Raw genomic sequence first — 115,343 nt, forward strand, 5'->3', positions numbered from 1 at the left:
TCAAACATGCCTTCTCGCGTCGCCCTCGTAGCTTAGCCGGAGCAGTAATGATTACCCTGTAATCACTCTGCCAACATCGCCCGGCATTATTCGCTTACCTTCAATGCCGGGAGTCTTCGTCATGCTGTTGTATATCGCCATTGTTATCTCTGTTCTTGCGTTAGTTATCTATCGCTATCGTAAGCTGATGTACCACTTTCGTGTGGTGGAACGGAGAAAACTTTACCGTAGCGGAACCTTGGGGCCTATCGGTATACGAATCATGCATCGTATTTTGGGCGTTAACACAATTGTTAATCTACGCCTTGAGTCGGAGTACAGTAAAAACGGTTGGTACTTTAAACAGTTGGATTATTGTCGCCGGCATGGAGTGAAGCTTGTGAATATCCCCATGGCGCAGGATACACCGCCAACTGAGGCTCAAATTGTGGCATTTATTGAAGAGTTGGGTCGGGCAGACAGCCGCTGCTTGGTGCATTGTGAGATGGGGGTGATTCGTACAGGGATGATGGTGGTAGCAGTGGCGACTCGCTGTTATGGGGTAACCGAGATGGCGGTATGGCAGCACTTTCCACTATATGGCCACAAACTAGATAGACGGCGACAAAAGGTCCGAGAGTTTATTCAGCTCTGTGGCCGTGCGCACAAGGCTTCAGCCTAACAGTGGACAGCCCTCGGGCAGGTAAAGGCGCAGCGCATTGCGAATGGCTTGAATCTGAAAAGTCGTATTCTGAATTGGTTCACCATCCAGGTTCAGGTTCATGGGCGTTGGAGTTTCAATTTTCATTTCGCTAAGTCGGGTACGAACAAAAAGCCCTTCTTGGTCCGGATCTTGTCGCGCTTCACTGTCGAACAGCTCTTTCACTCCAGCGAGCAGATCCATGTCTGCGGGCAGGATGGCGACATCGAAGAGCCCATCGTTGACCAGGGCGTCTGGACACAGGCGCTGCCCACCTCCGGCTTGCCGGCCATTGCCTAGGCCGAGAGCCAGAAAATCACCTTCCCATTCAAAATCCTCTCCTTTGAAGTGACCTTTGGCGGATTCAATTTCCGAAAACCGAGTTAGACCGGTAAGCAAGTAGGCTGCACCGCCAAGCATTTTTTTCAACTCTTCGGACGTTTGTGTGGTGACCTCTGTGCCGAAACCGCCGGTGGCCATGTTGAGAAAATAATGGTTATTTACTCGGATTACATCACACGGCTGAGCAGGCCTATTAAGCAATGACAAGGCGTCGGCGGGTTCCTCCGAAACTTCTGCAGCCGTGGCAAAGTCGTTGGCCGTGCCGAGCGGGATAATCGCTAGTTCCAGTTCGCTATTACCGTTTTCCATCAGTGCTTGGGTGATGTCACGTACCGAGCCGTCTCCGCCGCCGGCAATAATCGTTTTGAAGCCGTTATCGAGCGCTTCGCGGACATAGCGTTCCGCGTCGCCCCCCTCCCACGTTACGCGGACGGCTAACTCATGGCCCTGGTTACGCCAGTCAATGACCGCATTGCGAACGGACTGGTTGTCGGCCTGCTTGCCGTGAAGGATAAGTAAGGCTTTCTTGCTCATGGGGAGAACTCTGTCGTTGACTGGTGCCATAGAATAAAGCATGCGGCTGCTTTGATGCAGGACCAGGATAAGTAAGTTAACAATCCTTGATGGTTAGCGATTGTTTGCTATTTGATGTGTCTATCGATGCTATTTATCAAGAGCTTTATGCTATGCGAATGGAGTGAGGCATGATGGGCTTCAATTGGAGGGTATGTCATGACTAAGACAATTAGTTTCGGAGTAATGCATATTTCAGTGGCGTTCTTGGTCGTTTGGGCCATGACAGGTGACTGGCGTATTGGTGGTTTGACGGCTTTGGTTGAGCCTTGTGTGAATACCGTGGCCTACCACTTTCATGAAAAAATCTGGAAGACTAACAAGAAGGCTGACCCTGCCCCGGTGAGCGGAGCGATTATGGTTTAGGATAAACTCAATGTTTACTCTGCTAGGGCCGTTAGTTAAGCTAACGAAGGCTATAGATTTTAAGGGGGCGTCACGTGCAGAGACCAAGCAGCGACATAGATGCGATTCGCCAGGTGGTGAATCAAGTGTTGGAAGTTCATGCCCTCGAAGAAGGAGGGCAGCGCTCTCAGGCTCGGGCTGAAATTCTGATTCACTCAATGCAGGTGTTTGCTATTCGTGGGCTCCAGCGAACCACGGTACAGCATTTGTTAGATGCCTCTAATGTATCTCGACGCACGTTCTACAAATACTTTCGCAACAAGATGGATGTCCTGGAAAGCATCTATCGTATCTTTGTGGATAATATGATGCTGCATTTTCACAGAGAGGTGAAGCAGGCCTCATCTGTGAACGATATCATTCGTAATACCACTAAGGTTTATTTTGATCACCATGTGAGTATGGGCCCGGTAATCAAGTTGATGATGGAGGAGGCTCGCTCTTCTGATTCAGCTCTGGCGCCTCACCGCATCCGTGCCCAAACCTTGGCATCTGAAGTCCTAGCTGTTCAGATTAACCGTTATACGGGGAAGGATTACGAGCCGTTAGTTTTCCTGACAGTGTTGTGGATGTTAGAGAACTACTCACTCTATATTTTCGACGATGGCGGCTTTTCCCAGCAGCGACTGGACCTGTGCTTGCGGGTCGCGGTAGGTGTGACTGAATCCTTGGTGCTGGGAAAGGCTGCGCCAAGCATGTTGGAGCGCCCCGCGTAGTAAGACTCCGGTTGGATCGGTTCAATGCTCCGGCTTGAGAAACTTCAGTGTCATCCGGTCACTTTCCCCGATTGCTTCATAGGTTTCCCTGTCCTTGTCGCCGAGTCGTAGAGTGGGGGGAAGTGTCCAGACTCCGGCAGGGTGGTTGGTCTGATCCTTCGGGTTGGCATTGATCTCTGATCGATCCACCAGTGTAAAACCGGCCTTCTCGGCAAGGGCGATGACATACCCCTCGCTCATATATCCCGTTTCGATTTGCCTTTCCAGTGGGCGTACTTCTGGTGCCCGATGTTCCACTACGCCCAGCACTCCGCCCGGCTTGAGAGCCTTGTAAAAGCTTTTGAAGGCGGCTTCCCCCTTGCCGGATTTTGCCCAGTTATGCACGTTGCGGAAAGTGAGAACCCGGTCGATTGTGCCTGCTGGGGCAATGTCATTGTAGACAGGGGGATAAAGGTGGGTAATGCGAACCTTGTTGTAAATCTCGTCCTGCTTGGACAGGCGGGTTTTAAACTGGATCAGTGAACGTTGGTAAAACGGGATGTTGCTATCCGGCGGAAATTGGGCAGCATAATAAGTGCCATTGTCGCGCAGATAAGGCGCCAGAATGGCGGTATACCACCCTTTTGAGCCAGGCCAGATTTCCACCACGGTCATGTCGGCTTCTACGTTGAAAAAGCGAAGGGTCTTGGCCGGGTGGCGGTAAGAGTCACGGGCCTTTTCCGTTGACGTGCGGTGGGGAGCGTCAAGAGTATCGTCCAAGCTGTCGGCCTGGGTGTATGCAACGCATAGCGGGGAAAAAGCCAGAACCGCAGCTAGAACAAACGTGATGCGCATGATTTCTCCTATGATGTCACGGGTCAACACGCGTTCCTGTGACCTGCGGTTTGTTATTCGAAGCTCCTCTCTGCTGTGAGTGTTCGCTCACGGTAGGTGGCTCCGGCCATCCAGTTCACTATTATCAGCATCGTATCGCGAGTGGGCAGAGCAACGAAATAGCCTTCTTTATAACGTTCGCTTAAAAAACATCGGCAAAGGGTGCGTTTGGTTCCATAAACTAGGTGCTGGCGCAGGTTCGTCGGCCGCGCCAAGGGCAGGCAATACTATACTGATTAGCTCAGAGGGAGGGCGCGCAGCTGGTCTTCGGTTCCCTTCTACGAGCGGTAGCGGTAGTGCTTCCTAGGAGGCAAGCAGCGTATAGATGGTGGTTTTGTCTAGATCGGCTCGATTGCGATGGTATCCACTTCCGCCCTGCGGAAGCCTTCGCTGGCGAAGGCTTCCTGTGCGCAGGTGAGAAGAAGATGCAGCGTAATCGCCATAATGGCGGGCTTTACAGGTACTTGATTTTTTCCAGCTGCTCTTCAAGCTTGGCCAGTTGTGAACGATAGTCGTCCAGTTTGGCTTTTTCCTTGTCCACCACGGCCTGTGGTGCTTTATCGACAAACTTAGGATTCTTTAATTTACCTTCGGCGCGGCCTACTTCCTTGCGTAGTTTCTCGATTTCCTTAGAAAGACGCTCGATCTCTGCTTCCTTGTCGATCAGCCCGGCCATGGGGACCAAAATTTCCATGTCGCCGACTAGGGCGGTGGCAGAGGCGGGGGCGGAATCCTCTGCGGTCAGCCAGGTAATGGATTCCAGTTTGGCCAGTTTGCAGAGGAAGACTCGGTTGGCGTCCAGCAGGGCCTTGTCGGAGTCTTTACCATTATGCAGATAAATCGGCAGTGCCTTGCCTAGTGGAATGCCCATCTCACCACGGATGTTACGTACCGCGCTAATAACCGCTTTTACCCATTCTGCACCGGTTTCCGCATTGGTATCGATTTTGGCGGGTTCGCTGGCCGGGAAGGGCTGTAACATGATGGTGTCGCTTTTTTCGCCTTTACCTGCCGCCGACGCCTTGCCCGCCAGTGGTCCGACTTTTTGCCAGATTTCTTCAGTGATGAATGGCATAAAGGGGTGGGCCATGCGAAGGATGGCTTCCAGTACGGTCACTAGGGTGCGGCGTGTGCCGCGTTTTTGGGCATCGGAATACTCGTCACCCCACAGTACCGGCTTGGATAGCTCGAGATACCAATCGCAGTATTCGTTCCAGATGAATTCATAGGCGGCGTGGCTGGCCACGTCGAAACGGAAGCTGTCTAGTGCTTCGCTGACTTCCAGTTCGGCCCGCTGTAAGGCGGAGATAATCCAACGGTCTGCCAGAGATAGTTCCACTTCGCTATCGGTGTCGATGCCGCAGTCTTCCCCTTCGGTATTCATCATTACATAGCGGGCTGCATTCCAGATTTTGTTACAGAAATTCCGGTAGCCTTCTATGCGGCCCATGTCCCACTTGATGTCCCGGCCAGTGGAAGCGAGAGACAGGAAGGTAAAACGCAGAGCGTCGGTGCCGTAGGGGTTGATGCCGTCAGGGAAGTCTTTGTTAGTGCGCTTGGTGATTTGTTTTTCTTTCTGCGGCTGCATCAGGCCCTTGGTGCGCTTGTCGATCAGCGCATCTAGGGTGATCCCGTCAATCATGTCCAGCGGATCAAGCACGTTGCCTTTCGACTTGGACATTTTCTGGCCGTCATTGTCGCGCACCAGACCATGAACATAGACCTTCTTGAAGGGCACTTGGTCGGTGAACTTCAGAGTCATCATTATCATCCGGGCAACCCAGAAGAAAATAATGTCGAAGCCGGTTACCAGTACATCGGTGGGATGAAAGGTGCGCAGGGCGTCAGTGTCTTCCGGCCAGCCCAGAGTGGAGAAGGTCCACAGGGCGGAACTGAACCAGGTATCTAGGACATCGTCATCCTGGCTCAGGGGGGTATCGCCTAGGTTATTTTCTGCTCGGACCTCTTCTTCGTCGCGGCCCACATAGACGTTGCCGTCGGCATCGTACCAGGCGGGGATGCGATGGCCCCACCACAGTTGGCGGGAGATACACCAGTCCTGCAGATCGCGCATCCAGGAGAAGTACATGTTCTCATAGTTTTTGGGGACGAACTGGATGTCGCCATTTTCCACGGCGGCAATGGCCGGTTTGGCCAGCTCTTCTACGGCGACAAACCACTGGTCGGTCAGGTAGGGTTCGATAACCACACCGGAACGATCACCACGGGGCACCTGTAGGGTGTGGTCGTCCACTTTTTCCAGCAGCCCTAAGGCATCTAGATCGTCTACTACTTTTTTGCGGGCCTCTACACGGTCCAAGCCGCGATAGCCTTCCGGCACTTCGTCATTCAGCGCGGCATCGATGGTCAGGATATTGATCATCGGCAGGTCGTGGCGCTTACCCACTTCGTAATCGTTGAAGTCGTGGGCCGGGGTGATTTTCACGCAGCCGGAGCCGAAGTCCGGGTCTACGTAGTCATCGGCAATAATAGGGATATTGCGGTCAGCTAGCGGCAGGCGAATGCTCTTACCGATCATGTCCTTGTAGCGTGGGTCTTGCGGATGAACGGCTACGGCGGTATCACCGAGCATGGTTTCCGGGCGTGTAGTGGCGACCACCAGGTGCCCGGAGCCATCAGACAGCGGATAGCGGAAGTGCCACATGTGGCCTTGCTCTTCCACGTTCTCCACTTCTAGGTCGGAGATGGCGGTGTGCAGGGCTGGATCCCAATTGACCAGCCGCTTGCCGCGGTAAATCAAGCCTTCCTTGTGCAGACGGACAAACACTTCGCGCACGGCGTTAGACAGACCGTCGTCCATGGTGAAGCGTTCACGAGTCCAGTCTACGCTGGCGCCCATGCGACGCAGCTGGCGGGTAATAGTGCCGCCGGATTCCCTTTTCCATTCCCAGACCTTGTCCAGAAATTTCTCACGGCCTAGCTCGTGACGGTTGGTGCCTTCGCCGGCCAATTTGCGTTCTACCACCATTTGGGTGGCGATGCCGGCGTGGTCGGTGCCCACCTGCCAGAGGGTGTTGCGGCCCTGCATGCGGCGGTAGCGGACCAAGGTATCCATAATGGTGTCTTGGAAGGCGTGGCCCATGTGCAAGCTGCCGGTCACATTGGGGGGCGGGATCATGATGCAGAACGGGTCACCCTGGCCGCTCGGCTTGAAATGACCGGCTTGTTCCCAGTTTTCGTACCAAGACTGCTCAATGCGATCGGGTTGGTAGGTTTTGTCCATGATCACCGCTTCTAACCAGAAAAAATGAGGGCGAATTATAGCGAAGCGGGGCGGGTTCGTCGCGGGTTGTAGGAAAACCCCTTACCTAGGCTGCCAGACGCCTGAAAAGAAAAACGCTTGCCCCCAGAAAGTTTGTAGAGCGATTAGCCTCTGGCATTCCTTCGCAGGGCGGCGCGCAGCTTCAAACGTAGGGCTTTTTCCAGCTTGGGCAGGGCCTCGGCCACTAGTTCATCAATGGCGTTATCAATGTCACGGTTGGTCAACGTTGGGCGTGCTGTTGCTGTTGCTGTTGTTTGCTGAGCGGGAGTGGAAATCGATGGCCCACTGAGGGTGGGGGCGTGTTGGTTAGCGGTGCGGTCTAAGAACGGGTTGGTCCGTTCGCTGGCAAGCTGCCGTATTCGTTGAGCCTCCGGCGGGGTTGCCTCTGCAGATGCTTGTAGCAGCGGCGGCTCAGCATCGTCCAGCAAGGACTGGACATCATCCAGTTCTTTGAGCAAGGCGTGCTTTGCCGTTTCCTTGTTGTCGCTCATAGCCGTGTTGCTCGCAGTAGTGGTCAGCCAAGTTCATGGGTGGTGACGGGGAAGCCTCGGTCCCGGTAGAAACGAAAACGTTCCCGGCCCTGTTGTCGTTCGGCTTCATCGCCGCTGATCATTTCGGCCACCCGCTGAAAGCGGGAGGAAAAGTCGGGCACTCCATCGCTCAGGTTGATCAGTACATCGTGCTGATGGCCGGGGTCGTCACCGAACCCGAGTAATACCGGAGCCTGACCTTCACTGCTTAGTGCGTGGGGCAAGAAGCCTGTTGGGGGAGATTGCCAGAATTGCGCGTCCAGCTGCCGTGCATGGGCCTCATTTTGGCAATGCACATAGACTTGCCGGCCCTGTTTCAGCGCTTTATCGGCAATCCGCCAAGCCAGAGCCTGGCGAACGCCCTCCCCGACTTTACTGCTGAGATAGAAAGTGACTTCAGTCATAGGTAAAAGCCTAGCGGCTGACGCCAAACGCCTGACGCATAGTGTTGTGCCAGGCGTTCGGTGCCTAGCATTAGGCGTTGTCCATCAAATACCGTGTAAGCATAGGCACAGGGCGACCGGTGGCGCCTTTGCTCATGCCGCCGCTGATCCAGGCGGTGCCGGCGATATCCAGATGCGCCCATTTTACTTCTTTGGTGAAGCGGGAGAGGAAGCAGGCGGCGGTGATGGAGCCTGCTTTGGGGCCGCCAATGTTTTGCATGTCGGCAAAGGGGCTGTCCAGCTGGCCCTGGTACTCATCCCACAGGGGCATCGGCCAGCCGCGGTCGCCGGTTTCTTTACCCGCGGCGAGCAGAGCTTCGCTGAGGTCATCGTCGTTGGAGTAGACTGCCTGGGCGTGGGCGCCGAGGGCGACAACGCAAGCGCCGGTCAGGGTGGCGATGTCGATGACTGTGTGTGGTTTGTGTTTTTGCTGCACGTAGGTCAACGCGTCGCACAGTACCAGTCGACCTTCAGCATCGGTATTGAGAATTTCCACGGTCTGGCCGGATAGGGTTTTGACGATATCTCCCGGGCGAGCGGCGCGGCCATCGGGCATGTTTTCCGCCGCTGCCACGACGGCAACCAGGTGGATAGGCAGGTCCAGTTCGCACACAGTTTTTACTGAGCCGAAAACACTGGCAGCGCCGCCCATGTCATATTTCATCTCATCCATGGTGGCGCCGGGCTTTAGAGAAATGCCGCCGGTATCGAAGGTGATCCCTTTGCCGACCAGGGCAACCGGGCCTTGCTTGGTGGGTTTGGCGCCCTTGTATTCCATCACAATGATTTGGCCCTGGCGTTCGGAGCCTTTGGCTACCGCGTGGAAGGCTCCCATGCCCATTTTTTCTGCCTGAGCCTGGCTCAATACTTTCACCGTAAGCTTTTCATATTCTTTGCCCAGATCCCGAGCTACCCCGCTCAGATATTCCGGGTAGCAATCGTTGGGAGGCAAATTGCCCAAATCTCGAGCTACGTTGACCCCAAGGCCCACGGCTTTGCCTGTTTTGTGTGCTTTCGTAAGGGTAGTGTCCTTCTCGGCATGCCAGAAGGTCAGTTTGGCTAGGTTGCTGGCCGGTGCCGGCTTGCTACGGTAGTTGTCGAAACGGTAGGTGCTTTCTTCTACTACACGGCTGCCTTCGCGGACTTGCCACTCCAGTGTTTGTGTGTGTGTGTCATCAAGCAGCCACATAGCCTGCTTAACCGGAGAGCTGGCCAAGGTTTTGGTGGCCTTGTGTACCAATGAGAGCCAGCCTTGGTCGCTGAGAGGGCTGTCACCGGTGCCGACCAGCAGCAGGCGGTCAGCGTTAAGGTCTTGGGGCGCGTGCAACCAAACAAGCTGCCCCTTGCTAGCATTGAAATCGCCGGCCTTAGTGAACTGACTAATTTGCTCGCGAGTGGCGGAGGGCAAGGCCTGAGGAAGGTCATTTTTTTTGCCTAGCAATACCACTAGCGCATCTGCTTTGCTTTTCTCCAAGGGCCTGTTGCTTACTGCGAAGTCCATGCTTTCTCCAAATTGATAAAAGGGTGGGGCGCGATTCACCCGATAAATAAAGGAAATAGTGGGCCGTCACGCAAGGAAACGCAATCTGCGAAGGAGCCCAGGCGACCACCTAATTGAAAGGGAATTATCACCTTTGTCTAGCTCTCAGTTACACTAGGCGGCATTCACTGCTGCCGCAGGCGTTTTTGCCCGGCGGTGTGTGCCGCGCTGCGGGCCACCTGCCTGCCTTTATTCTGCTCGGCACGTTTTGCAGACAGCAATGAGTGGGCCTTCCTTTGATTCTTCATCGATATATTAACCGGCAAGTGTTTATGACCACAGTGCTGGTCACCTTTATTCTAGTAATGGTGCTGGTCAGTGGCCGCTTTATCAAATATTTAGCAGAGGCCGCCGCCGGTCAAATCGCTGCCGATGCTTTGTTCCTAGTGATGGCATTCCGAATGCCGGAATTTCTGCAAATGATCGTTCCCTTAAGTTTGTATGTCGCCCTGTTGTTGGTGTTGGGGCGTATGCACATGGATAACGAAATGGTGGTGTTACAGGCCGGAGGGCAGGGCAATGGCCGTGTGGTGCGCTCGTTGGTGGTGCCCATATTGATGGCCACCATGCTGGTAGGCATGTTTTCACTCTATGTGACCCCGCGGGGGGACGCAGAAGTAAACCGGATTTTTGAAGAACAAAAGGACCGGTCGGTGCTGGAATTGCTCACCCCGGGCCGTTTTCACGTAAAAGGCTCCAGTGATTCCCAGCGTGCTACTTACGCGGAGCATTTGAACCGGGAAAAAGGCGTGCTGGAAAATGTGTTTGTGGCCGATGCGCGTTTTGAAAGCCAAGGTGGGGCAGGAAGGTTGTTAACTGTCTGGGCGAAAAGCGGCAAGCTGGTGGTGGAAGATGGCATCAGTTATCTGCTGCTGACCGATGGTCTTCAGTATCAGGGTAAGCCCGGGCAGCTGGATTATAAGGAAGTGGGATTCAAGGAAGCCCGGGTTCGTATTGGTGGCGAAAAAACCGATAGTCGTCCGCCCAAGGTGCGTGGCCGCTCCACCCAAGAATTGATGGAGCAGCAGGCCGACAACAAAGAGGCACTGGCTGAACTGCAGTGGCGCATCTCGCTAATCCTCACCGTTCCGATCATGGCATTGGCGGCGATCCCCTTGGCGAGGGTTAATCCCCGACAAGGGCGTTTCTATCGATTAATTCCGGCCGTATTAGGTTACATGCTTTATGTGGGCATGTTGCTGGTATGCCGCAGTGCCATTGAAGATCACAAGGGGGTGCTGCCCTGGTACTTGAGCATGGTCTGGATCCATGTGAGTGCGGGGCTAGTTGTCTTCCTCCTTTATTTCGGCGCTCGCCTATTCCGGCGGAGGGCGCGCCCATGAAATTGCTCAAGCGTTACTTTTGGCGGGCGGTGATGATTCCGACCTTGGCCATTCTGTTTATTATCGTCGGGCTGGATTGTTTGTTCGGCTTTATCTATGAACTAGAGTTCCTGCGGGGCAACTATCAGGTGATGGAGGCCTTGCAGTTTATTCTGACCACCACACCGCGACGATTTTACGAATACATGCCTATGGCGATTCTGTTAGGCACCCTGATTGGTTTGAGCTTACTAGCGAACAGTGGTGAACTGTCGGTGATTCGAGCGGCGGGCGTGTCTACCCTGAAGGTGAGCTGGCTGGTGCTGCGTCCGGTGTTGGTGCTGATCATCTTGTCTATTCCGCTGGGTGAATATCTCACCCCCTATAGTGAGCAGGTGGCGCAGAGTAATCGTTCCATGGCCGAGGGGGGCGGTGAAGCCTTGCGCTCCAAATACGGCTATTGGCACAGGGAAGGGCCGGAGTTTATTCATATCAATGCGGTGCAGCCCAATGGGGTGTTGCACGGTTTGACCCGTTACCGTTTCAGCGATGGGCAGAAGCTGACGGAAACCCAGTACGTGAATCGGGCTATCTATCAGGGAGAATCCTGGTCATTGGAAGGTATTCAAGGCACCCGGTTGTTTGCTGATCATGTCGAGACTTACCAGAAAGATCAGGTGGAATGGCAAACGGAGCTGACCCCGCAGTTGCTGAGTATTGTGGTGCTTAAGCCCGACAACTTGGCGTTAGTGAAGTTGCTGGAATATACCCGTTATCTGAAACGGCAAGGTTTGGAAACGGCAGACTACATGCTCAGTTTCTGGCAGAAACTGTTCATGCCATTGGCGACTATCGGCATGGTGCTAATCGCTATTTCTTTTGTGTTCGGCCCCCTTCGAGAAGTGACCATGGGGTTGCGATTGACGGCAGGCATCGTGGCTGGGCTGATTTTCCACTACGGCCAGCAATTCTTTGGCCAACTGTCGCTGGTATTTCATACTGACCCGTTGCTAGCCGCTATTCTTCCCCCGTCATTGTGTTTGGTGCTGGGGATCTGGTTGTTGCAGCGAGTGCGTTGATGTGACCGGCTAGCGGGCACCTGGCCACATGGATGTGCCCACGCAGGGGCCAATGAACGATGCGCCACCCCTGTGATCATGTGATCTATCACTTCATCGATAATGACGACTAGCTGAAACTGGAGCATGCTCGCTTTGCGGTTGACCAGCGGTTGCGTGCATTCGATGCTGGCGGAGCCCGCGTTGCATCCCCTGTGAATTGAGGATGCCAATGTCGCTGTCCTTCACAAAGTTGGCCTCAATTCAGGCCGTCGGGATGACGTGATGGCAATCAAAATTGCGTTCGATGAATGTAAAGGCTGGAAAAGCTGTGAAGGGCTGGTATACTCGCGCCCCACTGCCAGAGTGGTGGAATTGGTAGACACGACGGATTCAAAATCCGTTGCCTTCACGGGCGTGCCGGTTCAAGTCCGGCCTCTGGTACCAAATGACGGTCCGGCAGCATCCGAAGAGCTCCTCGAAAGCTTTAAAAACAGCAAGTTATCGATGAGTTTCTTCCGCTGCCGTCCGACAAGGTTTGTTGACATCTGGCCCCACCTGGGGCCAACTTTGGGGCCAACTCCACAGCCCAAAGCCGGCGAAAGCCATGGAAACCAACAAACTCAGCGACGTCAAAATCCGCGCAGCAAAGCCCCAAGACAAGCTCTACAGCATCTCCGATGGCGAGGGCATGTTCCTGGAGATCTCTCCCAAAGGCGGCAAATGGTGGCGCTTCAAATACCGCTTCAACGGTAAGCAAAAGCGCCTCTCTCTTGGCACCTACCCCAGCACAAGTCTGAAAGCAGCCCGAGACAAGCGGCAGCAAGCCCGAGAGCTGCTGGCATCTGGCGTTGACCCCGGTGATCAGCGTAAAGCCGATAAGATGGCCACAGAGACTGCCTTGCGCAATACCTTTGCCGGGGTGGCGGAAGAGTGGGCACAGAACAAGGTGAGTGGCGAGAAGTGGACGCCGACAACGGAGAGGAAGCGGCGCATCTGGCTGGATAATGGCCTCCTTCCATTCCTGGGCAGCCGGCCCATTTCTGAAATCACCACGGCTGAGCTGTGGAATGTGCTTCAGCGTACCCAAAAGACCAGTGGCTATACCGCCAATCGCTTGAGGGGGATGGCCTCCGAGATCTTCAACTTTGCCATGGCGACCGGTCGTGCCGATAACAATCCCGCCTTGCCTCTTCAGGGGCAGATTTCCGTTAAGAAAGAAAAGCACCGCCTGGCGATTCTGGAGCCAGAGGAAGTCGGCAAGATGCTTCGGGCCATTGATGCCTGTCAGGCAGCAGCCACCACCAAAGCCGCTGCCCGGTTGGCTCCGCTGGTATTCGTCCGGCCTGGCGAATTGCGTCATGCCGAATGGTCAGAAATTGACCTGAAGAAGGCCCTTTGGAGCATTCCTGCAGAGAAAATGAAGATGCGGGAGCCGCATGTGGTCCCGCTGTCGCGCCAAGCCGTGGCTATCCTTCAGGAAATTCAGCCGTTCACCGGGCATTGCCGTTATGTGTTCGAAGGTACCAAGCCCGGAGAGCCGATCAGTGACAACACCCTCAACAAGCTACTGAAAACCCTTGGTTACAAGGGAAGGATGACCCAGCACGGATGGCGCGCCATTGCCCGTACCCTGCTTGATGAGGTTCTGGATGTCCGGGTGGACTGGATCGAGCACCAGCTCGCTCACTCCGTCAGGGATGCCAATGGCCGGGCCTATAACCGGACTTCGCACCTGGAGGGGCGTGTGGGGATGATGCAGCAGTGGGCGGATTACCTGGATGATTTGAAGGCTAAGAAGGCTTGATGTGTCAGATTTGGTCTGAACTAATACAGGTGGGCCGGCCCTTGTGAAGTTGGGGGCTGGTTCTGCTGTGTCTGGTCGGGATTGAATGGCTCAGTATCTCTCGCCGTTCTTCTTCCTCAAGATTACTTCGGGGCCAGAGTGTTTTGACCGTGCTGCCTCTAGGGATTCCGGACTTTCTTTGCTGCTCGGGAGGGTATTGGGGGTTTTTGACTCCATGCCATTTTCCTTGTTCTTGCCTTCCTTCTCTTGTGTCGAGGTGAGCTCGGCAATAGTCATTCTAAGCGATTGAATTTCCTTGTTTTTATTTGACATTTCCTCCTTCAGTGACGTGATTTCTCTCGTGATTGCAGAGTTAAGAGGGAACCATTCTAAGGGGGATTGTTTATCAGCAAGAAAGCGTTCAGCTTGTCGAGTTGCCTCTTTGATGGCTGCTTTCTTGTCAGCTTCCGTTTGAAACCCTTCTTCGATGAGCTTCTCCAGCGTGGCTTTTTGCGTTTCCCCCCTGCCGTTGGCCAGCTTCTTTAGTGACTCGTGAGTACGTTTTTTCACACTGATTGAGAGTGTGGAGGTTTTGTTCTTTTGGCTGCATTTAAAAACTCTCCAACGCAGTTTCAATCTGCGGATAGCTTCTGCTCGGTCGGCTCCTTCCGGAAGGGCCTGATTAAGATCTGAAATGAGTGCATCAACTCGGCTCTGCCCAACTTCGGTAAATCGTCGTAGCCCCTCATTGTGCAATTCCTGATCAATCCAGTCCTGCCTCTCTTTATCTTCCTTAAGCCAATCCTCAAGAGGCTGTGGTTTCCTGGCCATACGACCTCACGTTTTTCATGTTAATTTCCTCGTTAGTTTAAACGCTAAATATAACGTTATCAATAACGATATAAGTAACGTTAAAAGCAACGCATAAAATTATTACCACGTGGTAAGATGGCCGAAAAGGAGGGGGTATGTGGCGATTGCGGCTGTTAATGTTCAAGAAGGGGGAGGGTGTGGAAAGCGCGCTCAAGAGGGTATCGGGGATGTCCCGCCTTTTTTTGCTCTGTTTTCTGTATCAGTTTGATAAGGAGCGGGCCTCATGCACTTTTGAGGAATATGCAGAGATATTCCGACTAAGTTGCAAGCGCATTGGTCAAATTGTGCAAGAGCTAGAAGACGCAGGGATTGTTTTAATCTCCAAGCAGCAGGGGGTAGATCATCGCCCAAAGAGCTTCATTCATGTGGACGGCAAATTTATAGATGAGCTGAAAGCTTCCTTCGAGGATTGCTCGGTGGATGTGGATGAAGGCCTGATCCGTGATGTGGCATTTGGTGAGTTGGTACCAGCCGAGATGACGAACTTAAAGCCATTGAATCGGCTTCTCTTGTGCGTACTTTTGGTGCATTCGTCGGAAGTCGGTAGGGTTGACGGTTTGGGGCAGTCTGCGCTGCGTGAGCTTACGGGCTTTTCTGTTGATCAGAGAAGGTCGCAGATCAGTAGACTGGCGGATCTAGGCTTTATTAGGGCTTTGGTTCCTGGCGTAACAGGCTGCTATCTGTTCGGTTCCGTCAAGACTCGATATTTCTTGAATATGGGGCATTTAGGGTTTGGTGAGTACGCGAGGCACGAAACATTGCTGGTAGGAAGGGGATTTTCTGGAGATGATGACTATCGGAGTGGTCAGGCTGAAGCGATTCTTAAGGGGGCCAAGGAAGCAAACCGGTTGATATCCAGGATCATCCACAGGGAAGGTAAAAAGCTAACCGACCGGGAATACAAAGATCTGTTGCGTGTTATTCGGTTCGAGCAGAAGTGGGGTGTTAAAGCCAAGGTGCCGGATAGGGAGTCTACCTCTTGGGAGGCTGAGCTTTCCGGGCGGCTCTCCGGGTTCTTCCAGGATGCATCCATCAAGCATGATGCACCGTACTTGCAAGTCAAAATCAATGAGTATGCGTCGCAGCTTGTCTTTGTGCCTGAAGAACAGCTCCTAGTCAGGGAGAATGGGTTGCGAAAAAAGATTGCCTTGGATTTGTTGCGAGGCAAGCGGAGCGGTGAGCAGGCAGCCTTCGTGTCCGCGGTTCTTACCGCTTCAAGAGTACAGGCTTCCAGGGCGAGGCTGCTATTAAATGGATTAATGCAAGAAATTGACCATAAGGGGAAGGGGGAAGCGGCAGACAATGCTGATTTCGTGATTCTCCCTACCTTGGAAACTGACCCAAGATCAGGGCTAATTGTGACGCTCTGCGTTTCTTCGAAGGAAGAGAGCTCAATGGTTAGACGTCCGTACTGGGATCAGAAGGTCGTAGCTGTATGGGGTGGAGAGTTCAGCGTTGTGTCCTCACCCTATGCGGATGCTTCCTTCCTTGAAGAAAAAATGCAACTGACGTGTGGTCTGAAAGCGAAGGCGAAACAATACCCTAAAAGACCGCCAGAAGAGGTGAAAAAATAACCTAACCTGGGAGTGGATTTGAGACAGGGTTCTAGGGCTGTTGTGGATTGGGCTGCTTTTCGGTCCCGGTAATAGTATTACACGAAAGCCTTTAAGAGGGTTCTCTACCCTCTGATTCATATCACATACAAGTATGATCAAAATACCAGTCAGTAATTGATAGATAAGACCTACATAGTCATATCTGGTTAATTAATACACACCAGCTAATTCCTATGAATTCATTACATTCAAGGAGTTAGCAATGAGACGTCGTCACCCAGACAATACCCACCTGACTTACCACCACTCAGGCCCCTGGAACGGATATGAGGTTCAACTACAGAGGGGGCCATTATTCATTCCATACCTGGAGCGTATCAACCAGACCATGCATCGAGCTATCCATAGGCAGGCAAGCACTATGGCTGTGAGGATAGATCTCTATCTACCTGAAAATGGGTATGTACGTTCTGGCGATTGGTTTGGCTATTTCGTTCAGTCTCTAAAAGAACAGGTGGAGGCAGATCTGGCCAGGCGTAAACGCGAAGGCCGGTGGGTGCCTGATTGGAAACTTGATTACATTGGCGTCGAGGAGAAGGTGGGAGATAAGCAGGTGCATTACCACGCCTGCTTGTTCCTGAATGGTGAGATCTATCGTGGGCTAGGCGAGTTTCCTGTGGGGAGGAGCTTCGATCCGGATGTGCTGGGAGATCCACAGGCTGAGCGGGCAGATAGTCTGGCTAAAAAGATTGTTATGGCTTGGGCTAGGGCATTGGGAATGACCATGAGAGAGGCGGCTGGCTTGGTGCATTTCCCTACAGGAGGAGTGTACCGGCTGAGGCGTAGTAGCGCGGGATTCGAAGCGACTGAAGCTGGGCTGTTTAATCGGCTGAGCTACCTAGCGAAGGCGCAGAGCAAGAGGTTCGGCAGAGGAGGCCGAAATATTCGCTATAGTCGGGCTGGTTAGCGCCAGAGGGCATCTGGCCGTTTTTTACAGCCATGGCTCATCTCATGAGCAGAAGGAGATATCTCATGAGAATCATTCGATTGAAAGAAGTCATGGAAACTACAGGTCTGGGCCGATCATCCATCTATAAGTACGCCCAAGAGGGCTCATTCCCGAAACCTGTGAGCCTGGGAGGGCGCTCATCGGGCTGGGTGCTGGATGAAGTGGAGGAGTGGGTGATCGAGCAGATTGCCAAGCGGGATCAGCGGTTAGAAGAGGAGGGCATGCGGGCTGGCGGTTAGCCAGCCCCCCAAAGCCACCCTTTGACCTCATCCCTGTTGGCCAGCACCACCTGCTGGGCCTCGGGGTCTCGGTGCTCCGGCCCATCCAGTCTAAGCAGCTGCACAATGTAATTGGCCATGGCGGCTCGGCACTCAATGGTCAGCGCGCCATCGGTCATGCCGTAATCCAGCGTAATCACTGCCTGCTGAGTCGGAGATAGGCGAGGGTCCGGGGTGACCTGCAGCGTGAGCCGCTCTTGCCAGGCATCATCCTGTTCAGCGTGGTGCTCACCTGGAAGGGTCAGTTCGGGTTCATCCTGAATCCGGCTTAATACGAAATCCCGGTAGTCGCTACTCTTCTCGCACCAGCCGCGGACATGCCAGCGCATGCCACTGTGTACCACGGTGTGGGGTTGGATAACGCGGTACTCAGGCTCAGGGTTACTCAAGGATGCGTACTGGATCTCCACGCGGAGTTTATCCCGGCAGGCCTGAAGAATCGGGCGCAACACACTCGGGCGTAGGTCACGAGAAGGAGGAAGCAGCACTTCGGTATTGAGCTCGCGCACATCCAGGGCCTCAAAGGCACAACTGAGATCCTCCCGGGAATGCATCATCTGCAGGTATTCATCCGCCAAGCCCCGTGTGAATACGGGCTTGAAGGTGCTGGCGGGTTTGTAGCCTTTCAGGGAGCGGTCGTAAACCAGGTTGCCCGGAGCATATTCAGCAAGATAGTGGTTAATGTCCTTGCTAGCCTGCTGCCTGCCAATACCGAATGCCCGCTGAAGGTGGTTGGTCGTCAGTCTCCCTTCCCAGAGGGCGATCACCTCGATCAGTCTGTAGCGTAATAACAGATCCCAGCGCAGCGGCCAGTCGGCGGCGTTTTTTCCTGCAGTGCGAGCCATAAGTGATCCAAAAAGCGATATGCGTTAAAAGGCGACGTGTTCATGTAATCAGTATCGACACGATTATATTAAATACATATCCTTGGTGTGTCACAAGGAGAAAGTGATCAGTAGCAAGGAGGCTACCGCTAGCACTGCCTGTTCTGGCAATGCCTGCAGATTTCAGGAGGAAATCATGCGACAGACTTACACCGTGGACAATCTGGTTTACGAATTTCAGATCAGCGCCACTAACGAGGTGACGCCGGCCATCACGGGCGGAGCCTCCCCCACTTTCCAGCCAGAACCAGATCCCTTCGATTGGGGGCACGTACCAGCAGTGACTGCGGATATTGGAGGTTCACGATTTCCGGTGACGGTGTTGCGGCAGCCCTGGCGATACCTGTTGAAATGGATCGGTAATGAACGCCCGCCCTATTTCACCATTGCAGCACTCGCTGATCGTCGCAGAAAGCTGTATTGCCGAGTGGCAAGACGACTGACAGCTCGGTTCCCTTATCAGCTGACGAGCTGGACGGCACCTTTAATTTCCAGAGGGCTAACTGAAGGGGAATGTCATGAGAAAACAGAATGGCTGGAAGGCCTATTCCCGAGTGCTTTATGACACCGATCCCATGGGGACTTGTTGTAGAGAGAATGTCTGCACGGATGAATACGATGGCGTGGCCAGATCGCTTGATTCTCTATTGTGCGAAGGGATGCCGCTGCAGGCTGCGCTGATGAATGTTCTGGTTGATTATTTCGGTGAGGCGCTGATTGAGGGGAGTGACATAGCCCCTGCCAGGATGGCGCTACAGGAAAGAATGACGAAAGCATGAAGAGTCAATGGAGAGAAAGAGACATGGTAGCAAAACTGAAAGGTCGATTGTTGCACAGTGCACCGAAACGCAAGCGTGCGGAAATCCTGAAAAAGATGGGCTATTCCCACCCCGATCCGAGCCATCTCTCTCGCCTGGATCGAGTCTTGAATGACCCGGACTGGGGGCTGCTTGACGGGGTTCATGACTCGCGCCATAGCGATGAGGAGTTCTTTCGTTCATTCTGCTCTGTGATGGAGGTGGACGCGCAGACGGTCGACACAGTGATCAACATCACTATCAAAGCGCATAAGGATCGGATCGCCGCTTTCAAACCCTATCTCTGGGTTGATACCGGCTTCACTAGAAAAAACCAGCCAATATTCGCGATGGCGGCCATGGAGCAATTTAGGCATCTTTATTTTCAATCAGCATTCCTGAGTTTGCCAATGCACCTGCAAATAGACGAAGTTCGTCAGCGCATCCGCGAGCATATGGCCGACACGGGGGGCGAGTTGCCGATGTGGGGGAAGATTCAGCAATACTGGTTCTTCAATAGCATCGACAAGGCCATTCTGTTGGACGTCAATGGAGACGTCATCGGCGAGCGAGAGGGGCCCGTTTCCAATAGCAGCAGTTGCTCGCTCCGCTGATGCAAGAAGACCGTGAAAGAAGGGGATGAGATGTATGACATCATTGGTGACATTCATGGTTTTGCTGAGCCACTGAAGCAGTTACTGCGCAGGCTGGGCTACAGCGAAATAGAAGGTGCCTGGCAGCATCCAGATCGCAAGGCTCTGTTTCTCGGCGATTACATCGATCGCGGCCCTCAGCAGGTAGAAGTGGTAAGCATTGTGCGAGCCATGCAGCAGGCAGGGCATGCTCTCGCCATCATGGGAAACCACGAATTCAACGCGGTGGCCTGGGCAAGCCCCAATCCTGACAAGGATGGTGAGGCACTTCGTGCGCACAATGCCAAGAACCGCCACCAACACCGTGAATTTCTGGAGCAGGTAGGTGAAGGATCGGAGCTACATGACGACATTATTGCCTGGTTCATGACACTGCCCGTCTACCTGGACCTGCCAGACCTGCGCGCGGTACATGCCTGCTGGCACCCTAAATACATTGAAGAACTGAAACCGTGGCTGGACGGGAATAACTGTCTCAAGGAAGAGGCATGGTATCCGGCCAGCAGGAAAGGTCATCGGGTTTACCGCGCCGTTGAAACCTTGTTGAAAGGACTCGAGATTCCGTTACCGGAAGGCAATGGTTTTCACGACAAGGATGGACACCCCCGCAAGGATATCCGCACCCGCTGGTGGTTGCAGCACTCACACACCTACCGAGACCTAGCCATGGTGCCGCCGGAGGTGATCGAACGAATCCCTCACCAGCCGGTGCCCGGCGATATCCTGCCAGGCTATGACAATCACAAACCGGTATTTGTGGGGCACTACTGGCTGACCGGCACACCGGAACCATTGGCGGAAAATATCGCCTGCCTAGATTACAGCGTTGTCAGTGCGAACAAGGGCAAGCTAGTTGCCTACAGATGGGATGGTGGGCCGCTTACCACAGATAACTACACATGGGTGGTGCGCTAAGCGAAGAAATCGCGGTAAGAACTTCGCAGGTGGCGCGATTGGATCATGGAGTTGAACATGCAGTATGACCCATCAACAAAACGACTTGAAACCAATGATGGTGGCCTGATCAAGGTCATAAGCTGTCCGCTCGAAAAAAAGTGGGACGAGCTCATGCCAATGCCTGACAAGTGGGATGAGTCCCTGAAGATAGACGATCAGCTGGCACTTAAAGGTGAGGAAGATATTCGGTTTTTCATGCTCGCGCAGTCTGATCAGGAGCCGGAAGAAAACGACCAGCCTGCATGGATTGAGTGGAAAGAGCGAATGCGTGGCAAGCCTGCGGACTACCTGAAGAAATACTGTGGCTCGTGCCAGAAGTGTGTTGTCAACGCCAACAAATTTAGCGAGTCCCAGATATCCGCAATGGTACAGCTGAACCCGGAAATCTGTCTGCATCTCAGTGATACTCACCCTGAGCTGACCATCAATAAAGCTACTAGTGAAGAGAGTGATTGGGAGTGCGGTTATCATGGTGTAACTCAGAAGGGTTTGCGAATTATTCAAACTGCACGCTCACTGGCAGCGATTGAAGATGGAGTTCAGCGTGGTTGTCGGCCGCTATTTGTTGCCGCAGATTACAAGGGAGAAGTCGGAAAGAAGCTGTTTGTAAGCTATTGCTCAACAGATAACGAAGTTCATTATCAGAGTGACTTTAGAAGAATGAGAGGGTCTTTGAGCGGATCCGGGAATGGTGTTTCTGCAATCATGATCAGACATGATGATGAGCGCCATCCATCACCTCTGGCAGCCTATATGATCCCACCAGAACTAAATCCGGGTGATAAAGTGTTCGTGGCCGACGTTATAGAAGAGATTGTCCGGAAGCACTGGAGCCAGGGGGATAGCTGGCGGTTGGCTTCATCGGAAGCTGTTTGGACAGGCGAAACTTTGGAGATGGAGGCGCGCGATCCAATCCAGATGGTGGGGTAATTTCGGTTCCTGTAATTCAGCGTTAAACAACTGTCACCTGTAGTGGTCAACTAATTACTGACTTGAGTAAAGAGATAAAGACTGATTAAGGTGCTTAATCACCCTGTTTTCAAGATCGGGCGGGGATAGCACTTGTACCCTGGGGCCTCTGCCTAACACCCACTCAATAAGCTGATGGGTGATGACCCGGTCTGGCAAGGTGACGAGCCAAGTGCCGTCGTCCTGGAGGGTGGGTCCAATCTGATTCTCAGCCAATCGGGATTCTTCCATGTCTCGAATCATGTTGTCGGCAGTTCCTGACCCAGGCGCAAAGATGCGTAATCGAACATCAAATCGGGGCGGTTCCTTCTCGTTGTTGCCAAATACCGCCACATCCATGCCTCCATCATTCAGCCAGGATGCTAGATTGAAGTCTTTAGGGGCTTCGGACTTGTGCCCGGACACTTCTAGAGTAACAAAACGCTGGATAAGAAACTGTCGCTTGAGCTGCTTGTTATCTCCTCGCTTGATACCAATCAGGTATTCCTTGGGCAGGCGGAAGACCACACCAAGCGGAGAAAGTTGCACGGTATGCTCCCCCTTCAGCCCCTGGTACTTCCCTTCAATACACCGGTTTTCGGCGATCGCTTTGTAAATGACATCAAGCCATTCCTCATTTTGGCCAGAAGAGGGGAAAAGCGGGTGGCCACGTTGAAGAATGGCAAGCCTTTTGGGGACTGCTGCCCAGTTTTCCAGCGGATTGGCCTTTTTCTCAAGGGTCTGCCGGGCCAGTAATAATTGCGGGTGGATTTCCTCGAAATGATCAGAATGGATGAAATCACCTAAGAACTTGTGCGTGATGGTCAAGGCGAGAGCTTGGGCGGTAGTGGGTGGGCCTGGCAGTGAGCCCATAGAGTCCGGACCGATCTTGTAGGTGTATCCACTATGCTGGGTTCCCTCCCTTATGATGAAGGTGTCCTGTGCTGGTTCAAGGATCTTGTCGATGTCCTGATTGTAGCGACTACATTCCCACAGGGCTGTGAGGTCTCGTTGTACGGCTTTTTTTTTGGCCGGTACCTCGCGACTATCGTCCGGGTTCTTGATCCTAAAACACCCCTGACGGTCAAGATGGTGTCGTATTGCCTGTTCAGGCTGCGGGGCTCGCTTGCTCTGCAAAAAGCGTAGAATCTCGAGTCTGCGAAAGAAGGTTTCAATTTCTTTGGTCGGCGGTGGCTTCTTGGTGTCCATCAAACGCTTCCTCCGTGGGACGAAAAGTGTCGCTCAGTAACTCTATGATGTTCTGCATGGCCGCTCAATATGTATCAGGAAGAAAAGGGTTCTCCAAAGGGTGAGCGTTTGAGCGGGTGGTGGTGAAGGCGTTTAGGAGGTGTCTGTGAGTTACTATGATTCTATGATCGAAAATGTGGAGCGAGCGAGAGATGCGCAACCTGTTCGGGAATTTGTGCTTGAAGATCTGGAGCAGCTGAAAAGTATAGAAAGAGCGATTTACATTATCGAGGAGGATGGCGGGGATTGTGAGGCCACATTTCAGGCCATGTCGGCGTACAAGAAAATGTCGGATCGGGCTTGTCCAAAACTGAATCAGCCTTCCCCGGTTCTTTATGTAGGTTCTTCAGTAACAGGGATCAAGAAGCGGATTAAGCAGCATCTTGGCGATGGCCCCAAAGGAACCTACGCCCTACATCTTTCTCATTGGTTCACCGGAAAGGTAAGAATCACGATCAAGACCTATGAAGAGAGACCAGAGGTAATTCAAATTATCGAGGATGCTATTTCGCATGAGTTAAAGCCCGCGTTTGGTAAAAGCGGGGCTAATAATAAATGAGAGGTAAAGCAATGGAAGGTGGGCTCGTTTGCGCTGTGGCGGCAGAAAACCTAAATCATTTTCGGTATTAGTTGGCCACACACAGAGGCAGTTGCATCGGACGAGATTGAAGCGCTTTCATGCTCTGGGACGAGAAACACCTGTAAATCAGCAAGTCCTGGCATACCCGCTGGCCAAACGAGATCACTCTGTTTGACTACCCTAAGGCCATCCGCAAAGTGATCTATACCACCAATGCGATAGAGTCGCCGAATAGCGTGCCACGCAAGGCAACCAAGCAAAGGAAAAACTTTCCGACAGGTGACTCGGCCATGAAGGTCGTCTATCTGGCCATGCAAGCGGCATCAAAAAAGTGGACGATGCCAATCAGAAATTGGAAGCCCGCCCTGAACCGATTTATGATTGAGTTCGGTGTCCGGCTTGCCGATTACCAGTAGCAAATGGGCTTGGGCGGTTACACAGAATTTTTTACCCCTCCCTTAAGGCGAAACCTAACTTTGTGCTAGAACAAAAAGAGCTCGCTCGGCATCGACGGCTCTCCAGTTTCTTTCTGAATTATCCCAGTCTCTCCACTTCAGCCCCTCTTGATTCATTTTTTTGGCTATAAGCGAGAGCATTTCACAGTAATTACCAAATCTTGGCGCGTCCTGTTTTGAAAATCGGGTAGGATACTTAAGTGTGAAGTCCTCCAGTGAGTCATGAATTTTAAAAGTTGACCTTATGAATTCGCTTTTTTCACTAACATATCTTGATATGTGAGAGTCATATATCCCAATATTTTCAGGGTTGCAAAAGGCAAGGAGTTTGCTGCCGAAAGATACTCCAAAATGTGGCACTTCTCTTATAGACCAATATGCATCATCATAATTTCCGGAATTCGCATGATTGATGGCTGATTTCACCGCATTAACCGAGACTTCATTAAAGAAGGTTTTACTGGATCTTCTATTTCCGTGGAATAGCCAGCCTACTCTTGTTGCGGCTTGATTATGGTTTGAGCGGCCTTTTACAAACGCTCTCCCCCAATACTGAACAGAAGCTATTCCAAGTCGAATATCTTCATGACTTTTGCTGTCAAGAAGTTTTCGATGATACTCATCCAGCTTCATTGAGCTTGTCATTGTTTCGGTATGGCCGGGGCGGACAAATTTCAGGGTGTCGAATTGGAGTGATTCGCCGTTGTTTAAGACATGGGCCGGTGGGTATGAGTACTTGCTTCTGGCATCTTGGATGCTTTCTATTTTCATTGAATTATATTTCCTTGTTTCTAAAGAAAAGTGCGTGATGAATAATGTTATTTAAGAATTGTTTCTGTTGTTCTTTGGTTGACTTATAATAGCCACTCTCACCCCGCTAGTCTCCGCGAGTTAAACTTACGTCGGTTAAAATCTAGGGAGCCACTGAAAACTTTCTGAATTTTCCATAATCAGGACTTTATATCAGCCAAATGGCGGAAAGGCCATGATCTAGATGGCCTTTGCCGAAGCCGAATATGAAAACAAGAAGCGCAAGACTCGGTGGGAAGTGTTTCTTATGAATTTGGATCAGTTTCTCCCGTAGAAGGCTCAGGGGGCATGCTCCTCATCATTTTGCCAATGAGCATGACCTGGCTGTATCAGATGCAGCTTCTGCACGGCTAAGAGAAACGAGTCTGGGAACACGCGGGCTATTGGGGTATCGAGAAACGCGAAGAGTAAAAGAACCGTAAGGTGAAGTCTTTTATCGCTGAGCGCCCAGGAAAATGTTCCTCGATGTCGAAGGAGGTAAAGACTGTGCAACCATCAAAGCCAGCGTGCGCGCGAGAGTGGAATACCCCTTCCGAGTGATAAAAGGCATGTTCAGCTACAGTAAGGTTCGCTACCGGGGTCTGGCGAAGAATACCAACCGGCTCTATCTCCTGGCGGGATTGCACAATCTGTTGAGGGTGAAACGAGTGCTGCTGCCCTAGGGGCAGTGCGCCTGATTGCCGCCAAAACGCGGAAATCAGGCGAAAAAATGAACACTCAAGAGTGAGTTGTGGCCTGAATTTGATGGCAGGGGTCTGTTGATAATCGTAAAGGCGAAAAAAGCGAGTATTCAATATGCAAAAGTCTATGCGGCTGACAGAGGCTCATCAAGCTCATCCTCGGAGAGCAGGAACATGACCATCTCAATGGCTCTTACCGGTGAAACCGGATACCCACATAAAGTGGAAATATGGCGTACCAGCCCCGGCACGCGGCAATCCATGCTGGTTTCCAGAACATGTACCTGGTACTCAAGGTAGAGTCGGCAATTATTGACTCGATATGCATGAGGGGACTCTTTTGGAGTTCCCTTGTGGATAAAACGGTACACTTTTGAATCCCAGATGGGAAACAATTCCGGGTTAAAGAAATGAAGCAATTTTGACGCCCCAACCATGGAATTATTGGTGCAGCTGGCCAGTTTCTCGAGCTCTTTTATATCCAGTATTCGGTACCTAGCCTGATAGAGAATATGGCAGGCTTCACTCAATTGTTCATCATCAGCATGAATGTTTAATATTGTTGGCATCCAAGCATAAACGGTGTGCATCAATACTGTTAGCGTGGCCGGTTTAAGTTTTTGGTGTGATTCTTGGAAATGTTCAAGCAAAGCCGGATAACTACGGATATAGGTTTTTTTGGGATCAACCTTTACTGTTTCATAAATATCAAGAATCTTCTGCATAGGCTCTCCGTTTGTTGTGGAAGGCCTATTAAACATCCTTGCTGGGACAGATAATGTCCCTCGTAGAGATTAGGTTTCTCCTGCTCCTGACTGTGCTGGCTGCTCAGCGAGAAAAGTGTCCCTCTGCTTTGGGGGGATGGGGCTTGATATGAGTTCTGGGCAGATGGCGAAATCCATTTTGGCTGTGCGCTGCATTATAAAAAAAGGGACAAAATTGAGCATTCAGGCCCTTAAACGATGAAAAGTATCGCGTTCCCGAAGCAGAGTGAGATTCCCGTAACGCGACCTGTACCTGCATGACGCCGTCTATGCTAGCCCTCCCATCTCGGGAGCCCCCTGACATTCGTGATCGCATCACCATAGCCTTTGAGCCAGCGCCTGAATTCGATTGTATCCTTTCGGCGAAGCTGGACGGTCAGGCTTTTATCCTTATGCTGCCTGGGCTGCTGCTGTTGCCCCTCGAGGGTTAGATCCAGAAACTCGTCTGTTATTAAACCCTCACCGTGCCCTGGAATAGGGCTGGGAAGTACTCGAAAGGAAATGCTTACAGGGTCGGGCCTGGTGGGATCCCACAAGGATTCGAGATTCGATTCCTGTTCCACATAGTCCACCAGAACAAAGTCATCTGGCCGGGAGAAGCGGCCGCTTGTGATGGTCAGGTTTGATATTCTATCCAGTGACCATGCCCGAACAGATTGGGGGCTATCCTCAGGGTGTATCACAGCGCCAACAAGATAAACCTTTGGCGAACGGAAAACGATGCCCAAAGGGCCAGCTTCATAATGTTTACGCTGTTTCCTGCGTTTTCCGAGATAACTGAAGTGAATGCTTTTGTGTTGGGCGATAGCAGCTTGAAGCTGATCCATGATGCTTTCAGCACCATTCAGGGCATCAAGTGTTTTTGGGCCTGGCCGTAATTGAATGCCTTTCTGGGTAACATGCAGGGCGCCGACCAAGGCTGCTGCATCCCAGCTTTGGAACCCTGATGATTGGCTCTTGGTCTGGAGTTTCTTAAGAACCTCCTCAGCATAATTCAGTATAGGCTGTAATTTCTCATAATACTGGCTGGGTAGTTGCTGTTTCAATGTGTTGGAGGCGAGCAGAAGCGTGGCAGCCATGGCTGCCTGACTCTCTCCCTGAATATCTAGAAGAGAGGCCATCTGCATAAAGGATGTCCGATCATGAATTCGACGAATGTAGTAGGTCCGCTCGCCGGCACCTTCGATTATTTCTTGCTGGAGTCGACCTAAACGGACAATCAGGCCCGCATCTTCAAGCCGTGCAATCAGTCGTTGAACACGCTTCTTCTGCGCTTCCGGCTTGATTTCTGCTATGGACTGCAGTGACAGCAATCGAACACGAATGTCCGACATGCCAAGAGTCATATCCGGCGCGTTATCCAGTTCGCGGAGCAGAAACTGCTCTTCATCATGATGGCGGTGAAGAGTCTCTTTGGCGCTAAGCTTGGGCATAAGCTATTTAACAAGGTTTGGGTGTGGATGGAGAAAAGGGACAGCATATGCCCCTCAAAGTAAAAAATTTTGTGTCCTATTTATGGATTACTGTCATGTAGTTCGTCAATGAATAAAACCAATGGGTTGCCTAGTTTCAGATTTTGCATCATTGATTTCTTTGAGGCGCACAATCACATCCTCAGATTTTGGCGGCTTCTGACGGACCCTGATGCTTCGATCGATAACTGAGAAATCACCAGGGGTGAGCTGATTGAGACATTGCAGGGACGCTTTCAGTTGCTCATGGTCTGGAAGGGCGATGCCATGAATTTTGGCCAGTTCTTCGAGCAGTAGGATGATGCCGTTATGATTGAGGTAGTCAAAATGGATGTGAAAATCAAAACGCCGTGCCGAGGCTGGATCCATTCTTGATTTTAAGTTGGTCGTCGCAAGAAAAATACCCCGATGGCGCTCCAGTGATGTCAGGAATTGGTTGACATGGCTGATTTCCCAGTTCTGTCTGGCATGCTCCCGGTTGCTCAGGAAGCTGTCTATTTCATCCACCAGCAGCACCGCATTGTCCCTTTCTGCTTGCTGGAATATCTTGGCAATGTTTCTTTCCGTTTCCCCGACATAAGGCGATAGCAGACTACTGGCCTGGACCGACATCAAGGGCCTTTCCAGTTTTATGGCAATCTGTCGAGCCCAACTCTTTTTACCTGTTCCAGGCGGACCAGAAAGACAAAATCGGGCATCCGCATATGGGCTTAACTCACCCATGATGGCGTTGACATCCATGCTTGCCTGCAGGCATTCCGGCTGCCAGGAAAGTGTGGATTTGTCGGTCATATCAAGCCGGTTCCGGCTGCCAAGATTCTCGAGCCGGGTATTCAGCGCATGTGCCAGCGTCTCTTCTGCATCAAAGCCGGACTTCAAGGATACCTTAGCCAGATAAGGCAGGGTTGCGATGATGGAAGGAGGGAGATCGTCGATCTCAGCCAGCAATTCACGGAATCGGTTTGAAACCGGGGTTCCCTGCAGACTGTCATCAATAATCTTGCTGCGCTGTGACTTGCCCGGTGTGTCTAGATGGATAATGTGCGCAAACCGACGTTGAATCGCCGGATCAATCCCCTGGTTCTTGTTGGTGATCCATATCGAAGGTGTACCGTTATCTTCCAGCGTATGAACAAGGGCGCCTTTCGGGATGTTGTCAGAATGAAAAGGTGAAGGAATGATGACGTCTTCTACTTCATCAAATAGAACGATGCTTTCTTCCTTGTTCGACAAGGCCATCTGGCAAGCATGAAAGCGGCCTAATCTACGATGTGGAGAGATGGCACTCCCATCATTGTCCAGCTGGGGAATGACAGCCAATTTCGCGCCCAGTGATTTACTCACAAGGTGTGCGAGTTGGGTTTTTCCCGTTCCAGGGGGGCCATAAACAAGAATGTTTACCCCCTTTTTCTGTTGTGCAATAGCATCATTGATGATGGCTTGGGCGATACGATAGTCTTTCTCGGCATGCGAATAATCGGATTCCTCCAGTGTTGATTGGCAGGAAATCTGATAGAAAAGGTCGCTTAGCGAAATGTCTTCCTCACAAGGTGACGCCATGACTTCCATGAGTTGCTCGTCCAGACTGGCCGATTTGACGATGTTTCTTTTGGTCATGTGTGAGAAAACTTTTATGAGCTTCGCCTTGCGAAGCAAGCCGTTGCGCCGGAGGCAGTGCCTAAATTCTTCCTTGCTAATATCGAGAAAAAAAGGAATATATTGCTTTTCCGGAATAAACCTTTGTGAAATTTCGACAATATCTTCCACAACCATATTGGTATCGTTGTGATAGATAAGAGTGAGCGTGCGTACCTCGTTTTCATTTAGGCCGATACTTTCAGAAAGCGTACTAAAGGCGATATAGGCACGGTCTTTTTTCAATAGCGACGAGACATCACCACTTTGAGAAATCTTCTTGATGGTAGGATGGAGCGTTTTTCGCTTTTGTATGTCGGGGCTATTGATGTCCAGTTGATCTAGGGTCAAAGGTTTTTCAAATCGCTCAGAAAATGGGCAAATACATTGCTCCCAAACACCCGGCGAAGAAAGTGTTCTGGCAACCCAAAGGTCGATGATGTTTCTAGCCGTTTGCTGGTGTGTGATTCGTTTTTTCTTCGCCGTTGTCTCCATAGTACCTCCTTGGTTGGGTTGCATTATTACTGGGCTGAGGGACAAACAATGTCCCGCCATGTTATTGACGAAAGAAAGCGGTAAGGGTGTCGGCAATCGCGTCGTAGGCATCAAGCTGCAAGATAAAATTAACCAGACTGCTGTCGTAGGGGTGACTGGTTGCCGCCAACTGGGCCGTCAATGATGCTGTGGTGTCTGAATCACCACCGTGGGACGCTGACATAGCCATTACGTCAGATAGGGGGATACTGCTGGGCATCGAGGCATAATAGAGAGCAAACTCAAGAGCTTCTTCAGCAACCCAACCTTCCCCCTTGGGCGGTTCTGTGCTCATTGGATCAATAAAAATGGGGATTTGCGGAAGCAGTGCCGTTAACTCGGGGTAATCGTGTAATGCCGCCATTGCTCCCTGCTCTCTCTTGCGGTGGATTTTGCGCGATAGCAAGGCGGTAAACAGAGCGGTGACCCCGATGCCATAGTCATGGCCATGTGTCAGGGCTGCAGATTCCATGGCTAGCACCACTTTTTCTTGCTCATCAAGGTCGTTCAGGAAAGCGATTGGGGCAATGCGCATTACTGCGCCTGTGCCTTTTGATTGATTCTTTCTGTTCTTCACACTGCCTTGTGCCCCGCTACGAAGCGAACTAATACAGGTGTTGCCTGGTGCGCGAGATTGATTCACCACACGGTCAATTTGTAGTCGCCGAAGTGCAGGAGATGTCGCTGTAGGAATTAACGAAGTCTGGCCTTCGTACCAGTGCAGCCAGGCTTTGCGCAATGCGGAGATGTTGCCTCTGGTGCCGTGGTCCGCCAGTCCTGCCAGCGCATAAAGGCTCATCTGTGTGTCATCGGAAATTCGGGGTCTGCCTGTGAAATTTGCGGGGTGGATCCCCTGGCTGCCGTAATGGCGATAAATCCACTCGGAATCCTCAAATTCAACGGGGTAGCCCAAAGCATCCCCGGCTGCGCCGGCCCAGAGGGTCAGTGCAGAGCGGACGTTTTCAGGTGTGAGCAAAAACTCCGGAGTATAAGATTCCAGAAAGGCTTCTTGCTCGCGGGTCTCAATCGCACTCTGACTGCGCGCGGCGCGGACAGCTCGGATGGCATCCCAGGCCGGCATCCCGGCGTCAATACACAGCATGGCGGCAACGGTTCCTGCTCGACCCAACCCGCCCATGCAATGCAGAAGCACCTGCTTTCCCTGCATGAGCTGGTGGGCCAGTACCAAGCGCACGTAACGCCACCGTTTCATGAAGGCAGCTTCCGGGGCCATCTGGTCAACGATGGGCATATGCAGCCAGTTAAGACAGACTTCCGGCATTTTTTCCGGAAGCTCTGGAACATGGAGATAATCCATTTCATGGCCTTCAAGCAGTGAAAGAACACTGTCTGCTGACCAATCCTCGATAGTTGACAAATCCGAGTTCAGATCTCTGTCCCAGGAACCAGTCGTGGAGACTGCCTGTCGCTTGCCGGGGCAGAGGGTCAGACCAACCTTACCGTTCCAGAGAGAAAAGCTGTCGATTCGCAGTGGATGGGTTTCACTATTTCGGATCATATGTGCTCCTGTGCATGCATTCGTTAGTCGCCATGGCTTGAAATGACCAAAAGCGGTTTGCTGGCATCACTCTGGGTGGCCAGTTGAATTCGATATATGTGTTAGTGATGCATTGGCTGATAGCCAAATTGATGCGGGAATACCTGATTGAAGGCAGTGATGGGCCCGGCTGAACTGCTCAGGGTTCTGTTAGCCTCCAAATGGCAATGGGCGGCGTGAGCCTCCCCGGGTGGCGGCTATGAGGGCGTAACGCCCTTCATGGAGAGAAAGCGCCCCTGCAAATGATCGGTGGCTGATTCCTTGTGGCGTTTTGCCAATTCGCGGACTAAATCGCCGCGTTTACCCGAAAAGCAATGCTTACCCAGTTTAATAAATGCTTCAAAACCCATCGGGGAGGGACCGTATAAGTCCAGCAATTTGGCAAACTCGGGAATAAAATGTTCAAACTTGAGTGTCCCTTTTTTCCTGGTTGTTTCTCCGATCATCAAGGCGACATGTGCAACAAACAGAACCGGGTCATTAACCTCATCCGTAACCCCTAGCGATTCGCTAGCCTTACGGACTTCCTCTTCCCTCAACGAAACGAAATAGGCAATTTCAGGAAATTTAACTTCATCATTTTCAGTGCTTACATCAATAATGGACTTTTCCATAAACTCTCCAGCAGTAGTTGATGGGAGAGAGTATAAGGAGGGCGTGGGACAAATACTGTCCCGGTGCGGCTACTGGTCTTGGTATCCGTCGAGGGAGTGATTTAGGTGGTCAATAGCGCAGTTGGCCAGATCGGGGAGGCGGAGACAGCATCTGTGCTTTTTATTGATCAGAACCGCCAAGTTATTGATGCGTTCCTGAATGGCGCTTTCTCTTCTGCCTGCTCATTCCTGTTCATCTCATCGAGCACCACTGGTTCGTCACTTTCAGCCTCGTGATTAACGTATTCCCGATAGCCCTCCATGTCGATTTCAGGCTGTTGTATACCTTCCTCGACACCTGTTAGCCACGCACTAGCGCTGGCAATGGTGGCGAAAATAGCCACGGCCAGTGCTAGTGCTGCGAAGATGTAGCTGGCACCCCCCAACCTGAAAAAATTGCTCCCTATAATGTTTGCTCCATTTTATTAATGTGCCACCGAATTACCTGCCGGTAAGAGGCATTATCTTGATGTGTGTGTCTGCTTCTGTCGTAATTATAGATAGGATTAAAAAGACAATAACCAGGAGTCACGAATGGCCGGTAGCGCCAGCATTAGTAATAAGACCTACCGTGTGATTGCCTTGCTGCAGGCCTTGCCAAGGTCGCCGCATAAGATCACCAGCAATGAGATCCACCAGCGGTTAACCAGTGAAGGGCATGACATTACACGTCGCTCCATTGAGCGCTATCTCAAGGAGTTGTCTGAATCCCAGGCTTTTGGGGCGCTGGTTCAGTGTGATGACAAAGCAATGCCTTATGGTTGGTCAGTTGCTCAGAAACAAAACCTGTCCATTCCGGGCATGGACGCACAGATGGCAGCGACTTGGGATTTGGTGGCGCGCTACCTGACGCCACTTATGGCCAAGGACGTGCTGGACAAGCTGGAGCCAGTATTCAACGAGGCAAGGAAATGGTTTGAGCGCCATCGCCCCATGGGTAAGCGCTACTGGTCGGACAAGGTGGCGTATGTCCCCCGAGGTTTTCATTTGGAGCCGGCCCGAGTGTCAGCAGGCATTGCGGATCAGGTCTATGACGCCCTGTACCGTAATCGGCAGATGAATATCTGGTACAAGGATAAGGATGAGCCTCATTTGGTGCATCCCTATGCCCTGGTGGACCGAGGCGCCGTGCGCTACCTGGTGGTACGCTTCTGGAACTACAAGGATTACCGTCACCTTGCGCTGCACCGGTTACGCAAAGTACATGTTCTCGATGATGAGGTTGAAGGTGCCTCGACATTCGATCTGGATGCCTACCTACAGGAAGGGAACATGAATCTTCCCTATGGAGATAGCATCAACCTGGTGATGCGACTCTACGGACGGGCTGCCGATCACCTATACGAAACCCCGGTCAATGAAACTCAGAGCCTGAAGGAAATCGAGCCTGGCGTAACAGAGCTACGTGTGCAGGTACAGAATACTGAAGAGCTGAAGTGGTGGATCCTAGGGTTGGGTGCCAATGTAGAAGTGCTGAAACCCGCCAAAATCAGAAAGGATATCTCTCAGGAGCTAAAAAGAGCGGCGAATCATTACCCGTAGCGAATTTCTTTATAGGCTAAAAGGGTACTGTTTGATGGCTGGCAGCTGTTTTTCCAGGGTGTTGGCTCCGGAAGTTTTTCTATCTCATCGATTTCTTCGGGTCACCCACAGGCGTGATGGTCAAGGTTGTTTTGCAGAGTCCTGATAGATAAAAGAGTGCGATCCAATAGCTGATCCTGAAACGGGAAGATGGAAGGCCATTGATAGAGTACATACCCGAGGAAAGATCGCATGTCTTCTCCTCGGTTTTCTTCAATATCCAGCTGAGCCTCGGCAACAACCACCCAGGGATTTCGCATTTCAATGGCAAGGAGATAAAGCGGACTGCTTTGCTTGTGCTCTGGCATATCTTTCTCCTCATGCCTGATAGCAGCAATCTCATCCAGAGGCTTGAAGTCATGAATTAGTTAACCAGCCTGCAACGTCAATAAACCGTCCGCTATGGGTGAGTACGGTCTCTCTCAGGGCATCCATATCCATGCAGAACTCAAAGGGCGGATAGTCTGTTTGCCACGGCGGCGTATGACCGGAATAACGCTACTCCAGTGCGCAAGCAGCCATGATGGCGTTGTTACAGATACTGTCTGTCAGGCTCGTTCTCCGTTGAAGGGCCTGTATCGCTTTTTCCTTTTTCATGACTGTCTCGGTTCCTATGCTTTCTTCCATTATTGTTTAGGGTGCGACAAAAACTGACGTGACTGGCGGTTATTATAGAGATAGTAAAATTGTCAGAGTCAGGAGGAAGGGGATGGATGTCAAAATGGATAATGGTTCCGCAACGCAGGCTGGGGCCATGGAAAGCGCCTCGCTGATTCGTCACTGGGTTGCCCGGATCCTCTTGTATTCCTCGGCATGGCGTGCTGGCTGGTGTCGGCATGAGAAGCGATTTGAGAACGATGAGATTCTTGAGTTGCTCGGCTTTCTTCCCTCCCGTGAGGCCCGTTTGCGTCGTCCGCCTCAGGCTCTGGAAAGGGTAATTGGTGAGCAGCCGCTGGAAGCACTACTGGCGGATGAGGACCTCTATCAGAACGTGGTCAAGCTGGGGCAGAGACTGTCGTTGACGGAAGCGGAGCGTCGGCTACTGGTGTTTGCTTGTTACAAGGATTCGAGTGAACTGCTGAACAATGCTTGCTGCCTAGTGAAAGGCAGCTCCTTGCGGCAGTTAACCAGTCTCCTAGCGCGTATCGTTGACATCCCGGAGAAGGATGTCCAGGCCGCATTGAAACCGAGTGGTGTGCTAAGGACCACCCAGTTAATTAGAGTCAATATGGCGTCAGGATTTCGCGGCAAGGACCTTTCCTGCATGATCGAAATCGAGGACGAACTTCACGAAAGTCTGCACGTTCCGGATGCGTCCGACGCGCACCTGATTAGTTTGTTTTATCGGGAAGCGGACAAGGCCAATCTTGGTCTGCAGGACTATGCGGAGCTGAAGGACGAAGTCGCGATGCTCTCCCGGCTTCTGACCCGCTCCGTACAGGAGGGAGTAAAGGGCATCAATGTGCTTTTCTATGGCCCACCGGGAACCGGGAAAAGCGAGCTGGCGAAAGTGATCGGTGAATCGTTGCAGATGAGTATGGCGTTTGTGCCGGAAGAAGATCGTGACGGTGACGCACTCTCCGTGAAAGGACGCATGGGACGCTATAACGGCTGCCAGAGAGCCATCGCACACGATCCCCGCACCTTGGCAGTGTTTGATGAAGCGGAGGATTGTCTCTGCGACAGTCAGTTCAGTATCTTTATGCCATCCCGGCGGCAAACAGAAAAATCCAGCATGACCCGTGTGCTGGAAAACAACCCTCGTCCGACCATCTGGATTTCCAACCGGGTGGATATGGACCCGGCTTTCCTGCGCCGCTTCACCCATGTGGTGCACATGGATAACCCGGGGCCGTCCCAACGCGAACGGCTAGTCCGCGCGGCAATGGCCGGTGAGCAGGTCTCTGAAGGTTTCCTGGAACAAGCGATCAAACTGGAATCGCTGTCTCCCGCAGTACTGCATAGCAGCCTGCACTTCTCCCGTCTGGCCGCCGACGACAAGCGGGATACAGAAAGCCTCGTCACACATAACCTCAATGCCCGCTTCCAGGCCATGGGTGTGTCTGAGCGTTTAAAAGTGGAAAAGCATAAGGGGCTGCCCTGGCGAGGGGAGTGCCTGCGCGCCTCTGAAGATGTGGCGAGTCTCATCGACCAGATCAACCCGGAGGTGTCGGTGCGGTTTTGTCTGCATGGTGCGCCAGGTACCGGCAAGACAGCCTGGGGTCGCGAGCTGGCCGAGCGTATCCAGCGCCCGCTGATCGTTCGCCAGGCATCAGACCTGCTGGATATGTTTGTGGGGGGTACGGAAAAGCACATCGCCCATGCCTTCGAGCAGGCCGAGCGGGAAGGCGCTGTACTGTTAATTGATGAGGCTGACAGCTTCATCAGTAGCCGCCATAACGCGCAGCGCAGCTGGGAAGTTTCTCACGTCAACCAGTTCCTAGCGTCCCTTGAGCAATTCAATGGCATCTTCGTCGCCACTACCAACCTGCTAGAGCGGGTGGATGAAGCCGCCATGCGTCGTTTTGATTTTGTTGTGCGCTTTGACTGCCTGGATGAGGGCGGGGCGCTATTATTGCTCAAGGATCTGGCAGACGCCTACAGCATCAAACTGCCAAGTCAAAACGCTCAGCGAGAAATGCTGCAAGGTATGGATATGCTCACCCCTGGGGACTTTGCTGCTATTTATCGTCGCATCCGGGTACTCAGGGAGCCGCCGGATGTGGGTGGCTTGGTCGATATGCTGCGCGACTGCCTGCGCTACAAAAAACAGCCTTCACAGCCCATTGGATTCATGACGTCACTGCATTAAGTGCAGTGACGTTGTCACTTTACATTTTCCTGATTCCACTGTGATGGAGAGTCAATGTTAGATATCGGCTACACCCAGCATAGCGGCGGCGCCTCCCGTCAGCAGCAAGACGCCATCTGGACCGGGCAGTGCATCCTGCAAACCCGTAATGTCCAGGTTCGCAGTCACACTGGCGAAGCGCCCGTGTTACTGGCCGTGGCCGACGGCGTGGCGGCCAGTACCCGGCCCGCCCGGGCCAGCCGGTTTGTCGTTGAGGCCTTGTCACGCTTTGGAAGCCACGAACGCCTTACCGGTAAGCAGGTTCGCAAAATACAGGATCAGTTGGCAGACAAATATGCTGGCGGTGACACCCATGGCTCGTCAACAACCCTGGTGGCTGCCAGAGTCACCGAGAACCGCTGCGAGATCGTCAACGTGGGCGATAGCCGCGCTTATCTCTTCTGCCCTGAGAGTGAATGCCGCCAGCTAAGCGAGGATCACACTACCCTCAATGCGCTGATTGCCAGCGGAGAAGTTATTCCCGAAGAAGGCGTCGAATACGCCCAGATGTATCAAGGGCTGGCACATTGCCTGACGGCCGATGCCGAAGAGTACGGCTTTGCGCTGCATTTTCAGGCGTCAGAATTGGAGGAAGGCGCCGGCCTGCTGCTCTGCAGCGATGGGCTGCATGATGCCATCGGCGATGGGACGATCCGCGAACTGTATCAAGCCGACCTGCCAGCAGCGGATCAGGTAGACCGATGGCGGCAAGCAGTGATTGAGGCGGGGGTGCCGGACAACCTGTCGATCCTGTTTGTTCGGCAATGCCCCTGAATCAACTTACATAAACCCGTTTGGACCGAAGTGGTCAGGGTCGTCCCCCGGGAAGGGGCTAATGAATGGAGAAGCAGGTATGCAAGATAGCGAGTGTTCGCCTTGCAGGATCATCAGGTTTGCTGACATTGAGCGGTATCAGAAAATGTCCAATGTGTCGTTGTGCTGGTGGATGTACGGCAACAATATTCACCCTGTTCCTGCGCATTACAAGTATGACTGGTGGGTATTCTGGGAAGAATCCCCCGTTGATGGTGATGAGCTGATTTTCAATGAGAAATACCGGATGAGCACAGCAGAAGCGTCCGCACTTTACGGTCGTCTAATGAATGCGAAAATCGTCTTCTTTATGTACAACAGGAAGAGACCGCGGCAGGACCCTGCAAACCCTTTCGACCCCAACGCAGAGAGATGGAGAGACGTGACGTGGGCACCTTCTCTGGCCGATGATCCAGACCCGGTTGTTATTGAGGGAGCATGGATAGGACATAAATAGCAGCCAATGCAGCCCGATATGATCGAAAACGCGACACATGCTGAAAAGCGACATGTTCATGTAGCCAGTATCGACATGCCGGCACTCGGTAAATATTCTGTCTGTATCGTAGAAGAAGTCGTAAGGCCGTTCAGGACACCCTGTCGGCCTTCAACAAACAAGGACGAATCAACATGGTGAATTGTTCCCGCTGCGGCAACGGGGAAGGGCTGAGTCTGGTGACCGTTCTCTATGAGGAGGGGGCGAATGCGGGGCGCGCACTGGTGTACTGCGAAGCCTGCAAGGCCGACATGATGGCTTGGATTGGTGAGGCAATCCCGCTGGAAAAAGTCAGTCCGGCGGTTTTTCTCGATCTGTACCGCACAGGCAAAACGGCCTCCGACCCTTTTACTGCCGTGGAGTTGGTGTTCGGCCGCAAAGATGCGGATCTGGTCAGGCAGGCCCAGGCGCTCCTGAACACTAATTCGGGAGCCTAGCATGAACAATCTCAGGGAATTTCTGCCTCGTGTCACGGCCTGGGCTAAAAAACACCATGACCTCATTCAGGTCGAAGGCGTAGAGCTGAATGATGCCGGCGCGGATATGGCAAGGAGTGTGGGAGTGGAGGACCCAAACAGGATTCGAGTGATGTTGGTTGACGAAATCCCTTTCAGGGAAGACCCGGTAATCTACCGTATTGCCAAAAGTGTCGGGATGTTCAGCGGACAGGTCATGGGCATCACCTTCGGTCACTCTATCTACATCGTCAAAGGCTGCGAATCCGCTCAGCTCTTCTCCCATGAATTCCGGCACGTGTATCAATACGAAACCCTGGGTTCCATACAAGATTTCATGGAGGTCTACTTGGAGCAGGTGCTCGAATTCAGTTACGACAAGGCGCCTCTGGAGCTGGACGCTCGGCAGTTCGAGATAACGGAGCCGCTGTAGGTGATTCGGTCGAGGCGCCAGTCGCCCACTGTTGAGCCGAAACTCCCGTAGGTATCAGAGTCTTGCCTGATGAAGGTATTAGCAAGAAAGTACCAGCAAGGTACTAGAACTTTCGGGAGAGTGTGATACTGTTCACAATAAAAATGAACAAGCTTCACAGTGAGCCAGGATGGCTAGCTGACATCAAAATGATGTCATTTAGGGGAAGGGAGAAAGATGGGAATAAACTACAACACACTCAAAGCCCGGCAACGCCAGGAGCGTGACAGCTACCCGGACAACCTGGGCCTGCGCGTCCATCGTGCCCTCAGCTGGCTCCACCGTGCCGAACAGGAAGACGACCCGGATAGTCGCTTCATCTTCCTGTGGATCGCCTTCAACGCCGCCTATGCCACAGAAATCGATGATCGCGAAGGCCTCAGCGAACAGCGCACCTTCAATGCCTTCCTGGAAAAGCTCCAGTCACTGGACAGCAACCACCGCCTGAACAAGCTGGTGTGGGATGCTTACCCCAGTGCCATCCGCGTGCTGCTGGATAACCCCTACGTGTTTTCCTGCTTCTGGGATCACCAGAAAGGCCAGAAAACCGAAGCCCAGTGGAAGCAAAGCTTCGAATCCGCCAAAAAAGCTGCCAACTATGCCCTGGCCCAGCAGGACACCCCGCGCCTGCTGGCCATCGTACTCAGCCGCATCTATACCCTGCGCAACCAGATGGTCCACGGCGGCGCCACCTGGAACAGCAGCGTAAACCGCGACCAGATCCGCGACTGCGTGAATATCATGGGCGAACTGGTGCCGGCGGTAATCGAAATCATGATGGATAGCCCGAATACCCTGTGGGGCGAGGCGAGCTATCCGGTGGTTGTGAATCAATAAATCAGTCCAGCCTGTGTCTTCTAGTTGTTGATTTCCGAATAGAAAACAGGAACAAGGCCGAAGTGTTTAATCCAAAAAAGGATAAGAAATGTTGATGATTGTTGCCTGGATAGTCGGGGCGATTATTGCCTTTGCGGTGATTGCGGCGGTGTTTCGATATTTGATGGTGATCATCGGGGTCATTGTCGGTTTGGTTATTCTGGTCGTCTTCGGTTCTCAGGTGGGGGTGGCCTATGCTTTAACTTTGATATCCGAAAAATTAAAAATAACTGGCTTTTTGATCTCAGGGATGATGGTCGTGATGCTGGTTATGACGGTGGGTGTTTTTCTTGGATTGAATATATACATAGAGCCGGTTTCTTGGGAGATGCTTCAATATCCAATTTCGACACTATTTATGCTTGTTGCGTTTATTGCCTATAGGAAAAAGAGAAGAATCACTGAAGGATGGGCTTTAAAAGGCAAGGAGCTTAATGAGGTCGTTCAATTGGGGACGATTGCTCTATTTTCCTCGTTTTTCTTTTTCATAACGATGATTTTAACAGAGGCGGTGTTCTGGGAAGGTTATGGACCCTTGAGTATTGCGTATGGGGCTGCAGCATTGTTGGCATTGTTGATGGCAATGGTTCGCGATTTTTCTATCGTCGAGACGATAAAAAATATTGATTCATGCGTTAAAGAGTTGTTAAAGGTGAGTCCTTCACCTGAGCTTGAAAAAATAAAAAAAGAATCTGCTCTTTCAGAAAAGGAATTTGATGTTTTGTTCCATTGTTATTTTTCTGAATTATACGATCGTGGTGAGGTGGTTGATTATGATTTAAATGGTGGTTTTGCAATATATAACAAGAAAAAAATTATGGATGTCATGGATGAACTTGATGAAAAGGGGAAGGTCGAGGGGGGGTTTACTGTTGATCGTATTTCTTCTTTGCTTGGAAGTGCGATAAAAGTAGGTAAGTCAGAGGCTGAATTTTTTTCGAGAAATTATCTTGATTCTTTTGTTTTTTACGATATTGAAGATGAGGATGTGTGTGTTCATTATTCTCAGCAAGACACGATATTGACATGTGATTCTTGTGGGGTTTCAGTTGTCGAAGAGGGTGCTGGAAAATATTCCAGAGAGTGGTATTGCTCTGAAGGTTGCAAGAGAACCGAAAGAGAATGTGAGGCTATATATAAAAAATCTTCTGAGGAATTTATCAGCGATGCGCTAACCTCAGGGTTGATTGTGATGTCTGGGGCTTCGGCATGGGTGGATAATCACAAGCTGTTTGCTAGTGGGGGGCAGGGTCATGGGTTTGCTGCTGAGAAAGGTAATCACATTATTGATAAGCTGACTGGAAAAGAGGCGCGCATACTTGGTGATGACAATGCTAAAAATGGAGCAGACAGGCTTGTCAATGGCGATTTTATCCAGACCAAGTATTGCAAAACAGCAGTAAGAAGTATTGGTGCAGGTTTCGACGGTCAAGGCGGAAACTATAAGTATATATCTGGTGATGGTAGCCCTATGCAGATAGAGGTTCCGAAAGATCAGTATGGTGCTGCCGTTGCTGAAATGGAGAAAAGAATAAAAGAGGGGAAGGTAAAAAGGTATGTCGGGGGGAATGAAGAAGTAATAACCGATGAAGGGATGGCGAAAAGTCTGGTTAGGAAAGGAGCTTTGACATATGACCAAGCAGTTAATGTTACAAAGTTCGGGACATTGGAATCTGTCGCTTATGATGTTTCAGAGGGTGTGATCGTTGGAGTAAGTGCGGGGGGGATTAGTTTTGCAATTACAGCATTTGTTAGCTATCTGAATACGAAAGATCAGAGGGAGGCTTTGAGGGTTGCTGTTGTCCAGTCAAAGAATACCTTTGTAAGGGCTGTAACTGTCCATGTTGCGACCCAGCAATTACACCGTTTGCCTGCGGTACAGGCGATGCTGGGTTCGATCGATTCTTCCATGCTATCTCATACATCGAGAAACTATTTGGCAAAAGGGTTTGGTGTCAGCAAAAGCGGACTAAATAAGGCTATGCGGGGAACAGTTGTTACCTCTGTGGTTGTCATTGCAGTTACCACTGGGCCGGATTTGGTAAAACTCATTCGTGGGAGAATATCCAAGGCGCAATTTGTTACATCATTTGCTGTCGCAAGCTCGGGTGTTGTCGGTGGGGTTGTGGGCTCTGTAGTTGGTGGCGTGGCAGGCGCTGGTTTGGGGCCTGCTGGTGTGATGGGGGGGAAGGTTGTCGGAGGAATGATCGGAGGCGCTTTGTCGGCAGCAACCGCTAAGGGGATAGCTGAATCGATAAGTGAGCCAGATCAGAAAGTTATATTAAGGGGGTTGCAGAAACAAACAGAATACCTGGCGAAGACCTTCATGTTGACAGAAGAAGAAATGGATAACCTTTCTGTGAATTTGGATAAGGTTATTGATCAGGAGGTGATCGAGGAAATCTTTTCCAAAGATAACAGGCGAGCTGCGATTAATGCACTGCTAAAACCCCTTGTCGTAAGTGTGGTTAAACAGCGACCAATAATGAGTTTCGATGATTTAGATATCTCTCATGCCTGTGAAGAGGTGGTCGCATGAGAAGTATTGTTGTGATGACATTTTTATCCGTTATATGTGGTTGCGGATTTTTCCCAGGGGCAGAAGTTACATGTGAAACAGAATTTGAGAAGAGTGCATTCGAAAGGGATTTCTTTTGGCTATATTCAGAAATATTTGAAATAAATAAAGGAGTTCGACGATTACAAAAAGATGAATTCTATGGCCTGTTTGATTTTGAGGGGGCAGTTTTTGAGGTCGTTGAAACCAAAAGAGTGGTCCCTTGGAGAGGTAAAAAGCGGTGCCGTGCCCTTGTTCCTATGAGCGTGAGCAAGGATATAGAGGTCAAGGCTTCCTATTATGGATTGAATGTGGATTTTAATGATTATCTGTTGAATGAAGAAGAAAATTATTTGTATGTCAATGTTCCCTTTGTGGCATTCCATGATCGATCTACAGGGGGTAGAAGTATAGCCGCGTATTTGGAAAAAAGGGTGGCTTGGGAGCTGTATTCAATTGCTGAAGCTGATCTGGTTGAGTTTAAAGAGGCTCGAGATGGGGCAGTATTTGTTGACGAGGTGCGGCAGATCGAGAATGAAATTGGATACAAGGATAGCTATGAAGGTAAGGATGGCATGGAGCCAAATGGAAGTGGTTTTGGAGGGATTGATTTCATTGATTGCGATTCCGGGCAAGAAGGACCTTTGGCAATCATGGCATGTCAAAAGAGGCACTTACTGGACTACCATAATCAATTAATAAGCTATGAGCGTTCCCGGTACCTAGCATCGAGTAACCCTTATCAAGTAGCTAAAGAGTACGAGGAATGGCTTTATTCGGCTTTTTACCGGTGTGAGTCACTTGGAGAAAATGCAGCTTCTTGCATGGAAAGCATGTATCTAAGTCGGATTTCGAGAATCGCTTCTGATGGCTAGTGGCGAAGCTTGTTTCTGGAGGCAGGTTGCATATTTAGGGTGCTTTAGTGCAATGAGTATCTCGTGCGATAGGACGAGGTGCAATGTCTATCGATTACTCTGAAGCCTCCTTGAGAGGTGAGGCAAGCCATGGCAGACAAGATCAATCAGTATTGTCGAAAGCGATGAATTACCGAGTCGTAATGCTTTCCAAGACTGGCCCGCGAAATCAAACACTGATACAGAGAAAAGACACAATGGTTCATAGTGTACACAACAAACTGGTTGGAATATCGACGAAGACTGCCTGCGTGATGTCCATGTGCGAGGAACATACCCCGATGCCCTTCTGGCCATGGTGGTAATGCGTCGCCAGGATACACCGATTTTCTCCAGCAATGAGGAGGTGCTAAAAGATGTGAGCTTCCAGAAAGAGGGAATTGAAGCCTACGGGCTGAACTAGGCACCGCTCAAGGCGCCTCCGGCGATGTGTTTGACTGCGGGAGACTCGGCAGACTGTTTAACGCCGCCAGTAGTTATCTTTCTTATGCACTCTGGAAAGCTGGCTTCCAGTGATGGGCCATGGTCACGTTAGTTTGAGCTGGCCAAATGTTGCGCGGAATATCTGCCTACACACTTTTGACAAAGATGACTTTTGAACGTATCAGGTGTCCCAATGCCCCGATTTCTTCACACAGCAGACTGGCAAGTAGGCCGCCAGTACGCCAGCTTTGCACCAGATGATGCGGTGGCGATGGCCGAGGCTCGTATTTCCGTTATTGAGCGCATCGCTAATTTGGCGGCCGAAGAAACTGTCGATGCCGTTCTGGTGGCCGGGGATGTGTTTGATGCCCAGATGGTGTCAGATCGCACCATTCGCCGACTGTTCAATGCCATGGCCGCGTATACTGGCCCCTGGATTCTTATTTCCGGCAACCACGATGCGGCCCTGGCCGAAAGCGTCTGGACGCGCGCGCAGCGGTTGGAGGCGGTTCCCGCCAATGCCCACTTGGCCCTCACGGCTGAGGTGATGGAATTCGGTGACGCTGGCTTTGCCATTTTGCCGGCGCCTCTGACTCAGCGGCATACCATGTCTGATCTGACGGAGTGGTTTGATCATGCCGAGACGACAGACGGCTTGCTGCGTATCGGCTTGGCGCACGGGAGTGTGCAGGGCATTTTGGCGGAAGACGAGAATGCCACCAATCCGATTTCCCCAGAGCGTTATCAATCAGCAAGGTTGGATTTTCTTGCTTTAGGTGATTGGCACGGTACCAAACAGATCAATCCTCGCACCTGGTATAGCGGTACGCCGGAGCAAGATCGCTTTAAAGGGAATGATCCCGGCAATGTATTGCTGGTCCAGATCCCGGAGGTTGGCGCAGAGCCTCAGGTAGACATTCGGTCGATCGGTCAGCATCCCTGGATCCAGATGAAAGAGCGACAGGCAGTCTCATCCGATCTGGAGCAGTTGATAGCCAGGATTGAGAGGCAGCCTGAACAGGCTGTGGTCGAACTCCGTTTGGAGGGCGAAATCAGCCTGCTGGGCAAACAGCAGCTGGAGCGCGCGTTGTCAGTAGCGGAAGCCCGCTTCCGAAGCCTGAGCTATGACTTGTCAGGCCTGAGCTTGCAGCCCACCGAGGATGATATCGCGGCCCTTCATGCAGATGGCTATGTGGGCGACGTGATCACCGAGCTCCGTGACCAGCAGGAGGGTGAGGGCGGCGAAGTCGCCAGAGATGCCATGGCTATCCTCGCTTCCATGTTGCTGGAGAAACAGGCCCAGGGAGGTGACGCATGAAATTGCTACGCCTCAAGGCAGAACAACTCCGCCAGTTCCGCGCCCCCGTGGAAATCAAGGAACTGGAAGCAGGTATCAACCTGTTTACCGGCCCCAATGAATCCGGCAAAAGCACCTTGGTACGTGCCATTCGGGCGGCCTTCTTTGAGCGCCATAAGTCTTCCAGCGTGGAGGATCTGCAGCCCTGGGGTGATTCGGCAGCCGTGCCCACTGTGGAGCTGGACTTCGAATGGGAGGAGCAGTCTTGGAAACTGGTGAAGAGCTTTCTCAAAAAGAAGCGCTGTGACCTGACCGTAGAGGGTGCGCCCTATAGTGGTGATGACGCCGAAGAAAAGCTTTCCAGCCTGCTGGGCTATGAATTCGCAGCGAAAGGGGCAAGCAAGCAACAGCACTGGGGAATTCCTGGTTTGCTGTGGGTTGAGCAAGGCGCAGGCCAGGAAATCCAGGCCCCGGTAGAGCATGCCGGGCAGCACCTGAAAGCCGCCCTTGGCGGTAACCTGGGCGAAGTCACCAGCAGCACGGGCGATGAGCTGATCAACCAGGTGACAGCAGAGAGAGCCAAGCTGCTGACCACAACCGGCAAAGCCACGGGCAACTATGCCAAAGCCATTGCCGACGCGAACACTCTGCAGGGGCAGTGTGACGCGCTGCAGGATCGCATCCAGCAATACCGCCAGCAGGTAGATCGGCTGGGCCAACTGAGAGAAGAGCAGTCCCAGGCCGAAATAGAGCGCCTTTGGGAAACCTATCGTCAGCAAGCCGAAGAAGCACAAGCCCGGTTGAATGAAGTCGAGTCCTGGCAGAGAGAGCAAGACCGGGACCAGCAGACGTTCAAAGATTGCCAAACCAGTATTCAGACCACACTCGAATTACTGGCTGGATTCCAAAGCCAGCAGCAGGATTTGGCACGCCGCGAGGACGAAAAGAAAGCCGCAGAACAGCAGCAAGCGAACCTTGAGGCGCGCAAGCCTGCCAGTGAAGCCGCCCTCGAAGAAGCCAAGCACGCCCACGAGGCCGCTCGCAAGGCATTAAAGCTGGCCCAGCAGCACCAGCAACGCAAGGAGCTGGTCAGGGAACTGGAAGGCATAGAGGCTGAACTGGTTAATGACCAAAGCAAACTCGCGCGGGTGAAAGCACTCCATGCTGCCCTTCTGGAAAACCGCCAAAAGCATCAATCCAATCAGATTGACCCGCAAACAATCCAGCGGCTAAAAGACGTCGTCTCAGCACTGGATCGCCTGGCCATTCAGCAGGATGCCGTGGCAACCCGGTTGCAATTCGACCTGACCGATGATCAAAGCGTTACCTTGGATGGGGAAGGTCTGGTCGGGCAGGGCGAGCATCTATTGATAGAGCCAGGCGAGGTAAGCATCAAAGGCGTGGGCACCCTGCGAGTGCTGCCAGGTGGAGAGGATGTTGCCGAGATAGCCAAGGCCAAGCAGAGTCTCACCGACGAGCATGAGAGCTTGCTGACCCGGCTGCGCGTCACCTCCCTGGCTGAGGCAGAAACTCAATTAAAGCAGCTGCAGACACTGGAGCAAACCATCCAGCAGGATGAATCCGTCCTCAAGGAGTTGGCACCGGAGGGGTTGGAAGCCCTGTCTGATCAACTGCAACTGAAACAGGCGCGCAAAGATGCGCTCGCCCCTCAAATTCAGGCGTTACCAGAGCAAGAAGAAGACAGCCCGTCCACTTCCCGTGCGGAAGCTCAGCTGGAATCCGCCGAAGAAGCGCTTGAAGACGCGCAAGCCACTAATCAAACGCTGAAGAGTGAGCTGTTGCTGGCGGAACAGGCCCTGAGTCGTGCCCGGCAGGAGTGGGAGCGCCTCAGTAATGAACTACAGGCCCCGGACCGCAAACAGCGTGAAAAGCAGGCAGGCGAACAGTTGGCCGAGCTGCGAACCAACGAGAGCCGTCTTCGAGACAAGATTGCAGAGCGTGAAGAGCAGATTCAGCAGGCCAACCCGGATGCCCTCAAACAGGATGTGCAGCGTCTCACCAAAAGCGCAGATGCAGCTGAAAAGCAGGAAGAGGCGCGCCGGTTTGAGGTGATCCAACTGCAGGCTCGCCTGGAGTCAGCCGGTGCGGAAGGCCTGGAAGAGCAAAGCGCGGAACTGAAAGTCGAGCTGGACCGGGCAACCCGCCGAAAAAGGGAGCTCGAACGCCACGCCAACGCCCTGGACTTCCTGCTTGCCCGTCTCACAGAGCATCGCCTGGAGCTCACTCGCCAACTCCAGGCCCCATTGCAGAAACACCTGAACCACTACCTGCAGCTCTTGTTCCCGGAGGCTTCCCTGAATGTGGATGAAAACCTCATTCCGGAAGTGTTGGTCCGCCAAGGCTACGGTGGGGAAGAGCGTGGGCAGTTTAATGAGTTGAGCTTCGGCGCACGAGAGCAAATGGCCCTGATCAGCCGACTGGCCTATGCCGATCTTCTGCAGGAAGCCAACAAGCCAACCCTGATCATCCTGGATGATGCCCTGGTCCACAGCGATGCCGAGCGCCTCAAGGCCATGAAGCGGGTTCTCTACGATGCGGCGCAGCGTCATCAGATCCTGCTGTTTACCTGCCACCCGGATAACTGGCGGGATCTGGGTGTGATGGCGAGGGATGTGGCTGGGCTCATGGCGGATGCCGAAGAAGGATGAATAGTTGCAAATAGTATTGTTGTCTCTGCTTGCTAATTGGTTACGTAAAAAATTTAGGGGTATTTAGGTGCAAGAAATTCAAATAACAGATCTTCTTATGCTGTTGACGAAGATGAACGGGCCATCTTTGGCATTTGTCTGCGTGATGCTATTCCTGTTTACGGTTACATGTTTCTTCCTGTTGAGACACTGGCTGAATTATCGGGGAAGAATGGCAGGCGTTAGTGCGCTGATTAATGGTCAAGTTAAAGATGATCTGGCAAATAGGCGCAGGCAAACACTTGAAGATGCAATCTCGAACCGGAGGGAAGAAGTTGGCAATCTCTGGCGAGAATTTGATGAAAGTTTGGTCTTTTCAAATGACAAAGCAAAGCTTTACAACACGCTTGATGCAGAACACTTCTTTAATGCAAAGACTCTAGCGTCAGGGTTGACAGAAAGTCGCTTGTTGGCTGCTGCGCCTAGTTTTCTTGTGGCTATCGGTGTGTTGGGGACTTTCGTTGGCTTGAGTGTGGGTCTGGCCGGTTTGGATGTCAGTGGTGCACTTCCTGAACTCAGGATGGCGATGAATACCATGATTTCAGGCGCCGCGACGGCTTTTAATACCTCGGTTTTCGGTGTTTTGCTCTCTTTAATTTTGAATCTAATTGAGAAATTGCTGGAGCGAAATGTCAGGAACCAGGTTCGACTTCTTCAGCAGAAAATAGATTTCTTATATCCAAGAATTCCTGCGGAGCAAACGCTTGTTCATATTGAAGATGCAAGTCAGAAATCAGCTGAATCGTTAATGGGGCTTCACGAGCGCATCGGAGATGAGCTTCAAAAGACCGTTAATGAAATGAGCGTCAGCATGCAGGAGGCTATTTCTGAATCGCTTACAAAAGTGATGGCCCCTGCTCTGGAGCGGCTAGCTCAAAACGCATCAGATCAATCCACCACGGTTCTCGAGCAGTTAGTGGGGAGTTTTCTCGACAAGTTTGGCGAAGCAGGGCGGCAGCAGGGGCAGGCACTTGAGAAGGTGGCTGGGGATGTTGGCGGCGCAGTGGAAGGGATCAGCAGGGAGGTCGGACGTGTGTCTTCAATGCTATCTGAGGCCGGTTCGAAAACAGATGAATTGTTGGTTCAGCAACGTCAGCAGATGTCCGAGCAAATGGCCAGGCTGCAGGAACAGGCAAGCACGCGAGAACAGGCGCAGAGACAGCAGTTTGAGAGCTTGCTTGAAGGGGTGACCCGCAAACTGTCTGAGCAGGCAGATACCGCCTCAAAAGCGGATCAGGAAAGGCAGGAACGACTGGATGGCTCGATCACAAGGATGCATGAAGGGCAGGTGGGGGCACTGAATGCCATCAAGGAATCCTCTGAGAACAGCATTGGCGCCTCTGAGCGTCTACTTGAAACCATGGAGCCAATTGCAAAATACCTGGGTGAAGCTGCAGGATCTCTGGATCGTTCTGCCGAAAATCTCAGGGCCACAGAGAAAGGCTTCTCCGTACTTGGTGCGGAAATCCATAACAGTGCAGATCGTCTTGGTAACACAGTAACGGCAATGGTTCAGAAGATGGCCGAGGTGTCTGAAGGTTCAAGCCAGGTTAGTGAAGGAATCCAAGGGCAACTTGGGCTGCTGGAGCAGCTACAGGCCGGACTCGGTGAGACCTCCAAAAGAATGGAGGGGGCAGCAACAAGAATGCTTGATGGATTCGGTTCCATGGAAGCAAGTCAGAATCGCTATCTGGAAAGTGTGAAACAGCAGTTTGAGTCTTTGGGCGACTCCCTCAAGCAGCAAGTTATGACCGTAGAGAAGCAGGCGGAACAATGGCTGGCTACTTATCATAAAGAAGTAACAGGCCAGATTCAGGACCGAATGGGGAAGTGGGACGAGGTGTCTCGAAACTATGCGGACAAAATGCTGACTACAGTTCAGGCGATTGACGGTATTGTTGATGAGCTTGAGAGCAAGTCGCGATGAGGTCATTTAGGCAATCCTCCGCCCCCGTTGATGAGGAAAATCCTTATTGGGTGTCCTTTTCTGATGTTATGGCTGCGCTGGTCGTGATTTTTATTCTGGCATCGCTAGTTCTTTTGATGCAGTTGGTTGACCTGAGGCAGGATGTAAATAAGGAAATAAAAGAACTTAAAATAGCAGAAAAGGTAAGGAAAACGGTCGTCGAAGATATAGCGCGCGAGTTGAAAGATAAATCTATTGAGGTCCAGATCGCCGAGAATCATTCGATTATTCGTATACCCAACGATGTGCTCGGATTTCGTTCAGGGAAGTTCAGCATTGATAGCCAATACCAGGATACTGCGAGAATTATCGGTGAAGTGTTGGCCAGTGTCGTGACCAAAGATAACCGAACGGAATATCTTGACACTATTTTTGTGGAAGGTCATACCGATAATCGCCCATTTTGGGGGGCGCCGGGAAAAGGTAATTGGGGGCTTTCCACTTTTAGGGCGATTAGCTTATGGGAGTATTGGGGAGAGGCAATAGATAAAAGGATGGCTCTTTATAACTTGCGGAATCATGAAGGGCAGCCGCTTTTTTCTGTGAGTGGTTATGCGGATACGAGGCCGGTCACAGAGATCCAAAGTGCAGAATCGGATTATGAATTAAACAGAAGAATTGATATCAGAATCACGATTCGTCGCCCCGACGCAGAAGATTACGAGAAAGTGAAGTCAAAGTTTGGAGAGCCTGATGCGACTCCCCAAGATTGACAAAAAATCGTTTCCAGAGTGGCCAGAAAGCACTTATCAGACATGGGCTGCTCTGGAAGATAAGGTTGCACATAAATCAGAAGAACTTGGCAAAAGCGGAGCTTTCCAAAGACTGGAAAAGCTCATTAAAGAATGTAGCCGCCGTGGCCAAGAGTTGCCTGATGAAGCCTACCATACTCGCCCTGGAGTCCGCGCGCTGACTTGGCTCTGGCTGCAGAGTGAGACTGTCAGAGAAGACTATTTGGATCAGGAGGCGCTGGAGTATTTGTTGTCAGCCCAGAACGAAAAGCTGTCGAGAATGGTTGTGCTGCAGCTCATTCAGCTTTTCTTTCGTGAACATGACAGGCTATCTGATGGAGAAAAGGGGCTAATGGAGTCGTTGGGGATAATCCTTTCCCAACAAGCTGAAGCAATAAACGCACGATCCAGTGTTCAAGGAAGAGACATCATAGCTGTGGTAAATAGTGATAGCTGGCTCATAGAGAATGATGGCCCGGCTCGATTGGTTGAAAAATGCCTCCTGACAGGACTTCCACTGGATGACTTTATCTCTCGTCTGGGCATGGATGGCTATATGGATGGCCGTTTTGGCGAGGTGACGCGAGCAATTTACTACATCAAGGAGCTGCAAAATATTCCAATTGGCCAGGACCATGATGTGCTCAATGAAATAGTAAAAGAGCGAGTCGCTAAAGCTCCCTATCAGGAGAATCTTCGTGTCGGACATGCGGCGATAAAAATTCTGATCGACAGGACAGAAGAAGAGCCTTCAGAACGGTGGCAGGATGTCATCTTGACTATTGCAGGTGATCCCAGAGTGTCTGGCACTAACAGGCAGTTTGCAGAATGGTGGGCTCCCCTGGGGGATGACAGGGTCAACAAGGTCAGGGGCTGGCTTGCCAAGGAAGACCTGAAGTTGTTCCTCGAAGCGGTAGAGCAATATGGCCTGGATTCAGGTGACGAGAGTCTGAACAACATGTTCCCGGCAAGGAAACAGTTCCTGACAGGATTGTTTAAACAAGGTGTAGTGAGAAACTCAAGGCTGATGTTAGGCAGTAAAGCTGAGTTTTTCGTAAAACGTATTCTCGACAAAGAGATGCTGTCTTCCTACGCGAGAATGGACGGAACAATGTCCGATAAGGCAGTGATATATCTGGACTGTGGTGATTTTCATATTGTCGAGGGCTCACACTCTTTCAAAATCTGGCTTTATCAGGAAAGGCCAGATCCTTCATTTGTTAACTATGACAAGAATTACTACACCCACTCGGACTTAACGATAAAACTACCCCGGCAGTACCGAAAAGACCATAAAGGGAAGCGGTATGCAGCGATACCTCATTACCCGACTACGTGGCGCAAGAATGTGCTCGAGTTTCTGGTCGATCACGATGTCGAGCTGGAGTGGCCACCTCTTTTCGGTAAGGGTGAGTGGAAGTACTACAAGAACTTGCATGGCATACCAACCAAAGATGCACGCAGGCTAAAAAACTATGAAGGTGGCTAATGGGATTCCGTGAATCGATAGCAAATATCCTGGGGCGAAACTCAACACAGGAGAAGGGTGGGCTCTCCCTTCTGGTCGAAGATGAAGGCATTAGCTTCTATACCTCGCCGGATAAACTTACCGATATCAGGTCTGGTAACGCCAGTAGTCTTGCTGGCGCCCAGCATGTTGCCCTCACCATGCTCAGCGAGTCGGGTCAGGCGCAGCCGATCTCCAATGGCTTTTTCGTGCCCTCGGAGTCTGTCGCCTGTCTGGAAGAAGACATTCTGTCCATCCTGCAGCTTGCGCCCAGAGCGCCGCTCCAGTTCCAGATAAAAGTTGACGGGAAAAGCACCCACCCAGGGTTCAAGGTGTCAGCGTTTGTGCTGATCGATGGTGAGTCATACCCCATTAACCGCAAAGGTCCCATTCTCAGCAACACCAGCACGGACAAATACACGCTGACACCGCCCCAATTACTGGCGCTGGATGCCATTGATATCCACGCCTCCATGCCTGCCGATGAGAAAGGAGAAGGCAGTAACCTGCGACTGATCGCCACCCTGCAGCAGGCCAAGCGCGACGGCCTGGATATCAACCTTTCCCATTTCGACAATATCAACGTCGCCGAAGCAGAACGGATTGGTCTCACCGTGTCCAAATTGCCGGATGGCAGCATCGAACTGTCACCAACCCTTGGCGACGGCACACCCTATGCCGAGCTCCTCTCCCGTTGGGCTCAGCTGGATCCGGGTGCCGATGAAGGCACCATGCGCATCGGCAACCGGATTATGCTGCTCGACAAGCAAAAAATGGAGGGTATCCGCGAGGTCTTTTCCTCCCGCCGTATTCCTGCCGATCAAGTCGTCCGTTTCATGGAGGCACCAACCGCTTTCATTGATGCTGCATTGGTAGATCTGGATACCGGCTTTTCCGTTCGTGTGGACGGTGTGGGCACCATGCGCCATATCGCCATTGGTGAGTTGGACGCGAAAGGGGCTGACTGGTTCAGCCAGGAGGGCAGGCCAGCCGTTCCGCAGGTACTGGGTGGGCTGATCCAAAGTGAGGAAGATGCAGATCGCATCGAGCAAGAAATTCAAGCCGCCCGGGGCGATGGAGCATCAACAGTAGTGGTTGATGGTCAGGAAATTGATATCTCTGATGAGGAAGCGGTAAGCGCCATCATCGAGAAGGCTCGCAAAAATTTATCAGAACCAGACGTCGTTCTAGAAGAAGCAGAGCAGCCTGATGAAAAACGCCAAAAAGTCTCGGTGCTCGTTAAGGATGCAGAAGAACGCAGGGAAGAACTGCTGGCCATGGCGGACCGGGCAGCGCCGTCATCCGAGCCTGACTGGTCGCTTTATAAGCGCTCGCCCTTTCCTCACCAACGGGCAGGTATTGACTGGCTTGTTGGCCTGGGTGAGCAGGCCCAGAATGCGGACGCCGAACAGTTCTACCGAATGCAGGGCTGCCTGCTTGCGGATGACATGGGGCTCGGCAAGACCTTTATGGCGCTGGTGTCCCTGTCCGAGCTCATGCAGCGCCAGCGCAAGGCCGGTAATGCAGTAAAGCCTGTTCTGGTAGTGGCACCACTTAGCCTGCTGGAAAACTGGGAAGAGGAGGTTGAAAAGACCTTCACGCGCTCTCCTTTTCGCGACATTGTCGTGCTGCAAGGCGGCAGAGATCTCAAGCGTTTCCGCATTCCCAACACGCAAAGAGAAACGGTGCAGATAGCCAACATGGCGGATGGTGAGGTGGATATGGCCACCCTGCGCTATGCCCTCCATGTGGGCCCGGAAGCCGGCCCGGACCGGCTTGATATGGATGCCCGCCTGGTGCTGACCACCTACCAGACCCTGCGCGATTACCAGTTTTCTCTCTGCCGCATTGACTGGGGGACTGTAATCTTTGATGAAGCCCAGAACATCAAAAACCCCAACACGGGGGTTACTTGCGCGGCCAAAGCCCTGAAAAGCAGCTTCAAGGTGCTGGCTACCGGCACCCCGGTGGAAAACAGTCTGCTGGATTTCTGGTGCGTCATGGATACCGCCCAGCCGGGGCTGTTAGGTGACTGGCCAGCTTTCCGCGAACAGTATGTGAAGCCCATCCTCAAGGCCGATGACGAAGAGAGAAACCGTGTTCGTCAGGAAGTGGGTAACGACCTTCGCCAGGCCGTAGGGCGCTTTATGCTGCGCCGAACCAAGGAAGAAGAGCTGCAGGGCCTGCCCAAAAAATCCATCTTCGGCGGTGCCATCACGGAACCATCTGGCGATGTGCAGCCCATGCCGGCCCTGGCCGGAACCATGACTGGCGTTCAGCTACAGACCTATGATCAAGTGCTGGACGACTACCAGAGCCGCCGCCATGAAGAGATTCAAGGGTTGGCAATCTCCAGCCTGCACCAGCTCAAAACCATTTCACTCCACCCCCGTCTACAGGATGGCGACATAGCGGCCCTGTCATCCGGCAAGAATGTCCGTGGCGTAATGGCCGAATCCGCCAAACTGGAAGCCATGCTCAATACTCTGGACGAGATCCGTGCCCGTAAGGAAAAAGTGATTGTCTTCCTGATCACCAAAAAGCTGCAAGTGCTCCTGAAAGTCTGGCTGGATCGCCTTTATGGACTCGACGTGGGCATTATCAATGGCGACACCAAGGCGGTATCCTCAAAAAAAGACGATGCGACCCGCAAGGGCATGATCAGCAAGTTCGAGGCCGCATCGGGCTTTAATATCATCATTATGTCGCCGGTGGCTGCCGGGGTGGGCCTCACCGTGGTCGGCGCCAACAATGTCATCCACTTGGAAAGACACTGGAACCCGGCCAAGGAAGCCCAGGCCTCGGATCGCGTCTACCGCATTGGCCAGGAGAAGCCGGTAAACATCTACCTGCCGGCGGCGCATCACCCGGAACGGGATGCCTTCGATGTGCATCTACATCGGTTGCTGGATAACAAGCTGCTATTAAAAAACGCCGTTGTCACCACCGAAGCCGTATCCGAAGAGGAAATGCTCAAGGGCATGGGGCTGGGTTGATAACCCGACCAAGAATGGAAAAGCACAAAGAAAAATAAGGAATCACAGTGACGACACAGCGCTATTCGGTAAACCAGTACCTCATCGAGACCATCATGACCTGGGTGAAATCCGGGGAAATCGCCATCCCGGAGATTCAGCGCCCCTTTGTCTGGGAGGCGGCGAAAGTGCGCGACCTCATGGACAGTCTCTATCAAGGCTATCCGGTGGGCTACATCATCGCCTGGCGCAACCCGTCAGTGAAGCTCAAGGATGGCGGCGTGGCCGAAGGCAAGAAGATCCTTATTGATGGCCAGCAGCGCGTCACGGCACTGCGAGCGGCCATCGGTGGCCAGCAGGTGGTCAATCAGGACTACAAAACCGTCCGTATCCGTATCGCCTTTCACCCGCTGGATGAACGCTTTGAAGTGGCGAACACCGCCATTGATAACGACAAGGCCTGGATTAGCGACATCGGCCCGGTGATCCGTGGTGACACCAAGACCCACAAGGTCGTCCGTCAGTACCTGGATGCCAACCCCAATGCCGATGAAGACCTGCTCTACGACCGGCTCGACAAGCTCACTGATATCCTCAAGAAGCAGATCGGCCTGATCGAGCTGTCCCACGACCTGGACATCGAAACCGTCACCGAAATCTTCATCCGCATCAACTCCAAGGGCGTGGTGCTCAGCCAGGCGGATTTCGCCATGTCCAAAATTGCCGCCAACGAGGAATTTGGCGGTAACACCCTGCGCAAGGCAGTGGATTATTTTTGCCACCTGGCAGTGGCCCCGGAGTTCTACAGCGTTATCGAAGAGAACGACAAGGACTTCGCCGCCACCGACTACTTCAAGGCCATGCGCTGGCTGCGTCAGGAAAACGAAGACCTGTATGATCCCGGCTATTCCGACATGCTGCGGGTGGCGTTCACCTCCCGCTTCAATCGCGGCAAACTGGCGGATCTGGTGGGGCTGCTCTCCGGACGAAACTTTGAAACCCGCACCTATGAAAAGGATATCGAGGAAGCCTCCTTCCAGAACCTGCACGAAGGGGTGATGGAGTTCATCAACGAAACCCACTTCAAGCGCTTCCTGATGATCATCCGCTCCGCAGGCTTCGTGGACAAATCCATGATTCGCTCCGGCGCCGCCCTCAACTTCGCCTACAGCCTCTACCTGAAGCTCAAGCGCGACCACGGCAATGAACCTCGCATCGAATCCTGGGTGCGCCGCTGGTTTGTCATGTCCGTGCTCACCGGTCGCTATTCCGCCTCCCCGGAAAGCCGGGTGGACAAAGACATCAAGGACATCAACGAGAGGGGCTTCACCGACGTGCTGGCCGACCGTGAGGCCGCCGAGCTGTCAGACACCTTCTGGGAAGTCGGGCTGGTGCAGGGGCTCAGAACCTCCTCGGTCAACTCCCCGCTGTTCAAGGCTTTCCTGGCGGCTCAGGCCTGCCTGGGCGACAAGGGTTTCCTGTCCAAGGACATCACCGTGCGCGACATGCTCACCCACCACGGTGACATCCATCACATCTTCCCCCGGGAATTTCTCAAGAAGCAGGGTTACACCCGTGGCCGTTACAACCAGGTGGCCAACCTGGTGTGTGTCCAGCAGGAAATCAACATCAAGATCGGCTCGAAGAACCCCAGCGATTACGTGGCGGCCATCTTCCAGCAGTGCCAAACCGGCGAGCCCATCTATGGGGTAATCACCGCCCCGGGCGAGCTGGGCGCCAATTTTCAGGCCAATGCCTTGCCACAGGATCAGAACCTGTACCATATCGACCACTACGAAGATTTCCTCTCCCGCCGCCGTGAAGCCATGGCAGAGAAAATAAAACACTATTACCAGAAGCTCTGACTTGCCCGCACCGGGGCGCCTGTCCGGCAGCCGGTTTGAACATGGCCTCCCGGCCGGGAAGCAGACAACACACTGATACAGAGACGAAAAATCAATGGATCACAGCACACACAACAAACTGGTCTCCTTTATCTGGAACATCGCCGACGACTGCCTGCGCGATGTGTATGTGCGCAGTAAATATCGTGATGTCATCCTGCCCATGGTGGTGCTGCGTCGTCTCGATACCCTGCTCATGCCCACCAAGGATGCGGTACTGGATGAGGTCGAATACCAGAAAAAAGAAATGGACGCCACAGAGCTGGATTCGGAGGGCCTCAAAGAAGCCTCTGGCTATGTGTTCTACAACGTCTCCAAGTGGACGCTCACCAGCCTGTACAACACCGCCACCAACAACCGGCAGATCCTGCTGGCCAACTTCGAGGAATACCTCAAGGGCTTCAGCCCCAACGTGCAGGAAATCATCAAGCGCTTTGAGATGAAGAGAAAAATCCAGCACATGGCCCACAAGGATGTGCTGCTGGATGTGGTGGAAAAATTCGTCTCGCCCAAAATCAACCTTACGCCCAACGATGCCATGGACCCGGACGGCTACAAGCTCCCCGGCCTCTCCAACCTGGGCATGGGCTATGTGTTTGAAGAGCTGATCCGAAAGTTCAACGAAGAGAACAACGAAGAGGCCGGGGAACACTTCACCCCGCGGGAAGTGATCGAGCTGATGACCCACCTGGTGTTCGACCCCATCAAGGATGACCTGCCGCTCACCCTCACCGTGTACGACCCGGCCTGCGGTAGTGGAGGCATGCTCACTGAATCCCAAAACTTCATTGAAGAGAAGTATCCTTCCGATCCTTCATCCAAAAGTCAGCGCGACATCTACCTCTACGGCAAGGAAATCAACGACGAAACCTATGCCATCTGCAAATCCGACATGATGATCAAGGGCAACAACCCGGAGAACATCAAGGTCGGCTCCACCCTGTCCACCGATGAATTCGCCTCAGACCGCTTCGACTTCATGCTCTCCAACCCGCCCTACGGCAAAAGCTGGGCCTCGGAGCAGAAGCACATCAAGGATGGCAGCGACGTCATCGACCCGCGCTTCAAAATCAAGCTCAAGGACTACTGGGGCAACCTGGAAGACTGTGACGCCACCCCGCGCTCCAGCGATGGCCAGCTGCTGTTCCTCATGGAAATGGTCAGCAAGATGAAAGACCCGGCCACGGGTTCAAAAGGCTCTCGCATTGCCTCGGTCCACAACGGTTCCAGCCTGTTCACCGGCGATGCCGGCGGCGGCGAAAGCAATATCCGCCGCTACCTGATCGAGAACGACTGCCTGGAAGCCATCGTCCAGCTGCCCAACAACCTGTTCTACAACACCGGCATCACCACCTATATCTGGGTGCTGAACAACAACAAGCCGGAAAACCGACGCGGCAAGGTGCAGTTGATTGATGCCAGCCTGCTGTATCGCAAGCTGCGCAAGAACTTGGGCAACAAGAACTGCGAATTCGCCCCCGAGCATATCGAGGAAATCACCCGCACCTACCTGGACTGCGCCGCCATTGAACGCGAGCTGGATAGCAACAACGACCCAGTTGGCATCGCCAGCCAGGTGTTCCGCAACGAAGACTTTGGCTACCACAAGGTCACCATCGAACGCCCGGACCGCCGCAAGGCCCAGTTCTCCGAAGAACGCATCGCAGGTCTGCGTTTCGACAAACAGATCAGCGAAGTCATGGAACATCTCTATGTCGAGCACGGCGACAAGGTTTACGAGCACACCGGCCACGGCAAGGACAACAAGCAGAGCTTCCTGAAAAGCATCGAAAAGCCGGTCATGGCCTGGTGTGAAGATAACGACATCAACCTCAACACCAAGGCCAAAACCAAACTGCTGGACGTGAAACGCTGGGACAGCCTCAAGGCTCTGGTGGACACCGCCCGTGAACTCATGTCCGCCATCGGTGAGGAAGAGTTCGGCGACTTCAACCAGTTCAAGCAGAAGGTCGATGCCGAACTCAAGGCCAGAAAGATCAAACTCTCCGCCCCCGAAAAGAATGCCATCCTCAATGCCGTGAGCGGGTACGACGAAACCGCCGAAAAGGTGGTCAAGAAAGTGGTCAAGCTCAACGGCGACAAGCTGGAAGAACTGCTGCACCGCTACGACTGCACTCAGGAGAAGCTACCGGATTACGGCCTGTACCCCACCGGCAAGGCCAACGAATACCTCACCTATGAATCCAGCGCCGACCTGCGTGACAGCGAATCCATCCCCCTGCTCAAGGACGGCGACAAGCAAGGTATCCACGACTACTTCCTGGAAGAAGTAAAACCCCACGTGGAGGAGGCCTGGATCAACCTGGATTCCACCAAAATCGGCTACGAAATCAGCTTCAACAAATACTTCTACCGCCACAAGCCGCTGCGCTCACTGGAAGAAGTGGCCCAGGACATTATCAGCCTGGAGCAGAAGGCTGAGGGGCTGATTGCGCAAATCTTGGGGGTAGAGAGTCTCGGTGTGGATGTTGAGCAGGTGCAGGGGTAGGTGGCTATGTTGAGTATTGCTGAGTTGCCAAAATATGAGTCTTACAAAGACTCCGGTTATGAGTGGCTGGGTAAAGTGCCAGAGTCATGGGGACTGCTGGCGAACAAGCACATTTTTAAAATTAAGAAAAACCTGGTGGGTAAGCGATCTGCAGAGTACGACCTGCTCTCTCTGACGCTGAAAGGCGTCATCAAGAGAGATATGGAGAATCCAGAAGGCAAGTTTCCGGCCGAGTTTGACACCTATCAAGAGGTCAAGTCTGGTGACTTTGTCTTCTGCCTCTTCGATGTGGAGGAAACTCCGAGAGCGGTTGGTCTTTCGCCATTTGATGGCATGATCACAGGTGCCTATACCGTTCTCGAGGCTGATCCTAGCTTTGACAGTCAGTTCCTCTATTACTTTTATCTGAATCTTGATGGAAAAAAGCGACTTAAGCCCCTTTACCGAGGGTTACGGAATACGATTCCTAAAGAGTCGCTTATGAGCTTCAAGACATTTGTCCCCTCTTTAGAGCAGCAGCGAGATATTGCTCGATTCCTCGACAAAAAAACCGCCCAAATCGACGAAGCCATTGCCATCAAAGAGCAGCAGATCGCCCTGCTGAAAGAGCGCAAGCAAATCATTATCCAAAAAGCCGTCACCCAGGGGCTTGATCCAAATGTGCCCATGAAAGATTCCGGCGTGGACTGGATTGGAGAGATTCCGGCGCATTGGGATGTTATGCGAGCAAAGTATCTATTTGATGAGGTTGATGAGCGCTCCGAATCCGGAGAAGAAGAGTTGCTTTCTGTTTCTCATATGACGGGTGTTACTCCAAGATCAGAGAAGAATGTTTCGATGTTTATGGCTGAGGACTATTCGGGGTCGAAATTGTGCCGAGAAGATGACTTAGTGATTAACATCATGTGGGCATGGATGGGGGCCCTTGGGGTTTCTGATCGTGTAGGGATTGTGAGTCCTTCATATGGGGTTTTTCGTCAGAAAAAAAGAAGCACGTTTAATTCTGCCTACCTGGAGTTCTTGCTGAAAAGCAATTATTACGTCGAGTATTACAATAGAGTTTCAACGGGTTTGCATTCTTCAAGGCTGAGATTCTACGGACATATGTTGTTCGCAATGGAAATGAGTTATCCAAGCTATGAAGAGCAAAATGAAATTATTGCCTATCTTGGTGAGCAAACAAAGAAGATCGATTTGGCTGTGAGCTCTCAAATGGAGCAGATCGAAAAGCTAAAAGAATACAAAACCACCCTGATCAATAGCGCAGTAACCGGAAAAATCAAAATTACCCCCGACATGGTGGAGGCCTGATTCCGCATGACGGTACAGGTCGCCACGTGCAGCGCTGCTCAGCTTTTCTCAGGGTGCTTGCTTCCGGGGCATTCCCCGGCATTGGATGCCATTGTCACCAGCGATGGCGCAACGGTGACCGGCGAGCTGACGATTCCGGAATACCAGCGCCCCTATTGCTGGCAGGACACGCAATTGCATGGCCTGTTGCTGGATATTGAATCCCATGTGGTCCGTAAAGCGGATGGCGATATTGAGCTGCCTTATTACCTGGGAAGCCTGATCTTGCATCAGGAAGCCGGCAAGCTGAATATCATCGACGGCCAGCAGCGCATTACCACCCTGGCGCTCATGGCCTGCCTGCTCGATCCCGGGCTGCCGCTGGTGGAAGGCCTAGTCTATGAGCACCCCACCAGCCAGCAGCAGATCAAGCATAATCTCAAGTGGCTCCGTGATCGTCTGGATCGCGTGAGGAACTGGATTGACTTTAACAATCTGCAATTCACCCTGGTGATCACTCAGTCCGAAGACGATGCCTACCGCTTCTTTGAAACCCAGAACACCGGCGGGGTGCGCCTGGGCGGCCCGGACATTATCAAGGCCCATCACCTGCGTGCGGTTGATAAGCTTCATCAGCCGCAATTCGCTCGGCAGTGGGAAGCGCTGGGCTCGCTGGACAGTACCGTCAGTGCCTTGCTGAAAGGCCGCTACTGGCAGGGCGTGAAACCACGGGAGCTGCCGCCCCACAACCAGCAGAAGCGGATCCGTGACTGTATTGTCGACGAACTGGCGCAGGACACAGGTGAAGGCGACGACATCGCCTATGGTCGCATTCGCCGTCAGATCGGCCTGGCCGGTGATGTCAGCCAACAGGCCGACCAGCAAGGCTACGAGGTGCGCCAGCCACTGAACGCAGGCGTCAACAGCATCCGCTATCTGGCCTATTTTCAGGCGTTGCACCAACGCTACTGGGATCAGCCAGAGCTGCCGCACCTGCCTGGCTATCAGCAGTTTGTGGAATGGCTGAAAGATCTGGATGGCTGTAGCTACCTGGAAAAGCTCTACGAGGCCTGCCTGCTGCTCTATATCAGCCAGTTTGGCGAAAACCAGCTGGAGCTGGCCGCAAAAAAGCTGTTCCGGGTGGTGTATTCCCGCCGGGTCAGCAATCAGAAGTCCGTGCGTGAAAATTCCATACCTGCCTTCATCCGGGAGCAGCCGGTGCTGGACTGGATTGCCGCCAGTTACACCCCCGAGCAGTGCTTTGCCTTTCTTGATGCCTTCGAGCTGACGGTGGACCCCAGCAATCTGGGCACGAACAGTGTGAAGCAGCGGTTTGTGGAAGCCGTTAGCGACCAATTTGGCCTCGGGCTGAATACCGGGGAATATGAAAAGGGGTTCGCCCCGGCATTGAACCGAAAGATAGCGGGGGAGCAGCGATGACCGCAGCGGTTGAGAATCAAGCTGAACAGCAGGCCGGCCAGCGGACTGATCATCAAGTAAACACAGAGGTGCTGACACTGGAAAAAGTCAGCAAGGCTGCCATGGGCTTTGTGATCCCAAGCTATCAGCGGCCCTATGTGTGGAGCGATGAGGATGTGATCAAGCTGTTCGATGACATCCGCGAAGCCTATGTGGCCGAGGAAGAGCAATACTTTATCGGCAGTGTGCTGTCTGCCATTCATGAAAAGGGGGAGTCTCGCCTCTATGAACTGATCGACGGCCAGCAGCGCACTACCACCCTGATGCTGTTGTCCCTGGCTTTCCGTGCGGCTGGCGTGAAGACGCCTCTGGCACAGGTCTCCACCCTGGGCGAGCAGCCGAGACTTACGTTCGAGATTCGCGAGGCGGTGGGTAATCTGCTGGGTAGCTATGCCGGCCTGGAGCGCATGACCCGCCCCGGCCCAGATGCCATCGAGAAGGATCCTTACCTCACCCATCTGGATGCCAATCTCAGGGTGTTGAAGCAGCAGGTGGATGGGCTGCGCGATACCAAGGATTTCAACCTGGAAGCCTTTGCCGACTATATCTATCGCAAGGTGAGCTGGGTGAACAATATCGTCCCGGAGAGCATGGACCTTAACCGACTGTTTGCCAGCATGAATACCGCAGGTATCCAGCTGGAGCCGGTGGACCTGTTGAAAGCCAAGCTGTTCCGCAAGATCACCACCGAGAAGCCCCTGTACAGCGCCATCTGGCAGGCCTGCGAACACATGGAAAACTACTTCGAGCGCAATCTGCGCCAGCTGTTTCCCAATGCGGACTGGAATGCGATTGAGTACAAGCATCTCGATGCCTATTCAGGCAGTCTCTTCGAGCGCAGGGCGGGCGGCAACGAGGTTGATCAGAGTGAGGCCTCCGGGAAGACGCTTTTGCATCTGCTGGATGAGGTGGAGTCCGGGGATGCACCGGATAACGCCGAACAAAAAGAGCAAGAAGACACCCAGGACGGTATCGAAGACGAAACCGTTTACTGTCGCTCAATCATCAGCTTCGAACTGCTATTGATCCATACCCTGCGGATCTTCTGTGCCAGCAAGCAATGGGAGGATATTGATGCCCGTATCAAGGCCTCGAACCTGATGGCGTGTTTTGAATGTCTGCTCAGCAAAGACGAGGCGGACATCAAGGCGTTTATCCTGACACTGTGGCGGGTGCGCTATCAGTTCGACACCTGGGTGGTGAAGTGGGTGGAGCACGATGACAGCGAAGATCCCCAATTGCGACTGACCAACTTCAGTCGCTCCCTCTCCAGTGGCAAGTATTACATCAACCGCAGTGCCCGGGAGCTGGGCGAGCTGGCGCAGTTGCAGGCAGTGCGTAACTTCACCGGCGACCGTTCCGCCCATTACTGGCTAACGGCACTGCTCGCTCAGCTGGTGGAGCCGCCAGGCATAAGTGACCAAGAGGTGTTATCTGTGCTGGAGAGACTGGATAACCAGCTCTCGCTGACCACCGAAACTCAGAAGGAAGCCAGTTTCAAGATCGCCCGAGGTGTAGCTCCTTCGATGGATAGCTTGGATACCATAGAGGCCTATCTCAACAGCGCCAGGGGGACCGGCTTTGAGCATTACTGGTTCCAGAAACTGGAATACCTGCTCTGGAAACGCGGTGATGATGACGGCAAAAAGAAAGACCCGTATCGCATTACTTCAAGGAACTCTGTGGAGCATGTGCACGCACAGAACGAAAGATACGGAATGAGATTAGAAAGCCAAAATCTGGACTCTTTCGGTAATCTGGTATTACTCAGCCCTAGTGAAAACTCATCATACGGCAACCTGGCGGTTGGTCAGAAGAAGATAGATTTTGAAGGTAAAAAGCGCTACGACTCCTTGAAGCTGAAAGCCATTTTTGCACTATATGACCAGGCTGGCGGAGCATGGGGCGTGAAGCAGATCGCCGAACACCAGAAGCAGATGATTACACTGCTGGGAAATCATTACAGGCAAGGAGGGGAGTATGGTCAGCCAAACCAATGAGCAGGCGTTGGAAGCTGCCATAGAGCAGGCACTAACGGGCTTGACCACAGAGGCGGTAAAGGAAGCCGGGGGGATTGAGGAAACTCCTGCGGATGGGATGGTGGCCGGTAATGGTTTCCAGCTGGGGCGGCCGATGGATTTCAACGCCCAGTATGCCCTTGATGAAAAGTTCTTCTGGCAGTTTCTGGAGCAGACTCAGGCACAAGAGCTGGCTAAGCTGCAAAAGCACAACCCTGCGGATTGGCAGCGCAAGCTGCTGGAGCGCTATGATCGCCTGATCAAGAAGCATGGAATCTTGCACTTGCTCAAGAAAGGGCTGGCGGTGGATGATGCCCATTTCCACCTGATGTATCCCGCGCCGCTTGCCAGCAGCAGCGAGAAAGTGAAGCAGAACTTTGCCGCCAATATTTTCAGTTGCACCCGGCAGGTGCGCTACTCCCTGGCCAATCCCCTCCAGGAAATCGACATGGTGCTGTTCCTGAACGGCATCCCACTGGTAACCATGGAGCTGAAGAACGCCTGGACCGGGCAAACAGCCCGCTACCATGGCCAGAAGCAGTATCGGGAAGATCGTGATTTCAACCAGCCATTACTCAACTTCGCTCGCTGCGTGGTTCACATGGCGGTGGATACCGATGAAGTGTATATGACCACCAAGCTGGACGGTAAAGGCACGTTTTTTCTGCCGTTCAACAAGGGCCATAACCACGGTAAAGGCAATCCACCCAACCCAGATGGTCACAAGAGTGCTTACCTTTGGCAGGAGGTGTTCACCAAAGACAGCCTGGCTAACATCATTCAGCATTTTGTGCGGCTGGATGGCAGCAGCAAGGACCCACTGCGAAAGCGTACGCTGTTCTTCCCTCGTTATCACCAGATGGATGTGGTCAGGAAGCTGGTTGCCCATGCGGAACAGCAAGGTGTGGGTCATACCTATCTGATTCAGCACTCGGCAGGGTCGGGCAAGTCCAACTCGATTACCTGGGCGGCCTATCAGCTGATTGAAACCTACCCGGCGTCTGCGCAGGCAGCCGGCGGTAAGGGTCTGGATCAGCCGCTGTTTGATTCCGTGATTGTGGTGACGGATCGGCGGCTTCTGGACAAGCAGATCCGGGACAATATCAAGGAGTTCTCCGAGGTCAAGAATATCGTCGCGCCGGCCTTCAGGTCGGCAGAGCTGAAGAGTGCGCTGGAAAGCGGCAAGAAGATCATCATTACCACCATCCAGAAATTCCCGTTCATTGTGGATGGCATTGAGGATCTCAGTGACAAGCGCTTTGCGGTGATCATCGATGAAGCGCACAGCTCCCAGTCCGGCACGGCCCACGACAACATGAACCGGGCCATGGGTGAGAATGGGCAGCAGGACGACGATGAAGATGACCAGGACACAATCCTGAAAGCCATGCGCTCGCGCAAGATGCGCGGGAATGCCTCCTATCTGGCGTTCACTGCCACACCCAAGAACAACACCCTGGAAAAGTTTGGCGAAAAACAGGAAGACGGGACTTATAAGCCTTTCCATCTGTACTCCATGAAGCAGGCCATCGAGGAAGGCTTTATTCTCGATGTGCTGGCCAACTACACCACCTACAAGGGGTACTATGAAATTGAGAAGTCCATAGCCGAAAACCCCTTGTTTGATACCAAGAAGGCGCAGAAGAAGCTGCGGGCCTATGTGGAGCGAAGCCAGCAGACCATCGATACCAAAGCCGAGATCATGCTGGAGCATTTCATCCCCCAGGTGGTGAATACCAAGAAGCTCAAGGGCAAGGCCAAGGGGATGGTAATCACCCAGAACATTGAAACCGCCATTCGCTACTACAAGGCGATTACTCGGCTGCTGGAAGAAAGAGGGCATCCGTTCAAGGCGCTGGTGGCCTTTTCAGGCACCAAGGAGGTGGATGGGATCGAATATACCGAAGCCGAGATCAACGGCTTCTCTGATAATCACACCAAGGACAAGTTTGATACGGATGAGTATCGACTGTTGGTGGTGGCCAACAAGTACCTGACCGGGTTTGACCAGCCAAAGCTTTGTGCCATGTATGTGGACAAGAAGCTGGCGTCGGTGCTGTGTGTCCAGGCCCTGTCTCGCCTTAACCGTTCCGCGCCGAAGCTGGGGAAGAAGACGGAAGACCTGTTTATTCTCGATTTCTTCAATGCCTCGGATGAAATCAAGACCGCCTTCGACCCGTTTTATACCGCGACATCCTTGTCCGGTGCCACAGATGTGAATGTACTCCATGAGCTCAAGGACGTGATGGACGATGTGGGGGTCTACGAATGGCATGAAGTGGAAGATTTCGTAAAGCGCTACTTCAAAGGTGAAGACGCCCAGACCCTGAGCCCCATTATTGATGTGGCGGCGGCCCGGTTTGAGCATGAGCTGGAACTGGACGATGACGAGAAAGTCGATTTCAAAATCAAGGCCAAGCAGTACGTGAAAATTTACGGGCAGATGGCATCCATCATGCCCTACGAGATCGTTGCCTGGGAAAAGCTTTTCTGGTTCCTGAAGTTTCTGGTTCCCAAGCTCAAGGTCAAAGACCCGGATTCAGACTCGATTGATGAGCTTCTGGAATCAGTTGATCTGAGTTCCTATGGGCTGCAACGGGTAAAGTTGAATCACTCGATCACCCTGGATCAGGGCGAGACAGAGGTCGACCCCCAGAATCCCAATCCTCGAGGGGCACATGGCGGTGAAAAACAGCTGGATCCGTTGGACGATATTGTTCGTTCCTTCAATGAACGCTGGTTCCAGGGCTGGAGCGCCACACCTGAAGAGCAGAAGGTCAAGTTCATCAATATCGCCGAGAGCATTCGCCAGCACCCGGACTTCAAGGATAAGTATCAGGATAACCCGGATCCTTATAACCGGAATCTGGCCTTCGAGAAGATGCTGAAAGACGTGATGCTGGCGAGACGAAGAGATGAGCTGGAGCTGTATAAGTTGTTTGCCGCAGACCCGGCATTCAAGAGGGCCTGGATGGATAGTATGCAGCAGGCGGTGGGAACGGGTCTGTAAGCGATTCAATTGATACGGTGGCTGCTGATTATAAAAGTATCTTCGTTACCGGAAATCTATGATTTTTCGGTGTGATTTGAGGAGTGGGCGTAGGCGAAAACTTTGTTCTTGACGGCGACTTTGTTGAGAGAATCAGGGCTTCTTATCCTTTAGATGATAGAAAACCGATTGACTGTGGATCTACCACCGAGATTTACGATGGTGGAGACACCATTTACCGCCTGGCCTCTGATGGTGCCTCCCATACCTTCGTGATTCGCGCGGGTTCAGAGGGGCTAGCTGTCCCAAAGTGTCTGAATGATTGGGGGCGACTGAAGAGTGATGGGGATGAGGCCGGCGAAGATGATCTTTGGCTTGCCGAGTTTGAAAAACTGGTGCCGCTGAGCGTCTCGCCGATGCTAGAGAGCGAAGTGAAGGCATGGATCAAGGCTGTTCTTGATCTGGCCGAGGTAGATGACGGGCTCATCATCGAAAGAGACGAGCTAGAGCGCGTTCGGCTTGCCATTCCAAAATGTGAAACACCCACTTCGCTGTCTTTGGTTGCTGAGACCATGGTGTTCATGTGTGAACAATGCCTTAAGGAAGGGGCGGATCTTGATTTCAATGAAACTAATCTGATGATGAGGCCTTCCACTGGGGAAGTGCTCGTGACAGATCCTGCGCATGGGTATGGATAATGCTGCCACAACACGGAAAGATAGAGTGTTCAACGTGTTACGGGCCCGCTGAGAAGGAAGCCTTCCCGCACGAGCTCTGGAAAATGCGTAATGATCCTGGTGCATGGGGTGGAAGCAACCCGGAATGGCTGGTTCTGGGGTTCTCCAAGGGCAGCACGCAAGCCGATTATTACGACAATGGCAGTTTTGAAGCGGTGGCGTTTGCCGGTATGCGGCCAAGGCTAGAGCGGATTCTGAAGCATCTGGGGGCTCTGTCGGCAGGCGAATCACTGGATGCTGCTATTGCCAATCCTGCAGGCAATGTGGCGTTCGGCTCGCTGATTCGTTGCAGCGTTGCCCGGCAGGATGAGTCGGGTAAGTATCAATGCTCAGGCCCCCTGATTAAGAAGTCGTTCAAGGAAATCCCGCAAGTGATCTCAGCATGCACGAACCGGTTTCTCAAGGAATTGCCGGACAGTGTCCGGACGGTGGTGATGCTGGGAAATGATTCTGGCTACATAAAGCATTGCCATGCCTTGATTAAAGACCTTTTTCCGGAAGCGTTCGAAGAGATCAATGATGTGGCTGCCAGGGCGGATGGTCGGCTTTGGCTTCATGTGGCCCATCCTTCCGGGGCGAACGGACACTTTGAAGGCTGGATGGAGAGCCAGTCTAAAGCCAGCAGAAAGCGGAAGCTGGTCGAAGAGGCACTGGGCCTGTTTGAGAATGATGCTGCCATTGCGCAAAGCGAGCCGGAGCCAGAACCTGAAACTTCCACTGCGAAGGTGGCGACTCCACCTATGTCCGTTGACGATGTTCCAACCGTCGATTCGTCTGGCGTGGCGCCCTTGCCAGAAAAAAGCGATGAGAAGTGGCGGTTATACTCGCGTGTCAAAAGAGGGAAAAAGGCAGGCGCATTCTTGGTGCCCCATCTTTACAAGGATGGCAACTACGTTGTCAGCATGACCCGGTTTGAGGAAGATCAAATCAGGGTTGGCACGATTGAAGAAGTCATCAGTTATATCCGTAAAGGTTACAAACTAAGGATGAGCGACCCAGACCACCCGATAGGACCATCACTGATTAGCCCGAGTTCCATCGAGTTTAATGAGTGATCGGTATTCGATAGAAATGCGCGCCGCAGCGCGCTCTCGACTACACCAAGGGATGTGCATGCTTGGGGGAGCGGAATACCTTGATCCAGTACCAAGCTGGCGGTTTCATGCTTAAACTCAGGAGTAAAGGAGCGTCGTTTTCTGGTCATCGGACACCTCGATTAAGGGGGGGGGGTAGCTTTACCTCCTGCGTAGGTGTCCGGAATCATTGAATCACTACAGGTACGCATAAGTACCGATAGGGCTAGTGGTTATTTCAGGCGATTGTGATAAGGTTCACAAAAAACGAACGACCTTCAGGTCTAGAAAGGATTCTAGCGGGCACCTTCAATGGTGTTGGCACTTAGGGGAAGGATATGGGGACCCGCCACCACGCACTCAAAATCCGTCAGCGGCAGGAACGGGGTGATTATCCTGAAGACCTGAGTCTGCGCGTTCACCGTGCCCTGAGCTGGCTGGATAGGGCCGAGCAGGAATCCGACCCAGACAGCCGTTTCATCTTCCTGTGGATTGCCTTCAACGCGGCCTACGCTAGTGAAATTGATGACCGGCAAGGGCTGAGTGAACAAGCCACCTTCAATGCCTTCCTGGAAAAGCTCCACAGCCTCGATAACAGTCAGCGCCTGAAAAAGCTGGTCTGGAAAGTCTATTCCGGTGCCATCAGCGCACTGCTGGATAACCCCTATGTCGTACGAGCTTCTGGAAATACCAGAAAAGCAACATCAGCCAAAAAGAATGGGAATGGCGATAATTTTTTGCACGCCTTCAGGTTGAATTAAAAAATGAGAAACCATAAGGAACAGGGATGTCTATTGACCTTTTAGAATACCAGCTTGAAATTTCATCATCGATTGCCGTTTTCTTGAGTGTAATGATATTTGCAGTGGCAGCGATCATGAAGAAGTCTGGGCAAGGGCTTCTTGTCGCTGTTGTCGCTGGCGGGTTAGCCTTCTTGCTTGCTTGGTTTTCCATTCCTGACATGTATGCGAAAGAAATGGGATTCCCGAACAAGAAAGTATATTTTCAAGCAAAAGAAGATGGCTATGATGACTACAAGGTATACAAAGAGCATTTGAGCTGTAGAGATGAGCAAAGTAATAATGTCGATTTTAACAAAAGAGAGAAGAAGCGTGCGGCTGAAATTGAGAGCGCAAGAACAAGAGTCTTAAAGTCCAGGTCAGTTGTGTGCTCTGATTTGCAAGATATGATCAGGGCAGCTGCCATGAGTCGGTATGGCTCTAGGGCGCTTCAATACGGCATGCCTTACTCATGTGAATACCTGCCAATAGAAATCGAGCTGCAGTCCTACGAACCAACCTATTATCCTAACATCATTCATGTTTTTACTTATGCTGGAGATTTCTTTTCTGGATACTCTGCGATTGGGGAGGGGTTCAAGAAAGGGGCTGTTACTTCATTTGAAAACAGAGGCTTTGATTACAAAAGCCCAATAAAATACCGAAAAGTCGATTTCGATTCTTGCGATCTAACCAATAAGATCGCCCTTAAACCTGGGCAGGGAGTCCTGTTAAGCGCCGCGCAGATTGCTGAGGAGAAAGAACCCGAGAATGAAAGGCCTGAGAAAAATGTCGATTTACGTGAGCCGCCCCACATTCGTGATAGCGCATCCTTAGATGAATACGACAGAAAGATAAAGAGCTATACTAAGGAGTGTTATGGTTCAGGCCACTGTTATAACGTAAAGAAAATCTGGGAAAGAAATATCAATTACTACCTCGGCGAGCTAAAGAAAAAGCTTCCTGCTGATATCGAATCAATATTGGCAGCCTCTCAGGAAGTATGGAGAAATACTCAGGACTCTACCTACGTAGCAATTAGCCATATTGCGGCTGAAAACTATCCCAATGAAGAGGGTACTCTTTGGATGAGAATGCGTTCTCGTGACGCTACAGAAGAGATGGCTAAAATTGAAAGGTCCAGAGCGCTAACTCTTAAGCGTTGGCTTGACGTGGCCAGTAATAATGCCAGAACCACAAAAGCTGAGCCTTTGGTCGATGTTGGTCGGTCTACAGTCCCTCTTCATGTTGGCGACTATAAAAACCCTTCTGTCTTTGATAAGGCGTACAATAATTACTACCAAGGCTGCCTTCAGGGTGGAGGGGAAGGCTGTCTAGACGTGTATCAAATATGGGATAGAGAGTTGAATTATTATTATTCAGAGCTTCGGAGTAACTTACCAGAAAAGCTTTTCACGAAGCTAAGGGCATCCCAAAGGCTTTCCTCAAAAGGAAAAAGCAAGCACTTTGATGCGATTGCCGCGATCCTTGGCCCAGATGCAGGCAAATATGTCCTTCTCCAAGAAAAAACAGAGATCATCAAGAGCCGAGCATTAATGCTGTACTCAATATTGGAGATGTACAATAACCGAAATAATTTTTAGTGGAATCTGTTTGGAGGGATTTGTGTTTCCTATGGGGTGCATGTGGAAATGGAAAGTTTAGAATTTATTAAGTGTTAATGTATTCTGCGTTTTTTGTTCCGGTGTGTAGTGACGAGATAGGGGCTGAGCTGGATGCGGCGGCGCTGCGCTATCGGTAGTTGAGGGTGGGGGTTATTCGCCCCCGCTCACTTTTGCCGAAAGGGCCTCTTTCAAGCCGGATGCTTGCTTCGAGGCACAGGTGTTTTGGTTGGCTTCACTGCGATAAAACTCCTCCGTAACCTGCAAACCCTCATCCTCTGAATACTCGAACTGGGCATTCATCAGGCCTGCCTGAGCAACCTTGTCCAGTTCTGCCTGATTGATCCCCAGATTTACCTGAACCTGGGCCTCTTCCCTGGCATGAGTGACAGCCTCTTTCATGGATTGATCGGCTCTCAGCGTCAGATCCACATAGTAGATTGGTGCTCGGTGGCTCTGGGTAGTGCTCTTGCCGCGCAGCTTCAGTTCCAGGGGCAGGGTGGCCAGATTGCCGCCGCTGATGGCGTGGAAGTAGCGCAGCCGAGCAGCTAGGGTACGGATACTGTTGTAGCCGGTGGTGCGGAAAACGAAGCAGCCCAGTTCATCGTTATCTCCGATACAGACATAGAGACGACCATAGGGCTTGCACAGCCCATGGCTGCCGTAGTCACACATATCCGGCGATGGGCAGGGTAGGGATTCCAGGCCGTTCTCGGTATGACGCCGACAGGCTTCCCCATCACCTGCACATAGCGCTCTGCCGCTCTTGCGCTCGAAGAAGGTGTATTCGGCCCGCAGATTCAGGTCCGGATCATTGAAGGGCAGGGTAACGGGAATGCTTCGTAGCTTTTTGCCCTGTACCTCCTGGCGCAGGGTTTCGTCCAATGGGTGCGGCAACCAGCCGTCTCGGGTTTGGATCTGGGTGGTGATGGTGAATTGGTCGTCTTTCTCCGGCAGACGTTTGCCGTTCTTCTCCACTACACGGCCAATGCTGATACGGCCGATTACGGGTGGGGTAATGGCGAGTCCTTTGATCATGAGATTCTCCTGATGAATAGCAGATGCATGTACTCAGCCGGGCTTGGCCCGGCTGTTATGCTGCTTGGGGGTGGGTTAGGTGTTGGGGCGCACAAGGAACCGGCGACTGCCCGCCCTGTGCTTTGGGTAGTGTTTGAGCAGATCAGGCTGATCCTGCAGCAGGGCTTTGGTGTCCAGGGCGATGGAGTCCTTGCTACGCTTCCAGGTCACGGAGCCAACAGTGAAGGTAGCCTTGCTGGCCAGCCCCATGGACTGCTGGATGCGTTGTTTAAGGGTGGATTCCCGCTCGGTCAGTCGGGCAAGGGTGTCACGCAGATCCAGCAGTTCATTGAAGTCGCCTTCCATGGCTGGGTTAGCCGTGAGATCCAGAGTTTCGCCTTCATCGCGAGGATAGAGCCCTTGCAGGGCCTTGCCTGCAGAGTCGGAGCCATCCGGGTCCGGTGGGGTGTCCGCTTCCACCAACTGCCAGAACTCCCGCTCCAGCTCGTACAGGTGAGCAATCAGTGCCTCATCCCGTTCGATACGGTGAATCTGCAGCTCCTGACCGCAAATCAGCACGGCCACGTCTGCCGCCTGCTTACCGGTGACCGCCAGCTGATGCTGTACTTGGCACTGGATGTACTCCGGAACACCGTCCGCCCATAGCTTGGCGCCGTGCTGGCCGGTGGTCTTGCATTCCAGTATCTGAACGTCTTCATTACCAACCACGGCGTAATCCAGGTTGGCCAGCATCCAGGGCTTGTCACCATCCGGGTGCTGCAGCACGGCATTCACCCGCCGTACCTTGTTGCCGCTGATCTTGGCATAGGCCTCGGCCACCTTAGGTTCCAGCAGGGTGCCCCAGTACATCGGTGACTGAATGTCGTCGGGATCGGGGGCGGGTAGCAGGCCGTCGCGCCCAGTCTTGATCATCCACAGCTCCAGGGGCGACTGGTACGGGCTGATGCCCACTGCCGCAGCGGCATCACTGGCGCCAATGCCTTGCTTGCGGATCTTCAGCCAGTCTTCGCGGTTCATGCTTTTGGTAGAGACCAAGCGCAGCGCAGGGCGCTGGCCAGGTGTGATGCTTTTCGGTTGTGCCATGAGAATACTCCAGACAAAGAAAAGCCCCGGCGTAGTGGCCGGGGCTAAAGGTAAGGGGAAATAGGTAATTGCGAGTGATGCCTGAATGACATCATGCGGCGCGACTTGAAGAGGAGGAGGCTTCCTCGCCAATCTCGAAGAAGTCATTCACCAACGCTTCGATATAACGTTCAGCCTCCTTGTCGCTGGGGAGGTGGCCGGTAGTGAGCAGTTGCTCACCGAGCCACTCGCCTAACTCACTGACCACTTCGTACTCGAAAATGCCAGGTCGGCCACGGGGCTGATACCAGATGTGGGAGACCGTCTGCCAGAGCGGGTCCAGGTATTCACAGGACGCGATGATCAGCTCGATGCAGCCACTGTCCCAGGCGTCCAGTATTCGGCGGGGTCGGCCAGGATCGCCGGGATGGCACATCAAGCCTTCGTGCAGAAACGCGCCCCATACCGATGCCAGTTCGGCAGGCATAGGGCGACAGTCCCATACCGCCCACAGGCGGTAGAGCCATTTCAGATTCATGGTGTTTTCTCCAGATTTCTTTTAAAAGGGTGTAGAGAGAAAGGGTGGTAAGTGATCAGGCCTGGGTCAGGCGACCAGCAGGGACGTTTGCTCCAGAGCGCGTTGCTTGATCTGGGCGCCCTTGCCGAACCAGGCAGAGTCCAGCCGGTTGTCGGTACTTTGCGCACGACGTTCATGGTCCACGAACTCGGTGACCGCATTGAGCAGGCCATAGGCCGTGTTCTTGGAAGACGTTAACTCTGATCCGCGACCGGCACCGTCATACAGCGTCATGGCTTTCTTCATGGCCTGTTCGTTGGGTTTCACCGGCATGCCGGGTGGTTGGTAACCGGTATCCGTGAAGATGGTCTGTAATACCTTCTCGGCGGTCTTGTGCGTGATCCGTCGCTCGCTGAGGGCCTTGAGCCGATACATGAAGTCATCCCAGGCGGAGACAGAAATTCCCAGCTGTTTCTTCACCGCTTGAGGGTCGAAGGTGGTGTTATGGCGTACCTTCACGGCATGCGTGTTGCCATTCAGCGCGACGGCGAGAGTGTTGTTGCACACCACCCGGATACTGGTGAACTGCGCTGTGGTTGCCAGGGTGCCGTCACAGGCGGTGGCCAACAGCACGTAGCCGTTGGTTTGATCATTACCTGCCAGGGTGCCGGACTGCCCGGTACGCGCCAGCGCCCACAGCTTGCGGCCCCCTTTAAGGACGCCCGCCGTCTCCAGCTCAAAGCCAGATTTCTCGGTGAGGTCCCGGTAGAACTCCAGCACCTCACGGGGCTGAACCACCTTGAAGCGGTTACTCACTACCGACAGTGGTGCCTGAGTGTCGGAACGGAACAGCACCTTTTGATCAGGGAAGGACGAGATCTGTCCGAGAGCACCGGCTTCGCTGCTGATAAAGCGAACCGGGGTTTCACGGATATCCCAGTCCATGCCGGCTTCGCGCCTCCAGACTTCCAGTGGTTGTTGGCTGGCCAGCTGATTGCCCAGCCCGTGCCAAGGTGTGCGGCCCACATAGGCCATGTTTTCGACAAGATGAGACATGGTGAATCTCCTGATAATAAAAGGAATAAACGGTGCGTGTGTGTAGGGAGGTTAGGTGCGGTGGGTTAGAGGCTGCCGCGTTCAGCCAGACTGACGTAGCCGGAACGGGACACCACAAAGTGGTCGAGCACCCGCACATCAATCAGCGCAAGGGCATCGGTAAGGCGCTTGGTGATTTGCTGATCTGCCCGTGAGGGCTCACAGCAGCCGGAGGGGTGGTTGTGGGAAAAGATTACGGCGGCTGCATTGCAGGCAAGGGCCTGCTGTACGATCACACGGGGATACACCGCCGCGCCATCAATGGTGCCGGTGAACAGGGTCTCGAAACTGAGCACCTTGTGTTTGTTGTTGAGGAAGATGGCCGCGAAGACCTCGTTCTTCTCCTGTGCCAGAGCCAGCTGCAGGAACTGGGCAACATCGGTAGGCGCGGTCAGCGCTTCCCGGTCGGTGAGCTCATCCAACAGGATGGTGGCAGCGGTGCTGACAATCTCCTCGGGTTTGACGCAGCCCTGTACGTGGTACAGGCCCTGCTCGTTCTTTACGAAAGTGGGAATATCCATAAAAACTCCAAAACGGCATAAAAAAGCCCGCGCAAGGCGGGCTTCAAGAATGAGTAGATAAGGGATAAGAGAAGGGGTTACTCGGCATCCAGGCGGAAGCTGTGTCCGCAATCCAGGCATTCCAGGTTGTCGAGATAGGTGTCGTCGAGCTTGGCGCCCAGGGCAGCACCGGCCTCACCGCCAGCCACGCCACCCGCCAGACCACCAAGCACCGCACCGGCGATGCCGCCGATAGCAGAGCCCGCAGGGCCAAACGCCAGGCCAACGGTCGCCCCAACTCGGGCTCCACTGGTGGCCATGGCGACGCCACTGGCAGCGCCTGCAACCGTGCCAACCGAGCCACCGACCTTGCGGCCATTCTGCAAGGCGGCGACCCGGATAGAGCGGCAGAACGGACATTGAATGATCATGAAACCTCCATGAAATGGGGTCAGGAAGGCCATTCCTTCCTGGCTTCATGGAGGTGATATATGCCTGAAAAAATCTGGAATCGTGGGCCGCCAGTTAGGGGCTGGTGTCGTGTTCATACTGGCTGCCTTTACTTCGGCAGGGCTTTATATTGGCATTCAGAGTTGAGATACTAACGAGGTATATACATTATTAGTATCTTGTCGTGAGGTCGGCCATGAGCAAAGAAGCGGTTTTCACAATGAAGCTGGAGTCAGAACTTCGGGCTGAATTTATTGCTGTGGCAGAGGCGGAGCATCGGCCGGCTTCGCAAATCGTGCGTGAATTGATGCGTGGCTACATTTCGCGGAAGCGGCAGGAACAGGAATACCAGGATTTTCTGAGGGGCAAGGTGGAAGCCGGTCGGGCAGAGATGCTGGCTGGTGAGGGGCGCTCCAACGATGAGGTGGAGGCTGATTTCGCGGCACGCAGGGCTGCTGGGGTGGGTGACGGTAAGGCTGGCGCATGAGGGTAATCTGGACCACTCAGGCCCAGAAAGACCGTCTCGCAATCTGGGAGTATATCGCGGCGAATAATCCGGTTGCGGCAGGTGACATGGATATGCGGTTCTCGGAGGCGGCAAGATTGCTGGCAGACCACCCCGAGATGGGGAGAGAGGGGGAGGTGCCTGGCACGCGGGAACTGTTCCCCCATGAACATTATCGGCTGGTCTATGAGGTTTATCAGGAGGCAGTTTGGGTGCTTACATTGGTGCATACGGCCAGGCTATGGCCCAAGCCGATGTCAGATAAAGATGGAGCGCCAGACTGAGAGCGGAAGAACCCATGGTTTTTCGCTGTTCAATGACTTGTTTTGGATGCCTGCGCTATACTGCCGTCCGCAAGGGGTTCGGGTCCCATTTTTAGGTCATTTTCAGTGGGGCCAACAGCGGGGCCAACACCTTAAAAGGCTTTTTAATATTTATTGGATTCAGAGGGTTAGGGCGGTATTTGAGTCCGGCCTCTGTACCAAACAATAAAAAAGCCCGCTTCTAGCGGGCTTTTTTATGTCGGGCGTTTCTGGCCCTCGCTAGCTCAAACAGTCTGCCCAGGAGAGCGTCATGACCGACTATGCCCCGCCCGCTGGTTTGCTTAAACGCTTGATGGCGTTGGTCTATGATGGCTTTCTGGTGTTGGCCTTGTGGTTTGTGACCACGGGTATCTTCGTGTTGGTCTATCCTAAAACAGGGTTGCCAATGGAAGATATAAACGGTGTCACCCGCGCAGCACCGGACTATCTGAAGGGGATCCTGCTGCCCCTGTTGTTGGTGGAAACCTGGTTGTTCTACGCCTGGTTCTGGATGCGCGGAGGACAAACCCTGGGGATGCGAGCCTGGCGGCTGCAGGTGCGCGATTACCGTGGCGGTCCGGTGAAGTTCTGGCAAACCCTGGCACGTTTCTTGGGCGCTTGCCTCTCTTGGAGCTTATTCGGGGCTGGCTATCTGGTGGTGCTGATTGCGCCGCATCAAGCGCTGCACGATCGCTTGTCTGCTACGGCGACGGTGCAGTTACCGAAAAAGTCCAAAACCTGACTGCCTTCTTCATCAAAAATTTAGTAGGGATTACTGAGAAGGTTATGAGCGCTCTAGGTGAATTTTGCGCTTTCTGTAGTGGATACAGGTATTTTTTCCCGGCCGGATAGCGAGTATCCTTGCGGCCCCTTTAATTTCCGTGCCGGTACAGTACGTGAATGTCGACGATTTTGATTTTGAGCTCCCCGACAGGTTAATCGCCCGTCACCCGCCTGCGCAACGCCGTGATGCGCGTTTGTTGGCGCTTACCTGCGATGCGCTTGAGCATCAGCAGTTTCCTGATTTGCTCTCCCATGTGCACCCCGGTGATCTGTTGATCTTCAACGATACCCGCGTCATTCCTGCCCGGTTGTTTGGCCAGAAGGAAAGTGGCGGCAAGGTAGAAGTGTTGATAGAGCGAGTGGTGGATGATCATGAAGCGCTTGCCCACGTGCGCGCCTCCAAGTCACCGAAACCCGGTAGCTGGTTGGAATTTGCTAAAGGCATTCGTGCCCAGGTAACAGGGCGCCGGGGTGCCCTGTTTATCCTGCACTTCTCGTTGCCAGGAAACGGCTGTGACACTCTTCTGAGCGCATTGGAACTGATTGGCCATGTGCCACTGCCTCCCTATATCGACCGCCCAGATGAGGACGGTGATATGGAACGCTACCAAACGGTGTATGCTCGCGAGCCGGGGGCTGTTGCGGCTCCGACGGCCGGTCTGCATTTTGATGATGCGATGCTGGCGGCTTTGGAACAGCGCGGGGTTGATATCGGTTTTGTCACTCTTCATGTGGGCGCAGGGACGTTTCAGCCGGTGCGTGTGGATAAAGTGGAAGACCACCATATGCACAGTGAGCGTTACCAGATTCCCGGTTCGCTAGTGGAGCAGGTGGCCCAGGCTCATGCTCGGGGCGGTCGAGTGGTGGCGGTAGGCACTACTGCGCTGCGTGCGCTGGAAGCGGCCAGTCAGTCAGGTGGTTTGCACGCTGGTCAGGGTGAAACGGATATCTTTATTTTTCCTGGTTACCGGTTCCGCTTGGTGGATGCTTTGGTGACCAACTTTCATTTGCCTAAATCGACACTGCTGATGCTGATTAGTGCGTTCGCCGGCCGAGATCGGATCATGGGCGCCTACCGGGCGGCCATTGAGGCCCAATACCGGTTTTTCAGTTATGGCGATGCCATGTTTATTGAGGGAACGCAGCCGGCATCACGCAATACCCAGCACGTGAAAAGCGGAGCTGACGAATGACCAAGATTTCCTTTTTTGGCGTGCTGCGTATTGCGTGGCGCATGCAAGTGAGCGCTTATCCATGTCCCGAATGACGTTCAAGCTCAGCACCACCGACGGTGCTGCCCGCCGTGGTGAAATTACGTTTCCCCGCGGCACCATTCAAACGCCGGCCTTTATGCCGGTAGGCACCTATGGCACGGTGAAAAGCATGCTGCCTAGGGATCTTGCCGATACTGGCGCCGAGATTTGTCTGGGAAACACCTTCCATTTGATGCTGCGCCCGGGCACTGAAGTCATAGAGGCTCACGGTTCCTTGCATGGCTTTATGCAGTGGGACAAACCGATCTTGACGGATTCCGGCGGCTTTCAGGTGTTCAGCCTTGGTGAGATGCGCAAGATTTCCGAGCAGGGCGTGGTGTTCAGAAACCCCATCAATGGTGACAAGGTTGAACTGAGCCCGGAAAAAGCCATGCAGGTACAGCGCTCGCTGGGCAGCGATATCTGCATGATCTTTGATGAATGCACTCCTTTCCCGGCCACTGAAAAACAGGCCCGTGATTCCATGGAGCTGTCCCTGCGCTGGGCGAAGCGCTCAAAAGACGCCCATGAAGGCAATGATGCCGCCTGTTTCGGTATCGTGCAGGGTGGCATGTATGATGATCTGCGCCGCGAATCCCTGGCCGGGCTGGTGGATATTGGCTTTGACGGCTACGCGGTAGGTGGCTTGAGTGTGGGCGAGCCCCAGAACGAGATGTTACGAACGCTGGGTAATCTGACCCCGCATATGCCGGAAGACCACCCCCGTTACTTGATGGGCGTGGGTAAGCCGGATGATATTGTTGAGGCGGTACGCCGGGGGGTGGACATGTTTGATTGCGTGATGCCTACCCGCAATGCCCGCAATGGCCACCTGTTCATCGCCGAAGGGGTGGTGAAAATTCGGAATGCCCGGCACCGCCATGATCTGGCTCCTCTGGAGGCAGAGTGTGACTGTTATACCTGCCAGAATTTCTCCCGCAGCTATTTGCACCATCTGGATCGGTGCAATGAAATGCTGGGCTCCCAGCTCAATACTATCCATAACCTGCGGTATTACCAGCGGTTGATGGCTGGATTGCGGGGGGCCATTGAAGGGGGTACATTGTCCGCCTTTGTGGACGACTTTTATGCAGCCCGAGGTCAACAAACCCCGGCGCTGTAGCTATTTATTGATTGGAGTAATTAATGAACATCGCAATGCGTTCCCTGTTGGCCCTGATGGCTGCGGCCATGGTTTCTCCGGCGTTTGCAGCTCCTGCTGCCCCTGCTGGCCCGGGCGGTGTAGAGCTAATCATGCTGGTAGTGATGATGGTGGTTTTCTATTTCTTCCTGATTCGTCCCCAGCAGAAGCGTGCCAAGGAACACAAAAACTTGGTCCAAAGCTTGAGTAAGGGTGATGAAGTAGTGACCAGTGGCGGTATTCTGGGCAAAGTGGCGAAAGTTACCGATGATTTTGTAGTGGTAGAAATCAGCAACAACCTGGAAATTAAACTGCAGAAAAGCAGCGTTCAGGCGACCCTGCCCAAAGGCACGATTAAATCGATCTAGAAGAACAGCCGCCCCGTCTTGTGCGGGGCCTTTGCTGTTTTTGACGTCAGCAAAATCCAATGTATCGAGCGATTAATTAATCATATACGCCTTGTGGGTTGCTCCGATCAAGGCCAGTTGATGTCTTTTTTAGGCGTTTAATGCACTGTTTATGATTAAGAAATCGGCACTACTGGAAAGAACTATGACCCGCTATCCACGCTGGAAATTTTTCCTGCTTATGGCTGCACTCGTTGTTTGCAGCCTTTATGCGCTTCCTAATTTGTACCCGGATGCGCCTGCGATTCAGATCAGTCATTCCGAGGCTGGTGGCGAAGTGTCGGCTGTGGCTAGGCAGCGCGTATTAAGTGCCCTGGATGCCGCCGGCCTGGCCCATGGAGACGGTGAGGTTGTTGGTAGTTCATTGCTGGTGCGTATGAACGATACCGAAGCTCAGCTTCGCGCCAAGGATATTGCAGCGTCTACTTTGGGCGATAATTATGTGGTGGCGTTGAACTTGGCGGCAACCACTCCTCAGTGGTTGCGTGATATCGGCGCTAGCCCCATGAATTTGGGGTTGGATCTGCGTGGCGGGGTTCACTTCTTGCTGCAGGTGGACATGGATTCGGTGGTGAAGAGCCGCATGGAAGCCTGGGAAGGCACCGCTAAGTTGACACTGCGTGACGCAGGGGTGCGTTATCGCGAGGTGTCTGTGGATGGCACAACCCTGATCGCCACCTTTGGAGATCAGGTTGCTGCAGATGCAGCGCGGGCGCCATTGCGCCAGGCGCTGGACAAGCTGGCCATGCAACCGGCCGGAGATAGCCCCAGAATTGTTATGACCCTGAACGAAACGGCCCTGAAAGAAATGCAGGACTACGCCGTAGACCAGAACCGCACCGCTTTGAACAAAAGGGTGAACGAACTGGGGGTGGCGGAAGCGGTGGTTCAGCGTCAGGGGGCAGACCGTATCGTAGTGCAGCTGCCAGGCATCCAGGACGCGGCCTCCGCGCGTCGGATTTTGGGCCGCACCGCGACGCTGGAGTTTCGTTTGGTGGACAATAGCGTGTCCTCCGCACGCCTACGTTCTGGCATGGCGCCGCCGGGGTTGGAGTTTTTTCCGTTCAAGGGGCAAGAAGGCCGGATAGTGGCCTTGAACAAGTCCAGCATTGCCACCGGGGATCAGGTGATTGACGCCAAGATGGGCTTTGATCAGCAGAACGGTCAACCGGAAGTCAACGTAACACTGGATTCCGATGGCGCCCGCCGTATGCAGCGTGTTACCGGCAAGAACGTGGGTAACCCCATGGGCGTGCTGTTCATCGAAACCAAGACCGACGTGAAAAAGGTGATCGACGAAGACGGCAACAGCGTTGAGCAGATGACCAGCAGCACTGATAAGTACGTCATCAACGTGGCGACTATTCAGAGCACCCTGGGTAGCCGTTTCCGGATTACCGGGCTGGATAACCCGGCGGAAGCCTCCGAATTGGCACTGCTGCTGCGTGCCGGCTCACTGGCTGCGCCGGTGAGTATCGTTGAAGAGCGCACGGTGGGTCCAAGCTTGGGCGCGGAGAATATTGAAGCGGGCCTTAAGTCCATGGCTTTAGGGCTGGCATTAGTGCTGGCCTTCATGGTGCTTTGGTACAAAGTATTTGGCTTGATTGCCAATGTGGCGCTGCTTGGTAACTTGGTAATCATTGTTGGTGTTATGTCGTTGATTCCCGGCGCTACCATGACTCTGCCGGGTATTGCCGGGATCGTATTGACGGTGGGTATGGCGGTAGACGCTAACGTTCTGATCTTCGAACGTATTCGTGAAGATCTGCGCCGGGGTCTGAGTCCACGCCAGGCTATCGAAGAAGGTTACGCCCGTGCATTTACCACTATTCTTGATGCCAACATTACGACCCTGATTGTGGCGGTGATTTTGTTTGCAGCAGGGACCGGTTCGGTACAGGGTTTTGCGGTGACCTTGTTCATTGGCATCCTCACTTCCATGTTCACGGCGATTATCGGTACCCGTGCCATGGCAGAAATGATTTACGGTCGAGGCGCTCGCGCCCCGAGCAAATTGAGCATCTGAGGCGGTTATGAGTAAAGCACCCATGAACATCAATTTTATGGCCGCCCGCAAACCGCTGGGTGTTCTGTCGCTGGCGTTGGTAATTATTTCCGTCGTATTGTTGCTGACCCGAGGGCTCAACCTGGGCTTGGACTTTACCGGTGGTACGACGGTCGTGGTGAAAAGCCCGACAGATGTGGAGCTGTCCCAAGCCCGTGATGATCTTACTGAGGCCGGCTTCGGCGATGCCGTTGTGCAGCATTACGGCTCACCTAAGGAGGTGAATATCCGTGTTGCACCCAAGGACGATGCGGATGCGGATAAAGTCGGCCAGAATGTCTTCAATGTGCTTAAAGAGCACAATGCAGATCTGGAACTACTGAAAGTAGAGTTTGTTGGTCCTCAGGTGGGTGACGAACTTCGTGATGAATCCGGCACCGCCATGCTATTGGCCCTTGGCTTGATGATGCTGTACGTGTGGTTTCGGTTCTCCAACAAGTTCGGTGTAGCTACCGTACTTGCACTGTTTCACGATGTGATCATTGTGCTGGGGTTGTTTGCACTGATTCAGTGGCCTTTCGACCTGACGGTGCTGGCGGCGGTGCTGGCGCTGATCGGTTACTCGCTTAACGACTCCATCGTGGTGGCTGACCGGATACGGGAAGATTTTCGCAGTACCCGGGAGACGGATCCGGTGGCTATCATTAATGGTGCGGTGAACCAGACCTTTACCCGGACGATTAACACCTCGGTTACTACTTTGCTGGTATTGGTGGCGTTGTACTTCTTTGGTGGCGAAGTGATGCGAGCTTTCTCTGAGGCATTGCTGGTGGGGGTTTTAGTGGGTACCTATTCGTCCATCTATGTGGTGAGCAACATCCTCTTCATGATGAAGGTCAGCAAGGAAGACTTTATGATTCCGGAGCCGGAAGAAGTGGATGAAATGCCGTAACGGTAATGGATCGTTAATAGTGGTTAATCGATAGTGAAAGGCCGTGACGTTGTCACGGCCTTTTTGTTTTTGGGTTGGCGGTGGAAATAGCGCAATAAGTGGAGCAAGCAATGAAAAATTTTTTAACGATAATATTGCTGTCTTTGGTGTCGGTAGCCGTACACGGTGAAGAGCCGGGAGGTAAGGTTGCAGCAGCAAAAGAGGTTTTAGTGGCCAGTAACGCTAAAGCCATTTTTACTGAAGCGCGCAAGCAAATAGAAAGTATGACCGACCAGGCGTTGGCGAAAACAATTCCTGCTGATAAAAAGGGCATGGTGGAACGTTATAAAAAGCGTGTGCAAAGTATTCTTGATGAAGGATTAAATTGGGGCGCCATGGAGGCACAGATGCTGGATATTTATCAACGGACTTTTTCGCAGAAAGAGATGCAGGATATGGCCACCTTCTATCAGTCAGAAAGTGGTCAAGCGATCATGAAAAAGATGCCGAAAGTGATGGCAGAGTCCGTGCAGATTTCCCAGCGGCAAATGCAGCATGTGATGCCGTCCTTGCGGCAAATGTTCTCTGATATGGAAGCTGAGCTGGCTCATACTGAAGTGCAAAAGCAATAAAACTAATGTGGCTGAATAAGAAAGGTTCGGCTGTGTGGCTCCTTCGCTGTGGGGTAAACCGGCATGTGCGAGGGAAAGAATGCAGGCCGGTATGGTATGGCAATTCGCCCAACCCGGCCTGCAGTTTTTAACTCAGCTGAAGTTCTGTTTTTCCATCCAGGGAATAATTCGGCTAAAGGCTTCTTCTATCTGATCCAATGATGTGGAATAACTGATACGTAGGGCATTTCGGCCTGCGTCCCCAAAGGTATCGCCAGAAATAGTACAGACCCCGGTTTCGCGCAGTAATTTCAGGGCCACGTTAGCGCCATCGACCCCTTCCGGTAATGAAGGGAAAAGGTAGAAGGCTCCGTCGGGTTTGTAGCCGGTTAGGTGCGGCGTTTGCTCTACTAGTTCTACCAACCGATCTCGGCGACCTTGATACTCCTCTACCATGCTGTCGATGAATTGATTGCTGCCACGCAGTGCCGCAACGCCGGCCCATTGGCAGGGGGTGTTGGCAACGGTGGTGGTGAACATATGGTAGCGGCGTAGTTTTTTAATCGCCCCTTGGCTGCCAATGAGCCAGCCAACACGCATGCCCGCCATGGAGAAGGTTTTCGAGAAGCTGCTGATGACCATGACATGATCCAAGTCTGGGCAGCTGGAGAGTACGCTAGGGTAATCTTTTCCATCGTAAATTAGATGGTCGTAGACCTCGTCGCTGATCACATGGATGCCACGGTAGGCGGCTTCTTCGACAATGGCGTCAATGGTTTCCCGCGGGTAGATGGTGCCAGTGGGGTTACTGGGTGAGTTAAGGATCACCGCAAAGGTGTTGGGGCCCATGGCATCAATGACCTCCTGCGGATCCAGTTGGTGATTGTTCTCGGCACGGGTGGCAATGCTGCGCACGATGCCGCCGTTCATGCGGATCAGTGGGCCATAGAGCATGAAAGAGGGGTCCGGCACGATGAATTCTCGGCCGGGCGCCGAGGTGGCGGTTAATGCCAGATACAGAGCTTCGGTGGCACCGGTGGTGACTAAGAAGTTTTCCGGCACTAGGGTGCGCTGGTACCGCTTGCTGTAATACTCGGCCAAAGAGTCCAGTAGTTCGGGTAGGCCCGCATCCATGGTGTAACCGGTCTGGCCAGCATAAAGTGCGTCCACCCCGGCCTGAATTACATGCTCTGGCGGTTTGAAATCGGGCTGACCGATGGATAAATGAATGACATCATCCATGTCCGCGGCCAAGTTCACCATACGACGGATACCTGGCACTGGAATGGTCAGCAGGGCCGGGTTCCAGATGGGGTCTTCGCTTTCGTAGAAATCTGTGTCCAGATTGCTGTTTCCCATTAAAGATCTCCTTTCCTTAGGCGCCTTTCAGCAGTTCATCCAGCAGAGGGGGGAGGTGCACAAACGGCTGTGCCTGCTCGAAGGCGTGGCCAGCGGCGAGCACTCGGGCATCGTCGAAGCGGGCCCCCACAATCTGTAGCGCCATGGGTAGGCCATTGCTGCTGAGCCCCAGCGGGACAGACAGGGCTGGCTGACCGGTCATGTTGAAGGGGTAGGTGAAGGGCGTCCATGTGGGCCAACGGGTGCTGGGCCAGTCCACGGGCACTTCCCGGTTGGTGTCGAATGCCTCGATAGGCAGACAGGGGGTGATAAGCAGGTCGTATTTAGTATGGAATAGGGCCATCCGTTCACTCACCGCCATGCGTTCATTCATGGCGCCGAGATAGTCCAACATACTTAGCTTTTCCGCTTTGCTTGCTACTTCGACCAGAGCAGGGTCCATTAGGCTGCGCTGGCGTTCACCTAAGTCGCGCATGGCGTTGGCAGCGCCGCTATAAAATAGGTGACTGAAAGCGGCAAGAGGGTTGCTGAATCCCGGATCCACTTCGCTGACGGTGGCGCCTAAGGATTCGAAAACCCGGGCCGCTTCGCGGGTGGCCTTTTCGATTTCAGGATTGACGTCCACGTAACCTAGGGTGGTACTTAGGGCGATACGCAGACCTTTCATTGGCTGTTGTAGCGCAGCTACATAATCAATGCCGCGGCGCGGCGCGGCTAGGCTGTCGCGGGCGTCAGCCTCACTCATTACGGTCATCATCAACGCGGCATCAGCCACGGAGCGGGTCATAGGACCCGCGTGTGCCAGGGTGCCGAAAGGACTGGCGGGCCAGTGAGGAACTTCGCTGAATGTGGGTTTGTGGCCGACGATGCCGCAGAACCCGGCGGGAATACGGATGGATCCGCCCGCGTCGGTCCCTAGTGCCAGCGGTACCATACCGGCGGATACTGCGGCGGCGCTGCCGCCACTGCTGCCGCCGGAGGTTTTGCTTGGGTCCCAAGGGTTGTTGGTGGGGCCACAAAGGGGGCTGTCAGTAATCCCTTTCCAGCCAAATTCCGGAGTGGTGGTTTTGCCTAGCGGTACGTAGCCATGACGTTCCAGTGCGGCCACGGCGGGGGAGCGCTTTTCCAGCGTGCTGGCCGGGTCGATGGTTTTAGACCCTTTCAGCGTAGGCCACATGGGCGTGAGGAACACGTCTTTGACGGCCACAGGGACGCCGTCGAGAAGGCCTTCAGCGGTGCCGTTCTGGTATCGCTGCTCCGCGTCGCGAGCCCACTGTAAGGTGGTGTCTCGATCAATCAGACACCAGGCGTTGAGTGCCTCATCATGGCGCTCAATATGGTCAAGCAGAGTATTGCAAACCTCCACGGGGGAGAGGGCGCCGGCCTGGTAAGCGGCTTTCAGCGCCTGGGCGCTCATGGTCAGTAGTTCCTTGCTCATCGACGATCCTCCTGATTTTGATACTGCCTGAGTAGGACACCAGGTATAGGCTATACCGCCTTGTCTGGCATTCTGGGTCAGGCATTACTCACATAGCCGTGTTCCTTGTTGACCGGGTTGTCCAGTGGCTGGCCCCGGCGCCAGCGGTGGAAGTTATCGACAAATTGCTGGCCCAAAGCCTGTCGCCAGCCAATAAAATCCCCGGCCATATGGGCGGAAATCATGACATTGGGTTGATCCCACAGTGGGTGGTTGGGGGGGAGTGGTTCTTCTTCAAACACATCCAGTGCCGCGCCGGCTAGCCGGCCTTGCTGTAGGGCGCGCAGCAGAGCCTCCGTGCGCACAATGGGGCCACGCCCCACGTTGATGAGTGCAGCACCGGGCTTCATTTGGCGAAAGGTGGTGTCGTCAAACAAACCATGAGTGTCCGGCGTCAGTGGTGCGGTGATGACAACGTAATCCGCATCGCAGAGCAGGGCAGGCAGATCCTGCTGGCGGTGTACCCGATGAAAGGCACTGTCGTGGCGAGCGTTGCGGGCAGTGCCTACCACCTGCATGCCCATAGCACGCAATAATGTGGCGACTTCCCGGCCAATAGAGCCTGCGCCAACCACCAGTGCATTGGCGCCGCGTAGCATGGCGGTTTCTCGGTGTTGCCAACGGTGTTGAGCTTGCAGCGCAAGGTTGCCGAAGGAGTCTTTGGCGAACATTAGCAAGGCGCCCAGTACATACTCGGCGATGCCGTGGTCGAAGGTGCCACGGGCATTGGTGACCACAATGTCACTGTGCTTGATGGGGTCGATCATTAACGCATCCACACCGGCGCTGGTAGCGTGGACCCACCGCACCGGGCAATCATCTGGCCACACTTCAGCCAGCAGATCGGTGCGAAAATCGGTGACCACCAGAATGTCGGTCTCCAATAGTGCGCGTTCTAACTGCGCAGGTGTTCGTGCTTCCTGAACCCGAGCTAAGCCCTCTAGGGACTCCAACCCAGGCAGGGCGGGTTCATCTTCGGCCAATAGCACGGTGATGGTGGTCTCGGTCATCAGGGCTCCTTTCTCTTGCTACAAGCGGCAACGCGGGGAAAGTCATAGGGACTCCAGAATCTGCGCCCGCGCTTGCTGCTTAGCGCTTGTAGCTGTTTTTCAGGTTTCTTTCAGTGCGGTATCGAATAGCGCGACCGCCTGCTCGATTTCCGCTTCGCTGACGGTGAGTGGTGGCAACCAGCGTACCACCTGCCCGTGGGTGCCACAGCGCAGCATTAGCATGCCGTTGCTTTCGCAATGCTTGAGCAATTTTCCGGCACGCTCCCCGTCGGGCGTGTGTGGGGCGCTGACTATCTCAAGACCCAGCATCAGGCCCATGCCGCGTATTTCATCGATGCAATCGTGCTGTTTTTGCAGACCTTGCAGGTGAGTAAGTAACTGCTGACCGAGAGCGTTTGCGCGGGACACCAGCTGCTCTTTCTCGATCACGTCTAGGGTGGCTAATGCGGCGGCACAGGCCACCGCATTGGCGCCGTAGGTGCCACCCTGAGAGCCGGGGTAACCCTGAGCCATGATCTCCTTACTGGCGGCGATAGCAGACAAAGGGTAGCCGCTGGCTAGGCCTTTAGCAGTGATAATCATGTCTGGCTGAACGGCAAAATGTTCGTGGCTCCAGAACTTGCCGGTGCGACCAAAGCCTGCCTGAATTTCATCTGCAATCAGCAGAATGCCATATTTATCGCAGCGCTCGCGCAGGCCTTTCATGAAGGCAATAGAGGCGGGGTAGTAACCGTACTCCCCCTGCACCGGCTCAATGATCATCGCGGCGGTATCTGCCGGATTGCACTCGGTGATGAAGATATGGTCCAGCTCGTTGAGGCAATCAGTAACGCATTGGTCCATGTCCTGGCCATAGCGATAGGCGTGGGGGAACGGCGCAATACTGACCCCGGCCATCAGCGGTTGCCAACCGGTGCGTACCTTGCTGGTGGAGGTGGTTAGTGATGCGGCGGCGAGGGTGCGACCGTGGAAGCCGCCTCGGAAAGCGATTAAATTGGTGCGCCCGGTGGCCTGGCGGGCCAGGCGAATGGCTGCCTCTACGGATTCGCTGCCAGAGTTGGAAAAAGCGATTGCATCCAAGCCTTTGGGCAAGTGTTCGTAGAGCCGGTCGGTGAGAGTCAGCATGCTGGGGTGGGTTACCGTGGCGTATTGGGCATGCACCAGCTTGGCAACTTGGGCCTGGGTTGCCGCGACTACTTTGGGGTGGCAATGGCCGGTGGAGGTCACGCCGATGCCGGAGGTGAAGTCCAGCCAGCGATTTCCCTGTTCATCGTAGAGCCAGCTTCCTTCACCGCGCTCTGCGCAAATCCCGCTGGATTGAACCAGTAAGGGGGACAAATGACTCATGGTGCCTCCTTTCTCAATTACTCATTGCCGTCGTTGTCTGTTGCGGTGGCCCTTGGTGAACTGTTTTGTCGCCACCTGTGCAACTCTGTGCCAGCGGAGCGTGGAATACGCCTCGCGGGTAAATTCAGGTTACTGGTTGATGTTACTGGGCCAGCAATGCATAAAGCCGTTGTCCTGTTTCCAGCGTTCCTTTCTCTTGTCTGTGCTGTGGCGAAGTGTCTCCTTCCTTCGCCAAGTCTGCGTTCACTGTGTCATGCAGATGTTGTGCCGCATTGCCCAATGCCGGGTGGTGGTGGGCCAGCCATTCCAGCGTCATAGCTAAGCTGAGCAGGGTTGCGCGGGGGTCCGCCAGGTTTTTTCCCGCGATATCCGGGGCACTGCCGTGCACCGGCTCAAACAGGGCGGGGATGCTGCCGTCTTCCGGGTTGAGATTGGCGGACGGCGCTAGCCCTGGACCGCCACAGAGTACCGCGGCCAAGTCGGTGAGAATGTCTCCATGCAGGTTGCTGGCCACCACCACATCAAAACGCCAAGGGCATTGCACGAATTTCATGCAGGCGGCATCCACCAGCTCATGGTGGGTGTCCACATCGGGGTATTCCCGAGCCAAGCGTAGGAAGGTTTCGGTGTACAGGTCGCCCCAGAATGGTTGGGCATTGCGTTTGGTGATCAAACATACCTGGGCGGACTTTTCATCTTTGAAATGCCGAGGAATGGGGCGTTGCTTGGCCCGCTGGCGAGCCCGTTCGAATGCATGGCGAATCAATCGTTCGGTAGCAGAGGCGGTGAACACTTCCACTTGGGTGGCCACCTCGTGAGGAGTGCCGGCTCGCAGACGACCGCCCTGATTACTGTATTCGCCTTCGCTGTTTTCGCGAATCACCAGCATGTCTACATCGTTGGCACGCGGGTCGCTGAGATATTGGGGAGCACCGGGCTGCCAGCGGGCGGGGCGCTCACAGGCCCACAGGTCCAGTTGTTTGCGCAAGGCCAGCAGCGGTGACAGGGAAATACTGTCGGGGAGTACAAAACGATCCGGGGCGTCTAGCGGCCCGGGGTCGCCCAGAGCACCTAGTATAATGGCATCAAAGCTTCGAAGCTGCTTTACGCCGTCTTCCGGCATCATGTGCCCGTGCTGTTGGTGCCAAGCGTGGGAGGGCCAAGGAAAGGAGGTGTAGGTCAACGGTAACTGAAAGCGATCGATCAGCAGGGTTAGAGCGTGTTCGGCTACGGCCATAACTTCAGGGCCGATGCCGTCGCCGGGGAGCAGGGCGATGTTTAGCCGTTTCGTCATCCTTAACTCCTATTTATGCTTCAAGCTGCAACACGAGGGTAGGTATGAGCAATGCCAGATTCCTGAGCCCGCGACCAATACGGTAAAGTGCGGGCCTATACCTACCAGATTGATGCTTCATTTACCTCGCGTTGTCGCGCGTCGCTGTATTTAGCTTCCCATGCACAGATATTTTGTTTCCAGATACTCTTCCATGCCCTGGTGGGAGCCTTCGCGACCGAGTCCGGATTCCTTGACTCCGCCAAACGGCGCGGTGGCGTTGGAGATTAGGCCTTCGTTAACGCCGACCATACCGCTTTCCAGCGCTTCGGCGACGCGCCAGCAGCGGTGGATATTGTCACTGTAGAAGTACGCAGCCAGCCCATAGGGGGTGTCGTTGGCAATGCGCAGGGCTTCTTCTTCGGTTTTAAAAGGAATGATGGCTGCCAGCGGCCCGAACGTTTCATCTTGGCAGAGCTGGGCATCGGTGGAGACATTGGTAATCAGGGTGGGCTGTACGTAGTTGCCGCCGCGTTCATGGCGCTGTCCACCGGTGATCACCTTGGCGCCTTTACTCAGAGCATCTTCCAAGTGCTCCATCACCTTGTCGGAGGCGCCGCGGTTGATCAATGCGGCTTGAGAAACGCCTTCATCAAAGCCGTCGCCGACTTTCATGGCTTCGATGGCCACCTTAAATTTTTCCACAAAGGCATCGTGGATGCTTTCTTGGACCAGAAAGCGGTTCACGCAGACGCAGGTCTGGCCGGTGTTGCGGAACTTGCTGGCCATGGCGCCTTCAACCGCTTTATCCAGGTTGGCGTCATCAAATACGAGGAAGGGAGCGTTGCCGCCCAGTTCCAGAGAGACTTTCTGGATGTGCTTGGCGCATTGAGCCATCAGCTTGCTGCCCACCTCGGTGGAACCGGTAAAACTCAGCTTGCGAACAATGGCGGAGTCGGTCAGCGCGGTGGAAATCGCTCCGGCACTGCCGGTGATGACGCTGAAAACACCGGCGGGTATGCCGGCACGTTCGGCCAGTTCAGCCAGTGCCAGTGCCGAATAGGGGGTGGCACTGGCCGGTTTGACCACCATGGTGCAGCCGGCAGCCAGCGCTGCCCCCGCCTTGCGGGTAATCATGGAGGAGGGGAAATTCCAGGGGGTGATGGCGGCGGTGACACCGATGGGCTGTTTGATGACTACAATCTGCTGCCCGGGTTTGGACGCTGGAATAGTATCGCCATAGGCTCGGCGGGCTTCTTCAGCAAACCATTTCAGGAAAGAGGCTGAGTAGGCTATTTCGCCTTTAGCTTCGGGCAGCGGTTTGCCTTGTTCCAAGGTCATCAGCCGACCCAGATCGTCCTGGTGCTCTATCATCAGGTCGTGCCAGGCCATGAGCAGATTGGCACGTTCAGCGGCGGTCTTATCGCGCCAGCCAGGAAAGGCTTGGTGGGCGGCGTCAATGGCGCGGCGAGTCTCCGTCTCGCCCATACGAGGCGAGGTGCCGATGTCTTCCCCGCTTGCCGGGTTGTCGACCGCAAAGGTGGCGCCGTCATCCGCATCACACCATTGACCATTGATGTAGCATTGCTGGCGAAATAGGCCGTTATCAGTGAGAGAAACCATTGTCATGAAGCACCTCTTTGCTGAACTGTTGTGCTTACCACGCTAGCAAAGCATGCCGAGATGTCCATGCGGAAATGAAAAAATTGGTTTGGGATCTAAGGAAAAAAGCAGCAATAAGTGTTTAGCGCCAAGCTGCAACACCAGGAAAGTTGGCTATGGGGTGATGGGATGGAGCCGCGATTCGGAGGTTGGGGAGGAGGATAATGAAGCGCGACTCAAGCTGTGCTGGAGCCGCGTTGTAGCTTGGGCTTGTTTCAGCGTTTCAGCGTTTCCGTCAGGTGCGGTTTGATTTTTTGTAGCAGCCCCTTAAAGACCTTTGGACTGCCGGCGACGATGCCACCGCTTTCCAGGTATTTATGCCCACCGCTCAGGTCGCCCACCAAGCCGCCTGCTTCGGTAATTAACAGTACTCCGGCGGCCATGTCCCATTCGGCCAAGCCGAATTCAAAGAAACCATCCAATCGGCCGGCGGCCAGCCAGGCCAGATCCAGTGCCGCAGAACCGGGGCGGCGTAAGCCGGCGGTGGCCGCGGCCACATCGGCGAACATGCCTAAGTAGGCGTCCATATGCGGCGCCTGGTCTTTACGGAACGGGAAGCCGGTGCCAATCAGGCAACCTTCTAGCCCTGCTCGGTTGGTGCAGCGGATGCGGCGGCCGTTGAGGGCGGCGCCGCGGCCACGGCTGGCGGTGAATTCTTCGTCGCGGTTGGGATCGTAGATCACGGCATGCTCCATTTTGCCTTTGTATTTAAGGGCAATGGAGACGCAATATTGCGGGAAGCCATGAATGAAGTTGGTCGTGCCGTCCAGTGGGTCGATGATCCACTGGTAGTCTTTGCCGTCGCCACTGCCTTCGAGAGCACCGGATTCTTCAGCCAGAATGCTGTGGTCCGGGTAGGCCTTGCGGATCACATCGATGATGCGTGCTTCTGCAGCACGATCTACTTCGGTAACGAAGTCGTTCATGCCTTTTTGCGTAACTGATAAGGGATCACTGCTTTCGGCAGCTCTACGAATCAGAGTACCCGCCTGACGGGCGGCTCGCAGGGCGATATTCACTTGCGGCGCATGCATGGCATCTATCCTCAATATGACGTGTGGCGTAACGGTTTTTAAAGAGCGCGGGGCAGGGAGACTCAAGGTTCCCGTTCCGGGGCGCGGATTGTAGCAGAGCCCGCGCGATCAGGGCAGCCGCCGTGTTAAGATTAGCGCCTTTTTTAATGAGAGGCCTCCCATGTTGGAAAATGTGCGCATCGTGATGGTGGAAACCTCCCACCCCGGCAATATCGGCGCGGCTGCCCGGGCTATGAAAACCATGGGCCTGTCGGACTTGCGGTTGGTGCAGCCACAGTCCTATCCCAGCGTGGAGGCGACCGCCCGTGCCTCCGGTGCCGGGGACGTGCTGGAGGCGGCGCAAGTGTGCAACAGCGTGGATGAGGCGCTGGAAGGCGCCACTTTGGTGATCGGTACTAGCGCGCGCCAACGCCGTATTCCCTGGCCCTGCCTGACGCCGCGCCAGTTGGCTGCACAGCTCTCCCACGATTTGGCCAATGCGCCGCAGGATACCCGCATTGCGGTGTTGTTCGGTCGTGAGGACCGGGGGCTGACCAACGACGAGCTGCGCCGCTGCAATCTCCACGTGAGTGTGCCCGCTAATCCAGAGTATGGGGTCTTGAATGTGGCGTCGGCGGTTCAATTAATCAGTTACGAGTTGCGTCTTGCGTTGTTGGGGGATGATTTCGAGTTGCAGGAATCTCGCTCCCGCCGTGAAGTGATGCCACTGCCAGAAATGTTCTGGGATGAACCGCCGGCCACCAATGAAGCGGTCTCTGGTTTTCTCGATCATTTGGAGAAGGTGATGGCACAGAGTGGTTTTTTAAATCCGCAACAGCCAGGTCAAGTAATGACACGCATGCGTCGTTTGTTCATGCGCGCTCGCCCGGACAAAATGGAAATGAGCATTTTGCGCGGCGTATTGGTGGCGCTGGAGAAAAAAATGCAGCGTGATGAGGGCCGATAGGCCATAGCAAACGGCCACTGGTGTCATCCTAATGGGCCTTGGTCCTAGGTTTCAAAATGAGGTAGTTATGTTGAATCAAGTGCGCGAGGACATTCGTTCGGTCTTTCACCGGGACCCGGCGGCACGCAATACGCTGGAAGTGCTGCTGAATTACCCTGGCTTGCACGCGGTGCTTTTTCATCGCTTGGCGAATGGCTTGTGGACCCGAAACTTTAAGCAGCTAGCGCGCTTGCTCTCCACTTTTTCACGTTGGTTGACGGGCATTGAAATCCACCCTGGTGCCAAAATTGGCCGCCGTTTCTTTATCGACCACGGTATGGGGGTGGTCATTGGCGAAACCGCGGAAATCGGCGATGACGTGACGCTTTATCATGGCGTGACCCTGGGCGGGACCAGTTGGAGTAAAGGTAAACGCCACCCGACCCTAGAAGACGGAGTGGTTGTCGGTGCGGGGGCGAAAGTGTTGGGCCCGTTTACCGTGCACAAGAATGCCAAGATTGGCTCTAACTCCGTGGTCACCAAAGAAGTGCCGGAAGGAGCCACGGTGGTGGGTATTCCTGGTCGGGTAATTAATCATCCGTTGACCGAGAAAGAGAAAACTCGCCAGGAAATGGCCGAAAAAATTGGTTTTCAGGCGTATGGGGTCAGCAATGATATGCCAGACCCGGTGGCTGAAGCGATCCATCTTTTGCTGGATCATATGCACGCGGTGGACAACAAGCTGGACCGGGTGTGCACCAACCTGAAAAAGCAGGGCATTCAGGGGTGTGATGAAAAATTGCCGGTGTTGAAGGATGAAGACTTTGAGCCAGTAAATGCGGGGGGCACGGACTGAGCAAGCGGTTGCGCCTCTGCGCGAGATAAACCCACCACAAAAAAAGGCTGCATCCTCCCGGGATGCGGCCTTTTTTGTGCTTCTGTCCTTTTACGGCTTGCTCGAAACCGAAAGCCCTTTGTGGTCTGGCGGCGCAACAATGTCTGCTGTCTCATTATTGACATGTTCCGGCCGGATAATGGTCTGTCATCGATAGTGTTATGGACCGCAGTCATGGGGGCATCTTCCACCAAAACATCTTTTCTGGAGTCCGCCACCGTGGACGCGGCGGTTAGTTGGCCGGGGCAGGCGTTTTTCGACAGCAGTCTGTCCGGGGCGGTACTGGATCCGCAATGGCGGGTTCGCAGCCTGGTTCGGCCGGTTATCTGGCTGTTGAACGATGGCAAAGCCGGACATGTAAACCAATTGCGCGGTCTGGGCGAGCGGCTGGAAGCGCTCTGTGGTGCCCAGCTGGTATGGCTATCGTGCAAGGACTTCCGGGTGACGCCTTGGCAGGCAATGGCAGGCCAGCCTCCGGAGATCGCCGCGCCCACCCCTGACATCATTATTGCTGCTGGCTCTGGCACCCATGCATTACTGCTGGCCTGCCGTCGTCAGTACGGTGCCATGACGGTGGTGCTGATGCGGCCGGGCTTCCCCCTTGGGTGGGCGCACCTCAAGGTGATCCCGGAACACGATAATCCGCCCGCCAGGGGGGATATTCTGGCTACCCAGGGGGCCATTACGGCGGTGCGACCCAACCCCGGCCTTACCGAACAGTTACGGGGCCTGATTTTGGTGGGAGGAGACTCGCCTCACTTCTGCTGGGACAGTGATGCCATATACCAGCAACTGATGACCCTGTCGCAGGATTATCCCCACTGGCAGTGGACAGTGACCAGCTCGCGCAGGACGCCGCTGGCGCTAGTGGAGAAATTACAACGCATCGAGCGGGGCAATGTTCAATTTTTTCATCACCAGCAAACCGATGCCGGTTGGCTGCCGGATCAGCTCAAGCAATCCCGGGTAGCGTGGGTGTCCCCCGACAGTGTCTCCATGCTTTACGAATCCCTGACAGCGGGGGTGTTGACGGGCATGTTTGCGTTGCAGCCCGGAAAGAAAAAGCGGGTGGTGAAGGGGGTGCTTCAGTTGCACCAGAGAGGGTTGATTAGCGCATGGAATCAGCGTGATGCCCTGATGGAAAGTGATGAGGCTCGGCCGCTGCATTTGTGGGAGGCCAACCGGGTGGCGCATTGGCTGATCGAGCGATATCAGGAGGCCGACTTTTGAGAGTGTTGCAGGTTTTGCCCGCTCTCAATAGTGGAGGTGTTGAACGGGGTACAGTGGAGTTCGCTCGTGAGCTGGTGCTTCGCGGCCATGATTCCTGGGTCCTTTCACAGGGTGGCGGGATGGTGGAACAGCTTGAGGCCCAGGGTAGCCGGCATGTGACGATGCCCGTTCACCGTAAATCCCTTTTTTCGCTGAAGCTGGTGCGTCCGCTGCGCAGATTGCTGCAGGAACTGGCACCGGATGTGGTTCATGTGCGTTCCCGATTGCCGGCATGGCTGGTATGGCTGGCCTGGCGGAAATTAGATCCGTCCCAACGCCCGGTGTTGGTAAGCACCTTTCACGGGTTGTATTCGGTCAATCGCTATAGCGCCATTATGGCCAAGCCGGAAAAGCTGATTGCGGTATCAGAACACGTCGGCCGTTACATGCAGGAAAGTTATTCGCTGGATCCGGCCCGGATCACTGTGATTCCGAGAGGTGTCGACACCCAGGCGTTTTCGCCAGGTGAGCCGGATGCCCGCTGGTTACAGCAGCTGTTTGCCAGTTACCCGCATTTCAAGGGAAAGCGTTTGCTGCTGATGCCGGGCCGGCTGAGTCGCTGGAAAGGGCAGGAAACCTTTCTTGATGTGATCAAGCAGGTGGTAGAACGGGTACCCGATGTTCACGGTGTCATTGTGGGTGGTGCAGAGCCCAACAAACAGCATTACCGCACCGAACTTGAAAACAAGGCGCTGGCAATGGGGTTGGGGCCCCATGTCACGCTTGTCGGACGCCGTAGTGATCTGGTGCAGTTTTATCGATTGGCAGAGATCACCTGCCACCTTTCCAGTAAACCGGAACCGTTTGGCCGGGTGATCACCGAAGCGCTGGCCTCGGGCTGCAAGGTGGTGGGCTATGATTGTGGCGGTGCGGGCGAGATTCTGGCGGCCTGTTTTCCTGACGGCCTGGTCGCAACAGAAGATACCGAGGCGGTGGTAGAAAAAATTATCAGTTTGTTGGACCAGCCTTCCACCATGGTTCTTCCCGACGAATATGGTTTGCAGCATCAGGTGGCGGCGACGCTGGGGGTTTATGAGCAGGCGCTGGTCGAGCAGGGCAGGCCTTGCGATCCGGTAACCAATGGGGGCAAGCAATGAGAGTCCTGCATGTTGCATATCAACAGTTGCGGCGATATGGCAAGACCCGTGTCAGCTGGGCCCACAAGCTCACCCTCGGGCTGATTCGTAACGATCATTACGTGCAAGTGTTCAGCGATCGGGATGTGGCAGCGTTTGAGGCGCCTTTCGGGGTCCGTGATCTGGGCAAGCGTCAGGCGAATCAACGGTTGCTGGAAACGGTAGAAGCGGTAGAGCCGGATCTGGTCATCGTTGGCCATTGTGATCTTGTCAGCAATGAGACTCTTGGCAAGATACGACAGGTTTGCCCGGGGGTTACGTTGGTGCACTGCAATAATGACCCGCTGTTTGTGCCCGACAACGAACAACGACTGCGTCACCGTGCCAAGGCGGTGGATGCCGTATTTGTGTCCACCGGGCTGCCGGCCCTGCGTCGTTTTGATGATTGCCCGGCGCGCTTTTATCACATGCCGAACCCGGTCGATGCGTCCATTGAAACCCTGGATAACAGTCTGCGCGATAACCTGCCGGTGGATTTGCTGTTTTGCAGTAACAGCGATGATTTCACCCGTCGGCGGGAAACCGTCAACCTGTTACGGGACAGCATCGCGGACCAGATGGTTTTCAAGACGCCAGGCATGGATGGCGCTCCCCCGGTTTGGGGGCGTGATTACGAGCGGGCCCTTGCCAGCACCCGAATGGGCTTAAACCTGAATCGGCAGGAAGGGGACTACTGGTACTCATCTGCAAGGATGGCACAGTTGGCGGGCAACGGCATTCTGCAGTTTTGTCACAGTGCCCCCCGCTTTGACGAATTATTGCCGGCAGAGACGCTGGTTTACTTTGATGATGAGGCGTCGCTGTGTGAACAGGTGAAGGCATTTCACCACGATGATGCGCGTCGCCGGCATTGGGCTGCCCGTGCCCGACAGTTTTTCCACGACAACATGAACTCCCGTTTGTATGCCCAGTATATTGTCGAGGCCGCCATGGCGCTGCCTTATTCCCATGACTATGTGTGGGCCAGGGGAAAGCGAGAGGGCCGTTGATGGCGGTAGTGCTCTCGACCAGTGCGCCCTTCGCCCGTGGCGGGAATCGACTTTGCTTCGTTGACCCGGGTAACCGGGAGCGGTGTATCAAGGTGCGTCGTCCTGATTTCACGCTGGCCGACCGACGGCGAAAAAAAGGATTCCCGAAAACGCTGCTGCCCTTGTCCCACTTTGATGACAACCGGGAAGAGCACCGCGTTATGTCGATGCTTCAGCGTCGTAACGGCGATGTGCTGCACCAGCATGTGAGCCGCTGTTATGGCACGGTGCAAACGGATATGGGGGCGGGACTGGTGTCTGAGTTGATTCGCGATGGTGATGGCGCGGTCTCGCAGACATTGAAGAAAGTCATCTGGGATGAAGGAATGAGCAGGGCCAGCCAGCAGGCTGTGAATACCCTGGCGGATTTCTGGATGCGATATTGCATCCCTTCCCGGGACCTGTTGTTGCACAACATCGTGGTTCAGCGCGGGGGTGACGGAGAGATTCTTCGCCTGGTTGTTATTGACGGGTTGGGCAGTGCCGGCCTCGTTCCCTTGCAGCGTTTGCCGGCTTTGTTGCAGCGTAAAAAAACCAGGAAAAAGGTGGCGAACTTGCATCACCGAATCCAGCAGCTGCTTGCCTTGCGCGGACTCCCAGAATTCCCCGGATTCCATGGCGAGTTGCTGCACGACGACCGCCCGGCTTGTTGCCGATCTGAAAAGGCCGATTCATGACTTCTTCTTCCTTGCGTCTGGCCCAGGTATTGGCCGGTGCCGAACAGGGCGGTGCTGAAAATTTTTTTGTGCGACTGGTGAGTGGCTTGCAAGGCGCACCTGCTTTGCAACAGAAAGCATTTCTGCGCCCTTACCCGCAAAGGATTGAGCGTCTTCAACGGGCCGGTGTGGTTACCCAGGGCTGTGGTTTTCCCGGCCCCCTGGGTGTTATGGAGCGCCGTCGCTACCTGAAGGCATTGCAAGGCTATCAGCCCGATATTGTGTTGACCTGGATGAATAGGGCAAGTGGTATCACGCCACCAGGTGACTATACCCTGGTTAACCGGCTCGGCCATTATTACAACCTGAAATATTACCGCCAGGCGGATTACTGGGTTGGCATTACCCGGGGAATTTGTGATCACCTGGTTCGCGGGGGCATGCCCGCCGACCGGGTGGTTCACATTCCCAACTTTGCGGATGAAGAGGTGGTGCCTGCATTGCCTCGCGGCAGTTTTGATACGCCGGAGGATTGTCCGCTGATTCTGGCGGCGGGCAGGCTTCATGAAAACAAGGGGTTCGATGTGCTGTTGGCCGCCCTGCAGTCTATTCCAGATGCGGTGCTGTGGCTGGCTGGCAGCGGCCCTGAGGAAGTGGCGCTGAAACGCCGCTGTGAAACGCTGGGATTAACGGGCCGGGTCCGTTTCCTGGGATGGCGCAGTGATGTCACGTCGTTAATGCGCACGGCAGATCTGTTCGTGTGCCCTTCACGCCATGAGGGGTTGGGCTCCATTGTGCTTGAGTCCTGGGCGCACTCCTGTCCCATTGTTGCCACCCGCTCTCAAGGGCCCGCCGAGTTGATCGATCATGGTGCTACCGGCTTGCTGACGCCGGTGGATGACCCCCAGACCCTGGCAGAAGCCATTAACCTGCTATTGCGCGATACCCGGCTGCGCGAGCAGTTGGTGGAGGCCGGAAGGCAGCACTACCATGCTTGCTACAGTCGCACCAAGATTGTTGGCCGCTATCTGGAGTTTTTTGCTTCCTTGTCTGCAAGCAGGGAGCGGTAGCCTGTGAGGCTCGCTGGAGAAAAAAATGTGGAAAAAAAAGCGAAGAGATAAACGGGCACAGGCCAAACGCAATGCCATTGCATTACAGCGTGGAGCCTGGTTGTCCGGGCAATTGCAGTGGAGCGCAGTCAATAGCCACCTGAGTGGGGTGGGGAATGCCCTGCCCGAAGAGGTGATCGTTTCCCTGACCACATTTGATAAACGCATCGACAATGTTTATCTGACCATCGAGAGCCTGCTACAGCAATCCCTGAAACCGGATCGCATTATTCTCTGGCTTTCAGAACCGGAGTTTCCTGATCGGCGTATTCCGCACGTGCTGGAACTGCAGCAACAGCGAGGGCTCGAAATTGCCTTCTGCCCGGAAGATCTGGGCCCCTACAAGAAGTTTTATTACACCATGGAGCGTTATCCCGACAGTCTGGTGATAACGGTGGATGACGATACCCTTTACCCGCACGACCTGGTGGACCAGCTTTACCGTAGCTACCAGTCAATGCCGGGTGTCATTCCCTGTCACCGTGCCCACGGGATGCGGTTCGATGCGGCGGGGAGCGTGCTGCCCTACAAGCAGTGGGAAAAGCCAACCTTTCAATCTGAACCGTCGCTGCTGACATTTCCCACCGGAGTGGGCGGGGTGCTTTATTATCCGGGCTGCCTGGATGAGCGGGTGTTGGACAAGGACTGTTTTATGTCAATTTGCCCGCACGCAGATGATGTCTGGCTCAAGGCAATGAGCTTGAAGAAAGGCGTTCCCTGTCGACGGGTGCCGGACCATCGTGACTTCTGGATTCGTTTCCCGGTTATCGAGGATAGTCAGCTGCATTCCCTCAAGCGTTCCAACAAGTCCGCCTCTGGCGGTAACGACAGCAAAATCCGCGCGGTTTTTGATCATTTCGATCTGTGGGGCAGGTTTGCTGATGAAATCAGTCAGCGGTGAAAACCGTGGCGGAGCTTGATCAACGCGGCAGGGCCATGATTAACGCGCCCATGGCGGCCGGCAAGCCGCTAGTGGCAATCGGGGCGGCGTTGTTGCTGTGGGGGTTTGCTGTCACATCGCTGCTGTTCCATGAGGCTGCCAGAGGGTTTGAGGTCGCTGTGCTTGCGGTTGGCTTCAGCGGTTTTTTCCTCTATGGCGGATCGCTGCGCGTTGCCTTGCCTGTTTGGTTGTTAGTGGCGGCCACGATGGTGGTCCTGGCATCCTGGGCAGGTTCGTTGTGGCACCATCCCCAATGGGCGGAATCGTCACCCAAGGTCCACCGGCTGACGCAGTGGTTTAGCTTTATTGCGATTGCCTGGTTGCTTGGTGGAACGCTTCGTCATGTGTTTATGCTCTGGTCCGTGGCGGCGGTGGCGCTCTTGCTGGTGCCCTGGGTGCAGGGTGGGGGAATGGACGAATGGCAGCTGGCGTTTGCGGGCGAACGAGTGGATTTTGGCATCCACAATGCCCAGCACACCACCATGTTCTTTGCCACCGTGCTGCTGGGGCTGGTTGCCTTTGCTCCCCGTATGTGTCGCCGAGGGGGCTGGCAAATCTTGCGGCTGCTGCTGGTATTCCTCTGCGTGCTTGTGTGCGCTGCCGCCATGATCTTTTCCCAGACCCGAGGCGTCTGGCTGGGGTGGAGCCTGGCATGTCTGGTGATGTTGTCGTTGCTGTTTTACGGTTATTGCCGTGCCGCCAATGGACGCCAGGCGATGATCGCCGCCGCGTTACTGTTGCTTGCCCTGTCCGGGATTGCCGCCCTGCTGACCCCCATTGTGGCTGACCGGCTTGACGATGAAAAAGCGCAAATCGAAAGCGTTATGCGTGGCGATATCCATGCAGACTTGACCGGTAGTGTGGCGGGCCGCGCCCATAGCTGGTGGGCGGCGGCGGAATGGATTGCCGAACGCCCGGTACTGGGCTGGGGAGGGAATGGGCGCGGCCTGGTGCTGAGCCATTCCGAGCGTTTGCCTGAGTGGGTCAGTAACAAGTTTGGCCATCTGCATAGCAGTTATCTGGATACCATGGTGAATTTCGGTCTGCTCGGGCTGGGGGTGCTGCTGGTCTTGCTGGGCTGGGTGACTCTGCGCGCTATGGCTGCCTGGCGCGCCCGGCAGTTACCGGGAGATGTGCTGATTTTTTATTTGGGGTTTCTGGCGTTCTGGTTGGTGATCAACCTGTTTGAATCCTATCTGTATTTTTCCAGCGGCGAGCTGGTTTTCTCTCTGATTCTGGGGGGGGTCGTTAGCCTGATTTGGGCAGGGAACAAGCCGCAATCGTTGCCCGGCTAGCCTGCCTCCGTTTCCCCTGATCGCGACGGTGCTATCAGGAGGAAACGGAGCAGCCTGTGGCTGGCCGGTTATCTTGCTTAAACGTTAAACCGGAAGTGCACCACGTCACCATCCTTGACGATGTACTCCTTGCCTTCCAGTCGCCACTTGCCGGCATCCTTGGCGCCGGCTTCACCATTGTGGTCAACGTAGTCATCGTAGGCGGTGACTTCCGCACGGATAAAGCCTTTTTCGAAATCGGTGTGGATAACGCCGGCGGCCTGGGGCGCGGTGGCACCAACGCGCACGGTCCAGGCGCGTACTTCCTTAACGCCGGCGGTGAAGTAGGTCTGCAGGCCGAGCAAATCAAAGCCGGCGCGAATGACTCGATTCAGGCCCGGCTCTTCCATGCCCAGGTCGGCGAGGAAGTCGGCTTTTTCTTCGTCGTCCAACTCAGCAATTTCCGATTCAATTTTGGCGCAGATGGGCACTACTGAGGAATTTTCTTTCTCGGCCAGGTCGCGCACGGCGTCCAGCAGGGCATTGTCTTCAAAGCCCCCTTCGTCCACGTTGGCGATGTACATGGTCGGCTTCAGCGTCAGTAGATTGAGGCTTTTAATCGCCTTGCGCTCATCGTCTGTGAGTTCCACGGAACGGGCCGGGTCGCCTTCATTAAGGGCGGGCAGTACCTTGTCCAGTACCGGCAGCAAACCTTTGGCGTCCTTGTCCTGACCTTTGGCCGCCTTGGTGGCGCGGAAGTGTGCTTTTTCCACCGTGTCTAGGTCGGCGAGGGCCAGCTCGGTATTGATCACGGCGATATCGTCCAGTGGGGATACCTTGCCCGATACGTGGATGACGTTTTCATCGTCGAAGCAGCGAACCACGTGGGCGATAGCGTCAGTTTCGCGGATGTTGGCGAGAAACTTGTTGCCCAGGCCCTCACCTTTAGAGGCGCCGGCTACCAGGCCTGCGATGTCGACGAATTCCATGGTGGCGGGCAGCACTCGCTCCGGATTGACGATGGCTTCCAGCTTGTCCAGGCGGGGGTCCGGTACTGGAACCACACCGGTATTGGGTTCAATGGTGCAGAACGGAAAGTTCTCGGCATCAATACCCGCTTTGGTGAGCGCGTTGAACAAGGTGGATTTGCCCACGTTGGGCAGACCGACGATACCGCATTTGAAACCCATGACAGACCTCCATTTTTCGAGGCCGCAATGCTACATGAGCGACACGCTACAAGCTACAAGCCTCAACGCGAGGGTCACTTTTCTTGGTTTAAAGCAACGAGTTGCGGGCAGGGTGTGGGCGCGGGGTTGTGGTATCAGGATTGCTCCACAACTTGAAGCGCAGCAGCGGCTTTTATGCCTTGAAGCCGTTGAGTCGGTTCATGGCGCTATTCAGGTCGCCGCGAAGCATATCGGCGGTGTTGTGGACAGCTTCATCGATGGCGCGATCGATCAGGTCTCGGTCGGCTTTGGAGGGTTTGCTCAGCACATGGGGCGTAACCCGGTCAGCAGAGCCGGGGTGGCCGATGCCTAGACGCAGGCGGTAAAAATCACGGCTGTTGCCATGCCGGCTAATAATATCACGCAGACCGTTGTGGCCGCCGTGGCCGCCGCCTTGCTTGAAGCGGGCGCAGCCGGGGGGCAGGTCGAGCTCGTCGTGAGCAACCAGTATCTGCGTAACGGGGATCTTGAAGAAATTCGCCAGAGCGGCGGTGGCCTGACCACTGCGGTTCATGAAGGTGGTCGGTACCAGGAGGCGGATTGTTTCGCCTTCAAAGGAAAAGGTGGCGGTGAGGCCGAAATATTTCTTGTCTTCGGTAAGGAAGACGCCCTGACGTCGGGCCAGGGCGTCCACATACCAGACGCCAGCATTGTGGCGGGTGTCTTCGTATTCGCGGCCCGGGTTGCCCAGGCCTACGATCAGTCGAACGGGATCCGCCACGGTAGGTCTTATTCCTCGCTTGCGGCTTCTTCGCCTTCTGCTGCGTCGTCATCATCGGAAGACGCACGCACTTTGGGTTGGTGAACCGCGGCCACCGGCTGGTCGTGGTCTTCGCCCAGTGCGAGCTGGGTCAGTTCCACGCCTTTCGGCAGTTTCAAATCGGACAAGTGAACAACGGAGTCTAGCTCAGCGTTAGCCATGTCCACCTCGATGAACTCAGGCAGGTGCTGGGGCAGACAGCTCACTTCTACTTCTGCGAAGTTGTGCTGGATCTCGCCGCCTTGCTTTTTCACGCCGATGGAGCTTTCTTCGTTGGTGAAGTGCAAGGGAACGCTCATGGTGATCTTGTGGGTCTTGTCGACGCGCAGCAGATCCACGTGCAGCGGGTGGCCTTTGGCCGGGTGACGCTGCATGTCACGCAGTACGGCTTGAACATCAGCACCGTCTAGCTTGAGGGTGAGGATGTGGCTGTAGAACGCTTCGTTTTCCAGGGCTTTTTTCAGCTCGCGCAGTTCAACGCTGATCATCTGCGGCTCGGCTTCGCCACCGTAGAGGATGCCAGGAACACGTTCTTGCAGACGACGCAGGCGGCGGCTCGCACCTTTCCCTGTATCGCTGCGGCTTTCTGCATTCAGCAGGAATTCATTGGACATGGTATGTCTCCAGTATGCTCTCGGGCTTCCCGCGACCAGGTTGGCCAGAGAGGTTGATATAAAACCACGGAGGATTCCGCGGGGGCGCGATTATGCAGGAAAAGCACGCCAGACGCCAGATGCCTGTAGCAAGAGGACATAAAAAACAAAACCCGCTTGAGGGGCGGGTTTCTGGGGGCGGGATTAGCCTGTTGTTATCTGGCGTTTTATACGAGCTCTAACCGATCGAACATAGCGCTCAGGGATTCTTCGTTGTTCACTCGGCGTACGGTTTCGGCCAGCATCGGCGCGAGGCTGAGAACGCGGATATTTTTGCAAGCGCGGCCCGCATCGGATAATGGAATGGTGTCGGTGACCACTAGTTGATCCAATGAGCTGTTGGCAATGTTGTTGATGGCCGGGCCGGATAGAATCGGGTGGGTGATGTAGGCGTAGACCTTGGCCGCGCCGTGTTCTTTCAGGGCGTCGGCGGCTTTACACAGAGTGCCAGCGGTGTCGACCATGTCGTCCACTAGCACGCAGGTGCGGCCTTCTACTTCACCGATGATATGCATGACCTGAGAAACATTGGCCTTGGGGCGACGCTTATCGATGATGGCTAGGTCGGCATCATTGAGCTGCTTGGCTAAGGCGCGGGCCCGGACCACGCCGCCCACATCCGGGGAGACTACCATTAGGTCATCATGGCTCTGGCGTTCGATATCCGCCACGATCAGCGGGGTAGCGTAGACGTTGTCCACTGGAATATCGAAGAAGCCCTGGATTTGATCAGCGTGAAGGTCAACGGTGACGACGCGATCAATGCCCACCGCCGTGATCATGTCGGCGACGACTTTGGCGGTAATAGGCACCCGGGCGGAGCGCACGCGGCGATCCTGGCGGGCATAACCAAAGTAGGGGACAACCGCGGTGATGCGGCCTGCGGAGGAGCGACGCAGGGCGTCGGCCATGACCAGCAATTCCATGATGTTGTTGTTGGTCGGGTTGCAGGTGGATTGCACGATAAAAACGTCTTTGCCGCGCACGTTTTCCTGGATTTCCACGGCAACTTCGCCATCGCTGAAGGTGCCCACATCGGCGTTGCCGATAGGCAAGTTCAGGTGTTTGACCATGGCTTTGGCCAGTTCGGGATTTGCGTTACCGGTGAAAACGACGAGCTTGGACACTGGCGCCCCCTGGGGTCTTGCGTCGTGAATTTGGGAACCACTAAGGGGAAGGGTAAGAGGTTCCTCAGAAGAAAAATGGCTGGGGTACCAGGACTCGAACCTGGGAATAACGGGATCAAAACCCGCTGCCTTACCAACTTGGCTATACCCCAACACTCGGTCTCAGGCCCGCTTAAGCGGGTTTGCCTGAATTCTTTGTCTCTCGAAACTTCGCCAGTGTCTCTCCCAGAATCTGGTGGAGAGGGGAAGTGTTACAGCTTCGAGCGACGAAACCTGTCCAGTGTTGTGGCAACTGTTGCAGCAATTGCTGCCCCTGTTGCAATCCGGTCAGACGAGAAAAACAGCAAGCGCCTGTGCCGGTCATACGGGCATTACCCGTATGTTGCTTGAGCCAGTCCAGCGTTTTTCCGATTTCCGGAAAATGCTGGGTTGCTACCGCTTCACAGTCGTTGTGAAATTCGCGGGTTAGCACCGTCTCAAGCGAGGCCGGTAATTTACTGATGGGTGTATCCCTTGTCAATTGCTGGTCGCCGAAAATTCGAGCAGTTGACACATGAATTCCGGGATGAACGACCAAAAAAGCATCATTTGGCAAAATAATGGGGTTTATTTTCTCGCCGACCCCTTCAGCCCAGGCGCTTTTGCCAAACACAAAAACGGGCACGTCAGCCCCTAAGGTCAAGCCGATGTGAGCCAGCTCCTGCAGAGTGAGGCCCAGGGCCCAAAATGCATTCAGGCCCAGCAAGGCGGTAGCCGCGTCGGAGGAGCCGCCGCCCACGCCGCCGCCCATGGGCAGGCGCTTGGTCAGGGTGATGGCGGCACCTTTTGAGCTGCCGGTGTGGGCTTGCAGCGCCCGGGCAGCCTGTAAAATCAGGTTGCTGTCGTCCGTGGGCAGGTCGCTGGCGCCACCTTCCTGATGACATTGTAGTGACAGGGTGTCTGCCGGGGAGAAACGCAAGGTATCGCCATGGTCGAGCAGGGCGAACACGGTTTGCAGCTGGTGATAGCCGTCGTCACGGCGACCGGTGATGTGCAGGAACAGATTGAGCTTGGCGGGAGCGGGTAACGTTAGTGTCACTGTGCGCCGCCGCCTGGCTGCCAGTCTTTAATCAGCAAAGTAAAGCGATTGCTATTCTGCTGGGCTTTGATTCTGTAGGGAAGGGTGATGCCGGCGGTGGGTTCGTAACGGTCGAAGGTAAGCGACCAGCCCAGCTGTTCAAGGGTGATCAGGCGTTGCTGATCGTCGTACCCGGCTTCAGAGGGTGCGCCGGGCCAAGGCAGGCCGCGAGCCCAGTACTGCAGTGCGGATACGGGCAGCCAGAAGCCGGTGAGATGCCAGGCCAACTCGCCGGGGCTGCGGGCTTGGTAGGTTTCCTTGGCGGTGATTAGTTCCGCGCGGCCGCTGTCCCAATGTAAATCGGCGCTACCAAAGCCCAGCGGGCCGGAGAAGTGGATGTTGCCCCGTTGTGGTTGCTGGCGCCAGTCAAAGGTGGCACTGCCACCATCGTTGACGGTGCGGTAACCCAGCTTGCCATTCATCTGCCACTGTTGGATCTGGCTGGGGTGCTCGAACTGGGTTGTGGTGGTCGGGCGTAATTGGCAGGCGCCTAGGACCAGGGTGGTCAGCGTAAGGCCAATAATGCGGGCAAGGCTCAGGGTCACAGGCGGGCTCCGAGTTTTTCCATGACTTCACGGATATGAGGGGCGTCAGGGGTGTGTTCCAAGGCGTCGCGCCAAACCTGGCGGGCCTGATTTTGCTCACCCAATATCCATAGGACTTCCCCGTAGTGGGCGGCCACTTCTGGGTCGGGGAATTTTTCGTAGGCCTGGCGCAGGTAGTTCCGGGCGGCATCCGGTTCGCCGCGTTTGTAAAGCACCCAGCCCATAGAGTCGAGAATGGCTGGATCTTCCGGGCGCAGCTCTAGTGCCTTGGACACGTACTGATACGCTTCGTCTAGCCGGTCAGTGCGGTTGCCCAGGGTATAACCCAGAGCATTGAGGGCGCTGGCATCCTCCGGATTCAGAATGATAATACGCTTCAGGTCCTTTTCCAGCTGGGCAATGTCACCTATTTTTTCGGCGGCCATGGCGCGGCTGTATAGTAGCTCGGTATTGTCGGGCTGGTCGCGCAAGGCATCATTGATCAGGGAGATGGCGCCTAATGGGTCGCCGTTATTGCTGCGCATTTCCGCTTCGGTAATGGTCAAGCTGTCTTGTAATTTTGGCTGTTGTTGAGCCAGGTTATGCATTAGGGCATGGCCTTGGCTGGTATTGCCTTGCTGGTAGAGAAGTTGGGCTGCCTGCACCCGAGCGCGGATAGCTTGGGGGCCGCCCACTTTCAGGTAATGCTCGACGGCGTTATCTAGGTCCATTTCCTGCTCGGCGGCTTGGGCCAGGTACAATTGGATATCGTCGGGCCGGTAGTTGTAGGTGAGCAGAGCCTTGAGGTGGGTCTGGGCTGCGTTGCTGGCGCCTGCTTCCAGCGCCAATAGGGCCAGAGAAAATCGCAGATCCAAGTCTTGAGGGTTTTGCTCAGCCATAATCGCCAGCTGCTTTTCTGCGTCTTCCAGCTCGCCGGATGTTAGTAGCATACGCACATAAGCGATGCGCGGGCGTTGTGCCTGAGGGTACTTGCGCACCAGTTTTTTTAGGTGGCGCAGGGCTTTTTTCTGGTCTCCTGTTTCGTAAAGGAGCTGAGCCTTGAGCAACAAGGCATCTTCATGGCGCGGCATCAGCTTGAGAGTACGCTCGGTGGCCTCCAGGGCGGGTTGAGGTTGCTCTTCGTGTTCCAGCCACAGAGCCCGGGCATACCACAGTGGGGCCTGATCCGGGTAGCGATGGGTTAGCTGGGCCAGCGCTTCCACTAGCTGTAAGTTTCCTTGCGCACCCAGCCCGCGGGCTTGGTTGACCAATCGGCCCAGGGCGTCTTCGCCGTGGGCGCTGAGTAGCTGATCCAGATAACGGGTGGTCGTTGCGGTATTGCCAAGCCGAATTTCGGACAGGATGGCCACTTGCAGGGCGTCTTCGTTGTGTGGCGACGTTTCCAGCCAGAGTTCGCTCATGGCTAGTGCCTGTAGCGGGTCTTCCAGGTAATGGGCCAGCTGGGCTGCCTGACTTATTACGTTCGGATCACGTGTACTCTGGGCGGCTCGACTGTAATAGCCCAGGGTGACGCCCAGCGATTGACGTTGGGCGGCGACTTCTGCCACTAGCAGGTCAGACAGCGTTTCGCTGTCGTAAGTGGGGGCGCTGGCCATCGACGTGGAAGGCCCCGTTTCGGTGGCCGGGGTGGTGGTCTGGCTAGCGCAGCCATGGATCAGAAGGGCGCAGCACAGAGGCAGAATTGAGAAGCGGGTCATTAAGGTCGGTATGCCTATTTTCTGTTTCGGCTATCATGGCACAGCGATTGGCTATTGCCCAAACCTCCACGTTGTTGGTTTGAGCGATGCGCCTTCGCTATCGGCCCTGACATTGTTTTGAAGGGCGCTTTCGCGCAAAATGCCACACCCTTGCGCCCCGGCTTTCCGGGGCTCCGGGCTGGCCGGGTACGATCGCCCGCTGTCATTGTCGGGCACAGGAAACTATGAATCTAGTCGCTGTCGGCGTAAATCACACCACCGCGGATGTGGAACTACGCGAACGTCTGGCGTTTTCAACGCAGCAGGCGGAGGTGGCGTTGGCCAGCTTGCGTGAGATGCCCGGGGTGCGGGAAGCTGCATTGCTGTCTACCTGTAACCGCACCGAACTGTATTGCCTCACTGACGACGTCACTCCAAATTTTGCTCAATGGCTGGCCTCTAGCCGCAATCTGTCCGTCGAACGACTCTCCACGGTGCTGTATCAGCATACCGGTGAGCAGGCGCTGGAGCATATGATGCGGGTAGCTGGCGGTCTGGATTCGCTGGTACTGGGCGAGCCACAAATTCTTGGTCAGATGCGTGAAGCCTATGCTCGAGCCCATGAGGCTGGCTTGCTCAACGGCGAGTTGTCGCGTTTGTTTCAGGAAGTCTTTTCGGTAGCCAAGCGGATCCGTACGGAAACCGGTATCGGTGCTAACCCGGTGTCTGTGGCCTATGCGGCAGTTTCGTTTGCGCGTCACATTTTTGCTGACCTGAAAAAAAGCCGGGCGCTGCTGATTGGTGCCGGTGAAATGATTGAGCTGGTGGCGCGACATTTGAGTGAGCAGCAGGTGCAGGAAATTACCATTGCCAATCGCACTCAGGAGCGAGCCTCGGAGTTGGCCGCCGCCGTGGGGGGGCGTGGTATCAGCCTAGAAGAATTGCCGGTGGCGCTGGAGCGTGCGGATATCCTGATCTCATGCACCGCTGCGCCGTTGCCGATTATGGGCAAGGGTATGGTGGAGCGGGCGCTGAAAAAACGCCGTCACCGACCCATGTTTATGGTGGATATTGCCGTGCCACGGGATATCGAACCGGAAGTGGGCGAACTGGGTGATGTCTACCTGTATACGGTGGACCATCTGCAAGAAGCGATTCAGGAAAATGTCCGTTCTCGTCAGCAGGCGGCCCAGGAGGCCTCAGAGCTGATTCGAGATGCCATTGTGCGCCACCGTCGTCAGCGCCGTGAACAGGATGCCGTTAAGGTGCTGCGTGATTATCGTGAGCAGCGCAAGGCTATGGCGGAAAGCGAACTGGAAAAAGCGTTGCAGCAGTTGCGCAATGGTGGCGATGCGGAGCAGGTGCTGCGCAGGTTTCAGCATTCGCTGGTGAACAAGTGGCTGCATTCCCCCAGCGTGACCTTGCGCAAAATGGCCGCGGATGGCCGCGCCGAAGCCCTGTTGCTGGCTCGTGAGTTGCTGCTCGACGACGACCAGTCGTAGCGCAAAGAACTCTCTCGATGTATCGAATTTTTGCGTGCGCCCGCCGGGCGGCGTATTTGCGTGAAGCGTGGAAGCGAATTTATGAAAGCGTCATTGCAAGGCAAGCTCGATAAGCTTGCAGACCGGTTTGAAGAGTTGGCGGGGCTATTGTCCGATCCGGATGTGATTAGCAACCAGAACCAATTCCGTGACCTGTCCCGGGAATACGCTGAAATTGATCCAGTGGTGAAGTGTTATCGCCAATACCAGCAGGCCGTGGAGGATCATGGTGCGGCTAAAGCGATGCAGGACGACAGCGACGCGGATATGCGTGAGATGGGCGCGGAAGAAGCCCGTGATGCTCAGGAGCGCATGGAGGCGTTAGCGGCAGAGCTGCAAAAGCTGATGCTACCGAAGGATCCCCGCGATGGAGCCAATGTGTTTCTTGAAGTTCGCGCCGGCACGGGGGGGGACGAAGCGGCCATTTTTGCCGGAGACCTATTCCGCATGTATTCCAAGTATGCGGATCAACGGGGTTGGAAAGTGGAGATGGTGAGCGCCAGTGAGGGCGAGCATGGCGGCTATAAGGAAGTGATTGCACGGGTGATTGGCGATGGCGTCTATTCGCGGATGAAATTTGAATCCGGAGCCCACCGGGTGCAACGGGTGCCGGCCACAGAATCCCAGGGGCGTATTCATACCTCTGCCTGCACAGTGGCGATTATGGCTGAAGCGGAAGACCTGGGGGATATCAAGATTCGCACTGAAGACCTGCGTATTGATACCTATCGTTCCTCCGGTGCTGGCGGTCAGCACGTTAACACCACGGATTCGGCTGTGCGCATTACTCACTTACCCACCGGGGTGGTGGTGGAGTGCCAGGATGAGCGTAGCCAGCACAAGAACAAGGCTCGGGCTATGAGCCTACTGAGCGCTAAGCTGTATGACGCGCAGCAGAATGCGGCCCATGCCGAGCAGGCTGCGGAGCGTAAATCCCTCGTCGGGTCCGGCGATCGTTCAGAGCGTATCCGTACCTATAACTATCCTCAGGGACGAGTCACTGATCATCGTATTAATCTTACCCTTTACCGGTTAAATGAAATCGTTGAAGGAGATTTGGATGAGATTTTGGGTGCGTTGCTGGCAGAGTATCAGGCGGATCAGCTAGCGGCCTTAGGCGAGCATTAACCGTGCGCATTGATGACGCCCTGCGCCAGGCTCGCCATCGGTTGGCGTCATCCCCTTGCGCAGCGCTGGATGCCCAAGTGTTGCTTTGCCATGTGCTGGAGCAATCTCGTACATGGCTGTTTACTTGGCCGGAGCGGGAACTGACCAGGGCTCAGCAGGCGGAGTTTGAAGCCCTGCTGGCTCGCCGTGAGCAGGGTGAGCCCGTGGCCCACCTGATTGGAGAGCGGGAGTTTTTTGGCCGCCGGTTTAGTGTAACCGCCGATACTCTGATTCCACGCCCCGATACTGAAACCTTGGTGGAACAGGTGCTTGCGCTGGCATTGCCTGCTAACGCACGGGTCGTGGACTTGGGAACCGGTACCGGTGCTATCGGTATTACCCTCGCTTTGGAGCAGCCGGCTTGGCAGGTGACGCTGGTGGACAATAGCGCGGCGGCGCTGCAAGTGGCAGCGGCAAATGCCCGTCAGTTGGGGGCTACAGTGCGTTGCCTGCAAGGCAGCTGGCTGACCCCCTGTGATGGTTTTTTTGACCTTGTCGTTAGCAACCCTCCTTACATTGAAGATGGCGACGTCCATTTGGCACAAGGCGATGTGCGTTTCGAGCCTCGCTCGGCCCTAGTGGCCGGCGATCAGGGGTTGGCGGATCTGATCACCATTGCGCAGCAAGCAGCAGGTAAGCTGGTTGCTGGCGGTTGGTTGTTGCTGGAGCATGGCTTTGAGCAGGGTGACGCGGTACGGGCGTTGTTGGCCGACATCGGCTTTGAAGACGTGCGTACAGAGCAGGATCTGGGCGGAAATGATCGGGTAACCTTAGGCAAGCAATGTGCCGCTGGGTCCAAGAGTTGAACATTTGCACCGCAAAGCCAGGAACGGATCTGTTGGGTGCATGAAGTGCAGCAAGCTGTACCATAGAATCCCACGCCTTTGAGTGCCAGGGAGACGATTATGCTCAACGATGACCAGCTGCTTCGCTACAGTCGCCAGTTGATGGTGGAAGAATTCGATTTGCCTGGGCAAGAAGCGTTGAGCAAGGCGCGGATATTGGTGGTGGGTTGTGGTGGCCTAGCCAATCCTGCTGCGCTGTATTTGGCGGGTGCTGGGGTGGGGCAGCTGGTGCTAGCGGATGACGACCGGGTGGAGTTGAGCAACCTGCATCGACAGGTGGCGTTTCGGGGTGACCAGCTGAATCAGGCCAAGGCGGAAGCCTTGCGCGATCAGTTGCAACTGTTGAATGCGGATGTGGATATTCGTTCCGCTGTGGTGCGGGTGGATGATGCGTGGCTGAATGAGGCTGTTGCTGACGCCACCCTAGTACTGGACTGCACTGACAATTTTTCCACTCGCCAGGCCATCAATCGTGCCTGTGTGGCGCACCGTACACCGCTGGTCAGTGGCGCCGCTATTCGCATGGATGGTCAGTTGGCGGTGTTCGATTTACGCACGGAAGACAGCCCCTGTTATGCCTGCGTGTACGGCGAGGGTTCAGAGGGGGATCTGGCCTGTAGCGAGGCGGGGATTCTCGGGCCTGTAGTGGGTATGGTGGGCACCTTGCAGGCATTGGCGGCCATACGAACCCTCACCGGTACCTCGGTGGCATCGGTTCTGCATTTGTTTGACGGTCGGACATTGAGTTGGCGCCAAGTGGCGATTCCCCGTGACCCCGAATGCCCGGTTTGCGCGATGAATTAGTTGTCGGGCTGATTGTCCGTGGCCGTGGGTATATCTTCCATGCCTTCGGCCATGATCGGCGGTTCTTCCGCCATTAAGCCAATCAGAACCAGAATGATGACAACAATCAAAAAAGCCCATCCGATGAGATGTTTCATTGTGAGCGCCCCTCCTTGGGTGGTTGTTTACGTTGTGCTTTGTTGCCTAGGCGTCGGCGCTATCGAATCAGGCCGACAGATATCCGTTACCTGACTACACCATGATGTTCCCTGCCAGGCTATGCCGCTACCAAGCTGATGGATCATGCTTGGGCTGGTTCGAATCAGATTAATGGACACGCGCTTGGGCTTGTTGACTATCGAGCAGCGGGCTGCCGCACTGCGCGGGGCCAATAGCGCCAGTAACCTCTCCCTTCGCCGGCATGACCAACCGCCGGGTTATCCACCAGAGCCTCTACATTAGCCTCGAATAGGCTGAATACATAATTGGCGGGTTTTCTTTTTCAAATAATAGCATCGCCGAACTCAAAATAGGCGATGCTCAATGTGGTGTGATGCTTGTCAGAAATATAGGGGGCAAGAGTCATGTCAGCATGCTCTGCTGGTTGGTGGTGATGTGTGCTCAGAGCCGAGCGATCTGTTCGTCGGCAACAAGGGCGCGTTTGCGCGTCAGGGTGGGCCATGCTCCCTTGGTTTCTATATCGATAGTGTGGTGTGGGCGGCACACGTCGTACTTTAAGGCGTCGTCTGTGCGGGCCTAGAGGCAGATTTCTCGGCTGTAACAGCCGCAGCCCCATCAGTGTGTTGATGGGGTGCTTATGCCGGCGGGGCTGAGCGCAAAAGCGGCTACACAAAACATGTGTTGCCTCAACCAACAATGCTCGGTTTTTCTATTGAGTCTGCCGCACAATATCAGTCTAAAACAGGCTCGCGGGTAAGGCGTTTTGATGCGAGCAAATTCGCTCAGTAATCGCGTTCGCGGGGGCCGAATTGGGGCGTTTCTTTTTTCATGTTAGCTTGCATAGCGCGGCGCTGGTTTTTGCTACGCAGCAGTTTGAACTGCAGTTTGCTTTCCACGTCGAACGCCTGGGCCTCCGGTACATTCCAACTTTGTTGAAACAGGGCCTTGCTGGCACTGATGGCATCTGGGGAGCGCCCTATGATGGCTTGAGCCAGCTTCTCGGCCTCTTCTAGTGGATCCGCCGCCACGCGGGTGACTAGGTTCATGGTTTTGGCTTCGTCGCCACTAAACAGCCGCCCGGTCATGGTCAGTTCTTTGGCCACATCCATGGGGACTAACTCGCGAAGGGTTACCGTACCTGTCATGTCGGGGATCATGCCCCATTTGATTTCCATGATGGACATTTCACAATCCGCCGTAGTGATACGGAAATCTGCAGCCAGGGCGATCTGCATGCCACCGCCGTAGCAGTAGCCGTGGAGTACCGCAATCACCGGAATTGGCAGTTCGCGCCAGCACCAGCAGACGTCCTGAAACAGATTGGTTTTTTTGATGCCGTATTTGGTAAAGCTGCGAAGTAGCTTGACCGGTTGTTTCATGACGGTGCCGAAATCCAGCCCCGCACAGAACGCTTTGCCTTCGCCCTGAAGAATAACGGCGCGCAATTGACGATCTTTACGAATCAGTCGAGCGGTTTCTACCAGCCCTTCCATCATCGGAAAATCCAAGCCGTTATACTTGTCGGCTCGGCTCAGGGTGACGTAGGCAATGCCGTCTTTCTTTTCCAGTTTTACCCGGTCGCGGATCAGGCTCATTGCAGTTTCTCCTGCAACAGTTTGTTCAATTGCTGCGGGTTCGCTTTGCCTTGGGTGGCTTTCATGGCCTGGCCCACAAAGAAACCGATTTTTTTCTTTTTCTTGGCATCATCAGAGTTGCGGTAGTCGTCTGCCTGAGCGGCATTGTTGGCGATGATGTCATCGACAATTTTTTCCAGCTCGCCGGTGTCGCTCATCTGTTTCAGGCCTTTGGC

At 54.1% G+C, this 115,343-nt stretch carries 103 protein-coding genes, 2 tRNA genes and 3 pseudogenes (1 of these 108 running past the window's edge); 66 read left to right on the forward strand and 42 right to left on the reverse strand.

Annotated elements, in window-relative coordinates:
* Positions 1-121 precede the first annotated feature (121 nt).
* Positions 122-661 (forward strand): tyrosine-protein phosphatase, encoded by a 540-nt coding sequence (locus Y017_RS09395; protein WP_011587773.1) that lies wholly within the window; start codon positions 122-124, stop codon positions 659-661.
* On the opposite strand, the gene yegS is transcribed toward Y017_RS09395, so the two are convergent.
* Entirely contained in the window at positions 653-1,555 is a 903-nt protein-coding gene (gene yegS, locus Y017_RS09400; protein ID WP_035460457.1) for a lipid kinase YegS, read from the reverse strand. The genes Y017_RS09395 and yegS overlap by 9 nt on opposite strands.
* Before the next feature lie 198 nt (positions 1,556-1,753).
* Here yegS and Y017_RS09405 point away from each other — a divergent pair, with 198 nt between their 5' ends.
* Entirely contained in the window at positions 1,754-1,960 is a 207-nt protein-coding gene (locus tag Y017_RS09405; RefSeq protein WP_011587775.1) for a DUF2061 domain-containing protein, read from the forward strand.
* 74 nt (positions 1,961-2,034) lie between these two features.
* Positions 2,035-2,715, forward strand: a complete 681-nt coding sequence (locus Y017_RS09410; protein ID WP_035460458.1) for a TetR/AcrR family transcriptional regulator — start codon at positions 2,035-2,037, stop codon at positions 2,713-2,715.
* Between the two features lie 21 nt (positions 2,716-2,736).
* Here Y017_RS09410 and Y017_RS09415 read toward each other — a convergent pair whose 3' ends face one another.
* The 5 genes from Y017_RS09415 to Y017_RS09435 form a co-directional block, all read right to left on the reverse strand.
* The gene (locus Y017_RS09415) at positions 2,737-3,549 is read right to left on the reverse strand and encodes a class I SAM-dependent methyltransferase (protein WP_035460459.1); all 813 of its coding nucleotides are present in this window, start codon (positions 3,547-3,549) and stop codon (positions 2,737-2,739) included.
* Between the two features lie 493 nt (positions 3,550-4,042).
* Positions 4,043-6,832 carry a valine--tRNA ligase gene (locus Y017_RS09420; RefSeq protein ID WP_035460460.1) on the reverse strand — a complete coding sequence of 930 codons (2,790 nt, stop codon included), beginning with the start codon at positions 6,830-6,832 and terminating at the stop codon, positions 4,043-4,045.
* 143 nt (positions 6,833-6,975) lie between these two features.
* On the reverse strand, positions 6,976-7,362 hold the full coding sequence (locus Y017_RS09425) for a hypothetical protein (protein ID WP_035460461.1): 387 nt from the start codon (positions 7,360-7,362) through the stop codon (positions 6,976-6,978).
* A 23-nt stretch (positions 7,363-7,385) separates the two neighbouring features.
* Positions 7,386-7,805 (reverse strand): DNA polymerase III subunit chi, encoded by a 420-nt coding sequence (locus tag Y017_RS09430; RefSeq protein WP_035460462.1) that lies wholly within the window; start codon positions 7,803-7,805, stop codon positions 7,386-7,388.
* A gap of 70 nt (positions 7,806-7,875) precedes the next feature.
* Positions 7,876-9,345: a leucyl aminopeptidase gene (locus tag Y017_RS09435; RefSeq protein ID WP_011587781.1), complete on the reverse strand. Its 1,470-nt coding sequence runs from the start codon at positions 9,343-9,345 to the stop codon at positions 7,876-7,878.
* Positions 9,346-9,608: 263 nt separating this feature from the next.
* Here Y017_RS09435 and lptF point away from each other — a divergent pair, with 263 nt between their 5' ends.
* From lptF to Y017_RS09455, 4 genes are all read left to right on the forward strand, one after another.
* Positions 9,609-10,727 carry an LPS export ABC transporter permease LptF gene (gene lptF / locus Y017_RS09440; protein ID WP_101235016.1) on the forward strand — a complete coding sequence of 373 codons (1,119 nt, stop codon included), beginning with the start codon at positions 9,609-9,611 and terminating at the stop codon, positions 10,725-10,727.
* Positions 10,724-11,785 carry an LPS export ABC transporter permease LptG gene (gene lptG / locus Y017_RS09445; RefSeq protein ID WP_035460464.1) on the forward strand — a complete coding sequence of 354 codons (1,062 nt, stop codon included), beginning with the start codon at positions 10,724-10,726 and terminating at the stop codon, positions 11,783-11,785. Before lptF ends, lptG begins: the two co-directional genes overlap by 4 nt.
* Positions 11,786-12,124: 339 nt before the next feature.
* Positions 12,125-12,211 (forward strand) — tRNA-Leu (locus tag Y017_RS09450).
* A 160-nt stretch (positions 12,212-12,371) separates the two neighbouring features.
* A complete protein-coding gene (locus Y017_RS09455; RefSeq protein WP_035460466.1) occupies positions 12,372-13,571 on the forward strand; it encodes an integrase arm-type DNA-binding domain-containing protein in 1,200 nt (399 codons plus the stop codon).
* A 90-nt stretch (positions 13,572-13,661) separates the two neighbouring features.
* On the opposite strand, the gene Y017_RS09460 is transcribed toward Y017_RS09455, so the two are convergent.
* Positions 13,662-14,381: a hypothetical protein gene (locus Y017_RS09460; RefSeq protein WP_035460467.1), complete on the reverse strand. Its 720-nt coding sequence runs from the start codon at positions 14,379-14,381 to the stop codon at positions 13,662-13,664.
* Positions 14,382-14,518: 137 nt separating this feature from the next.
* On the opposite strand from Y017_RS09460, the gene Y017_RS09465 reads away from it, so the two are divergent.
* The 3 genes from Y017_RS09465 (at position 14,519) to Y017_RS09475 (ending at position 17,227) form a co-directional block, all read left to right on the forward strand.
* Positions 14,519-15,997 (forward strand): hypothetical protein, encoded by a 1,479-nt coding sequence (locus Y017_RS09465; RefSeq protein ID WP_035460469.1) that lies wholly within the window; start codon positions 14,519-14,521, stop codon positions 15,995-15,997.
* 244 nt (positions 15,998-16,241) lie between these two features.
* Positions 16,242-16,946: an inovirus Gp2 family protein gene (locus tag Y017_RS09470; RefSeq protein WP_035460471.1), complete on the forward strand. Its 705-nt coding sequence runs from the start codon at positions 16,242-16,244 to the stop codon at positions 16,944-16,946.
* Positions 16,947-17,011: 65 nt separating this feature from the next.
* The gene (locus Y017_RS09475) at positions 17,012-17,227 is read left to right on the forward strand and encodes an AlpA family transcriptional regulator (protein ID WP_035460473.1); all 216 of its coding nucleotides are present in this window, start codon (positions 17,012-17,014) and stop codon (positions 17,225-17,227) included.
* On the opposite strand, the gene Y017_RS09480 is transcribed toward Y017_RS09475, so the two are convergent.
* Positions 17,224-18,111 (reverse strand): YafY family protein, encoded by an 888-nt coding sequence (locus tag Y017_RS09480; protein ID WP_035460474.1) that lies wholly within the window; start codon positions 18,109-18,111, stop codon positions 17,224-17,226. The two genes, Y017_RS09475 and Y017_RS09480, sit on opposite strands and share 4 nt — an antisense overlap.
* Before the next feature lie 175 nt (positions 18,112-18,286).
* Between Y017_RS09480 and Y017_RS15220 the strand changes: the two genes are divergently transcribed.
* From Y017_RS15220 to Y017_RS09500, 5 genes are read left to right on the forward strand one after another with little or no spacing between them, the layout of a single operon-like run.
* Complete coding sequence (locus Y017_RS15220) at positions 18,287-18,715, forward strand: hypothetical protein (RefSeq protein ID WP_155849254.1); 429 nt, start codon at positions 18,287-18,289, stop codon at positions 18,713-18,715.
* On the forward strand, positions 18,669-18,929 hold the full coding sequence (locus Y017_RS09485) for a hypothetical protein (RefSeq protein WP_051428740.1): 261 nt from the start codon (positions 18,669-18,671) through the stop codon (positions 18,927-18,929). The genes Y017_RS15220 and Y017_RS09485 overlap by 47 nt, the downstream gene beginning before the upstream one ends.
* A 23-nt stretch (positions 18,930-18,952) precedes the next feature.
* On the forward strand, positions 18,953-19,561 hold the full coding sequence (locus tag Y017_RS09490; protein ID WP_155849255.1) for a hypothetical protein: 609 nt from the start codon (positions 18,953-18,955) through the stop codon (positions 19,559-19,561).
* A gap of 30 nt (positions 19,562-19,591) precedes the next feature.
* Complete coding sequence (locus Y017_RS09495) at positions 19,592-20,515, forward strand: metallophosphoesterase (protein WP_035460478.1); 924 nt, start codon at positions 19,592-19,594, stop codon at positions 20,513-20,515.
* A 57-nt stretch (positions 20,516-20,572) separates the two neighbouring features.
* Positions 20,573-21,487, forward strand: a complete 915-nt coding sequence (locus Y017_RS09500; protein ID WP_035460479.1) for a hypothetical protein — start codon at positions 20,573-20,575, stop codon at positions 21,485-21,487.
* A 54-nt stretch (positions 21,488-21,541) separates the two neighbouring features.
* Here Y017_RS09500 and Y017_RS09505 read toward each other — a convergent pair whose 3' ends face one another.
* A complete protein-coding gene (locus Y017_RS09505) occupies positions 21,542-22,714 on the reverse strand; it encodes a YafY family protein (protein ID WP_035460481.1) in 1,173 nt (390 codons plus the stop codon).
* A 145-nt stretch (positions 22,715-22,859) separates the two neighbouring features.
* On the opposite strand from Y017_RS09505, the gene Y017_RS09510 reads away from it, so the two are divergent.
* Both Y017_RS09510 and Y017_RS15070 read left to right on the forward strand, forming a co-directional pair.
* On the forward strand, positions 22,860-23,312 hold the full coding sequence (locus Y017_RS09510) for a hypothetical protein (protein ID WP_035460483.1): 453 nt from the start codon (positions 22,860-22,862) through the stop codon (positions 23,310-23,312).
* A gap of 146 nt (positions 23,313-23,458) precedes the next feature.
* A pseudogene (locus Y017_RS15070) lies at positions 23,459-23,749 on the forward strand (transposase); the annotation flags it as partial.
* A 54-nt stretch (positions 23,750-23,803) separates the two neighbouring features.
* On the opposite strand, the gene Y017_RS09520 reads toward Y017_RS15070, so the two are convergent.
* Positions 23,804-24,559 carry a hypothetical protein gene (locus tag Y017_RS09520; protein ID WP_035460488.1) on the reverse strand — a complete coding sequence of 252 codons (756 nt, stop codon included), beginning with the start codon at positions 24,557-24,559 and terminating at the stop codon, positions 23,804-23,806.
* 536 nt (positions 24,560-25,095) lie between these two features.
* Here Y017_RS09520 and Y017_RS15575 point away from each other — a divergent pair.
* Positions 25,096-25,260, forward strand: a pseudogene (locus Y017_RS15575) (transposase); the annotation flags it as partial.
* A 143-nt stretch (positions 25,261-25,403) separates the two neighbouring features.
* On the opposite strand, the gene Y017_RS09530 reads toward Y017_RS15575, so the two are convergent.
* From Y017_RS09530 to Y017_RS09555, 6 genes are all read right to left on the reverse strand, one after another.
* Positions 25,404-26,003: a hypothetical protein gene (locus Y017_RS09530; RefSeq protein ID WP_051428741.1), complete on the reverse strand. Its 600-nt coding sequence runs from the start codon at positions 26,001-26,003 to the stop codon at positions 25,404-25,406.
* Between the two features lie 311 nt (positions 26,004-26,314).
* Positions 26,315-27,475, reverse strand: a complete 1,161-nt coding sequence (locus Y017_RS09535; RefSeq protein WP_035460491.1) for a YafY family protein — start codon at positions 27,473-27,475, stop codon at positions 26,315-26,317.
* 105 nt (positions 27,476-27,580) lie between these two features.
* On the reverse strand, positions 27,581-29,644 hold the full coding sequence (locus Y017_RS09540; RefSeq protein ID WP_035460494.1) for an AAA family ATPase: 2,064 nt from the start codon (positions 29,642-29,644) through the stop codon (positions 27,581-27,583).
* Between the two features lie 61 nt (positions 29,645-29,705).
* On the reverse strand, positions 29,706-31,202 hold the full coding sequence (locus tag Y017_RS14900) for an ADP-ribosylglycohydrolase family protein (RefSeq protein ID WP_051428742.1): 1,497 nt from the start codon (positions 31,200-31,202) through the stop codon (positions 29,706-29,708).
* A 236-nt stretch (positions 31,203-31,438) separates the two neighbouring features.
* Positions 31,439-31,855 carry a hypothetical protein gene (locus tag Y017_RS09550; protein ID WP_035460495.1) on the reverse strand — a complete coding sequence of 139 codons (417 nt, stop codon included), beginning with the start codon at positions 31,853-31,855 and terminating at the stop codon, positions 31,439-31,441.
* Positions 31,856-32,022: 167 nt separating this feature from the next.
* Entirely contained in the window at positions 32,023-32,238 is a 216-nt protein-coding gene (locus Y017_RS09555; RefSeq protein WP_155849256.1) for a hypothetical protein, read from the reverse strand.
* Positions 32,239-32,428: 190 nt separating this feature from the next.
* Here Y017_RS09555 and Y017_RS09560 point away from each other — a divergent pair, with 190 nt between their 5' ends.
* Positions 32,429-33,436 carry a YafY family protein gene (locus tag Y017_RS09560; RefSeq protein WP_035460499.1) on the forward strand — a complete coding sequence of 336 codons (1,008 nt, stop codon included), beginning with the start codon at positions 32,429-32,431 and terminating at the stop codon, positions 33,434-33,436.
* Positions 33,437-33,537: 101 nt separating this feature from the next.
* Here the strand turns inward: Y017_RS09560 and Y017_RS09565 are convergent, their stop codons facing one another.
* Positions 33,538-33,783: a hypothetical protein gene (locus tag Y017_RS09565; RefSeq protein WP_035460500.1), complete on the reverse strand. Its 246-nt coding sequence runs from the start codon at positions 33,781-33,783 to the stop codon at positions 33,538-33,540.
* Between the two features lie 401 nt (positions 33,784-34,184).
* Between Y017_RS09565 and Y017_RS09570 the strand changes: the two genes are divergently transcribed.
* From Y017_RS09570 to Y017_RS09675, 23 genes are all read left to right on the forward strand, one after another.
* On the forward strand, positions 34,185-36,287 hold the full coding sequence (locus tag Y017_RS09570) for an AAA family ATPase (protein ID WP_035460503.1): 2,103 nt from the start codon (positions 34,185-34,187) through the stop codon (positions 36,285-36,287).
* Between the two features lie 54 nt (positions 36,288-36,341).
* A complete protein-coding gene (locus tag Y017_RS09575) occupies positions 36,342-37,100 on the forward strand; it encodes a PP2C family serine/threonine-protein phosphatase (protein ID WP_051428743.1) in 759 nt (252 codons plus the stop codon).
* 79 nt (positions 37,101-37,179) lie between these two features.
* Positions 37,180-37,596, forward strand: coding sequence for a hypothetical protein (locus Y017_RS09580; protein WP_051428744.1), 417 nt, complete (start codon positions 37,180-37,182; stop codon positions 37,594-37,596).
* A gap of 173 nt (positions 37,597-37,769) precedes the next feature.
* On the forward strand, positions 37,770-38,072 hold the full coding sequence (locus Y017_RS15440) for a hypothetical protein (protein WP_231483472.1): 303 nt from the start codon (positions 37,770-37,772) through the stop codon (positions 38,070-38,072).
* Between the two features lies 1 nt (position 38,073).
* On the forward strand, positions 38,074-38,523 hold the full coding sequence (locus tag Y017_RS09590) for a hypothetical protein (RefSeq protein ID WP_035460504.1): 450 nt from the start codon (positions 38,074-38,076) through the stop codon (positions 38,521-38,523).
* 216 nt (positions 38,524-38,739) lie between these two features.
* Positions 38,740-39,399 carry a HEPN domain-containing protein gene (locus Y017_RS09595; RefSeq protein WP_197017559.1) on the forward strand — a complete coding sequence of 220 codons (660 nt, stop codon included), beginning with the start codon at positions 38,740-38,742 and terminating at the stop codon, positions 39,397-39,399.
* A gap of 88 nt (positions 39,400-39,487) precedes the next feature.
* Positions 39,488-41,977, forward strand: a complete 2,490-nt coding sequence (locus tag Y017_RS09600) for a hypothetical protein (RefSeq protein WP_051428745.1) — start codon at positions 39,488-39,490, stop codon at positions 41,975-41,977.
* Positions 41,974-42,870, forward strand: a complete 897-nt coding sequence (locus Y017_RS09605) for a hypothetical protein (protein ID WP_035460506.1) — start codon at positions 41,974-41,976, stop codon at positions 42,868-42,870. Before Y017_RS09600 ends, Y017_RS09605 begins: the two co-directional genes overlap by 4 nt.
* Before the next feature lie 301 nt (positions 42,871-43,171).
* Entirely contained in the window at positions 43,172-43,312 is a 141-nt protein-coding gene (locus tag Y017_RS15225; RefSeq protein ID WP_155849257.1) for a hypothetical protein, read from the forward strand.
* A gap of 213 nt (positions 43,313-43,525) precedes the next feature.
* Positions 43,526-44,650: a DNA repair exonuclease gene (locus tag Y017_RS09610; protein ID WP_035460507.1), complete on the forward strand. Its 1,125-nt coding sequence runs from the start codon at positions 43,526-43,528 to the stop codon at positions 44,648-44,650.
* Positions 44,647-47,298: an AAA family ATPase gene (locus Y017_RS09615; protein WP_035460508.1), complete on the forward strand. Its 2,652-nt coding sequence runs from the start codon at positions 44,647-44,649 to the stop codon at positions 47,296-47,298. The genes Y017_RS09610 and Y017_RS09615 overlap by 4 nt, the downstream gene beginning before the upstream one ends.
* 67 nt (positions 47,299-47,365) lie before the next feature.
* Complete coding sequence (gene zorA, locus Y017_RS09620) at positions 47,366-49,264, forward strand: anti-phage ZorAB system protein ZorA (RefSeq protein ID WP_035460510.1); 1,899 nt, start codon at positions 47,366-47,368, stop codon at positions 49,262-49,264.
* Between the two features lie 50 nt (positions 49,265-49,314).
* Entirely contained in the window at positions 49,315-50,016 is a 702-nt protein-coding gene (locus Y017_RS09625) for an OmpA family protein (protein ID WP_231483474.1), read from the forward strand.
* Positions 49,997-51,523, forward strand: a complete 1,527-nt coding sequence (locus tag Y017_RS09630) for an EH signature domain-containing protein (RefSeq protein WP_051428746.1) — start codon at positions 49,997-49,999, stop codon at positions 51,521-51,523. The genes Y017_RS09625 and Y017_RS09630 overlap by 20 nt, the downstream gene beginning before the upstream one ends.
* Positions 51,523-54,537, forward strand: coding sequence for a DEAD/DEAH box helicase (locus Y017_RS09635; RefSeq protein ID WP_035460514.1), 3,015 nt, complete (start codon positions 51,523-51,525; stop codon positions 54,535-54,537). The genes Y017_RS09630 and Y017_RS09635 overlap by 1 nt, the downstream gene beginning before the upstream one ends.
* A 47-nt stretch (positions 54,538-54,584) precedes the next feature.
* Positions 54,585-56,381, forward strand: coding sequence for a DUF262 domain-containing protein (locus Y017_RS09640; protein ID WP_035460515.1), 1,797 nt, complete (start codon positions 54,585-54,587; stop codon positions 56,379-56,381).
* Between the two features lie 94 nt (positions 56,382-56,475).
* Positions 56,476-58,929 (forward strand): class I SAM-dependent DNA methyltransferase, encoded by a 2,454-nt coding sequence (locus Y017_RS09645; RefSeq protein WP_035460517.1) that lies wholly within the window; start codon positions 56,476-56,478, stop codon positions 58,927-58,929.
* 6 nt (positions 58,930-58,935) lie between these two features.
* Entirely contained in the window at positions 58,936-60,240 is a 1,305-nt protein-coding gene (locus Y017_RS09650; RefSeq protein WP_035460519.1) for a restriction endonuclease subunit S, read from the forward strand.
* A gap of 6 nt (positions 60,241-60,246) precedes the next feature.
* Positions 60,247-61,659, forward strand: coding sequence for a DUF262 domain-containing protein (locus tag Y017_RS09655; RefSeq protein WP_035460521.1), 1,413 nt, complete (start codon positions 60,247-60,249; stop codon positions 61,657-61,659).
* Complete coding sequence (locus Y017_RS09660; protein ID WP_051428747.1) at positions 61,656-63,698, forward strand: DUF262 domain-containing protein; 2,043 nt, start codon at positions 61,656-61,658, stop codon at positions 63,696-63,698. The genes Y017_RS09655 and Y017_RS09660 overlap by 4 nt, the downstream gene beginning before the upstream one ends.
* Positions 63,679-66,726 carry a type I restriction endonuclease subunit R gene (locus Y017_RS09665; RefSeq protein WP_035460522.1) on the forward strand — a complete coding sequence of 1,016 codons (3,048 nt, stop codon included), beginning with the start codon at positions 63,679-63,681 and terminating at the stop codon, positions 66,724-66,726. Before Y017_RS09660 ends, Y017_RS09665 begins: the two co-directional genes overlap by 20 nt.
* Positions 66,727-66,809: 83 nt before the next feature.
* Positions 66,810-67,403, forward strand: coding sequence for a hypothetical protein (locus Y017_RS09670; protein ID WP_035460523.1), 594 nt, complete (start codon positions 66,810-66,812; stop codon positions 67,401-67,403).
* An 83-nt stretch (positions 67,404-67,486) separates the two neighbouring features.
* Positions 67,487-68,497 carry a hypothetical protein gene (locus Y017_RS09675; RefSeq protein ID WP_035460524.1) on the forward strand — a complete coding sequence of 337 codons (1,011 nt, stop codon included), beginning with the start codon at positions 67,487-67,489 and terminating at the stop codon, positions 68,495-68,497.
* 20 nt (positions 68,498-68,517) lie between these two features.
* Here Y017_RS09675 and Y017_RS15445 read toward each other — a convergent pair.
* Positions 68,518-68,646: pseudogene (locus tag Y017_RS15445) on the reverse strand (transposase); the annotation flags it as partial.
* A gap of 207 nt (positions 68,647-68,853) precedes the next feature.
* On the opposite strand from Y017_RS15445, the gene Y017_RS09680 reads away from it, so the two are divergent.
* The gene (locus Y017_RS09680) at positions 68,854-69,276 is read left to right on the forward strand and encodes a HEPN domain-containing protein (protein ID WP_051428748.1); all 423 of its coding nucleotides are present in this window, start codon (positions 68,854-68,856) and stop codon (positions 69,274-69,276) included.
* Between the two features lie 26 nt (positions 69,277-69,302).
* Complete coding sequence (locus Y017_RS09685; protein ID WP_035460525.1) at positions 69,303-70,898, forward strand: lysozyme inhibitor LprI family protein; 1,596 nt, start codon at positions 69,303-69,305, stop codon at positions 70,896-70,898.
* A 171-nt stretch (positions 70,899-71,069) separates the two neighbouring features.
* Here Y017_RS09685 and Y017_RS09690 read toward each other — a convergent pair whose 3' ends face one another.
* From Y017_RS09690 to Y017_RS09715, 6 genes are all read right to left on the reverse strand, one after another.
* Positions 71,070-71,954, reverse strand: coding sequence for a hypothetical protein (locus Y017_RS09690; protein WP_035460526.1), 885 nt, complete (start codon positions 71,952-71,954; stop codon positions 71,070-71,072).
* Positions 71,955-72,029: 75 nt separating this feature from the next.
* Positions 72,030-73,037, reverse strand: coding sequence for a YqaJ viral recombinase family protein (locus tag Y017_RS09695; protein WP_035460527.1), 1,008 nt, complete (start codon positions 73,035-73,037; stop codon positions 72,030-72,032).
* A gap of 91 nt (positions 73,038-73,128) precedes the next feature.
* Positions 73,129-73,554, reverse strand: coding sequence for a hypothetical protein (locus Y017_RS09700; protein WP_051428749.1), 426 nt, complete (start codon positions 73,552-73,554; stop codon positions 73,129-73,131).
* A gap of 66 nt (positions 73,555-73,620) precedes the next feature.
* The gene (locus Y017_RS09705; protein ID WP_035460529.1) at positions 73,621-74,589 is read right to left on the reverse strand and encodes a DUF932 domain-containing protein; all 969 of its coding nucleotides are present in this window, start codon (positions 74,587-74,589) and stop codon (positions 73,621-73,623) included.
* A gap of 65 nt (positions 74,590-74,654) precedes the next feature.
* The gene (gene radC / locus Y017_RS09710; protein ID WP_035460531.1) at positions 74,655-75,149 is read right to left on the reverse strand and encodes a DNA repair protein RadC; all 495 of its coding nucleotides are present in this window, start codon (positions 75,147-75,149) and stop codon (positions 74,655-74,657) included.
* A gap of 77 nt (positions 75,150-75,226) precedes the next feature.
* Entirely contained in the window at positions 75,227-75,559 is a 333-nt protein-coding gene (locus tag Y017_RS09715; RefSeq protein ID WP_035460533.1) for a hypothetical protein, read from the reverse strand.
* A gap of 215 nt (positions 75,560-75,774) precedes the next feature.
* On the opposite strand from Y017_RS09715, the gene Y017_RS09720 reads away from it, so the two are divergent.
* The 9 genes from Y017_RS09720 to Y017_RS09760 all read left to right on the forward strand — a co-directional run bounded on the left by Y017_RS09720 (position 75,775) and on the right by Y017_RS09760 (position 83,537).
* Positions 75,775-76,065 carry a hypothetical protein gene (locus Y017_RS09720; protein WP_035460534.1) on the forward strand — a complete coding sequence of 97 codons (291 nt, stop codon included), beginning with the start codon at positions 75,775-75,777 and terminating at the stop codon, positions 76,063-76,065.
* Positions 76,062-76,367, forward strand: a complete 306-nt coding sequence (locus Y017_RS09725; protein WP_035460536.1) for a type II toxin-antitoxin system RelE/ParE family toxin — start codon at positions 76,062-76,064, stop codon at positions 76,365-76,367. Before Y017_RS09720 ends, Y017_RS09725 begins: the two co-directional genes overlap by 4 nt.
* A 289-nt stretch (positions 76,368-76,656) precedes the next feature.
* A complete protein-coding gene (locus tag Y017_RS09730; RefSeq protein ID WP_011587785.1) occupies positions 76,657-77,127 on the forward strand; it encodes an RDD family protein in 471 nt (156 codons plus the stop codon).
* 154 nt (positions 77,128-77,281) lie between these two features.
* Positions 77,282-78,361, forward strand: a complete 1,080-nt coding sequence (gene queA / locus Y017_RS09735; RefSeq protein ID WP_011587786.1) for a tRNA preQ1(34) S-adenosylmethionine ribosyltransferase-isomerase QueA — start codon at positions 77,282-77,284, stop codon at positions 78,359-78,361.
* A 70-nt stretch (positions 78,362-78,431) separates the two neighbouring features.
* Positions 78,432-79,544 (forward strand): tRNA guanosine(34) transglycosylase Tgt, encoded by a 1,113-nt coding sequence (gene tgt, locus Y017_RS09740; protein WP_035460537.1) that lies wholly within the window; start codon positions 78,432-78,434, stop codon positions 79,542-79,544.
* Between the two features lie 23 nt (positions 79,545-79,567).
* The gene (yajC, locus tag Y017_RS09745; RefSeq protein WP_011587788.1) at positions 79,568-79,930 is read left to right on the forward strand and encodes a preprotein translocase subunit YajC; all 363 of its coding nucleotides are present in this window, start codon (positions 79,568-79,570) and stop codon (positions 79,928-79,930) included.
* A 184-nt stretch (positions 79,931-80,114) separates the two neighbouring features.
* Entirely contained in the window at positions 80,115-81,995 is a 1,881-nt protein-coding gene (secD, locus tag Y017_RS09750; RefSeq protein ID WP_035460539.1) for a protein translocase subunit SecD, read from the forward strand.
* A 7-nt stretch (positions 81,996-82,002) separates the two neighbouring features.
* The gene (gene secF, locus Y017_RS09755) at positions 82,003-82,926 is read left to right on the forward strand and encodes a protein translocase subunit SecF (RefSeq protein ID WP_011587790.1); all 924 of its coding nucleotides are present in this window, start codon (positions 82,003-82,005) and stop codon (positions 82,924-82,926) included.
* 110 nt (positions 82,927-83,036) lie between these two features.
* The gene (locus Y017_RS09760) at positions 83,037-83,537 is read left to right on the forward strand and encodes a DUF2059 domain-containing protein (protein ID WP_011587791.1); all 501 of its coding nucleotides are present in this window, start codon (positions 83,037-83,039) and stop codon (positions 83,535-83,537) included.
* A 132-nt stretch (positions 83,538-83,669) separates the two neighbouring features.
* Here the strand turns inward: Y017_RS09760 and Y017_RS09765 are convergent, their stop codons facing one another.
* From Y017_RS09765 to suhB, 7 genes are all read right to left on the reverse strand, one after another.
* Positions 83,670-84,875, reverse strand: a complete 1,206-nt coding sequence (locus Y017_RS09765) for a pyridoxal phosphate-dependent aminotransferase (protein WP_011587792.1) — start codon at positions 84,873-84,875, stop codon at positions 83,670-83,672.
* Positions 84,876-84,891: 16 nt separating this feature from the next.
* Complete coding sequence (locus Y017_RS09770; RefSeq protein WP_011587793.1) at positions 84,892-86,313, reverse strand: amidase; 1,422 nt, start codon at positions 86,311-86,313, stop codon at positions 84,892-84,894.
* A 77-nt stretch (positions 86,314-86,390) separates the two neighbouring features.
* Positions 86,391-87,362, reverse strand: a complete 972-nt coding sequence (locus tag Y017_RS09775) for a D-2-hydroxyacid dehydrogenase (protein ID WP_035460541.1) — start codon at positions 87,360-87,362, stop codon at positions 86,391-86,393.
* 99 nt (positions 87,363-87,461) lie between these two features.
* Positions 87,462-88,709, reverse strand: coding sequence for an aspartate aminotransferase family protein (locus tag Y017_RS09780; RefSeq protein WP_035460544.1), 1,248 nt, complete (start codon positions 88,707-88,709; stop codon positions 87,462-87,464).
* A gap of 142 nt (positions 88,710-88,851) precedes the next feature.
* Positions 88,852-90,003, reverse strand: coding sequence for an isocitrate/isopropylmalate dehydrogenase family protein (locus tag Y017_RS09785; protein ID WP_011587796.1), 1,152 nt, complete (start codon positions 90,001-90,003; stop codon positions 88,852-88,854).
* 150 nt (positions 90,004-90,153) lie between these two features.
* Positions 90,154-91,605: an NAD-dependent succinate-semialdehyde dehydrogenase gene (locus Y017_RS09790; protein ID WP_231483478.1), complete on the reverse strand. Its 1,452-nt coding sequence runs from the start codon at positions 91,603-91,605 to the stop codon at positions 90,154-90,156.
* Between the two features lie 254 nt (positions 91,606-91,859).
* Positions 91,860-92,678 carry an inositol-1-monophosphatase gene (suhB, locus tag Y017_RS09795; protein WP_011587798.1) on the reverse strand — a complete coding sequence of 273 codons (819 nt, stop codon included), beginning with the start codon at positions 92,676-92,678 and terminating at the stop codon, positions 91,860-91,862.
* 160 nt (positions 92,679-92,838) lie between these two features.
* Between suhB and Y017_RS09800 the strand changes: the two genes are divergently transcribed.
* The 9 genes from Y017_RS09800 to Y017_RS09840 all read left to right on the forward strand — a co-directional run bounded on the left by Y017_RS09800 (position 92,839) and on the right by Y017_RS09840 (position 101,931).
* Entirely contained in the window at positions 92,839-93,624 is a 786-nt protein-coding gene (locus Y017_RS09800) for an RNA methyltransferase (RefSeq protein WP_011587799.1), read from the forward strand.
* A 67-nt stretch (positions 93,625-93,691) separates the two neighbouring features.
* Positions 93,692-94,459 carry a serine O-acetyltransferase gene (cysE, locus tag Y017_RS09805; protein WP_035460552.1) on the forward strand — a complete coding sequence of 256 codons (768 nt, stop codon included), beginning with the start codon at positions 93,692-93,694 and terminating at the stop codon, positions 94,457-94,459.
* Between the two features lie 213 nt (positions 94,460-94,672).
* Entirely contained in the window at positions 94,673-95,728 is a 1,056-nt protein-coding gene (locus Y017_RS09810; RefSeq protein ID WP_051428750.1) for a mitochondrial fission ELM1 family protein, read from the forward strand.
* Between the two features lie 2 nt (positions 95,729-95,730).
* Entirely contained in the window at positions 95,731-96,864 is a 1,134-nt protein-coding gene (locus Y017_RS09815) for a glycosyltransferase family 4 protein (protein WP_231483479.1), read from the forward strand.
* On the forward strand, positions 96,861-97,892 hold the full coding sequence (locus Y017_RS09820; protein WP_035460556.1) for a glycosyltransferase: 1,032 nt from the start codon (positions 96,861-96,863) through the stop codon (positions 97,890-97,892). Before Y017_RS09815 ends, Y017_RS09820 begins: the two co-directional genes overlap by 4 nt.
* A complete protein-coding gene (locus Y017_RS09825; RefSeq protein WP_035460558.1) occupies positions 97,892-98,608 on the forward strand; it encodes a YrbL family protein in 717 nt (238 codons plus the stop codon). The genes Y017_RS09820 and Y017_RS09825 overlap by 1 nt, the downstream gene beginning before the upstream one ends.
* Entirely contained in the window at positions 98,605-99,657 is a 1,053-nt protein-coding gene (locus Y017_RS09830; protein WP_035460559.1) for a glycosyltransferase, read from the forward strand. Before Y017_RS09825 ends, Y017_RS09830 begins: the two co-directional genes overlap by 4 nt.
* Positions 99,658-99,682: 25 nt before the next feature.
* Positions 99,683-100,597, forward strand: a complete 915-nt coding sequence (locus tag Y017_RS09835) for a hypothetical protein (RefSeq protein WP_035460561.1) — start codon at positions 99,683-99,685, stop codon at positions 100,595-100,597.
* 5 nt (positions 100,598-100,602) lie between these two features.
* Entirely contained in the window at positions 100,603-101,931 is a 1,329-nt protein-coding gene (locus Y017_RS09840) for an O-antigen ligase (RefSeq protein ID WP_155849258.1), read from the forward strand.
* A 77-nt stretch (positions 101,932-102,008) separates the two neighbouring features.
* Here Y017_RS09840 and ychF read toward each other — a convergent pair whose 3' ends face one another.
* The 8 genes from ychF to Y017_RS09880 form a co-directional block, all read right to left on the reverse strand.
* On the reverse strand, positions 102,009-103,100 hold the full coding sequence (ychF, locus tag Y017_RS09845) for a redox-regulated ATPase YchF (RefSeq protein WP_035460563.1): 1,092 nt from the start codon (positions 103,098-103,100) through the stop codon (positions 102,009-102,011).
* 172 nt (positions 103,101-103,272) lie between these two features.
* Positions 103,273-103,860: an aminoacyl-tRNA hydrolase gene (pth, locus tag Y017_RS09850; RefSeq protein WP_011587802.1), complete on the reverse strand. Its 588-nt coding sequence runs from the start codon at positions 103,858-103,860 to the stop codon at positions 103,273-103,275.
* Positions 103,861-103,868: 8 nt separating this feature from the next.
* Positions 103,869-104,513, reverse strand: a complete 645-nt coding sequence (locus tag Y017_RS09855) for a 50S ribosomal protein L25/general stress protein Ctc (RefSeq protein ID WP_011587803.1) — start codon at positions 104,511-104,513, stop codon at positions 103,869-103,871.
* Between the two features lie 206 nt (positions 104,514-104,719).
* Positions 104,720-105,679 (reverse strand): ribose-phosphate pyrophosphokinase, encoded by a 960-nt coding sequence (locus Y017_RS09860; protein WP_011587804.1) that lies wholly within the window; start codon positions 105,677-105,679, stop codon positions 104,720-104,722.
* Positions 105,680-105,755: 76 nt separating this feature from the next.
* A tRNA-Gln gene (locus Y017_RS09865) sits at positions 105,756-105,831 on the reverse strand.
* Positions 105,832-105,851: 20 nt separating this feature from the next.
* Positions 105,852-106,757, reverse strand: a complete 906-nt coding sequence (gene ispE, locus Y017_RS09870; protein WP_035460565.1) for a 4-(cytidine 5'-diphospho)-2-C-methyl-D-erythritol kinase — start codon at positions 106,755-106,757, stop codon at positions 105,852-105,854.
* Positions 106,754-107,341 (reverse strand): lipoprotein insertase outer membrane protein LolB, encoded by a 588-nt coding sequence (lolB, locus tag Y017_RS09875; RefSeq protein WP_011587806.1) that lies wholly within the window; start codon positions 107,339-107,341, stop codon positions 106,754-106,756. Before lolB ends, ispE begins: the two co-directional genes overlap by 4 nt.
* Positions 107,338-109,038, reverse strand: a complete 1,701-nt coding sequence (locus Y017_RS09880; protein WP_035460566.1) for a tetratricopeptide repeat protein — start codon at positions 109,036-109,038, stop codon at positions 107,338-107,340. The genes lolB and Y017_RS09880 overlap by 4 nt, the downstream gene beginning before the upstream one ends.
* A 224-nt stretch (positions 109,039-109,262) precedes the next feature.
* Here Y017_RS09880 and hemA point away from each other — a divergent pair, with 224 nt between their 5' ends.
* From hemA to Y017_RS09900, 4 genes are all read left to right on the forward strand, one after another.
* On the forward strand, positions 109,263-110,519 hold the full coding sequence (gene hemA / locus Y017_RS09885) for a glutamyl-tRNA reductase (RefSeq protein WP_011587808.1): 1,257 nt from the start codon (positions 109,263-109,265) through the stop codon (positions 110,517-110,519).
* Positions 110,520-110,600: 81 nt separating this feature from the next.
* Positions 110,601-111,686, forward strand: a complete 1,086-nt coding sequence (gene prfA, locus Y017_RS09890; protein ID WP_011587809.1) for a peptide chain release factor 1 — start codon at positions 110,601-110,603, stop codon at positions 111,684-111,686.
* Between the two features lie 2 nt (positions 111,687-111,688).
* On the forward strand, positions 111,689-112,531 hold the full coding sequence (gene prmC / locus Y017_RS09895; protein WP_011587810.1) for a peptide chain release factor N(5)-glutamine methyltransferase: 843 nt from the start codon (positions 111,689-111,691) through the stop codon (positions 112,529-112,531).
* A 99-nt stretch (positions 112,532-112,630) separates the two neighbouring features.
* Positions 112,631-113,374: a molybdopterin-synthase adenylyltransferase MoeB gene (locus Y017_RS09900; protein ID WP_011587811.1), complete on the forward strand. Its 744-nt coding sequence runs from the start codon at positions 112,631-112,633 to the stop codon at positions 113,372-113,374.
* Here the strand turns inward: Y017_RS09900 and Y017_RS15230 are convergent.
* From Y017_RS15230 to gatB, 3 genes are all read right to left on the reverse strand, one after another.
* Positions 113,371-113,511, reverse strand: coding sequence for a hypothetical protein (locus Y017_RS15230; RefSeq protein WP_155849259.1), 141 nt, complete (start codon positions 113,509-113,511; stop codon positions 113,371-113,373). The two genes, Y017_RS09900 and Y017_RS15230, sit on opposite strands and share 4 nt — an antisense overlap.
* Positions 113,512-114,315: 804 nt before the next feature.
* Positions 114,316-115,128 (reverse strand): crotonase/enoyl-CoA hydratase family protein, encoded by an 813-nt coding sequence (locus Y017_RS09905; RefSeq protein ID WP_011587812.1) that lies wholly within the window; start codon positions 115,126-115,128, stop codon positions 114,316-114,318.
* Positions 115,125-115,343, reverse strand: partial view of an Asp-tRNA(Asn)/Glu-tRNA(Gln) amidotransferase subunit GatB gene (gatB, locus tag Y017_RS09910; protein WP_011587813.1) — the end only. 1,221 nt of this gene lie beyond the right edge of the window; only the last 219 of its 1,440 coding nucleotides appear in the window; its start codon lies off the right edge, out of view; its stop codon occupies positions 115,125-115,127. The genes Y017_RS09905 and gatB overlap by 4 nt, the downstream gene beginning before the upstream one ends.

Origin of the sequence: Alcanivorax sp. 97CO-5 (assembly GCF_000524665.1) — a bacterium.
Taxonomy (GTDB): domain Bacteria; phylum Pseudomonadota; class Gammaproteobacteria; order Pseudomonadales; family Alcanivoracaceae; genus Alcanivorax; species Alcanivorax borkumensis.

Excerpts from the sequence above, each read along its gene's own strand:
- Y017_RS09880 (WP_035460566.1), bottom strand. The coding sequence starts at position 109,038 with ATGACCCGCTTCTCAATTCTGCCTCTGTGCTGCGCCCTTCTGATCCAT.
- Y017_RS15220 (WP_155849254.1), top strand. The coding sequence starts at position 18,287 with ATGCGACAGACTTACACCGTGGACAATCTGGTTTACGAATTTCAGATC.
- Y017_RS15440 (WP_231483472.1), top strand. The coding sequence starts at position 37,770 with ATGGTGAATTGTTCCCGCTGCGGCAACGGGGAAGGGCTGAGTCTGGTG.
- Y017_RS09395 (WP_011587773.1), top strand. The coding sequence starts at position 122 with ATGCTGTTGTATATCGCCATTGTTATCTCTGTTCTTGCGTTAGTTATC.
- Y017_RS09505 (WP_035460481.1), bottom strand. The coding sequence starts at position 22,714 with ATGGACACCAAGAAGCCACCGCCGACCAAAGAAATTGAAACCTTCTTT.
- Y017_RS09590 (WP_035460504.1), top strand. The coding sequence starts at position 38,074 with ATGAACAATCTCAGGGAATTTCTGCCTCGTGTCACGGCCTGGGCTAAA.
- suhB (WP_011587798.1), bottom strand. The coding sequence starts at position 92,678 with ATGCATGCGCCGCAAGTGAATATCGCCCTGCGAGCCGCCCGTCAGGCG.
- Y017_RS09900 (WP_011587811.1), top strand. The coding sequence starts at position 112,631 with ATGCTCAACGATGACCAGCTGCTTCGCTACAGTCGCCAGTTGATGGTG.
- Y017_RS09820 (WP_035460556.1), top strand. The coding sequence starts at position 96,861 with ATGAGAGTCCTGCATGTTGCATATCAACAGTTGCGGCGATATGGCAAG.
- Y017_RS09725 (WP_035460536.1), top strand. The coding sequence starts at position 76,062 with ATGAGGGTAATCTGGACCACTCAGGCCCAGAAAGACCGTCTCGCAATC.
- Y017_RS09660 (WP_051428747.1), top strand. The coding sequence starts at position 61,656 with ATGACCGCAGCGGTTGAGAATCAAGCTGAACAGCAGGCCGGCCAGCGG.
- Y017_RS09775 (WP_035460541.1), bottom strand. The coding sequence starts at position 87,362 with ATGACCGAGACCACCATCACCGTGCTATTGGCCGAAGATGAACCCGCC.
- Y017_RS09680 (WP_051428748.1), top strand. The coding sequence starts at position 68,854 with ATGGGGACCCGCCACCACGCACTCAAAATCCGTCAGCGGCAGGAACGG.
- Y017_RS09420 (WP_035460460.1), bottom strand. The coding sequence starts at position 6,832 with ATGGACAAAACCTACCAACCCGATCGCATTGAGCAGTCTTGGTACGAA.
- Y017_RS09810 (WP_051428750.1), top strand. The coding sequence starts at position 94,673 with ATGGGGGCATCTTCCACCAAAACATCTTTTCTGGAGTCCGCCACCGTG.
- Y017_RS09855 (WP_011587803.1), bottom strand. The coding sequence starts at position 104,513 with ATGTCCAATGAATTCCTGCTGAATGCAGAAAGCCGCAGCGATACAGGG.
- prfA (WP_011587809.1), top strand. The coding sequence starts at position 110,601 with ATGAAAGCGTCATTGCAAGGCAAGCTCGATAAGCTTGCAGACCGGTTT.
- Y017_RS09645 (WP_035460517.1), top strand. The coding sequence starts at position 56,476 with ATGGATCACAGCACACACAACAAACTGGTCTCCTTTATCTGGAACATC.
- Y017_RS09480 (WP_035460474.1), bottom strand. The coding sequence starts at position 18,111 with ATGGCTCGCACTGCAGGAAAAAACGCCGCCGACTGGCCGCTGCGCTGG.
- Y017_RS09570 (WP_035460503.1), top strand. The coding sequence starts at position 34,185 with ATGGATGTCAAAATGGATAATGGTTCCGCAACGCAGGCTGGGGCCATG.
- tgt (WP_035460537.1), top strand. The coding sequence starts at position 78,432 with ATGACGTTCAAGCTCAGCACCACCGACGGTGCTGCCCGCCGTGGTGAA.
- Y017_RS09835 (WP_035460561.1), top strand. The coding sequence starts at position 99,683 with ATGTGGAAAAAAAAGCGAAGAGATAAACGGGCACAGGCCAAACGCAAT.
- Y017_RS09630 (WP_051428746.1), top strand. The coding sequence starts at position 49,997 with ATGCGACTCCCCAAGATTGACAAAAAATCGTTTCCAGAGTGGCCAGAA.
- Y017_RS09460 (WP_035460467.1), bottom strand. The coding sequence starts at position 14,381 with ATGGCCAGGAAACCACAGCCTCTTGAGGATTGGCTTAAGGAAGATAAA.
- Y017_RS09650 (WP_035460519.1), top strand. The coding sequence starts at position 58,936 with ATGTTGAGTATTGCTGAGTTGCCAAAATATGAGTCTTACAAAGACTCC.
- Y017_RS09435 (WP_011587781.1), bottom strand. The coding sequence starts at position 9,345 with ATGGACTTCGCAGTAAGCAACAGGCCCTTGGAGAAAAGCAAAGCAGAT.
- Y017_RS09665 (WP_035460522.1), top strand. The coding sequence starts at position 63,679 with ATGGTCAGCCAAACCAATGAGCAGGCGTTGGAAGCTGCCATAGAGCAG.
- Y017_RS15230 (WP_155849259.1), bottom strand. The coding sequence starts at position 113,511 with ATGAAACATCTCATCGGATGGGCTTTTTTGATTGTTGTCATCATTCTG.
- Y017_RS09595 (WP_197017559.1), top strand. The coding sequence starts at position 38,740 with ATGGGAATAAACTACAACACACTCAAAGCCCGGCAACGCCAGGAGCGT.
- Y017_RS09780 (WP_035460544.1), bottom strand. The coding sequence starts at position 88,709 with ATGAGTCATTTGTCCCCCTTACTGGTTCAATCCAGCGGGATTTGCGCA.
- Y017_RS09475 (WP_035460473.1), top strand. The coding sequence starts at position 17,012 with ATGAGAATCATTCGATTGAAAGAAGTCATGGAAACTACAGGTCTGGGC.
- Y017_RS09425 (WP_035460461.1), bottom strand. The coding sequence starts at position 7,362 with ATGAGCGACAACAAGGAAACGGCAAAGCACGCCTTGCTCAAAGAACTG.
- hemA (WP_011587808.1), top strand. The coding sequence starts at position 109,263 with ATGAATCTAGTCGCTGTCGGCGTAAATCACACCACCGCGGATGTGGAA.
- Y017_RS09470 (WP_035460471.1), top strand. The coding sequence starts at position 16,242 with ATGAGACGTCGTCACCCAGACAATACCCACCTGACTTACCACCACTCA.
- Y017_RS09405 (WP_011587775.1), top strand. The coding sequence starts at position 1,754 with ATGACTAAGACAATTAGTTTCGGAGTAATGCATATTTCAGTGGCGTTC.
- Y017_RS09465 (WP_035460469.1), top strand. The coding sequence starts at position 14,519 with ATGTGGCGATTGCGGCTGTTAATGTTCAAGAAGGGGGAGGGTGTGGAA.
- Y017_RS09720 (WP_035460534.1), top strand. The coding sequence starts at position 75,775 with ATGAGCAAAGAAGCGGTTTTCACAATGAAGCTGGAGTCAGAACTTCGG.
- Y017_RS09635 (WP_035460514.1), top strand. The coding sequence starts at position 51,523 with ATGGGATTCCGTGAATCGATAGCAAATATCCTGGGGCGAAACTCAACA.
- Y017_RS09800 (WP_011587799.1), top strand. The coding sequence starts at position 92,839 with ATGTTGGAAAATGTGCGCATCGTGATGGTGGAAACCTCCCACCCCGGC.
- Y017_RS09615 (WP_035460508.1), top strand. The coding sequence starts at position 44,647 with ATGAAATTGCTACGCCTCAAGGCAGAACAACTCCGCCAGTTCCGCGCC.
- Y017_RS09675 (WP_035460524.1), top strand. The coding sequence starts at position 67,487 with ATGCGTAATGATCCTGGTGCATGGGGTGGAAGCAACCCGGAATGGCTG.
- Y017_RS09560 (WP_035460499.1), top strand. The coding sequence starts at position 32,429 with ATGGCCGGTAGCGCCAGCATTAGTAATAAGACCTACCGTGTGATTGCC.
- Y017_RS09580 (WP_051428744.1), top strand. The coding sequence starts at position 37,180 with ATGCAAGATAGCGAGTGTTCGCCTTGCAGGATCATCAGGTTTGCTGAC.
- Y017_RS09575 (WP_051428743.1), top strand. The coding sequence starts at position 36,342 with ATGTTAGATATCGGCTACACCCAGCATAGCGGCGGCGCCTCCCGTCAG.
- Y017_RS09540 (WP_035460494.1), bottom strand. The coding sequence starts at position 29,644 with ATGGAGACAACGGCGAAGAAAAAACGAATCACACACCAGCAAACGGCT.
- radC (WP_035460531.1), bottom strand. The coding sequence starts at position 75,149 with ATGGATATTCCCACTTTCGTAAAGAACGAGCAGGGCCTGTACCACGTA.
- Y017_RS09730 (WP_011587785.1), top strand. The coding sequence starts at position 76,657 with ATGACCGACTATGCCCCGCCCGCTGGTTTGCTTAAACGCTTGATGGCG.
- Y017_RS09490 (WP_155849255.1), top strand. The coding sequence starts at position 18,953 with ATGGTAGCAAAACTGAAAGGTCGATTGTTGCACAGTGCACCGAAACGC.
- Y017_RS09610 (WP_035460507.1), top strand. The coding sequence starts at position 43,526 with ATGCCCCGATTTCTTCACACAGCAGACTGGCAAGTAGGCCGCCAGTAC.
- Y017_RS09520 (WP_035460488.1), bottom strand. The coding sequence starts at position 24,559 with ATGAAAATAGAAAGCATCCAAGATGCCAGAAGCAAGTACTCATACCCA.
- secF (WP_011587790.1), top strand. The coding sequence starts at position 82,003 with ATGAGTAAAGCACCCATGAACATCAATTTTATGGCCGCCCGCAAACCG.
- Y017_RS09415 (WP_035460459.1), bottom strand. The coding sequence starts at position 3,549 with ATGCGCATCACGTTTGTTCTAGCTGCGGTTCTGGCTTTTTCCCCGCTA.
- Y017_RS14900 (WP_051428742.1), bottom strand. The coding sequence starts at position 31,202 with ATGATCCGAAATAGTGAAACCCATCCACTGCGAATCGACAGCTTTTCT.
- Y017_RS09600 (WP_051428745.1), top strand. The coding sequence starts at position 39,488 with ATGTTGATGATTGTTGCCTGGATAGTCGGGGCGATTATTGCCTTTGCG.
- Y017_RS09790 (WP_231483478.1), bottom strand. The coding sequence starts at position 91,605 with ATGGTTTCTCTCACTGATAACGGCCTATTTCGCCAGCAATGCTACATC.
- Y017_RS09715 (WP_035460533.1), bottom strand. The coding sequence starts at position 75,559 with ATGATCATTCAATGTCCGTTCTGCCGCTCTATCCGGGTCGCCGCCTTG.
- Y017_RS09655 (WP_035460521.1), top strand. The coding sequence starts at position 60,247 with ATGACGGTACAGGTCGCCACGTGCAGCGCTGCTCAGCTTTTCTCAGGG.
- Y017_RS09695 (WP_035460527.1), bottom strand. The coding sequence starts at position 73,037 with ATGGCACAACCGAAAAGCATCACACCTGGCCAGCGCCCTGCGCTGCGC.
- Y017_RS09495 (WP_035460478.1), top strand. The coding sequence starts at position 19,592 with ATGTATGACATCATTGGTGACATTCATGGTTTTGCTGAGCCACTGAAG.
- Y017_RS09905 (WP_011587812.1), bottom strand. The coding sequence starts at position 115,128 with ATGAGCCTGATCCGCGACCGGGTAAAACTGGAAAAGAAAGACGGCATT.
- Y017_RS09760 (WP_011587791.1), top strand. The coding sequence starts at position 83,037 with ATGAAAAATTTTTTAACGATAATATTGCTGTCTTTGGTGTCGGTAGCC.
- Y017_RS09770 (WP_011587793.1), bottom strand. The coding sequence starts at position 86,313 with ATGAGCAAGGAACTACTGACCATGAGCGCCCAGGCGCTGAAAGCCGCT.
- Y017_RS09765 (WP_011587792.1), bottom strand. The coding sequence starts at position 84,875 with ATGGGAAACAGCAATCTGGACACAGATTTCTACGAAAGCGAAGACCCC.
- Y017_RS09535 (WP_035460491.1), bottom strand. The coding sequence starts at position 27,475 with ATGCCCAAGCTTAGCGCCAAAGAGACTCTTCACCGCCATCATGATGAA.
- Y017_RS09500 (WP_035460479.1), top strand. The coding sequence starts at position 20,573 with ATGCAGTATGACCCATCAACAAAACGACTTGAAACCAATGATGGTGGC.
- yegS (WP_035460457.1), bottom strand. The coding sequence starts at position 1,555 with ATGAGCAAGAAAGCCTTACTTATCCTTCACGGCAAGCAGGCCGACAAC.
- Y017_RS09455 (WP_035460466.1), top strand. The coding sequence starts at position 12,372 with ATGGAAACCAACAAACTCAGCGACGTCAAAATCCGCGCAGCAAAGCCC.
- yajC (WP_011587788.1), top strand. The coding sequence starts at position 79,568 with ATGAACATCGCAATGCGTTCCCTGTTGGCCCTGATGGCTGCGGCCATG.
- Y017_RS09530 (WP_051428741.1), bottom strand. The coding sequence starts at position 26,003 with ATGCAGAAGATTCTTGATATTTATGAAACAGTAAAGGTTGATCCCAAA.
- Y017_RS09700 (WP_051428749.1), bottom strand. The coding sequence starts at position 73,554 with ATGAATCTGAAATGGCTCTACCGCCTGTGGGCGGTATGGGACTGTCGC.
- secD (WP_035460539.1), top strand. The coding sequence starts at position 80,115 with ATGACCCGCTATCCACGCTGGAAATTTTTCCTGCTTATGGCTGCACTC.
- Y017_RS09685 (WP_035460525.1), top strand. The coding sequence starts at position 69,303 with ATGTCTATTGACCTTTTAGAATACCAGCTTGAAATTTCATCATCGATT.
- Y017_RS09485 (WP_051428740.1), top strand. The coding sequence starts at position 18,669 with ATGAGAAAACAGAATGGCTGGAAGGCCTATTCCCGAGTGCTTTATGAC.
- ychF (WP_035460563.1), bottom strand. The coding sequence starts at position 103,100 with ATGGGTTTCAAATGCGGTATCGTCGGTCTGCCCAACGTGGGCAAATCC.
- Y017_RS09690 (WP_035460526.1), bottom strand. The coding sequence starts at position 71,954 with ATGATCAAAGGACTCGCCATTACCCCACCCGTAATCGGCCGTATCAGC.
- Y017_RS09430 (WP_035460462.1), bottom strand. The coding sequence starts at position 7,805 with ATGACTGAAGTCACTTTCTATCTCAGCAGTAAAGTCGGGGAGGGCGTT.
- Y017_RS09785 (WP_011587796.1), bottom strand. The coding sequence starts at position 90,003 with ATGACGAAACGGCTAAACATCGCCCTGCTCCCCGGCGACGGCATCGGC.
- cysE (WP_035460552.1), top strand. The coding sequence starts at position 93,692 with ATGTTGAATCAAGTGCGCGAGGACATTCGTTCGGTCTTTCACCGGGAC.
- Y017_RS09605 (WP_035460506.1), top strand. The coding sequence starts at position 41,974 with ATGAGAAGTATTGTTGTGATGACATTTTTATCCGTTATATGTGGTTGC.
- Y017_RS09705 (WP_035460529.1), bottom strand. The coding sequence starts at position 74,589 with ATGTCTCATCTTGTCGAAAACATGGCCTATGTGGGCCGCACACCTTGG.
- Y017_RS09830 (WP_035460559.1), top strand. The coding sequence starts at position 98,605 with ATGACTTCTTCTTCCTTGCGTCTGGCCCAGGTATTGGCCGGTGCCGAA.
- Y017_RS09550 (WP_035460495.1), bottom strand. The coding sequence starts at position 31,855 with ATGGAAAAGTCCATTATTGATGTAAGCACTGAAAATGATGAAGTTAAA.
- Y017_RS09825 (WP_035460558.1), top strand. The coding sequence starts at position 97,892 with ATGGCGGTAGTGCTCTCGACCAGTGCGCCCTTCGCCCGTGGCGGGAAT.
- lptG (WP_035460464.1), top strand. The coding sequence starts at position 10,724 with ATGAAATTGCTCAAGCGTTACTTTTGGCGGGCGGTGATGATTCCGACC.
- Y017_RS09565 (WP_035460500.1), bottom strand. The coding sequence starts at position 33,783 with ATGCCAGAGCACAAGCAAAGCAGTCCGCTTTATCTCCTTGCCATTGAA.